Genomic DNA, 115,343 nt, shown 5'->3' with positions numbered 1-115,343 from the left:
GGATAGCGCACGCGCAGCAAAGCGGCATGAGGGAGTTCGAAAAGTTTATCTTATCTATCGGAGGACAAGAGAGGAAATGCCAGCGGACAAAGAAGAATTTTACGCTGCGTTGAACGATGAAGTTGAATTCAAAGAATTACTTTTACCTGTGAAATTTAAAGATGGTATTCTAACTTGTCAGAAGATGGTTCGTGATCAAATCGGCGCTGATGGAAGAAAAAATGTTGTGCCTATCGAAGGTGAGTTTGAAGAGATTCAAGTTGATTCGGTTGTCTCCGCTATTGGAGAAAATGTTTACACGGAATATTTAACCAACAATAATATTCCGCTTGACAAAAATAAAGTAAAGGTTACCCGCTTTAATGAAACAATAATCGAAAATGTTTTCATTGGAGGCGATGCATTAAGAGGACCATCAACAGTTGTGCAATCAATTGCAGACGGTAAGACTGCTGCTGATGCGATCATCAAAAAGGAAAAAATTGATAACCTCCTCTCACCGTCCAAAGAGTATATAACTGTTGACCAAGTACTTTCTTCTGAGATAGCCAAAAGAAAAGGTTTAGTAATCGAACAGAATCATTCAGATCTTTCTATTGAAGCCGGAAGATGTTTGGGATGCAATTTCATCTGTAATAAATGCGCGGAAGTTTGTCCGAACCGGGCGAATGTTGTGATTAAAACGGATTCATTATTGTTCAATAATGTCAATCAAATTCTTCATCTTGATGCTCTGTGCAATGAGTGCGGCAATTGCGAAACTTTCTGCCCGTACGAAAGCGCTCCTTATAAGGAAAAATTTACCTTATACTGGAGTGAAGAGGAATTTAAAAATGGAAGTAATGACGGATTCTTCTTACGCCAGAATGACAAAAGGATAATGTTTGATGTAAGATGGCAGAAGGAAAATGGAACAGTCTTTTTTGATAAAGATGGAAATGTTAAAAGTTCGTTTGCAAACAATGACGGAATCGAGAATTTGGTCCAATTGATAAGTTCTGTTAGAAATGACTATTCATTTCTTCTGCAGTGAAATAGAACGAATAATTATTTTTCTTGTAATTCTTTAGCTGTTTCTTTGACGGCTTCTATAATTTGTTTGTATCCAGTACATCTGCATAGATTACCCGCAATTGCATCTTTTATTTCTTCATCGGTTGGATTTGGGTTTTGATCTAACAGTGCAGACGCTGATAAAACCATTCCGGGTGTGCAGAAGCCGCATTGAACTGCTCCATGTGAAAGAAAATTTTTCTGGAGTGGATTTATGACATCACCTGTTGAAATCCCTTCAATTGTAACTATATCAACTCCTTCTACTTGACCAGCAAGGACTAAGCAAGAATTTACTGCGCGGCCATTCATCAAGACAGTGCACGCACCGCATTCTCCAACTCCGCATCCTTCTTTTGTGCCGGTGAGATTGAATTTATCCCGCAATAAATCTATTAAACGAATGTTCGATTCGACTTTAGCCGAAACCTGTTTTTTGTTCAATGTAAATTTTATTTCTATCATTAACTCTATTATAGAACGCGGTTTTTTATAATGATTATGATTTATAAGAATCATAAACAATCTTAAGCGATCATGAAGATCTGCGTTCTATTCCTTTTAATAATTGATAAAACATTTGTTGAACTACCGGCAATTTATATTCACTTGACCAGCGTAATCCGGTAACTTGAATGATTTGTTCAGCTAATTTTCCCGATAATTCTTTCATGAATTGATCGTCAGCTTTTTTCCCTAATGCAAATTTCTCAAGATCAAAAAAGCGCATTCCTACCGGAGTAACTGCACCTGCAGCGATTCTAATTTCTTCAATAATTTTATCGTTTGTATTCATAAGTAAAGCTAAAGTAATTCTACTAATAGCAACTGCCCGTCTTCTTCCAAGTTTGTAAAAATCACCCTTAAGTTTTCTAGACGGCACCGGAATATTAATTCGAGTCACAACTTCGTCAGCATTAAGTTTCGTTTTGTACGGTGCGCTCAACAAATCGTGCAATCCAATTTCTCTCTTTGAACTTAGAGATTCGATTTCAACTGAAGCGTTGTAAACAAGAAGAACCGGAACAGTATCTGCACATGGTGCGTTATTCACAAAATTTCCGGCAATAGTTGCGCGGTTGCGAATCTGCACACTTCCAATTGTACTTATTGCTTTCCAAAGTAAAGGGAATTCTTTCTCAATAACTTCATTCTGAAGAATATCGGAAAAAATTTCCGCGGCACCGATAGAAATTCTTTCTTTATTAACATGAATGCCTTTCATTTCAGGTATTCTGTTTATATCTATTAACAGTTTAATATCTTTGAAACGAGCTGATTCTTGATTCAGACCCGGGACAACATCTGTTCCGCCGGCGATTATATGAACATTTTTTCCATTTCCGGAAAGAAGGTTGAGCGCTTCATTCAAATTTTTGGGAGAAATAATTTCCAGCGCATGCATCATACTAAGCTCCCTCTTTTTGTGTCGGCGGGCCGAAGTTTTTTACCGAGTAAAACTTCTTCCAGATTTAGAGGCAGATTAAAAAATCTTTTACCAATAGCGTTGTAGACCGCATTTGAAATTGCCGCAGCTGTTAATTCCAATGTTGGTTCACCCAGAGATTTTGCACCCCACGGTCCGTAAGAATCTTTTCCTTCGACGAATATCGGTTTGATCTCGTCAATATCTTTACTCGTCGGAATTGTGTAAGTATCAAAATTCAATTCACGAATAAAACCTTTATCTGTAGTAACCTCTTCAAAAATTCCGTAGCCAGCACCTTGAGTTACTCCACCATAGACTTGTCCTTCTGCTCCAAGACGGTTAATAACTTTTCCCGGATCATGAACGGCAGTAATTTTATCTATGTAAACTTCTCCGGTTGAAATGTTAACTGTGACTTCGGCAACTTGGCAGCCATAAACATAAGTGAAGTATGCATCGCCCTGTCCGGACTCTTCATCCCAATGAACGTTAGGACTTCTATACCATCCGATTGAAGCTAAACTTATACCCCGTGTATATGCTAATTTACAGACTTCAGGAAATTTCGAGATCACTCCTTTTTTTCTGGAAAAAACTAGATTCTCCCGGAGAGAAACAAAATCATCTTCTCCTAATTTGAATTCATCTTTGACAAATTTTTCTAACCGTTCAAATAAAATTTGAGCCGCATTTTTAACAGCGCCGCCTCCCATAATTGTTGCACGCGATGCTACTGTTGGACCGCTATCCGGTGTTATACCGGTATCCAATTCTAGATAAATAATTTTATCGGTTGTGATTCCCAAAACTTCCGATGCAATTATTGAATAGGTTGTTCGAAGACCCTGTCCGTTTTCTGCTAATCCGCAATCAAGATAAACACTGCCGTCATTTTGAATCGAGAGATATGCAGAAGCAGCATCAACACCTTCAGCACCCAAAGAACATCCACGGAAACTTATGGCTAAACCAATTCCTTTTTTAGTAGAATTATTCGGTTTTATGAATTGTGACTCGTTTAAAATTGGCGATGCAAAATTGTACTCAACAGTTTGCGGTTTTTCTTTTTTATTCTTTTCCCACTTTGTAATAAAATCCGTATTACCGCAAGCAACATCTAAAACACGAACGAGATTTACTTCGTGGTCTTTTAATGTTTGCCCGGTCGCAGTTATCGAGCCCGCTTTTAAACCATTTACTCTTCTGATTTCATCCGGAGTCATCCGCAATCTTGCTGCAATTTCATCCATCATGGATTCTTGTGCAAAAATTGGCTGAGGTGAACCGAAACCACGCATTGCACCGGTATAAGGATTGTTGGTATAAACAGCACGAACATCCGTATGAACATTTTCAATTTCGTAAGGACCTGTAGCTTGAACAACCGTGCGCCATGTTACGAATGGACTCATTGATACATACGCGCCTCCATCGGCAAGAATATCTATCTTCATTGCTTTTATCTTGCCGTTTTTAGCGTAACCAATTTTATAATTTAAAATGTATGGATGGCGTTTGTATGATTCTAATATGGATTCTTCACGAGTATAACGAATTTTTACCGGCCGGTTAGTTTTCATTGCCGCAGCAGCAGCACGTGCAGAAAGGATACACATTGTATCATCCTTCCCGCCGAACGATCCACCGAGATTTGCCTGAACAATTCTTACTTTGCTCAGAGGTAGATCCAAAACATTTGCAACAAACCGGCGTGTGGTAAATGGATTTTGAATACTTCCTATTACTTTAACACCTTGAGCGGGACCGAGCGGAACTGCCACTACAGCTTCCGGTTCAATATATGAATGTTCGATTAACTGTGTTGTGTAGGTTTGTTCAAGAATTCCATCACTCTCGGCAAATCCTTTTTCTACATCTCCTTTTCTAAGAGGATGATGGCAAATCAAATTTGTACCGGTGTCCGGATGAATTAAAATTGCATCTTTCTCTAAAGATTTTTTCGGATCATTTAGAATTGGGAGTGGAGTATAATTTACTTTTATTTTCTTTAGAAGGGATTTTAATTCATTTTCAGATTCACCGACAAGCATGGCAAGAACATCGCCGGGTGTAACAACTTTTTCATCACAGAATATTGGCTGATCATTTTTGATCATTCCAACTTTTTTTGTGCCCGGAATATCGGCAGACGTAATAATCGAAAAAAGAGATTGGTTATTTTCTATTTCAGAAAAATCTATTGAATTTATTTTTGCGTGGGCTTCTGGAATTCTCAACATTACGGAATAAAGCATTCCATCGAATTTGTAATCATCGGCAAACTTAGCCCGACCGGTTACTTTGTCAACTCCGTCCTCCCGAATTACTCTTGAACCAACAATCGAGAACTCTCTATTCATTCCTTTCTCTTAACTTTAATGGAAAACAAGTATTACTATTTCTTTCGACCATTAATAACAGTGTTCTGTTTGAGTTTATTTACCAATCTCTCGCCTTGAATGTAAATTTCGTTTTTAATTTTATTTTCATTCGCATCCATAAAATGGAAATCTTTCATCAAAAATTCACCTTTCTGCAAAACGCTGTTTACCGGGTACTCCAAAATACCATAAATAAAATGTCCCCAGAAATTTTCTTTACTCATTGGAGTCGGCGGAACGTAATCCCAAATGATCATATCAGCTCTATCACCTTCATTCAAAGATGGAAAATCAGAAAAATATTTTTTAGCGAAAGCCAGCTGATCAAAATATGTCTTCTTAATAACCGCTGTTGCTTCATCAAAACTGTTTCCTTGTCCGCGCGAAAGAAGAAACAATTGTTTAATCGACTTAGCGATATTGGAATGCATTCCGTCGGTACCGACAAGAAACGGAATATTTTTTGGAATCTCTCCAAACTGCGGCAATCCAACCGAATTATTAAGATTGGAATCCGGGCAAAATGCGAGAGCACTTTCTCCCGTACTGACCTTTATAAAATCTTTTCCTTTTAGATGAACGCCATGAACTAGGATGCTTTTATCATTCATCAATTTATATTTTTTCAAACGACTTACAGGCAAAGAACCGGCGTACTCCACACTAAGTTTATTGTCGCTTTCATCTTCTGCCACATGAATATGAATTCCAAGATCAAACTGGTTTTGAATTTTGTGTGCTTCGGAAAGGAGGTCATCAGAAAGTGTAAATGAAGCATGAAGACCGAGCATTCCATGAAAATCACCGTTAAGTTGAGATGTGAAAAAATCTTTATTCTCATTCAATCCGGCTATTGCTTGTTCAGTCCCGTTCCGATCGGTACTTTCAAAACAAAGAACACCGCGCAAATCAAAAGTATGCAATGCATTCTTAATTAATCCCAGACTTCCTTTAATCTGATTTTGCGAAGAGTGATGATCAAAAATATATGTAACACCGTTCCGAATTGATTCTATGGCAGCCATCTGCGCACTTGCGACTATCATTTCATTATCAAGCAGACGGTCTAATTTCCACCATAAGTTATGCAAAACATTCTGAAAATTGTTGAACTCTCCTTGAAGCGGAAGTCCTTTTGCAAGTCGGGAATAAATGTGATCGTGAAAATTTACTAACGGTAGCGTTAAAACTTTTCCGCTTGCATTGAAAGAATCCTTGCCAACTTTCTCCGGATTTTTTAAATATGTCTGAAAATTTTTAGGGCGAATTTTAGAGATCATTCCATTCGCAATAGTAATATCTCCAAAAAGAGGTAATATTTCTTCTCCGATAACCGGGCAAATCCATGCGTTCTCAATTGTGATTGTAGCTTTTTTCATTTTATTCTACTTTCAGTCCAACTTGTTTATTAAAATTCTCAATTAGCTCATCCCACTTTGGCGCAATTGCAAATCTCTCTGCCCAATAACTTTCATCGTACCATTGCGAGTTTAGTTCTTCAACCGATTTGCCTTGCTGTTCAACCCACGTAAAATATTTAAGGTTATGAATACGTTTTTTGTCGTAATAACTTAGTTCTTGGAAGTAATCCGTAGATTGTTTCTTAACGACCGCGGTCCAATCAACTTCCGATTGATGAACGGAATATTTTCCCCAATCTTGATTCATCTCGTCTAAGCGCGAGTTGTACATTTCTTTTGAATCCGTAAAGATTGTAAAGATCATATCATTTTCATTCATCTCGTAATATTTAGCAAGTTTAATGGAGCTAAGCATATTGCTGATAGAAGAAATTCCAAGCCACGGCAGTTTAGAAATCACTTCTTCAGTTATCCCATTTTTACGCATCCATTCTTGTCCGGTGGGTTCGTTAAACAATCTTAAAATTCTCAACGGATCTTCATCGTCAATAGCGCAGACTGCATCGGTATTTTTAACATTATGAATCCAAGGAATGTGCTTATCGCCAATACCTTCAATTCGATGAGCGCCGTAACCATTCATTAAAAGAGTTGGACATTGAAGGGCTTCGGTTGCAACAACTTTCATAAGCGGAAATTTTTCACGAAGATAATCTCCAGCACCAATTGTACCGGCTGAACCTGTTGCACTTACATATCCGCTCAACTTGCTGTTGGAATTTTTTAACTGGTTAAAAAGTTTTTCGAGTGTCCCGCCGGTTACTTCATAATGCCAGACAGGATTACCAAATTGTTCAAATTGATTGAAGATCAGATATTCATCGCTCTTAGCTACAAGTTCATGACATTTATCATAAATTTCTTTTACGTTACTTTCGCATCCGTAAGTTGCAAATATTTCCGCGCCCATATTTTTGAGCCAGTCAAATCTTTCTTTGCTCATTTCTTCCGGAAGAATCGCAACTCCGTGAACTGATAATAACCGGGAATTAAAAATTCCGCCTCTGCAAAAATTTCCCGTTGAGGGCCAAACCGCCTTGTGATACTCCGGGTTAAACCTTCCTGTTACAAGATAAGGTGCAAGACAACCGTATGTTGCACCGACTTTATGAGCACCGGTCGGAAAAAATTTTCCTACTAATCCAACTACGCGAGCTTTAATTCCTGTAATCTCTCTGGGAATTTCTAAAAAATTTATGCCGCCGATCTTTCCGCTCTCTGGATCGTTTTGCCAATTAATCCGGAACAGGTTTAGAGGATTTATTTCTTCTAATCCAACCTTTTCTAATTTTTTCTGAATGTTTTGAGGAATGGTTTCTGGATTTTTTAATTGACTGAATTTCGGCAGATAAATATTTTGCTCTTTGCATCTCTTAATTGTCTTTTTTAAATATTCTTCATTCTCAATTTGCCACGACCAATTGTGCATTTAGTCTCCTAATTATTCGATTTATTATATAGAGTAAGTAAAATTTTTTCCGGTGTAAGAGGTGCCGAATAATTCAATTCAAGATTTGGATTGAACGCTTCCATGGCATTAACCAGTGCAAAGTAAGCACCAATACCATACATAAACGGCGGTTCACCAATCGCCTTCGATTGATTTGGTCCGTATGGATTTGGAACATTTTCGAGAAAATGAATTTTGATTTCTTTAGGTACTGCATATATATCCGGTACCTTGTATGTAGAAAGAGCATCGGTTAAAAGTTTTCCTTCATTGTTCCATTTCAATTCTTCACAAGTCATCCAGCCAATTCCTTGAACAATTCCACCTTCAGCTTGACTAAGATCTATCGTATGATTGATTGTCTTGCCTAAATCATGAACTACTTTTACAGAATCCACTTTATAAGTACCTCTCAGACAATCGAGTGTAACTTCCACAATTGCGGTTCCATAAGTGTGATAAGCGAACGGTTCTCCTTTATTTATTTTTGTATCGAAATGAATATTAGGAGTTGAATGATGTGCTTGGGCAGTCAAACTGATCCGTTTTGAGTATGCAATACTTACAAGTTTTGAAAAAGTCAGATCGGTTTTTTCACCGTTATAAAAAATAATTTCATTTTTGATTTCAACTTTTTCCGGATTATCTTTTTTAAGTTCTAACGCTGCGACCTTCTGCAATCTCTCAATTAAAATTTTACAAGCATCAATTAACGCAAATCCGTTCAGATCTGTTCCCTTACTTGCCGCAGTTGCGGATGTATTTGAAACACGGGATGTATTTGTAGATTCAATTTTAATACGCTGCTGGTTAATGGAAAGTTCATCGGCTGCGATATTCCTTAATTTCTCATTAACGCCCTGCCCCATTTCAATTGCGGCTGTGCTTACACTTACACTTCCATCTGTATAAATGTGTACAAGAGCCGATGCTTGATTTAGAAAAGTTGTGGTAAATGAGATTCCAAATGTAACTGGAATAATTGCCGCTCCCTTTTTGAACAATTTATTCTTTTCGTTGAACTCGTAAATACGTTGATAAATTTTCTCCGGATTGTAACGTGATTCAACTTCTTCAAAACAATTTTTAATATGACATTGTGAAGTCTTCTGTCCATAAGGGAATTCATCCCCTTCACTCAAAAGATTTTTTTTCTGAATCACGGAAGGATCAACACCCATTTTTTTTGCGGCTTTATGAATCGCAGATTCAATTACAAACATTCCTTGCGGTCCGCCGAAACCTCTAAATGCTGTGAAAGGAGTAAGATTTGTTCTGCAGCTAAAAGCAGTTGCTTTAACGTTTGGAACGAAATAAGAATTTGTACTATGAAAAAGTGTACGGTCTAAAATTGCAGGTGAAAGATCAGCCGCGGCACCGGCATTTTGATAATATGTCGCTTCGTAAGCAATAATTTTTCCATCTTCTGTTAAGCCGATTTTAAAATCAGATGAATACGGATGACGCTTGCCTGTGATTCTTATATCCTCTTGACGCGGCAGAACTAATTTAACAGGTGCATTTAATTTTAATGCGGCAAGAGCAGCCATTACAGCCCAAGGTGTTGCTTGATCTTCTTTACCGCCAAATCCGCCGCCAAGACGAATAACATCAACTTCAACTTTATGCATTGGAAGCGCAAGTACTTGCGCCGCCGTACGTTGAACCGCGGTTGGTCCTTGTGTAGATGAGAGAATTTTTATTCCGCCGCCTTCTAATGGGAATGCAAGAGAAGCTTGTGTTTCAAGGTAGAGATGTTCTTGACCGCCGCTTTCTGCTTTTCCTTCAACTATATAGTCACAACTCTTCCATGCCTCATCAATATTACCAAGCTGAAAAATTCTCGGTTTTACTATAAGATGATTGTTAGCAGCGGCTTCTCTCGGATCAAATACAGCCGGCAACTTTTCAAATTCGCATTTAATTTTCTTTGAAGCTTCATGTGCTTGAAGAAAAGTTTCAGCAACAACCAATGCAATTGGATGACCAATAAAATGAACTGTCTCTTCTGCAAAAAGGTTTTCATCTCTAACAATTCCGCCGATCTGATTTTCACCGGGAATATCTTTAGCTGAAAAAATTCCTTTCACGCCATCAACAAACCAGGCATTGCTGAAGTCCAGATTTAATATTTTTCCATGAGCTATCGGAGAATAGAATACATAACCGAATAATGTACCTTCCGGAGAAACAACATCATCAACAAAAAGAGATTCACCGCGAGTATGCCTTATCGAGTCATAATTTTTCAAAACAATTTCTCCAGTTCAATCTGCTGCGGAAAGAGTTTGATAAAATGTGCGTAGAAAAGTTGACGCAATAATAATCGTTTATATTCGGCCGAACCGCGAGCATCGCTGATGGGATTAATTTCCTTTTGAGTAATCTCGCCGGCTTCAATTATCGTCTCTGTTGTTATTTCTTTTTTGAGTAAAAATGAACAAGTCTGTTTTAAAAAGAATGGAACAGGCGCTACACCGCCGGCTGATATACGAATTATAAAAATTTTTCCGTTCTTCATTTCTAAATATATTGATGAGTTCACACTTGCAATATCAAGATATATCCGCTTAGAAACCTTTTCATAATTGAATAAGAAATTTCTTGCCGGAATTGGAAAGGAAACTGCTTCAACGATTTCATGCTTCTTCTTTTCCAAAGTTTTATAACCGATATAGAAACTCCTTAAAAGAATTTGGCGATTCTTATCTCCATCTGTCAAATGAACAGTTGCATCCAGTGCTAAAAGTAAATTTGTCATGTCCCCGATTGGTGAGGCATTAACAATATTACCTCCAATTGTTGCACGGTTGCGAATCGGCAATGATCCAAAAAGATTTAGATAATAGTTCCAATGGTTAAAATACTTTTGAAGTAATTCTGACGACTTAATCTCTTCAATCGTTGTATAAGCGCCAATCTTAATTTGTTTATCCTCAATAGAAATTCCGGTCAGATTTTTTTTGCCGGATAATAATTCCGCTTGCCCACGAACTAGACTTTCCCATCTTTGAACGTATAAATCGGTTCCTCCGGCAATTAAGGTCTTTGTTTCTGATTGGCGTACTTTTTTAAAAAGATCTGAATTAAGATTCCTTAATCGATCTTTAATAGTGCTGAAGTAACCGGGTACAAATTTCAAAGCGATAAGATTTTCAAGATGAGTTTTTTTCTGAGATTTATTTTCTTCGTACGTAAGGATTCCAATTTCGGCAGCTCTTTTTATTCCAGCGTAGCCAGTACAACGGCAAATATTTCCTCCTAGAGATTCAACAGCATTACTGGAATTAAAAGATGAATTGCTTAAAAAATATCCAGTCATGGAGACTACAAAACCCGGTGTACAGAATCCGCACTGTGTTCCACCTTCATCTGCAATTGCAGATTGGACTGGTGATAATTCAGCCTGGTTAAAACCTTCTACTGTTACAACGTGCTTACCATTAATGTCACCGAGCGGCACAAGACATGAATTAACAGATTTGTAAACAACGTTATTACGTATCAAGGACCCGACAAGAACTGTGCAAGCACCGCAGTCCCCTTCGCGGCAACCTTCTTTTGTTCCCGTTAATTTTTTCTCTTTGCGAATGAAGTCCAAAAGAACTGTCGTTTGAAGAGATTCCGTGATGATATGAGCATTATTAAGAATAAATTCAATCATGTTATTCAGTTGATCTTTCAACTGTGGATTTAATTTCTGCGTGAATTGATATTTTTAAAAGAACTTTGATTAACAATGAAAAAATTAACACTTTGAGAAGCCGAAATCAAAAACTTAATTTCAGGAAGCAATAATTAAATTTAGAATGAAACCAACCGAAATCTGGGGAAAAAATCTTTTAGTACTTGCAGTAAGTCAATTCATATACCGTGCAGGTACTAGAAGCTTGATTCCATTTCTCCCTTTATTCATTCACAATCTTGGAAAGACCTCCATTGTTTCAACTGCAATTTGGAGCGGATGGATATTTGCAGCGCCGTTTTTAGTCTCATTTTTCATGACTCCAATTTGGGGAAGTTTCGGAGATAAATTCGGACGAAAATTAATGACGTTGTTCGCAGTATTTGGTTTTGCACTCTCACAGTTTTTGATGGGACTATCTGCTGATCTTACACAATTACTTCTCTTTGCATCACTTCAAGAAATTATGGGCGGCTTTTATCCGGCTGCAATTTCTTTGACTGCATCGAACACACCAAAAGAAAAAACGGCATACTCACTTGGTATTATTCAATTTGCAAATGGAAGCGGAAATGTTGTTGGTCCAGTAATTGGTGGCGTATTAGCAGATTTGTTCGGCTATAGAGAAGTATTTTTTCTTGTTGCGGCAACTGTAGCATTATCCGGAACATTAGTTTTATTTTTTGTGAAGGAAGAGAATTTTGTACAGCAAAAACAATCCTACTATTCTTTTATCAATAATTGGAAACATCTAATTAGCAAACGAATTCTTATTTCATGCGGATTATTTTTATTGATCTATTCATTAAGTGTTTCCATTCTTAGACCAACTTTTTCTCTTTTCATTCAATCACTTAATCTGCACGTGGAGACATCAACAATTACCGGAATTTTATTAGGAGTATATGGCGGTACATCCGCAATTGGATCTGCATTATTTGGAAAATTTCTTAAAAGGTTTGGTATTAAATCGCTGACTGTTTTTACAGTTTTGATAGCATCACTTTCTTCAATTTTTATTGCGTTTACTTCTACCGTCGAAATGATTTCGATCCTCCTCATTTTTTCCGGATTTTCTCTTGGATTAATATTACCGCTGATTTATACTCTTCTTACAAATAATACTGAAAGCGACCGCAAAGCCGGTGTGTTTGGCATCGGTTCAAGTTTTCAAATTATAGGCAATCTAGTAGGGTCTGCACTTTCGGGATTAATTGTAGCAAGTTTAGGAATTAGCGCTCCATTTGTTATAGCCGGATTGTTGTTTCTGTTCGTAATTCCAATTTCTATATTTGGATTACAAATGAAAACTTTATCGTCTTAATCGGGGACTTACAAAATGAACTTATTTTTTATGTTTTCTATTCTCAGCCAATGAATAATTTTTTCAACCGAATTAGAACTAGATAGATTTTGGTTGTGAAGTTGGTTTAAGCATTCGCTATATTTTAGATAGTTAATATGGTTGGTTTACAATCATGCTGGCATTTAATTATATATCAAATTATCACTTCCGTTTTTGTTCTTACCTTTGCTTACCCCCTAAAAAAAATAAATTATTGCGGAGCTAAAAATGAGAACAAAATATTTATTATTAGTTTCATTTTTATTTTGCTTGAATCTCGCCGCTCAACAACCAAGTGTTGATTATTCAGATCCGGAAGAAGTTGCACAAAAATTTCTTGAACTCTATTTCAAAGGCGATTGGTTCGGAGCTTGTAAACTATGCGCATGCGAAGGCAGCGAAGATCAAATTTCATTTATGATAAGAAAAATGGATGAGATGGATAACGTAACTGACGATTCGAAGTGCACTTTTACGTTGGACAAATTTGAGTTAGACAAAGACAATCTTTCCGGAAAATATTTTTATACTAAGACATGCCCTGGTGATGATAAGCCTAAAAAAAATCATGTTGATATGAAAAAGATTGGTGATAGGTGGCTGGTTGAATACATTTATAAAAGGGATAAATTCTTATAGATTCATTACCATTCATTGCTTTAATTAGTATTCGTTTATTGCTGCCATTTTCTTAATTTTATAGATCAAACTATTAAGAGATTTTATGGGAAAACATAAAGGTAATCCAGCATCAAAAAGAATATTTAATTTCGAAAACAAAAATGAGCCTTTGCTTTCACGTAACCTTTTTATTCGACGTGCAGTAAATCATCTGCTCTTAGGTATTCTTACAATTTTTATTTCACTGATAATAGGTATTTTGGGTTATCGATTTATTGAAGGAATGAGCTGGATTGATTCACTTCTTAATGCTTCAATGATTCTTGGCGGAATGGGACCGGTTGGAGAAATGCACAGAGACGCCGGCAAATTTTTTGCCTCTATGTATGCTCTTTTTTCCGGAATAATTTTTTTGGTAACAGTAGGGATAATAATTGCACCGGCTGTTCACCGGTTTTTACACAGATTGCATGTTGAAGATGAGGAGGAAAAATAGAGTAAACTTAGTATGATTCTGAGAAAGACCTTCTTTCATTTTTATATATTTACTTTTCACACAATCAACTTTCAAACAGTATAATTATTGTAATTCAATCCAATCAATAGTGAAGAAATAAAATTTCTTTTCTTATTTTGCTATCAACAAATTGGAATTTGGGTAATTGAATATAATGTGTTTTGCATCTTCTCAAGTTGCTTCTATCCGCAGTTTATGTAATAGACGAGATTTAGGTTGTACGCGCAATAAAAGAGGAATGAGAAATAATGAGATTCATTAAAATATTATTATTCGTTTTTTTTACATCATCTCTACTTTTATTGAACGGATGCGGTAAAAAAGATTCGAATGAACCTGTAGAAATGACAGTCAATTTTTATATGGTTGCACCGGAAGGCTCTTCACTAACAGGTAAACCTATTGATTGTAATGAAATTCTTGTTCCAATCTCTAAAACAATTCTAATTGAAAAAAACGAAGTCGAATCTGCATTTACGGAGTTATTCGCGGCAAAAGATACAGATGACATGAAAAACTATATCAAGGGACCGGGATTATTTCTTTATCAGTCAACTTTATCGGATGGAATGGCGGAGGTATATATCAAAGGTGATTTTGCAATTTCAAGTTTATGTGATATCTCCCGCATAAGAGAACAACTATATGAAACAGCCAAACAATTTCCGGATGTAAAAGAAGTAAAGATTTTCATCAACGCTCAATCGCTTGAATCTTATCTTTCAGTTTCTAAACAAGGTCTCAATTAATGGATTGGATTTATATACTCATTGCATCTGTTTTCGAAATTTCATGGGCAGTTGGACTAAAATATTCGGAAGGTTTTACACAACTCAAGGCTACAATTTTTACAATCATTACAATGATTCTAAGTTATGTTTTTCTCTCTCTTGGAGTTAAAAATATTCCGATTGGTACCGCTTATGCTGTTTGGACAGGTATTGGAGCAGTCGGTACCGTAATTTATGGAATACTATTCTTTGAAGAACCTCGAGATCTATTGAGGATAGCATTTATTTTATTAATAGTTATAGGAATTATTGGCTTACGTCTTACTTACAAAGCCACTTAGTATGAAAAAACTTACACACGACGAGATTTCACAAAACCGCAGTACACTCGAAAATGTACACAAAGTAAAAAAACTTCCGGTTTACGTTGTACTCGATAGCATTCGCAGCAGTTATAATGTCGGTTCAATATTCCGTACCTCGGATGGGGCGATGATTGAAAAACTTTTTTTATGTGGCTACACACCACATCCGCCAAAGAAAGAAGTTTTGAAAACAGCACTCGGCGCGCAGGATAGTATTAAATGGGAATATGTAAAAGAGGCTAAAGAAGTAATTCTGGGCTTGAAAAAACTCGGGATCAAGATTTGTGCACTTGAATTAACAGATTCGAGTATTCCGAATTATGCATTGAATAAAGATATTTTTCCGATCGCTCTTGTGATCGGTAATGAAATAACCGGTGTTTCTCAGGAGCTATTAAGTTTGTGCGATCTCTCAATTGAAATTCCGCAATTTGGAATCAAACAATCGTTAAATGTGGCGGTCGCATACGGAATATCAATTTTTGAGTTGAGAAGAGTTTTTGACAACAAATAGTTTTTAGCTCTCTATTATCCACCGGTAGATTAAAGTTATTTAATAAATAGTTTTGTATCTGTTGATTTTTTGAGCTCTTTTGCAGACACACTGCTTGTTCTCAAAACATTTCAGGGTAGATAAGAGAGTATGGAGAATATACCCACCTATATATTGATTAATTTTGAATATCTCTTGATTAGGATACGAGTTTCCTTGAGTGAAACTAAAAAATGAAAACCTAAAAATAAAATAAAAAGGATTATTGGACCGGGTGAAACGGATGTGTCTCCAAGAAATTTTATACAAATTGATATAATCATCAACCCGACAATAGTCATAAGTCCGTTAAAAGCCTTATTAAAAATTAAATGGGTCCTGCTTTTTTCCGGAATTTTATTCATTACGGCTTCAACTAAATCTATTTCCAGTCTCGGGATTTCAACTTTGTATTTTAAAAAAGACCGGATTGAGGAATAAGCCTTAAATTTTTTATTACAGCCATCGCATTCCTTTAAATGCAGTTCAAACACTGCATTATCATTGACAGACCTGTTGTCAAGTGCCGCCTGAATTTCTTCATCCGAATAATGTTTTAAACTATACATAAATTCCTTATTGATTAATTAATATTTCTTTTAGTTTCATACGCGCCCGGTACAAATGACTTTTGATTGTATTCGACGGTAACTCCATTATGTTACTTATCTCCTCCAGGCTAAGATCATCCTGATGGAAAAGTAAAATAACTGTTTTCTGAACTGGAGTAAGTTTGTTTATAGCGCCGGTAAGGGAAACGATTTCTTCTTTTTTAATCAGTATATCCGCCGGGGTTAGATCGTTTTTGGCAATGAATATATTCATTTTAGAATCTGCAGACTCCTCGCTAGTTAAATAATCATCTATCAGTAAGTTTTTTTTCTTCTGCAGATAATTAACACATGTATTATATGTAATATTTCCTATCCAGGTCGATAACCTTGCTCTGAATTCAAAACTGTTTAATTTGGTATAAATTTTCAGGAACACATCCTGGCAAACATCGGCACGATCATCTTGATTTTTCAGAATCGGGAATACTATATGTTTGACCAAACGTTCATATTTATTAATTAATTGCTTAAAAGCATTTCTATCCCCTGATAAAATTTCCTCTACCAATCTATGTTCATCGGTTTCAATACTCATATAATAAAAATAAATGATACTTCATTTGACTGAAAGAGCTTTGCAAAGTTGCATCCTGCTTAACAAAAATATCTTTTATTTATCCGCAACTTTCAGCCCGGTTCCCTGTCCAATCATCCAAACGAAATAAATTCTGAGGATCAGTTATGAACAAAATTAAAAAAAAGATCTTGCTGGTTACTTTTGCAATGATATCCCCGGTAATATATGCACAGACTCCGGGAAATGTAGATAATTTGGTTAAGAACCCAGACGCCAACAAAATAATTCCCGATAAATTCCTAGAGATCGGAATTCCATTGCTATTTCTTTTTCTAGTTTTCAATATTATAGTTACGGTCATAAAAAACAGAGAGGAAAATAAACTAAAATTAAGAGTTCTAGAAAAGGGAGTTTCAGAAGATACTTTAATCCAATTGTTTAAAGAAAGCAATATCATCTACAAACTTCAGTCGTTAAAAATGTTCCTACTTTCCGGCGCACTTGGTGCGGCGCTGTTGTTAATTTATTTGTTAAGGGATGTGGTGGCAGAACCCACTGGATATTTACCTTTAAGTATAATCCTGATTTTTATCTCACTTGCTTTCTATACTTACTCTGCAATTCTCAATAAAAATTTCAATAAATAATTAATCACTTAATGAATGAACCTACATGAATACTATAAAAATGAAACTACTTATCACCCTGATATTTGCCGCACTTGCCGTCGCAAAACTGAACGCGCAGAATTCAAATGAGAGTTTGAGTGAAAATCAAAAAGCAAATATTATTAACAAAACACTTGAACTAGTTAAAGAAAACTACGTCTTCCCTGACAAGTTCAATAAAATAGAAACCGACATTAAAAGAAGACTCTCTAAAAATGAATACAGTGAATATTCCGATCCGCAGCAATTTCTTAATAGGCTTAATAAGGATCTGCAAACTGCCGGAGAGGATAAACATCTTAAGATTTCTTTTAGTCCCGATTTAGTTAAGCAGATAAAAGCAGAAAAAAACAGCGGGGTTCAGGGACCTGCCTCATACACTCCCGAACTACTGGCATGGATAAGGTTCGAAAATTACGGCTTGAGAACGGTCGAAAGATTAGAAGGCAATATTGGTTATTTTAAATTCGATCGGTTTACAGATTTAAAATTGGCAAAGGAAAGTACCACCGGTGCTATGAATTTCATCAGCAGTTCATCGGCAATAATACTTGATTTTAGAGAAAACGGGGGCGGTGATTCCGATGCTTCCGAATTAATTGTAAATTATTTTCTGCCGGATGGGAAAAAATTAGGCGATGTTAAATTTAGAAAAGCTGCCCAGTCAAAAGAAAGTATTGTTAAATATGATCCTTCGGTTAAAAAAATTCCGGATAATGTGCCTTTGTATATTTTAGTCAGCAATAAAACCGCTTCTGCCGCTGAAGCTGTTTCATACGTTTTACAGCAATTTAAAAGAGCGATTATTGTTGGAGAACAAACAAGTGGAAAAGCTAATCCCGGCGAGTTGTTTATTATAAATGATTTTCTATACATGATGGTCCCAACCGGATCTTTTAACGTATTGCCTACCGGAAAAAATTGGGAGGGAACAGGAGTAACACCGGATATTAAAATCGATCAATCCAAAGCTTTAGCGAAATCGATGGCTGAAATTTGCACTCAACTTGAAAATCGCGATCCAAACGAAGAACACAAACAAATTTATAGATGGCTGTTACCCGAATATGAAGCGCAGCTAAACCCTGAAGTTCCGTCGATAGATTTCATCAATAAAATAGTGGGTAATTATGAAGACGACAGGAAAATTATTTTTGAAGACCGGGTGCTTTATTATGTAAATAAATCCGGGGCTAAAAAAATTCTAACTTATATAAACAATCATACTTTTATGCTGGAAGGAAGAGAAGATGTTAGGTTAAAAATGCCGGTCATCGAAACGCCAATTAAATATTTTGAATTTGTTTGGAGTGACGGACCTGTAGAAAGAATAAAAAGAATAATGTAATGCATTCGGAGTAAGGAGCTGCACATAAAAAATGAAGAATTCTTTGGAACCGATATCAGCAAAATGTATAAATAGGATTAAATATGAAACGGACAAAGGCTAATCAGCTTTGCCGTTTGATATCAATTCAAAAACAGAAAAAGGAATAGATATTATATGGACTATGTTTATTTTAAATTAATACACCTTACCGCCGTTGTAATTTTTTTAGGAAATATAATAACCGGGCTTTACTGGATGTACGTTGCAGTAAAGACGAAAGACCTAAAAATAATTGCCCATACTATGAAGAGCCTAATAAAGGCTGATAAATATTTTACAATTCCGGGCGTTATTATTATTACCGCCGGCGGAATAGTGGCAGCTATATACGCACACTACCCGATTCTTCGAACTGGCTGGATCTTTTGGTCCATCGTGCTTTTTACAATTTCCGGTATTGTCTTTGGAGTTAAGGTTGCACCTTTGCAAAAAAAAATATATAACCTTGTTTTGAATAAAGATGAGTCGAAGGATTTTGATTGGGTAAATTTCCACAAAATTTATCTGGAGTGGGATATTTGGGGGCTTGTTGCATTATTGACACCTCTTGCTGCTTTTGTAATGATGATACTTAAAATTCCACAATAAAAATATTTTTTCCAGCTAACCATAATAAGTTGGATATAAACACTTTGAATAGAAGAATTCAATAACAAAATGTTAAAATGTATAAAAAACAAAGCACTCAAAATTATTTACTCTGGCATAATTGCAGGTTTTATATGTGAAGAAGTTTTAGTAGTACTATTTATGTTCTCGCCTGTGCAAAAAAATCTATATACGCCAAATTGGCAAATCAAATTATTCATAGAAGTAATCCCACAAGAGATCTTTTTCCATCTATTGATGGTCTACTAATATTAAGTATTGCTCATAGTTGATTATTTACACTATTTCGAAAATCTATTCCTTTGCAAAACTGGATGAGAAGATGTTTGTTTTAAGGATTTACAATTTGTCTAATGTATTGGGTTTTTCGGAAATGGTTTGTTTATCACACTTTATTGCAAGAAGCAATTTTATTGAAACTATTTGAATTAACAATATTGATAAATGGCAGCTTTGTAGAAGCAATAATTATTTCAAAGTTTCTTTATGAAAAAGCAAACTAAATTTATTTATTAGCCTGAATGGAAAAATCAGGTTGCTAAAATACTTTTTGAATCTGTTATTTTTTTGCAACGTTTGACAAAAATAAACAGACAATTAAAACGAAGAGAAAGAAAAACGACTTTTAACAACGGCAAGTTCAAAAGACGACTATAGAAGTAAAAGAAAACATAGACAATTGTAATCAAAAAACATTTAAATATTATGCTGACAAGTGAAAAATATATTGTTAGTATTAATGATTTCTTTAATAGGACTGACTCTTTGTAATCATATAAACAATAATAGCAATGATAGCACACTTCGCAACAGCCATTATACTTCATGTAATTGGTCTTATTATTCTCCAGAACTGAAAAGAATGCTGACATCTCACACATATTTATCAAATATGTTAGTAGCGTTTAGACCATTGAATGTCAGCCTGCATAAGTAAAATAACTTTCCCCATTGTCCTTTTGATGTATCAACAGAAGATTTGCACGCACAAGTTTTATCAAAGTACGAGAAGCTCGTCTCTCGGAAATATTTGCAAATTTGCATAACTCTTTCACCGTCAATTCCTCTTTTTGATCAAGTAGATTAAAGACAATTTTTTCCTTGTCGCCGACAATATATTTCTCTAAAATTTTTCCGGTAGATTGGCTCTGTAAAAGTTTGATCATTTCTTTACTCGCAAGAACACTTTTGTCATTAACCCGTACATACACTTGAGCATCATTCAAGTTGAGTGCTTTTTTATAATCTTGTATGCGATGTGGTTTAAATTTGGATTCAATGACTTCTACAATGAGCAGATCTTTTTTATCGATTTCGACAGCATCAATTTTTAGATCAACATGAGGTTCGCAAAATTTTTCAGCCGCGTCGTTTACAAGATCAAGATCGCTCTTTTCGCTCTCTATCCCATAAATGGATTTATCATCATCAACGCCAAAGAGAATAAATCCGCCGCGTGTATTTGCAAATGCGATCATCTCCTTTGCAATTTTTTCATGAGAAGAGAAACGCTGTTTAAACTCAACATTTAATCCTTCTCCCTTTTCAATTAAATCCAATACTTTTTTTCGGGTGATCATTGCATTCGATATGTGTTGACAATCCTATTTTTCGATACGTTTTAATTTAGTCGTGTCGGTTTTTGTTTTAAGACTATCGCTGGGGGGAGATTTTAAAGAATCTTGTTTCTGTGCCGGAACTTTTAAGAGAGGACGATTAACAATTTTATCGTCTTTACCTATCTCTCGTTTCTGTTGTTGTTCAACAACTGTTTTATTTAGCTCAGCGGATTTGGCTTCTTTCTCTTTTTGCTTTGCTTCCAATTCTTTCTGTTTATTCTCTTCCTCTTTCCGTATTCTTTCCTTTTCATTCTTATACTCTGTAAGTTTAGCTAAGACAGTACCGGCAAGAGGAGACTTCGCAAAATCTTTAATTATCATTCCATACGAAGAAGCCGCTGAATCATACATTTTTAGATTATTTTCGTATATCAATCCAATATAATATGCCGATTTAGGTGCAAAGGATGATTCCGGAAATTTTAAATAAATTGTTCTAAATGAATCGATTGCTTCTACATATTTTTTGCTGTAATACAATTGTTCCGCTGTATCATAAAATTTTTCGGCGGGATCCGCTTCTTTTTTTGCAACAATAATATTCTCTTCTTTCTTAACAAGACCTAATTTTTGTGCTACGGCATTCCTTAAAGGATCCTTTTCGAAATTATCATAGATGTATTTAAAAATGCTGTCTGCTTTCACCGAATCATTATGCGTTTCATAATAAGTGCCTAATGCATACATTGTTTGAACTTTGACCGGCTTATCAGGAAAGTCGTTCAATATTTTTTTGAAATAAAAATACGCCGAATCCGACCGATCCAACTCTGAATAAAAAAGACTTGCAAGTCCGTACAAACTTTTGGCAAGTATAGTACCCAGTGTATCCGCAGACAGTTTTACGTTTTCCGGTTTTTTATATCTGCCAAGCGCAATTAATTGAGAAGGAGTTGGGATCAATCCTATTTTGGGATTTCGAAATAGTACCAATTGTTGTTGTTTGTATTGTTGTTCTAGAAATGAAATATCAAATTTTTGCTGATTTATAGCATTCGGATCCGTGGTTTGAGTCTCGCTCATTTTATTCACATCATCCATATATTGCCGATATGCAATTTCATAATCAACGGAGTCTCTTACAAACAATGTTGGATCTTTTTTATACCCAATTTTAGTTTCTAAATCCTTTTCTTCTTCCTTAAAAGCAAAGTACTTGTTTAAATTCGTTGCTTGAAGTCCTGCTTCCGTTTTATCTTCTCTTGGAGCCATTGATATTGCTGCTCTACTATAGTAAGTATATGCACTATCATAAAGTCCTAGTTTCTTGCGGTATATCTCACCAAGTCTTGCCTCTGCAATTCCCGATGTAGGAAATTGTCTATACGTCGTGTCAACCTCGCGAAAAATATCGATTGCCGGATTGATGCGGTCTTTCTCAACATATATTTGTCCAATTTCAATTAACACCTGGTCAAGATAATTCTTGAATTTGCCGAGATACCTCAGATCGTTAAAAGCTGTTTCGCTTTCATCCAATCTTTTAAGTGATTTTAAAAGCTTTGCTGATTCAAACCGGCTTTTAAAATCAATATCAACGGTCGGAGAATATTTTGAAACTGAAGTGAAAGCTTGAAATGCATTTTCCGCATCATTCAGTTGAAGATATATTTTACCCATCTGATAAGAAACAAGTGCGCAAATTTCATCATCTTTAGATTTACTTAAATAGTCTTTGCATTCATCAATTGCAGCACTTTGTTCTTCACGGAAAATTAAAAATGATATCTTTGTTATCGAAGCATCATTGAATAGTGCATCGTTACCTTCATTCACCGATGCGGTCTTAACATCGTTAATCAGTTTCAAACCTTCGTCAAAATCATGCAGCTGCAGATCTGTTTTAGCGAGCCATAATTTATTTTCAGAAGAATATTTAGTTTTTCCAACTCCAGCAAGCTCCGTAAATTTTCTTTGGGCACGAGCATATTCCTGCTGGTAATAAAGAGCTTTCCCGGTTATAAAAAGCGCGTCGGCAAAATAGGATGAGTTCTTTTCGTATTGCAGAATCTTTGAACACTTCTCAACAACTTTTTTCAGATTATCATTGAGAGTCCCGCTTAGTTGAGGGGTAGCCGTTTGATTTGCAAATTGAGTAGAGTTAGGCTGAACTCCCTGTTGTCTGTTCCCGGTTTGCATTGCCTCGGTAGAATTCGTTGGTTGAACTCCAAACTGATTTGTTGGTTGAGTGCCATATTGCGACGTCAATCTTCCGCCGTATTGAGATGCCGCCTGCAAATCTTCTCTGAATACAAAGAGGTCTTTCTTCTGGTTTTTTATCTCTTCTTCAACTTGATCAAAAAGAGTTTTAGCATTATAGTAGGTATTAAAATAAGTAGTAAAGTCCGTCCACATACCGCAGCCGGAAAGACCAACTAGAAAGGTAAATAAAGATGCCGATGCAAATAGTTTTTTTGCTTTCTCGAAAAACATATTTTATCTCTCTGTTAATGATAAAGTAGTAAAAACTATTATACGGTCATCCTTCTTTTAGTGAGCGATAATTAAAGTGCCGACGGACCCGATTCGTCCGTTCTGATTCTTATAACATCATCAATTGTTGAAATAAAAATTTTACCGTCGCCAACTTGCCCGGTTTTTGCAGTTCGAAGAATTGCATCAACCGCCTTTTCCGTCATTGAATCATCAACAATAACTTCAATTTTTATTTTAGGAACAAATTCAATTTGATATTCACTTCCGCGGTATGTTTCTTTATGCCCTTTTTGTCTTCCGTAACCGCGCACTTCAGTAATTGTCATTCCCCTAATACCTTCTTCAAGCAGAGCTTCTTTTACATCGTCCAGTTTAAACGGGCGAATGATTGCTTCAATCTTCTTCATGAAAGTCTCTTATTAGGTATTTTTACCATGGCAATTTTTAAATTTTTTCCCGCTCCCGCAAGGGCATGGTTCATTACGGCCTGTTTTCTGTTCAACTTTTATCGGCTGCAATTTAACTCTATGACCGCCCTCTTCATCGCCTCCAGCCTGAGCCCGCAATCCTAAATTATCAGCAGAGTCTTTAATAGTCTGCATACGCTGAGCTTGAGCACTTTTTCTGGTTTGAACCTCTGCAGGTGCTTGAGGCCAGAATTTGAAACAGAATGCAACAACTTCATTTCTGATTTGTTCTAGTAAAGTTAAGAACAACCCGTAAGATTCGGATTTATATTCCAAGAGAGGATCTTTCTGACCATAGGCACGTAATCCAATTCCTTCTTTCAAATCATCCATTTCGCGAAGGTGTTCTTTCCACTTATCATCAATTACACTCAACACGGCATAACGTTCAAGACGTGCCATTAAATCGCTGCCGAGCATTTCTTCTTTGTGATGGTAAAAATCCTTTGCAGCATCAAAAAGTTTTTCTTTTACTCCGTCTTTTCCCAAATCCTCAAAAACTTTCGGTTCAAATTTCATATCCACTAAAAGATTTTGAAGAATTTCACCATGAATACTTTCGATATCACCTGCATCGTAATATTTATCAACAATGCTTTGAATGACTTCTTCGAGATAATCGAAAACTTCACCTTGCAGGCGTTCACCTTCCAGAGCCTGTTTTCTGCGCGCATAAATAACTTCGCGCTGTTGATTCATCACATTATCGAATTCTAGTAATCTTTTTCTTATCGCAAAGTTATTCTCTTCAACTTTTTTCTGTGCGCGCTCAACCGAACGTGTTATAAGCGGATGCTGGATAGCTTCGCCGTCTTCCATTCCAATACGGCTCATAATGTTTGTTATACGATCACTTCCAAAGATGCGCATCAAATCATCTTCCAGCGAGATGAAAAATTTGGTAGTTCCCGGATCTCCTTGACGACCCGAACGACCCCGTAACTGACGATCTATACGGCGTGCCTCGTGACGTTCGGTACCTAAAATATAAAGACCGCCGACATCAACGACACCTGCGCCTAATTTAATATCTGTACCTCGGCCAGCCATGTTTGTTGCAATTGTAACGGCACCTGGTTGACCAGCATATGCTACGATTTCCGCTTCACGTTGATGCTGTTTTGCATTAAACACATTGTGAGTTACTCCCTGCCGTTTTAACATTCTGCTTATCGTCTCGGAAACATCTACACTTGTTGTTCCAACAAGAACCGGGCGTTTTTCTTCGCGGAGTTCTTTTATTTTTTCAATAATTGCATTATACTTTTCACGCCGTGTTTTGTAAATGGAATCGTCTTCATCATCTCTAACAATCGGGCGGTTTGTAGGAGTTACTACAACTTCTAATTTATATATTTCGAAAAATTCACCTTCTTCGGTTTCCGCTGTTCCGGTCATACCCGCCAGTTTTTTATACAAACGGAAATAATTTTGCAGAGTTATGGTTGCCAGAGTCTGTGTATCGCGTTCAACTTTAACACTTTCTTTCGCTTCTATTGCCTGATGCAATCCGTCGGAATATCTTCTTCCCGGAAGAACACGTCCGGTAAATTCATCAACGATTGCAATCTTGCCTTCTTCTGTGATTACGTATTCAACATCTTTCTCGAAAAGTGTGTACGCTTTTAGAAGCTGATTTAATGTGTGAATACGGTCCGATCGTTCCGAATAAATATGGTATAGTTCATCTTTTCTTTTAACCTTAGCTTCGACAGACATTTCAGAATCATTTTCAATCTTGCTGATTTCGGTTCCTAAATCGGGAAGAACAAAAAATTCTTTCTGCTCCGAAGAACCCATTGCCAATTCTTCTCTTCCTTTTTCGGTAAGATCCATCTGGTTGTTTCGTTCTTCAATGGCAAAATAAAGCTCTTCATCAATCTCGGGCATCCGTTTTGCGTTTTCACGTAAGTATTCAAGTTCGGTTTGCTGCAAAAGTTTTTTGTTCTCCGGTTCCGAAAAAAGTTTTAATAACGCTTTATTTTTTGGAAATCCTCTGTGAGCGCGGAGAAGTAATACACCGGCTTTCTCTCTATCTTTTCCGTCTTCTGATTTTAATAACTGCTCTGCCTCATTAACTATTGACGCAACAAGGTTGGATTGTTTTCTCCACAAGCGTTCAACACGAGGTTTCATTTCATCAAATTTGTGCTCTGTTGAACCGACGGCTCCGGAAATAATAAGAGGTGTTCTGGCTTCATCAATTAATACAGAATCCACTTCATCAACAATTGCGTAGTTATGACCGCGCTGTACGCAGTAACTTTTTTCACTTGCCATATTATCACGCAAATAATCGAAGCCGAATTCGTTGTTCGTTCCGTAGGTGATATCGCAAGCATACATTTTAATTCTCTGTTCCGGTTCCATTGTATTGGTAATACAACCGATAGTCATTCCGTGGAATTTGTAAATCTCTCCCATCCATTCGCTATCGCGTTTAGCCAAGTAATCATTTACAGTAACAAGATGAACACCGCGGCCTGTAAGCGCATTCAAATAAACCGGAAGTGTTGCTACAAGTGTTTTTCCTTCTCCGGTTGCCATCTCTGCAATCTTTCCGTTGTGAAGAACAATTCCGCCCATCAGTTGAACATCATATGGAACCATATCCCAATGAATTTTATTACCGGCGGCATCCCAAGTTTTTCCAACAAGGCGTCTGCATGTATCTTTTACGACTGCAAAAGCTTCCGGAAGAATTTCACTCAGGACCTCTTCATAACGGTCAGTTAGTTCATTCTCAAGTCTTTCTATCTCGTCATAAATTGCATGCTTATCTTCGACGAATTGATCATCTAGAAGTTTATTTTTAAACTCTGTGAGGGGAGTTTGTATATCTTTTGTTGCGTCGGCAATACGTTGTTTGAACTCTGCGGTTTTAGCGCGGAGATCATCATCTGTCAAGGTCTGTAATTTTTCGAATTCAACGTTAATCTGATCTACAATAGGCCAGTAATCCTTTGTTGCACGCGTGTTTTTGTCTCCAAAAATCCTTTTCAACAGCGTACTAATCATCAAATGCTCCTTTTTTTTCGGCAGGCAAGTTAAATAAAGAGGGTTTGAAATGCAATGAAACAGCCTTTATAGACGCTTTTGTGCACTTTTCTTTTCTCCACAAAACTGTTCCGTTATGAATCTTAATAAGTTTTGCTTTTTATTTTACAATAAGAATCGATAGTGCGATTTATTTGCACAAAAACTATTTTAGTTACTGAAACTAATGATGAGTATTACTTTTGCGCGGAAAGAGATTTCAATTTTCGATTGGATTCGTAAATAGACTTGTTGAGCTGACCGAAGGGGCAATCTCATCAAACATCTTTGAGAATGTTTTACGAAAGTTGGAAAATCAAGCATCAAACTATTACTTCTCTGTAACTTCAGAATCAAATCTTCTTAGAATATTTACTTCAATTTATGATCGCACATTTTTCTTTCAAGAAATTTACGACTTTCCTCATCACGGGGAAATATTAATTGCAATCTCTGCCAGCAGTAATTATTTGACGGATATCGTTGTTCGAAATCCCGAATATCTCTACCAATTGTTCGACCAGGATTATCTTTCGAAAATTTTGGAAAATGATCATCTTAAGAAAGAAATCGGAGGTACATCTAGGTTTAAATCGATCGGCGCAAAAATGAATTTCTTGCGCCAGTTAAAAAAACGATTCGTCTTGAAAATTGGGCTCGTAGATATTCTCCGGATCGCCGATTTATCTTCAGTCACCGAACAACTATCATTATTAGCAAAGCTGATTAATTCAGGGCTCTTTGAAATTTGCTATAAAGAAGTATTAAGCAAATACAATATTGAAAAAGTAGATCAGAGATATTGCCTTTGTTCATTAGGAAAGTTAGGCGGCAACGAACTGAATTATAGTTCCGATGTTGACCTTATTTTGTTTTATGATTTTAACGGTACAATTAATGGAACACATAAAGAATATTTTGAAATATTATCGGAAGCAGCTCAATTTTTTATTAAATCGGCTTCGGCTGTAACAGATCATGGGTATATCTATCGAATCGATTTCCGTTTGCGCCCGGACGGTAAATTTTCCCCTCTTTGCAAATCATTGAACGACTACACCAAATATTACGAAACGCGCGGCGAGGATTGGGAACGTCAAATGTTAATAAAACTGGATTTTGTCTGCGGCGATGAATCGCTCTTTTCCCAATTTAGAGACTTTATTCACCCATATGTTTATCCATCTTCATTTTCTCATTCTATAAAAGATAAAATCAAGCAGATGAAAATGAATATTGAGAGACAGAATAAAGAGAAAGAAAACGTAAAAACTTTTGCTGGCGGAATACGCGATATTGAATTTTCAGTTCAAACTTTGCAATTAATAAATGGCGGAAAATTAAAATCACTTCGTACCGGCAATACTTTGAAAGCAATTTCTATTCTTGAAAAACAAAAGCTGCTGAAGAAAAAAGAATCTACCATACTTTCACACGCATATATTTTCTATAGAAATATTGAACATTTCCTGCAGTTAATGAATGATACGCAAACGCACGTCATTCCGGACAACAAAGAGCTTCTTAATAAACTTGTTGTTTTTACAGAGATGAAATCAATAGAAGATTTTAGAAACCGGTTGAGAACTTACCGCAAGAATGTCAAAACTATATATGAGAATATTTTAAAAACCGAGAAAAAAGACAAAATCATTTATGTTGGTTCAATTTTCAAAAACGCCTTGAATGCTGAAAAAAATATTTCATTTTTACAAAACGGTGCGGGATTAATCGGCAGAAAGGAATTTGATGCTAGAACAATTGAACTGTTTGATCTGATTGAACCGCAGATGTTAAAATATCTTAGAAAATCACCTGATCCAGATCTGACTTTAGATAACATAGTTAGGATTATCCGATCTACAAAATTCCCCTCTATCTGGTATAATGAATTTACAAATGAACAATTTTTTAAACATTTTTTGAGAATTTGTACATACTCTCAGAAAGCGGTTGATTTAATTTCAGCAGGTGGTCAAAACGAAGAATTCTTCCTCTCTAGAAAAGTTTTCGAAAATCTTTCGGAAAATCTGAATGAATATTCCACAACGGAATTGATTCTTTCCACTTCAGTACAATTTGCACTCGGTTTGATTTCGCAAAATGATGTCTCTCATATTTTATCATTATTTATTTCACAAAAAATAAAATTCCTATTAGATGAGATGAATTTGAGATATAATTTCTTTGTTGGCGGACTTGGAAGTTTAGGATCGGAAAATATGAACTTTGCTTCAGATATTGATTTGATTATAGTTGCCGAGGATGTTGAAGCACAACCGGAGATACAGAAGGATTTTCAAAGATTTATAACCTCAGCAATACAATTATTAAAACCGTTCGAAATAGATTTTAAATTGCGTCCCGAAGGTAAAAAGTCACCGCTTGTCTGGGGGATTAGTCATTACGCTATGTATATGGAAAAACGCGCACGCATTTGGGAGTTTCAATCGCTTCTAAAATTGAAAATGATTTATGGGGATGAAAAATTATTTAATGAATTCCGTAATATTTTTTTGAAACGAATTTCTCAGCTTGATTTAATAATTGTTCGCAACGAAATCAAACAAATGTATAATTCTATTCTTTCTCAGAATGTAAAATTTGCTGACAGTGGTTTCAATATTAAGAAAGAACGGGGTGGACTTCTTACTATTGATTTTATTCTGCAAACTGTCTGTCTTGTCAATCAGAAAATACATCATAAATGTCTCGGTAAAAATAATTTTGAAATTTTTTCTTTACTTAAAAATAAAATTGACAGCTCAGATTTGGTTGCATTAAAAGGTAATTATGTTTTTCTTAAACGAATGGAAATAGCAATCCAAAATCTTTTTAACAAGAACAACACAATTTTACCGGTTGGTGAAGAGAACAAGTCTGTTTTATCACATTTCCTGAAATATAAGAACACCAAGGATTATGAAATTCGAATTTCCGAAGTAATTAAATCCAATAATAAATTGTATGAGAAATATGTTGGTAAATAAAACAAAATTCGTTCAGAAATATTTTGCTGCAGCAACAGCATCATTTGTATTCATTATCTACCTTTTTACTTTAGCGCCTAGTGTCGTTCAAATTGATTCAGGCGAGCTTGCGGCGGTTCAAGCAACACTTGGTATTGCTCATCCAACAGGTTATCCCATCTTCACAATGATAGGATATTTATTTATCAAATTGCCTCTTCCATTTACTGCAGTCTTCAAAGCAAATCTCCTTGCGGCAATTTGGTGTGCTCTCGGAGTATTCGTTTTTATTAAGTCGGCATACTTAGTAGTTACCAACTATGAAACAAAAAGTGTTCAAGTCAAAAAGAGTAAAAAGAAAAAAGAAATTAAGGATGAAAATACTTCAATCAATAAAGTGAATAATTCCATTGGGATTCTTGCATCTGCATTTAGCGGAATTACATTAGCATTCAGCTCAACGTTTTGGGCTCAATCAACGTCTGTGGAAGTTTACTCGCTTCAGGTCTTTTTGTTCTCATTGATCACTTTCTTGACCCTTAGAGCTTACTTTTCAACCGATGGAAAAATTATTAATTGGATTTGGGTTGCGGTATCGCTTGCTTTGGGTTTTGCTAATCATATGACAACGCTTTTGATTCTTCCCTTAGTTGCCGTTCTCTTTTTTCAAAAAGAAAAATTTAGCATCGCGTCAATTAAAAAAATATTATTGATGCTTGTTCTCTTTATTCCGTTGCTTGTTCTTTTTTATCTCTATCTCCCCCTAAGAGCTTCGGCAAATCCTCATATCAATTGGGGGAACCCAATAAATTTTGAAAACTTTTTCAGACATGTTTCCGGAAAGCAGTATCAAATCTGGCTCTTCGAATCATTCGCTGCAGCTGGAAAACAATTAAAATATTTTCTTTCCGACTTTCCATCAGAGTTCAGTTATGTCGGTTTGATTATTGGTCTAATTGGCATGATCGCAACTTATCGTAATTTCCGCAAAATATTTTATGCTTTGATTGCAACATTTCTCTTCGCTGTTCTCTATTCAATTAATTACGATATTGTTGATATTGATTCTTACTTCCTCCTCGCTTATATGATGTTTGCGTTTTTTGTAGTATTTGGTTTTTATATAATTCTGATATACCTAAGCCGCAAATCAAATTTCAGAATTGCGGCAGCAAGCGCATTGCTTCTATCACTTTTCCCGGTAGCAATTAATTTCAGTGAAGTGAACCAGAACGATGACTATGCATTCGAAGATTATACAAGAGCAATTCTAAACAGCACGGAAAAAAATTCGGTGATCTTTACATATCAGTGGGATTATTTCGTTTCAGCATCATATTATTTTCAGTTGGTAGAAAACTACCGAAGTGATGTAAAGGTAATAGATAAAGAACTTCTAAGAAGGTCTTGGTATTACAACCAGTTGAAGAGAAACCATCCGGATGTAATTAAGAACTTGGATGAAGATATTTCAAATTTTCTAAATGTTCTCCGACCGTTTGAGCGAAGTGAAAAATTTGAACCGGATCTTATTGAGAAATATTACCGGACAATTATGACAGATCTCATTTCTGAAAACATTGCCAAAAGGAATTATTACATAGGATTAGAATTGGTACAGAACGAAATAAGAAACAGTGAGTTTACATTACCGGAAGGATATCAAATTGTTCCTTATCTCTTTCTTTTCAAAGTTGTGAAAGGAAATGATTACGTTCCGGCACCGGATCCTAATTTCACAATTAGATTTCCGCAAAACAAGAACAAGTACATTAATTTCATTGAAAATGCGGCAGCGACAATGTTGATTTATAGAACTGCCTACGAATTGCAATTTAATAAACCGGAAAGAGCAAGAGTTTATTTTAACAAAGTAAAAAAGGATTTTCCAGATTATCAGATCCCATACGATATAGAAAGCCGGTTAAGTCAAAAGGATAATGATAAGAATTAATAAACATATAACAATTAAGGAAAGCGAGTTAATATTCAATTTTATTCGCTCTTCCGGACCTGGCGGACAAAACGTAAACAAAGTCTCCACTGCTGTTCAATTACGATTCGCAATTTCTTCTTCCGAATCTTTGAGTGAAGATGTAAAGAGAAGATTAAAATCTATTGCCGGGAGAAAAGTAACCAAAGATGATGTGCTTATAATTGAAGCTAGACGGTTCAGGACGCAGGAGGCAAATCGGCAAGATGCTATTTCCCGTTTAATAGAATTGATTGATAAAGCATCAAAGAAAAGGAAACAAAGAATTAAGACTAATCCCACTGCCGGATCAAAAGTGAGAAGAATTGAGACAAAGAAGAAATTAGGTGAAAAGAAAAGATTAAGAAAATATTCAGATCAATCGTAATCTTTTTAGATGCATGATATTTGTATTAATTTGGAACGTTAGGCAAGATTAAAATTAAGTTCGGTAAGAACACTGCATAGAGAATCCACATTGAGATACAAACCGCAAGCGGGATTGTAAAATTATCATCAGCCCATTCACCGGAAACATTTTCAGCGATAGCGCCGATGGCGACAGCAATAATCCCGATTAAATATTCTGTTAAATTGCCTTCTATCTTTGGAGCCAAAAGAACTACAAAACAAGAAGAGACAAAAAATGCAAGAGTGCCTTCCAAACTTTTTAATAAAAATTTTGTCTTCCCGAATTTTCTTCCTATAAGCGCCGCGGAACTATCGCCAATTATCAGTACGGCAAATGCGGTAACAACAAAAACTTTGGGAAATAATAAAATTACAAGTACAGCGGAAAGCAAAACATATGTAGCACCGTTAAGATTTTTTTTCTTTGAATCTTTTTCGTGCTTCCGCATGATGAAACCGAAAATTTTATCAACAAGATTTGAGAGTGCTTTGTGATAATATCTTCCGTAGTCGATAAAGAGGGAGAAAAATGTCAAGGGAATTAGGATTGTTAAGGCTAATTCCCTTGTTATAAAATAATAGATGGTTGGAATAGAAAGAGAGAAAAGATGAATAAGTTTTCTTAAAACTTCACTCTTATAATCTATAGTTGCACGGTCAGTTGCTGTCATTTTTATCAGAAGTCTTAACAGGTTCTCTTTTCTTTTTTTCTTCTAACAGCTGCTGAACGTGATCCGGCAAAACATTTTCCGATGCTTTATTGGCATCGGTACCGTTACGTTTGATTGGAGGAAGCACTTCTCCGCGCATAATTTTATCTATCTCATCGCCGTCAAGAATTTCACGTTCTAATAATTCTTTAGACAACTTATGAAGCACCTCAATATTTTCCGAAAGAATTTTTTCCGCACGATCCATACCACTCATAATAATTCTTTTTAATTCTGTATCTATATCCTGCGCAGTCTGCTCACTAAAATCTTTATGTTTTGTAATTTCCCGACCTAAGAAAATCTCCTGATCTTTTTGACCGTAAGCTATAGGTCCAAGCTTTTCACTCATTCCCCATTCACAAACCATCTTACGCGCAATACTGGTTGATTTCTCGATATCGTTTCCGGCACCGGTTGTAAAACGGTTGAACACCAATTTTTCGGCAGCTCGTCCGCCAAGTGCATAAGTAATCATTGCTTCAAGATAATTTTTAGAGTAGGTATGTTTTTCATCTACCGGCAAATAAGTTGTAACACCAAGAGCTCTGCCGCGAGGAATAATTGTAACTTTGTGAACAGGATCAGCTTCAGGAATCATTTTCGCAACAAGCACATGACCGATCTCATGATAAGCCGTAATTTTTTTCTCTTCTTCTGTAATAATTAAACTTTTTCTCTCCATTCCCATCATTACTTTGTCTTTGGCTTCCTCAAAATCTTCCATCGAAACATCTTTTTTATTTTTGCGTGCGGCAAGTAATGCTGCTTCATTAACAAGGTTCGCAATATCCGCACCGGCAAGTCCCGGTGTGCCTTTTGCTAATACTTCTAGGTCAACATCTACACCCAAAGGAATTTTTCTTGTATGAACTTTAAAAATTCCTTCCCTGCCTTTAACATCCGGGCGGTCAACAACAACCTGGCGGTCAAAACGTCCCGGACGTAACAATGCAGGATCAAGAACGTCAGGTCTGTTCGTTGCTGCAATAATTATTACACCGCTGTTTTGTTCAAATCCATCCATTTCAACGAGCAGTTGATTCAATGTTTGTTCACGCTCATCATGCCCGCCGCCTAAACCGGCACCGCGATGTCGCCCCACTGCATCAATCTCATCAATAAAAATTATACATGGTGCGCTTTTCTTTCCCTGCTCAAATAGATCTCTGACACGACTGGCGCCAACACCAACAAACATTTCAACGAAATCGGCACCACTTATGGAAAAGAATGGAACTCCAGCTTCTCCGGCAACAGCACGTGCCAACAAAGTTTTACCAGTTCCAGGAGGTCCCAATAATAAAACGCCGCGGGGAATTTTTCCGCCGAGTCTTTGAAATTTACCGGGCTCTTTTAAAAATTCAATGATCTCTTCAAGTTCCTGCTTTGCTTCATCGGCACCGGCAACATCTTTAAATGTTACTTTAATTGCAGATTCCGATATTAATTTTGCTTTACTCTTTCCAAAGTTAAAAATGCCGCGTGTTCCGCCACCGCCTGCACCGCCGCCTTGCATTCTTCTGAAAATAAAGATCCACACAGCAATTATTAATAACCAAGGAAGGAACCCAAGAAGAACCGTCATCCATTCGTTAGATTCTTTTACATAAGTGTATTTTATATTTTTTTCATCCCAAACTTTTTTCTGCTCTGCAAGGTCAGTTTGATCAATTACTACGGTAAAAACCGTAACATTAACATAATTACCATTAATCATTTTTTTTTGCGGTTCGGTAAGAGTTCCTTCAAAACGGTAATCGCTGGCATCGGTTTTAATGATTTTTGCATCTTTGATTTTACCGTTCAGCAAAAAATCTTTATATACATCGTATGTAACTTCAACTGATCCGGTGGCAGATCCCGCCCTCATAACTTGCATAACAATTACAGCGGCAACTATAACCGCACCCCAACTGAAAACAGTTTTAATAATTTTTCCCCAATCAAAATCTCCGTCGGGTTTCTGGGGAATACCTGGACCTTTTTTCTTATTAGTTTGATCTGGTTTATTGTTTTCTTCAGCCATGAACAATTTATTCATGTTATCTCGCATTTAAATTCTTTCTCCGTTATTCGCTTAAAACATAGATTGAGCTAAGATTTCGATATTTTTGCGCATAGTCGAGACCGTATCCAATCACAAATTTATTTGGAATTTTGAAGCCAATATAATCAATTCCGACATCATATTTTAAACTCTCCGGCTTCACCAAAAGAGAGGCAACCTTCAAACTTGCCGGGTTATGTTCTTTAATCATCTTCTCGATATAATTGATCGATAACCCGGTATCAATAATATCTTCAACTATAACTAGATGCCGATCATTTATGTCGGCATTTAAATCTTTAACAAGCTTTACTTTACCGGAAGAAATTTTTTCATCGCCATAACTTGAGAGTTTGAAAAAATCCATTTCGCAGTTGATTGTTATATTCTTCAGTAAATCCGACATGAACATAAATGAGCCGTTCAATACGCCAATAAAAATAGGAAGCTTAGTTTTATACTCTTCGGATAGCTGCTTGCCGAGTTCGGCAATTCTTTTTTGAATCACTTCTTCGGTCAAATATGGAACAAATTTTTCAGTTCCTACCCAAATCTCGTTTTTACTGTTTATTATTTCACCCATAGTTTATATACTTTTTTTGTTTTTGAATTCAGTTTATAACGGTCGTCAATCCTTAAACCAACAACCCATACAATTTGGTTCCTATTTAACAAAACAAGTTGATCTTTCCGCAATGAAGAAGGAATTTTTATGTCGGTTAAAAAATCCGATACTTTTTTAAAGTGAGTCATTCCAATCGGTTTAAATTTATCTCCGGATTTCCAACCTCTTAAAATAAACTTTTCATTTAGATTATCTGCCGAGATAAATTCTGTTTTCATATCAGTTCTAAATTTGACCTTCTCTTTATCGGCGAGTTCAACACCTACCTCTCTTGAACCGAAAAGAATTTTGGATCCAATTCCAATTTCGACTTTTCCGTAAGATGTTTTTTGCTTCCTTTGGATTCTAATGCTATCACTTTCACGCAGTGCGATAAGATTTGATGATAACTGGACTTGCTTTCCTTTCTGTTTTGGCAAGAGAGAATTAATTTTTTGATAATCATCAAATTCGAGCGCGTATTCAAAATGTTCTTTTAATAAAGCTCTCAATACCTCTCCCGGTATTGAACCATTAAATATATCTTTCAACTTAATTTTGATATCGACCGCGTTTAGCTTGCGGACTACAAACCTAGCAATAAGGTTTGCAACGATAGTTTCATTTAGCTGAAGCGAGTTAACTAAATTTTGAGACGACCGGAATAACGCTTCATCAATTTGAGGATTAAGTCTGATTTTAATCAATGGAATTATTTGGTTACGGATATAATTCCTTCTGAAATCATCAAGGAGATTTGATGAATCAACACGGTAATTTATTTTTTCTTTTTTTAGATATTCAAGAATTTCTTGTTTGCTCAAACAGATTAACGGCCGTACAATATTTTTCCTTTGAATCGGAATTCCCTTTAATCCCGAGAGTCCGGTTCCGTTGAAAAGATTCATCAAAATTGTTTCAGTATTATCGCTGAGATTATGAGCAGTTACAATTTTTGTACAGTTCATTTTTTTGGCTATACTTTCTAAATTTTTATAACGCATCAGACGAGCTGCTTCTTCAATTGAAAACTTATTCTTTTTAGCAAATTCTTTTACGTTCAATTTCTGCGATATAAATTCGATATTCAACCGGGTACAAAATTCTTTTGCGAAATTCGCATCTTCATCGGATTCATTACCGCGTAAACCATGGTTGAAATGAAGTGCGAGCAATTCAATCTTATATTTCTTCCTGAACTTGTTTAAGAAATTAAGAGCAAAAACAGAATCGGGTCCGCCGCTGAAAGCGACTAAAATTTTATCACCTTCATGAATCAGCTTAAACTGTTCAATAAATTTTAGAACTTTTTGTTCCGTTTTTTTCATTCAACAATACCTGTAGTAGTCATTCTGATTGAAGACAGAACTGAAACGAAGAATCTCTACTTAGATAATTAGTTGAGACTCTTCTCCAGATAAGCCAAAATCAGAGTGACAGACTAGTATAAAAAGAAAGTCTCAAAAGAGACTTTCCGTAAATTTCAGAAATCAATTTTGAAACCAGATCTATTCGATACCGAGCACTTCAAATTTGATTAGCCCTGCCGGTACTTTTGCTTGAACCACTTGTTTTACTTTTGTACCCATTAATGACTGTCCCACCGGAGAAGTAATAGATATTTTCCCTTGATCAATATCCGCTTCTTCGGGGGAAACTAAAGTATATTTATAAGTTTTTGAGTTGTTCAAATTCTTAACTGTAAGTGTGGAAAGAATATGCGCCTGATCTTTAGGCATATTGGTAATATCTATCACAGATGCTCTTGAAAGGAGGTCTTCCATTTTACTGATTCTTAACTCAAGAAGACCTTGTTCTTCCTTAGCGGCATCATATTCTGCATTTTCGGAAAGATCGCCATGAGAACGAGCTTCTGCAATTCTTTCCGCCATGGATTTGCGTCCCTTGGTTTTCATATCCGCCAATTCTTTTTCGAGCTCTCTAATTCTTTCTTTGCTCAGGTAAACAAAATTTGTCACTTCAAAAACTCCTAATTAATGCTTAGATAAAAAAAATTGCCACTGCTTTTCCGCAGTGGCACTCAAAACTTAAAAAATTCTACTCAAGAATTCAACTTGTTAAGTTAATTATTGATCACATTATCAATTCTGCAAACTGTTCTAAACTCACAAAAACGACACACTTTATTTTCTCTATCTTCTATCTGCGAGAGATTAAATTTTCCTTTGGAGATTAATTCTATGTAATTTTTCACATGAGAAATTGATTTTTGGACAAGTTGTTCCACCGATTGAATCTCATCATCCTTTCCACCTTTCGATTTCACAACTTTCTTACCGAATTCGTCAATTGCATATTTTAATGAATAGATAAATATCTCATTCGGAGAATATTCTTTATTCATTTTTTTTGCTAACAATTCGCTTGCCGCAAAAAGGTAAACCGGAAGTTGCAGCGAAATTCCATTTTTGAGATCTGAAAAGGATGGTTTTGTACCGCTCAATTTGTAATCAACAATATTAAAAGAACTAATTTTTTCGTTCACTTCTATCCGGTCTATTTTACCGCGTAGTTTTATTCCATCAATTTGAATTGGATCGGTATCACTTAGAATTTGATCGGCTTCATCCGAACGCAATCGCCCGAAACTTACTTCAAAATATTTTGGGAGAAATTCGCTGTCGCCTTTTCTCTCGGTTTCCAGAAACCGGTTTAATACTGATTCTAATTCGTTTCCATTAATTCCAAGAATTTTTTCCCGTTCGTAAAAAGTAAGAGGCGATTTGAATGCCGTTGTTTGTAACTGCTTCTCCGCAATTTGAAAAATTAATTTTTGAGCTGATTGATAATCTTTATCTGAACAGCCCGGAAGTATTATTCCTTTATCCCGCAACGTTGAGTAAAATTCATAAAATATTGAGTGAAGTATCCGTCCCATTTCAATTGCTTCAATATCTTCTGTCGGTTCATCAACGGTTTTAATGCCGAGCACGCGCTCCACAAAAAATTTGAAAGGACACTTGGCATAAGTTTCAAGTTGCGAGATTGAATATTGTTTTGATGAAAACGCTTTTAACCGCTCCGTTAACTCGGCAAATAATTCAGGTTCAGATTCACCAGTTAAAAGGTCACCCGTGTAATTAGAGCTTGCAAAAGGATCCTTGTTCCTAATATTTTCAATTTCGAGCGATTTAGAAATTCTTTCCAACTCTGCACCGTTTCCATTTTTCAATATATTTTTTGCGGCTTCAATTCCATTTTTGCCTATAAATATCTGTAACTCTTCTTCAGAAAAGAGTGTGTTTTCATTACCGGCTTCATCTTTAGAAGAGATTGAAAATAATTCCTCAAATTCTTTTAAAAATGTCGAAACTATTGTTTCGCGTTTGCCGTCGGTTGCCGAATAAGAAAAAAATAATTTTTTATTCCATCCGCACAACGATTGGTAGAACCGGTAATGTTCTTCAATTTGATGAGTCTGTGACTGCTTTTTAAATGAACCGGAATTAAAGATTTCCGGCTGATATCTGGTTGGAAAATCGCCGTCACATAATCCGCCTAAAAATAGATAATCAAATTTTAATCCCCTAATTTCCTCAAGCGTTGTTACCTGAACTCCGTAATTAGATTTTTCTTTTACATTGAACCTCGCCCAATTGCAGGCTGTCCTTATCTGATTCATAAAGAAATCAATCGTGAATTTTTTGCCGTCGGTATATTCTTTTTTCAATAAGCCGAATACTTCTGAAGTGGTTTCTATAAAATCTGTAAAAGCCCGTATATTTTTCTCCTCGTCAATTTCCGTTCCTAAAAGTTTTAGCGGGAGTTTTGATTCCACTATGAAGTCATTCAGTCGCTCTTGAAATTCTGAGATCGTAAGTTTTTCTTCGAATGGTTTTAATAATTCCGAAATACTTCTAATATCATTAAGGGCTTTTGTGTAAGATGTTCGTTTTGTTGTAACTTCATCAAATTCATCGCCTGTATGCTTGAGATTCGAGATACAATCGTTCAAAATATTGATCCAGTTTTCCTTACCGGCAACAATTTTTAACTCGGATGAAATCCGGTATAGATTTGAATTATCCACTTCAGCGATTTCGATAAATCTGCTGCTTAATGCGCGGAAAATGTTTTTGAAATAAAAATCATTTTCAACAATCTCTAAGTAATTCACAACTGCCGTAATAGGATTAGAGTTATCAAGAGGAGTCCGGTCGGTAAGGTTAACCGGAATTCCATACTTAGAAAATGCATCTTTTACAATTGATGAATACTCCTGGATGAGATTAAACGCAACGCAGATATTATGAGGTTCTACATTGTGTTCTATTATCAATTTTTTAATTTCTTTAGCAATGAGTTCCACTTCATTATCGCGGTTGTGTGCAGCTATTTTTGTGATGCGTCCAGTTTCATCAATCTTTGCCGACGGTCTCTTATTTTTGAATAGATTCTCCTGCAACGTATTTCTAAAACCGGTTGTCTTTTCAACATCTTCAATTTTTATGAAACCCAAATCGATCAGACGGTCATAACATTTATCTAAATGAGAAAAAATTGATTTATTGTTGGTTGCGTAATCAAAACGTAGAAATAGCTTTGTGTTTCCCACACTTGAAAGCTTTGAAAGAATTTCAATTTCCGGATTGGAAAATTCACTAAATCCGTCAAGAATTATAAGATTTACATCTTCAAAGAGTTTGTGAAATATTGCTACAAATTCTTTTAACGTGAACGAGTTAAGTTGTGAATAAATGTCGCCGAGTTCGTATGCGTTAAGAGCAAAACATTTTTTAATGAAAATTTCATAGATATCAGCAATATCTAACGCCTTTAATTTTTCCGAACTTTTCAAATTTGCCGCTTCGTTACGAAGTAGATCCGGCGTAATGCCATGTTTTTTGTATTCAGAGATTACGTTTTTAATTCTATCCAAAGTGCCAAATGGAATTTCATCTTTGTATAAAGACAAATAGCGCATTTCTATTTCTTGTGCGCTTTGCTTAATAAAAACAGTTGCAGCAGCTTCACTCAGTTGTTTAAATGGCTTGATCTGTTGTAAAATTTTTGTCGAAAGTGTCCCGAGAGTTTCAATATTCAAACCAGAGGCAGCGCGCAAAGGAATTTTGGAAATTATTTCTTTTTTAAGATTACGTGCTTTCCGGTTAGTTGGAACAATCAAAAGAAGTTCATCGATTTTATTCGATTCGATTTTCTGATTGATGAATGAATCAACATCAACCGATGCAATATTTTCTTTGGTTAATATCATTTATGCTGCAATAGAATTTTATATGACGAACGAATCTGTTTAGTTAAATCTAATCCTAATAATTCAACAATATCATTGAATCTTATTTGAGCATCGCGTTTATCTCCTACCAGTAACGTTTCCAATTCTAAAAATTTTCCCAATCCTTTTACAACATCAAGATGAATTCTTGTATTGTTGTATAAATAGAATTTTCTTTTCTTTTCCACAACGGTTTCAACATTTAAAAAATCTCGTAAATATTTTTCCGGATTCTTCCCTTCCAATTTAAGAAGTTCATAATTACTCCATCGTTTTCCTTTTTCTTCACGTAAATATTTTATCATCGTATAAGTACCGTTCTCTAAACGCAATTTGAGCAATCCTTTTTTCACCTTAAAATAGATATCTTTCTGTACAAGAACACCTTTATATTCTGCATTTTGTTTTTTCAATAATGAAATAAGCTTTGCGTGTGAATCTATCTGTACTTTTAATTCCAAATTAAGCGGCATAATAGAACCTATATTGGTTTTGAGTTGTTATAAGTAATAAAAATAGTTTTCTAGATGAGAATTAATTTTACCCGTTGATTTTTATCATAGAATCCATATCTTTAGAAAGAAGCATAGCAAAAGGAAACATAAGATGAAAGCATTTTTGTTTTTTCTATTACTAACCCCAATCGGCTTTATGAGTGCGCAAAAAATCGGCGAGCTAGCACCCGATAAAGCCCATGAGGTTTTTCCCGGCAATATGTTAGGTGCCGATATAATCTTTGGCGAAGGCGGTTTTGGGCTCGGAACTTTTTATAAAAAGTCTTTTTCTCGAAATATTACCGGCTTTGTCGATTTTTCAATTTCCGAAACTAAGGACGACCGGGAAGTTACGTACATTGATTATTATGGCAATTCATTTACACCGGATAAAGTTAACAGAGCTTTTCTTTTTCCATTAAACTTTGGAATTCAGTATCGAATATTTTCAGAATCGCTCACTGAGAATCTGCGTCCATATCTTTCATTCGGCATTGGTCCGAGTATTATTTTAACAACTCCGTACGAGAAGGAATTTTTCAGCGCCTTTGGAGACGCAAAAGTCCATTACGCGGCAGGTGGATATATTGGTCTCGGAGCTGATATGGGTGTAAGTAAGAAAAATCTAATTGCTCTAAATGTTCGTTATTATTATAACCAAATACTGGGTGACGGTATTGAAATAATGACAAACAGTAATCATAAAAGTTTCGGCCAGTTTTGTCTAATGCTTACACTCGGAGTGATGTATTGAATCAAGATGCCGGTTCGTTCAACGGATTCGATAAGGAACTTTTTAAATTTTTGAATGGTCTCCAGAAAAACAATTCTGTAGAATGGTTTCATAAGCATAAAGAACAATATCAAAAATATTTAGTTGAACCGGCAAAAGCGTTCGTAGTTGATCTTGCCCCTTTTTTAAACCGCCTCAATCCGGCAATCCGCACAGAACCTAAGTTTAATGAAACATTAATGCGCATGAATAAAGATATGCGCTTTGCAAAAGGTGAACCATACCGCAATTATTTTTTAATTCATTTCGGAAGATTCAAATTAGACAGCGAATTTTTTCTTTACTTTGAAGCCGGTGAGTCGCAGATGGGATTGTTCATCAATCAATCAAAAGGCGAAAATCTTTTTTTCAGGCAAAATCTTTCTAAGCATAAGAATGAAATTCTAAATCTATTTGAAAAGTATAATCTCAATAATAAATTTTCATTCCACTATTTCAAGAAAATGGAAACTGTAAAAGCTGTTTCAAAGTTTGATGCGAAAAAACATTTCGACTTGTTTGAAAAGCATGAGATGATACTTCTACAAAAAGTGAAGATTCCATCTTCAAAGGTGCTTTATTCAAGCAGAATTATAGTGGAAATGATCGAGATGATTACAATGTTTTACCCTCTTTACTGTTTCGCTATTTCGCCTCAACCGTTAAAAGAACTGCAGTGGTTTGAAGACAATTTTGGACAAATTGTTTAATTATTTCTTCCACTTGATTGTACAGCCGATTGTAAAAGTCTCCGGTACAGAGATTTGTGTACCACTTAGTAATTCATCAATGGCATTACGAAGATATTTACTCTTCACATTTTGCGGCTCTTGCCAGTTATCATCAATCTTTCCATGGAATACCATTTTCCTTTCCGAATCAAACAGAAAAATTTCCGGTGTGTGAGTAGCGCCGTATGCTATTGCGATAGATTGTGTTGCATCATGCAGATATGGAAAATTAAATCCTTTCATGGCTGCGCGTTCTTTCATTTTCTCAAATGAATCTTCCGGGTAATTTTCATCTTCATTAGAACTAATTGCAACAATTTGTAAATCATTTGCGTAGTCGTTTTGAATTTCCATAATTCTATCTTCGTAAGCTTGAACATAAGGGCAATGATTGCAGCTAAAAATCACAACTATCCCCTTCTTTTGAGGGAATGATTCCAAAGAATAAATTCTGCCATCTGTTGCTGGTAAAGTAAACGACGGAGCTTTTGATCCCGGTTTGAGAGTTTCGGTTGCCATAATTCCTCCATACTTGAAAACAATTTTATTTAATTTTAGTGTAGTAGAGTTAAACTTATCTTCATTGAACTAGTTCTAATATCTATTATAAAACCAGCATTTGAAAATAACGGAGAGCAAATTGAATTCCAAAGAGCTATTTAATGAAATTTTTTCTGATTACGATAATTTCCGGGAATTAAAGTTAGGAAGTGAGTTTATAACTCATTCAGAACTGAAGCAGGTTTTGGAACAGTTGAAAAATATTAATTTTTTCAAAATCGAATTGCTTGGTAAATCTGTAGAGGAACGTGAGATTTTTTCCATTTCATTCGGCACTGGCAAAACAAATATTTTAGCCTGGTCTCAGATGCACGGTGATGAACCGACCGCAACCGCAGCGTTATTCGACATACTCAATTTCTTTGCTTCGAATAATTCATTTGTAAAATTTAGAGACAGTTTGCTAAATGAGGTAACATTTCATTTTGTGCCGATGGTAAACCCGGACGGTGCAGAAATATTCAAGCGTGAGAATGCATTCAATATCGATCTTAACCGCGATGCCCTACGGCTTGAATCTTACGAGTCAAAAATACTTTGGGATTATGCAGCAAAAATTCAACCGGATTTTGGATTCAACCTTCACGATCAAAATAGTTATTACACTGCCGGCAGAACTAGAAAGTATTCCACAATTTCTATGCTGGCGCCGCCAATCGATCATGTCAAGAGTATTAATTATACAAGAGAAAAAAGCATGCAAGTCATCTGCAGAATCAATGAGACGCTTTCTTATTTTATACCGGGACAAATTGCGCGTTATAATGACGATCATGAACCGCGAGCATTCGGTGATAATTTTACAAGGAATGGTATAAGCTCAATTTTAATCGAATCCGGTTATCATAAAAACGATTTGAAAAAAGAATTTGTCAGAAAGTTAAATTTTATTGCTTTGCTCTCAGCGTTTCATTCAATTTCAGAAAAAGATTTCGAAAAAATTGACTACACCAAATATTATTCAATACCCGAAAACGAAGAACTTCTTTTTGATCTCTTACTTCGGAATTTAACACTAGACTGCAACGGTAATAGTTTTAAGATTGATATCGGAATTAACCGGAAGAAATATTTGGATTTAGAATCGAAGAAATTCCTCTTTAAGGGAACGATTGCAGAACTGGGCGACCTTTCGATTTATAACGGAATTGAAGAATATGATATGACTGGATTCAAATTTGAGTCTTCAAATTGGCTTGCCGTTGATGATCCCGCCGACTTAAATTTAACCGGAAAAGCAGAATTAAAGATTATTAATGGATCTTTTTCGGATTCAGATTATATAAATACGGTGTTAAATGAAATCGCAATTGGTTAATTTAATACGGGAAATATTTTCTCTGAAAGAAATTTAATAATGCGAGCAATTACAAATACATTGAACGACAAAGAGCTACAAAAACGTTACGTCGAATTCGAAAAGGAAGCCATTCCGCATATGGACTCGATCTATAACTATGCGCTTAGAATGACTGGCGACGAAGACGATGCCGACGACCTCGTTCAAGAAACATTTATGAAAGCATTCCGTTTTTTTGACAAATTTGAAAAAGGAACAAATTGTAAAGCGTGGTTATTCAGAATAATGAAGAACTCGTTTATTAACGATTACAGAAAGCACACAAAAGAGCCGAACAAAGTTGATTATGATGATGTACAGAACTTTTATGAGAATATTAAATCCGATGAAGTTGAATCCAAGCACTATGAGTTGGATGCCTTCAGCGATCTTTTAGACGATGATGTTTCTAAAGCAATTGAAAAATTGCCGGAGGATTTTAGAACGGTAATAATTCTTAATGATATTGAAGGATTTACTTACGAAGAGATTGCCGATTTTGTTGATATTCCCGTCGGTACTGTAAGATCAAGATTGCACCGAGCGAGAAAAATGCTTTACGTACAGTTATTCGATTATGCAAAAGAGAAAGGATTCATGAGAACAGGAAAATCAAAAAGATAAAATAGAGCAGTAATACATTTAACGAATTTAAAAACAAAAACATTTCAGGCAACATGTTCGAACTCAAAAACATAATCGTTCCAACAGATTTCAGTAAGCTATCATTCACAGCTTTGGAATATGCAAAAGATGTGGCGGAAAAAATGGAAGCGGAAATTCATTTGATTTATGTTTTGGAAAAAACACCGCCGTTTCTTGCATTAAGCAGTCTCAATGTTTCAGAAGAAGAAGTAATGAAATCGATGGAAGAACAGGCTTTAAAACAACTGAAAGAAACTTCCAGAAATATAACTGAAGATTCCTCCATCAAGATAACTGAAATCTTGAGGAAAGGTGTTGATTACGAAGAAATTATAAAATATTCTAAAGAAATTCATTGCGATATGATTGTGTTGGCAACACATGGACGGACTGGAATACTGCACAATTTGCTTGGCAGTGTTGCGGAAAAAGTCATCCGGTACGCCCAATGCCCGGTTTTAGTTATCTCCCCGGAAGAGAAAGGCGGATTAAGCTAATTTGATTCTTTTGACCGAATTCTCTAAGTTTACGCCGCAAAATTTTATAACAACAAGGCAGGTGAATTAAGTTGGTAGGAATTACAGTTGCAGAGAACGAAAATATTGATAAAGCGTTAAAACGTTTTAAGAAAAAATATGAACGTTCTGGTGTTTTAAAAGAATTTAAGAAGAGAACTTTCTTCGTTAAACCATCGGTTGAAAAACGGTTGGAAGGCATTAAAGCCAAACGGAGAGCTTCGCGCGAACAAACAATGCGCGATAGAAGAGGTTAATATTCATAAAAAATCCCGCTCAGACGGGATTTTTTATTACTTGTGATTATTCAAATAATTTTTCTTGAAATGAGTTGTGATCTTTTCAAATGCTTCATCTACCGTGCTGCAAAAATCAAAGATTTTCAGATCATCCTTACTGATTACACCATGCTCGATTAATGCATCAAAGTTCATTACCTCGCGCCAAAAACTTTCTCCATACACAATAACCTTAAGCGGCTTGGATAGTTTACCGGTCTGAATTAGAGTAACAACTTCCATCATTTCATCAAGAGTACCAAATCCACCGGGGAAAGCAACAAGAGCTTTTGCCAAGAAAACAAACCAGAATTTTCTCATAAAGAAATAATGAAACTCGAATGCCAATTCCGAATCGACATACTTATTAACAAACTGTTCGAATGGAATACTTATATTTAATCCAATCGAATGCCCTTTGGCAAGATAGGCGCCTTTGTTGGCTGCTTCCATTATTCCAGGACCGCCGCCGCTGCAAACAATAAATCTCTTTTCATCCACCGGTAAAGCCATCGACCAAAGTGTTAATCTTTTAGATAGCTCAACCGCGTCTTCATAGTACTTGGACATTTCAAGCATTTTCAATGCTCTATCCACTTTTTTCTTTGAGGAAGCGGATTTGTCTTTTTTGGCTTCTCTCAATATTTTCAAAGCATCTTTTCTTGAAGGAATTCTTGCCGATCCGAAGAAAACTATTGTATCGCGTATTTTATTTCTTGCGAAACGAGCTTGTGGTTCATAGAATTCAGAGAGTATTCTTATCGTTCTAGCCTTGGTAGAGTTTAAAAAATCTAAATTATTATAAGCCTTAACTGTCCCATTGTTTAGTTTTTTCATTGATTCACCGTAAAATTAGAAAGGATATTTGAATGGCATTCATTGCTAGTCCAAAAATGGAAAAGACCCCCGATTGTGCAGGGGTCTGTTTTCCAAAAATTATTTTTGTGCAGGAGCAGTAGAACGCTGTTGTGGTAATGCCGGCGCCGTTGGAACTGATTGCCTGCCTCCGCCTTGAATTATACTTTCTCTTTGCGCACTTGTAGTTTGTCCCGGCAAAAAGAAAAGATTAATAACAATGGCAAGAATTAACAATGCCGCTCCGATCCACCAGGTAATCTTGCTAAGAAAGTCCGCAGTTCTTCTTGTACCGAAAACAGTTCCAAATTGACCGGAACCTCCGAAAGAACCGGCTAACCCGCCGCCTTTACTTGATTGAAGCAATACAACAATAATTAACAATACCGCCAGAATTACAGAAATAGAAATTAAAAGTGCATACATATCTTACTCCAAATTAGATGTAGCGAGGGAGGGATTCGAACCCCCGACACATGGATTATGATTCCATTGCTCTAACCTACTGAGCTACCTCGCCAAAAAAAACCACTTATCAGCCCAATTCCCTTGGTTCAAGGTAGGCAGAAAAACGGGACGTAAATATAAAGCATCGGTTTCCAAACTTCAAGCCGTTTCAAACTAATGATTTTTATCATCTTTTCCGCTGGCAGGAGTAGTTTCTTTGCTATTGAACTTAATCATTTTTTCCGGTTGATCAATTTGTAGTTCACATAAATCAAAAATTGTCTTTGGTCTGTCTAACTAACATCATCTTTTAACTGCTGCCATAGCTCATCTAATAATTCCGGCAGACCAAAACGTGTTGCCGAAGAAAAGATTAGAACAGGTCCATCATAACCGCGAATTTTTCTTTTCTGAACTTTTTTCAGATCGGATGCTTCCAGTAGATCCGATTTTGTGAACGCTAAAATCTTTTTTTTCTTACTAAGCACTTTTGAATATTGATTCAACTCTGAAAGAAGAGTTTTATAATCTTTTGCATAATCTTCCGATGTTATATCAATCATCAGTAATAAAATTTTTGTACGTTCGATGTGACGCAAAAATTTTAATCCCAATCCTTTACCGAGATGCGCGCCTTCAATAATACCCGGAATATCTGCAACAGTAATGCTCGCAAAATCTTTGTAGCGAACAATTCCAAGATTCGGTTCAAGTGTTGTGAATGGGTAATCCGCAATTTTAGGTTTTGCATCGGAGATTACAGAAATCAAACTGGATTTTCCGGCATTTGGAAATCCGACCAAACCAACATCTGCAATTAATTTTAATTCAAGGACCACGAATTTTTCCGGACCGGGTCTTCCATCCTCTGCAAAACGGGGAGTCTGTTGAGTTGGTGTTGCAAAATTACTGTTGCCTCTTCCACCCTTTCCGCCCTTGACTGCAACAAATTCCTTCTCATCGGCATCAAGATCAAAAATTATTTCGTCTGCTTCTTCATCTTTTATGATTGTACCAATCGGCACCCGTATTATAATATCTTTTCCGCTTTTGCCGTCTTTGAGAGAAGAACCGCCCGGGTCTCCATCTTCGGCTAAATATTTTCTTTTATATTGAAAATCTAAAAGAGTTGTAAGATTTCTATCGACTTTAAAAATTACACTTCCGCCGTTACCGCCATTACCCCCAGCTGGTCCGCCTTTAGGAACATATTTTTCTCTTCTGAATGCTACTGCACCGTTTCCGCCGTCACCGGCCTTGATATACACTTTTGCATAATCTATGAACATAAGTTACTTGTTACCAAAATATTCTGAAATAATTGATTTAAATGCTTCAGCTTCTTTGGAAGAACGGCTTATATGGCGTTCCGACAATGTTTCATTAATTACTAAAGTTGCGTCATCAGAATTTCTGCAATTGGAAATTTCGTCTAACAGACTTGCAAAATCTTCAATATCGTAATCAAAGATTACTTCTATAATCTTTGTCATTTCTTTATTCTCTAGAATCTCGGCAAGATCCACCCTTGAATTTTCATCGGATTCGTTTTTATTATGAGTAGGCGGTACATTGTCAGCATTCTCATTTTCAAAGATAACTCTTTCAGATCCATCTTCGGATTTTAATTTCTTTTTATTAAAAATATCTTCGTCATCTTCATCTATATTTGAATTGAACCTCTTTTCGTCGAATTTAAATGTGTCCTCTTCAAGTTCAGCAACATTAATATCCGGAAGTTGTTTCCCATTTTCATTATCACGAAGCGATTGCAAGAAACTTTCATTATCCGGATTCTCTTCTAAAAATTCCTTCTTATCTAAATCTAATTTATTATTAGATTGAATTTCGTCATCGTCTTCTCTGTTTTCTTCCTCTTCAATTTCCTCTGTAATATCATCCATATCCTTTTCATTCTCATTAGGTTCTTCGGTTAATTCTACTATTTCCTTTTCATTCTCATTCAATTCATCCGTTGTCTCAATAATCGGTTCGATACGATTATCTTCATTTATCTTTATTCTCCATTTAGCCGGCGGTGCGATAGTAATTTCATCCTCGGTTTCATCATCAATTTTATCATTTGCACTTTCATTCATTCCACGAATTTCTATTTCTTCTTCTTGCTGATCATCCTCTTCTGTTTCTTGTTCTTGTTCTTCTTCCAAATCTTCCCGTTCTAGTCCTTCTTCAAGCTCACTTCGATCAACTTTTTGTTCCTCTTGTTCTTCCTCTTCGTGAAGAATTTCCTCAACATTGTTTTCTATGGTATGATCAACCAGTTCTAATTCTTCGACTACTTCTGCCTCTTCCGCTTCTTTTGTTTCAAACTTTTGTGTCGCTTCCGGTTCAATCATTAACTCTTCTTTTTCAATTATAATGCTGTTGAAAACTTTTTGATAATCGCTCAGGTTGAATTTTGCACCTTCCTCATCAACAAAAGTTTCGCCAACCTTTTGAAGATGCTTAATCAATTCTTTCTCTCCTAGGAACATTTCAACTGCAGAAAGAGGAATTTTTGATTTTTGAATTTCACCAATATTAAAAAACTCTGCCATTGACTTCAGCGCATTAGAAAGAATTGCCGGCAAATATGTCTCGACTCCCAGTTTATCGGCTTTGTTCAGCAATTCCTCAAACTCTTGGGCGTTCATCGAAAGGATTTTTTTTGAGTTTATGTATGAAACCAGAATCTTATTTACATACTTGTAATAGTAAACGTAATTTAGAATTTGTTTAATGTCGTTGGTTGATTTATGATTATCCTCGTCGAAAACAAATTTTGTTAAAGTCCATTTTGGTCTTACTAGATAGTTCACAGTAAAAGACGATGCGTGTAAGATCAATTTAGCAATGTACTCCTGAGCAAACCTCTTTGATTTCTTGGCTTCTTCCGAAATTTGATTAAAGAGAAATGATATTTTCTCTCCAGAATAATCAAACAAAGAATTTTTAAGAAGCTTTTGCCTATCCTCGTAGATCAGGTAATCAATTTCTGCGGAGATATATTGTAAGATTGCCGGGTGAACATCCGACGCAAGTAACTGCTCAAATGTGAAATAAGGACCAAGACGGTTAACCTTATTCAGATTGAAATCATAAATAAATTTTATTTCTCGCTCGAACATACTTTTTGATTTGCTTCTTTTATGTGTATTCCAAAACAATAATACCAAAAAGCCATAAAAAAATCCCGACTTAATTAGCCGGGATTTTTTAAGCATATTATTTTGAATCCATTATTCTACATTCTGCGATTTAACTTTTGCCATAAAGTACTCACGGTTCATACGAGCGATGTTCTTAACCGAAACACCTTTGGGGCATTCGGCCTCACAGGCGTAAGTGTTGGAACAACTTCCGAAACCGTATTGATCCATCACTTTCACCATTGATTCTACTCGCTGATATCGTTCCGGTTGTCCTTGCGGCAACAACGCGAACTGAGAAACCTTAGCGCTTACAAACAACATTGCAGATGCATTCTTACATGCGGCAACACAAGCTCCGCATCCAATACACTGTGCAGCATCCATCGCATCAGAAGCAATGTTTTTAGGTATCGGAATAGCGTTTCCATCCGGCACGCTAAGTGTGTTAACAGAAATAAATCCGCCGGCTTCCATAATTCTGTCCATTGCAGAACGGTCAACCATCAAATCTTTGATAATTGGAAATGCTTTCGCGCGGAACGGTTCAACATAAATTACATCACCCTCTTTGAAATTTCTCATGTGTAATTGGCATGTTGCAATTCGCGGAATCGGTCCGTGCGGCGTACCGTTAATTACAAGTCCGCATGTACCGCAAATTCCTTCCCGGCAATCGCTTTCAAAAGTGATCGGTTCAAGACTTTTTTTCTCAAGATCATTATTAATATCATCGAGCATTTCAAGAAAAGATGAATCCGGAGAAACCGAAACTTTATATTCAGTAAAGCTGCCCTTTGAGTGAACGTTTTGCTGACGCCAAACTTTAAGAGTTAAATTTATTTTTTTATGTTCCATTATTTATAACTCCTTGTAGCTAGTTTTGCAGAAGTAAATTCTAGAGGTTCTTTGTTCAATTCCCATTTACCGACATCCTTAAATTCCCAAGCCGAGACAAATGCATAATCCTCATCATTTCTTAACGCTTCACCTTCCTTTGTCTGGTATTCTTCTCTGAAATGACCGCCGCATGATTCGTTACGCGTCAAAGCATCAAGAGCCATCAATTCGCCGAGCTCAAGATAATCCGCAACACGAGCAGCTCTTTCGAGACATTGATTAACATCATTTGAATCACCGACAACATTTACATCTTTCCAGAATTCTTCTCTCAATGCTTTTATCTCTACCATTGCTTCTTTCAATCCTTTCTCGTTTCTTCCCATTCCAACTTTATTCCACATTATTCTGCCAAGCTGCTTATGGATATCATCAACCGTTCTCTTCCCTTTGATTGAAAGAAGTTTGGTAGTCATATCCTCAACTTCTTTTTTCACTTTTTCAAATTCAGCATGATCTGTTTTAACTAAGGTTGGTTTATCGCCTGCAAGATAATTTCCAATTGTATAAGGAAGAACAAAATAACCATCAGCCAAGCCCTGCATTAAAGCGCTAGCGCCGAGACGGTTTGCACCGTGATCCGAGAAATTTGCTTCGCCGGCAACAAACAATCCGGGAATTGAGCTTTGCATATTGTAATCTACCCACAAGCCGCCCATTGTATAGTGAGGAGCCGGATAAATTTTCATCGGTGATTTGTACGGATTATCCCCGGTGATTGTTTCATATATTTCAAATAAATTTCCGTAACGTTCTTCAATTACTTTTTGACCAAGACGATTTATTGCATCCTGAAAATCGAGATAAACCGCATCCTGACCCTGCGCTCCTCTGCCGTCATCAATTGCTTCTTTTGCCGCACGCGATGAAATATCACGCGGACTTAAATTGCCGTACGTCGGATATTTTCTTTCAAGATAATAATCACGTTCATCTTCAGGAATATCGTTCGGTTTACGCATATCTTTTTTTAATTTCGAAACCCATATGCGTCCGTCATTACGCAAACTCTCGCTCATCAAAGTTAATTTAGATTGATTTTCTCCGTGAAGCGGCAAACATGTCGGATGAATTTGTGTAAAACACGGATTAGCAAAAGCCGCTCCGCGTTTGTGAGCACGCCAGATTGCTGTTGCGTTACAATTCATTGCGCTCGTTGAAAGAAAATATGCGTTTGCATATCCGCCGGTTGCAAGAATAACAGCATGCGCAGAATATTTTTCGATCTTTCCGGTTAACATATCTCTAACAATAATTCCTTTTGCAACACCGTCAATTACAACAACATCAAGCATTTCTCTGCGAGTATAAAGTTTGACTTTGCCGAGATTAATTTGACGGTTCATAGCGGTATATGCGCCGAGCAAAAGTTGCTGACCCGTTTGTCCTCTTGCATAAAATGTTCTTGAAACAAGTGCACCGCCGAATGAACGGTTATCAAGTAATCCGCCGTATTCGCGGGCAAAAGGAACACCTTGTGCAACGCATTGATCAATAATATTGTTGCTGACTTCCGCAAGACGGTAAACATTTGATTCACGTGAACGGAAGTCGCCGCCTTTAATTGTATCATAAAAAAGTCTATAAACTGAATCGCCGTCATTCTGATAATTTTTTGCTGCATTGATACCGCCTTGAGCAGAAATACTATGTGCACGACGTGCGCTGTCATGGAACGTAAACGCTTTAACATTGTATCCAAGTTCGCCTAGAGAAGCAGCAGCAGATGCACCGGCTAACCCTGTTCCAACAACTATAACATCATACTTACGTTTGTTAGCCGGATTAACAAGCTTCATATTGAATTTGTGGTTTGTCCACTTCTCTTCTAATTTGCCTTCCGGCACTTTCGAATCTAATTTTATCATCACTTACCTCCGAAGAAAAAAAAGTAAACCGGAATCGAACCGAAACCGATCGTCATAATCAATGCGTAAACTGTTCCAAGTTTTTCGATGAATGGAAAATATTTTTTATGGTTCCATCCGAAGGTCTGAAACGCGCTTTGGAAACCGTGGTTTAAGTGAAATCCCAATAATATAACAGCAATAAAGTAGAGAGCGGCATACCACCAAAGTTGAAACCAAGTTGTTGTAATAGTATAAAGGTCCAATTCGGTACCGGAAAAATTGAATTTATACCAAATTGACTGTAGATGAATAACTAAAAAGATAAATACAATGCTTCCGGTGATGAAAGCAGTGCGTGAAAAAACAGTTGTGTTCTTTCGGGATCCATTAACGGAATATCCTTGCGGTCTTGCCTGCTTATTTTCAATCCAAAGACGAGTACCATTAAAAATGTGGAGGACAAAAACCGCGCCCAGTATTACTTCGATAACCCGGATGAACGGCTTAATATGTTCCAGTAATCCCACATAATTATTGAATGCATCTTTTCCGCCGTACAAGCTCATATTGCCGGCAAGATGAATAATTAAAAAAAGCATCAATGCCACACCAGTAATTGCCATCACCAACTTCTTGCCAATGGATGAATTCAAGCTTTTCCAAACCCAGCTCATTAATATTCTCCTATTTTAAGATGGTTAATTATGAAAATAGATATGGTTTGAAGAAATGAAATGTTACTAAGATTCTTGTTCGAAATGATTTTCTTTAACACAATGCTGTACAATAATTTTTTTTTCGAATCTAAGATAAAGCTATTAAAGTTTTTTTTCAAAGAGGAATTGATCTTATATTCTTTTATTTTGATCAAAAATTGCGCTGAATTAACTTCTTTTCTAATCTGAACCAGAAGTGCACTAACATTCACTTTATGAAAAGACAAGTTTCAATCTGCATCTGCATTCTGCCGGCAAGCGTGATGATTAGGATTTTTCAGCGATTCCAGCACAACGCATTAGCATGCCTGACTATACGTTAGTTAATATTGGCGCATCTCATAAATTATTCAGCCACATTGAACTAACAGCTAGAATAGAAGATTTGTTTGACAAGTAATATCAAGAAGTTCTGTATGATGGGACTTTAAGAAGAAATATTTATGCTGGCGTAAATTTTGATTTCTAAAAAAATAGATAATAAAAGATTCCGGATATTGGATAAAACATAATTATTATATCCAGTATCCAGAATCTAATATTCAGAATCTTAGCCGCGACCCATACCTTGTCTGCGTTGAGTTATTTCTTCCTGGATTTTTTTCCATTCAACTTTTTGCTCGTCGGTTAAAAGTGCCTCAATTTTTTTATTTGTCTTTTCCCTCAGCTCCATGAAACCGGCCCTCATTGCTTCTCTGTCCTCTCCCGCACTCTCTCTCAATTTTGCCATCTCATTCATTTGCGAGGTTAGGATAGTATCAATTTTTCCAAATTGAACATCGGTCAACTTTAATCTCGTTTTATAATCTTCAAGAGTTTTTTTCAATCGTTCTTGAGGATTTCCGCCCATCTGTGCGAATGAATTTACTGTCATAGCTAAAACGAACAAAACCATGATTGTGAAGAATGCTTTTGTTTTCATTTTTATTCCTTTTTGTTTGATGAGAATCATTTTCTAATCTCGGTTAAGTAACCCGCTTTTATCGAATCAAAATAAGTACTACAGACAATTTACTACCGTTAAAATTTGTTAAATATTTTCAATCTGCTTGGGATTAAGTCGAGTGCGGTTAATTTGCTAACCGTATAAGTGTAAGATTTAAGAATAACCCGGCGCAATTATACACCGGGCTTAAGTAAAACTATTTAAGAAGTTCTGCTAATAATCCATCCGGATTTATAAAATCTTTGATCTCATCATATTTTAATTTGATTTCAGTTGGACCGAATGAGTGCGGAGCAATTTCATAATCATTAAAGTAAAACGTCAAGCCGGATCTTGTAATCAAGAAATTTTCATTTAGAATGAATTTGCCGGCTTTAAACCAAAAGCCGGCTTTCTCTAAATCATCATCCGGTTTTAGAAGTCTTACTTTTCTGAATTCCACTTCTCCCAGATAATTAAGTTTTTTTTCAAATCCGCTTGTTAACAAATCACGCAGATTAATTTTTCCGCCGGAGCCGGCATTAATATTTATAAATGTTCTTACAGAGTTGGGATGAGCACCGCCAAGAAAAGAATTTTCTGTATACTCAAGTGATATGATTCCAAGTTGATTGAGCTGCACATTAACTATTCTCTCCAATTCATATCTTGACGGCGAATCCGGAAATTTCTTTTTAAATCTTTTATAATCATTAATAAGAGTATCGCTTAACTCATCTAATGATTTTGATTTAACTTGAAAAACGGGCTGAAGAATCATTTTACCAATTTTTTTGTTTAGAGTATCAACAACACTGTAATTCTCTGCATATGTAAATTCCGGATAGTTAACAGAAATTGAGACGCAATTGCTAGAAGCTGCACCGCAATCACCATAGTACTTATCGAAATTTCTGACCTGATATTTGGCGGAATCTTCATAGACTCCCGTCGAACAAAAAGTCAGTACAACACTCATGAAAATCAACAATAAAAAATTTCGTTTTTTCATTTTATTAACTTTCATTCTATTGAATTACTCTTGCAATCCGGCAGAATGAATTGCATTAAAGAGTAATTTAAATGTGCCGTAAGTCTGATGCCTGTTCTGCACTTTGAACCCGAACAAAATTACATGACCTGCTTTTTGTTTTACATCCACAACCGCACTCCTTTTAAAAAGATAATCTTCACCAAGCAAGAATCCGGACTTCAACAGATCTTTTGTTGGATAGCGGACTACAACGCTGCGGTCATATTGACCAAACGGCGTTGATGTTGCAAATGCAATGTTATTGCTAAGGTAACCGATTGATTCGGGATTCATTCCATAACCTACAGGTGTTGTATTGTCAACATTAATTCTTACAAGAGAACCGGGGCAATAAAAATCATCGCTCTTTACGGTTTTCAAAACGTTGGTTACTTTCAATCCTAAATCTTCAATGGCAAAGTTGCATGCTTGTCCTAATGTTATTACAAAACCGCCGTCCTTTTCGACAAAATTTTTCAAATTATCAACACCTTCTTTTTCAATTCCGCCTTCAAATTCTGGAGGTTTGGGTCTGTAGAAACGCGCATTATCTCCGGTCGGTTTTCCAGTTTTAATTATGTCGCCCGACAAATCGGGAATGATTATCACATCAAAATTTTCTTTTATCTTTTTGTTTTTAAAATCTTTGTTGAGAATCGTTTTGAAATCGAATTGATAATTTTCAAGAAGAAGTCTTGTCCACCCTTCATCCATGCTTGCGGTATAAGGCTGATAGAGACCAACCCTAACTTTTTTTATTTCTTTTAACTTGGATTGATCTTTGAATTCGACAGAAGATATTTTCAGATGAAGTTCATTTGCGAATTGCGCCATCATTTTTTTTGATTTATCATCAACCGGGATAAAAACTGAACCTTCCAAAAATTCAAATTCTCCGCTTTTTATTTTCTCCGTGTTCCAGTAAACAGGAATATTTTCTTTTTGACATTTATTAATGAATGTTGAATTTGCATTCGAGCCGGATTTAACTACGAAATAATTTCCCTCTTTCTTCTCAACCTCTCCGGTTTGAAAATTCGGATCGGACAAAATTTTTGTATCAAGCATGAAAGGTTTTTCAATTATTGAAAATTCAACTCCCATTTGATACGGCAAAGTCCAGCCGGCAACATCATACGGACGAAGAGGAGTTTCAGTTTTAGATTTTCGAAGATCAGGATAAGTCTGTTCTTCAAATAAATCTTTTACATATCTTCCGTTCGGTTGTGCTGTATAAATTATGTAGCTGTTCGCGGGATAAATTGTGTTGTCGATTTTAAACTCTTTGTCAATAAAATTTACTTCGACGGCACCGAGCTGAAGCATCTCAATCATCTTTGAAGTTGTCTGAGGATCTTTCTGATCCCGCGGTATTACATATGCAAATGGATTTCCTTCTTTCCCTTTTTCAATTGCATCTTTATTCATTTTATAATAATTCATCAGCAAATCTTCTTTGAACAATGCCGCTGTTTCTATAAGACTCGCAGTTAAACCTAATTCATAATCTACAATATCCCGCAAACGCCACCATCCGCCGCGCCACGGAGATGGATAATTTGTTCTTACATCATAAGGAGTAATTTCTTGAGTTGCCCGCACTTCCGATGAGTCAATAAAAATCGGAGACGCAATGTTACAGCTTGCCATTTCTGATAGCATTCCAATTTGATTGTGCCACAATGAATTTTCCGTAGCTCCTTCCCAATAAGCATCAAATAATGCTTTGTCAATAATACCTGTCTTGCCTTGTTTCTGAAGTTCGAGCGCACTCATTCCTCCAAAAATTTGCTGCCATCGCCAAATCATAGGATTTACATTTGGATTGATTGGATCTTGATACGGAACCACGAATAACCGCGCACCGTTACTTCCCATCTGATGCTCATCCAGCCAAACTTGCGGGAACCATTCATGCCAGGCAACTTTCACAACATTTCGGGTTTCAACTAGATTAAATGCAAACCAATCACGATTGTCATCATGTCCCGCATACTTATGATAAAGAAAAGGCATTTGCGAACCATCAAATTCGGTTTTAACATATTTATTGTACCAATCAACTACCATAGTCGTGCCGTCTGGATTGATAGAAGGCATTAGTATAAATAGAACATCATTCAATGCTTTGTTTGATTTTTCCGGAGCGGTTCCAGTAGCAAGATTGTATGCAAATTCCATCGACATCTGAGATGATGCAATTTCGTTTGAGTGAATATTGCATGTAATTAGAACAACAACTTTTCCATCTTTGGAAAATTGTTTTGCCTCATCCTCAGTAGTCATTCGTGGATCAGAAAGTTTTTTTACAATTGCTTTGTACTTCTGTAAATTCTTAATGTTATCATCAGAACTAATAATAGCCATGAACATATCCGCACCAAGTGATGTCTTACCTATAATTTCATAATGAATTTTTGGTGAATTCTCGGATAAATATTTAAAATATTTTGATATAGTCTGGTAATCTGCAATCTTATAATCGGTTCCAACTTTGTAGCCAAGAAATTCTTCGGGTGATTTTAGAGTTTGAGAATTGACAGAGATGAATGAAACCAGCAGCAGAATAAAAATTAGAAGACGACCCATGTTTCCTCCGGATTGATTTGAATTATTGGGATGATAATATGGAATTTATAAACAGGTAACAATCAGATTTTTAATTATCGGAATCCGGCGGAATGCTTTTTCAATGATGGTGAGAATTCTCTAATCCGTACTTTTTAATTTTTGCAATAAGGTTTACTCTAGAAATACCAAGGATTGCGGAAGCTTTTGTTTTATTGTGGTTGGTAAATTCAAGCACTAGCCCAATGTGGCATTTCTCCATCTGTTCCAACGATTGCGGAAGAATTTCTTTATCTAATTCATGATAACCGTTATTGACTCCGAGGAAATAATTGGGAAGAGATTTTTTGTGAAGTTCGCTGGTTGATTCAACAATAATTGCGCTGTTAATTAAATTCATCAGTTCTCTTACGTTGCCGGGGAAAGAATAAGTCTTCAAACAGTTCAAAACCGGCGGCGAAATTTTTTCTACGTTCTTATTATATTTTTTATTAAACTTTTTCAAAAAGTAGTTTGATAATAATTCTATATCACCTTTCCTTTCACGGAGCGGAGGGATGCTGATAGAATTTATATTCAATCTAAAGAAAAGATCTTTTCTAAAATTGCCGTTTTTAATTTCTTCAAAAAGATTTTTATTTGTGGCGGCAATGATTCTGACATCGGTTTTTATGTTTCTAGTAGAACCTAATTTGTAAAACTCCTCTTCCTGCAAGACCCTCAGCAGTTTAACTTGAATTGGTAATGATAGTTCGCCGATTTCATCAAGGAATAAAGTTCCACCATTGGCTTCTTCAATAAACCCGATCTTGTCGCTGGACGCACCCGTAAATGCACCTTTCTCGTGACCAAAAAATTCCGATGAGAACAATTCCTGTGCAAATGCGCCGGCATTCACCGCAACAAATTTTTTGTCTCTTCTATCGCTTATTTTATGAATCGCATGCGCTATTAATTCTTTTCCCGATCCGCTTTCTCCCCAGATCAGAACGCTGTTGTCCGTTGAGGCAAATTTTTCCGCATAAAGAAATATTTTAAACATTTTTTCGTCAGACGTAATAATATCTTTAAATGCATCTTTGTGTTTCAGATTATTTAACGACGGAAGGTGAAACGAATCAATTTGTACCGAACTAATTCTTCTTGACTCAATTGATTCTTCAATTGTATGAATCAGCTTTTCTTCCTCAATCGGTTTAAGCATATAATCATAAGTACCGAGTTTCATCGCGGATATTGCAAGATCGATATCTTCAACACCTGTAAGTACAATTGTCGTAATATTTATTTTGTTGTCGCTGATATATTTCAGAATATCAAGACCGGTTACATTGGGCATATCCATATCAAGCAAAAGGAGATCAAATTTTTCTTTACTTAATAGACTGCACGCCTTGGTACTGTCCTGGAGAGTTTTAATTTCATATTTCCCAGTCTGCAATAAAAACACATTGAGGAAATTTAATACTGCTTGGTTATCGTCAACTAAAAGAATTTTTGCCATATCTACACGTTTTGATTGACCGGAAACCTTATAGTAAATTTTGTCCCGGTACCGATTTTAGAATCAACTTCAATTTTTCCATGATGATCTTTTATTATACCGTATGTGATCGAAAGCCCGAGACCTGTGCCGCCGCAATTACGTTTAGTCGTAAAGAATGGATCAAAAATATTTTTAATTGTATTCTCATCCATTCCACAACCGGTGTCTTCTACAATAAGCAGAACCTCATTTTTTTTCCCATCGTAACCGGTTTTGATTTTGATAAGACCGTTTTCACTCTCAATTGCTTCCGAAGCATTCATTACCAGATTTAGAATAACTTGTTCAAGCTTATTGCTGTTGCCCTCAAACGTTGGCAAATTTTCATCAAGATCTATTTCTAAATCGGCAAATTTCTTAACATGTTTACTCGTGAGGGTGAGATTGTTTTTTATAATATAATTCAGATCAACTTGATCGGTTAATGAGCCGTCATCTTTCTTCGCAAAATTTCTGAGATCGCCCACAATTTTTTTTGTGCGGTTTGCTCCATTTATCATGTCATCTACTAGAGTTGAAATGTTCTCTTTAAATAAGCCATAATTCAGACGGGCAATTTTTAATTCTTTATTTCTCGCATAATTCTCTTCAAGAATCGGAAAGATATCATGAAATGCTTCCTGAATAATTTTAAGGTTACCCAGAATAAAAGTGTTTGGGTTATTTATTTCGTGAGCTACTCCGGCAACCAGTTTTCCTAGAGATGCCAGTTTATACGATTGCAGCAGTTGTGCTTCCATTTTTTTCTGAACTGTCACGTCATGACAAACTTCCAACACGCCTTCAACATGCTCACTTTGATCCAGAATTGGATATGAGCGCAGCATAAAATATTTATCGTCAACTTCCCGTTCATAAGCAATATGTTCAGCCGTTTCAAAAGTTTTTTCAGCTGGACATTTTTCGCATCTCTGGTCAAGATTAAATAATTTCTTGTAGCATTTACCTGTATCGCCAATTCCGTCTTTGTTTGACATCGTGATATTAAATTCTTTGTCAATAACAACAATTTTATCCGTTATCGCACTAAAAAAAGTACGCAGTTTAGCTCGCCGGTTATTACATTCATCAGTCAATTTTAAGAGTGCTTCGTTCTTGGCGAGAAGGATTTTTTGCTGCTTTTCCAGATTAATTGTTTTTTCCGATTCTTCAATTGCACGTGCCAACTTGCGTGCAATTTCGTCTATCATTTTTCGCTCCTCCTCAAGAACTCCTTTTTTATTCTTGAAGAGAACCTTAATCTGCCCAAATTTTTTATCGTTAACATTTATATCGGAAGTTAAGAAAGTGCTGTCTGGATTCTGAGTTATATCAATTTTACCAAAAGATTTTTTACCAATTTCGAAAATCACAACTATTTCTTCAGGAAATTGAAATGCCGTCTGAACATGGTTCAAACATTTTTGGATCGATTCATCAAGCGGTCTTGCAACTTCCAATTCTTTACTTACATTGTAGAGACATCGCAGTTCCTTAACTCTCTCATTAAGATCGTGTTCAATATTTGTTATCTGATCAATTTTTAATTTTTGTGTAAGAATTAGATGAAAGCTATTATCGAAGTATATTGGAAATAGAATGAATTCATCTTTGATTCCGGTAAATTTAAAAGTACTTAACTCACGCTTGGCTTTTGCATCCTGGATGATTTCATTAAATGACTTCGATCGATCGGTGGGGCTTGTTCTCCAGGAGGTTTGTCCGTGAGTACTATCTAGCAAATTCTTAAGTTCGGCACCCTCAAAAACAACATTATCATTCTTGTCGAATATTATGATATAATCGAACAGATCATAGATTAATTTGTAATTCGATTTATTATCCATAACAATCTAAACCAACAGCAATTTTACATTACTAATGTAATAGTTTTCCTGGAAATGAATTACTTGTTTTACCGGATCAAAGGTTGTCAGGTCTGAATCATAAATTGAAAACGCATATTTTTTTTCTAAAAGATCGTCTGATGAAAAATTATCAATCCATGATTTTCCAATCTCGAGCTGTCTATAATATCTGTTAACATTTTTAATTTCTTCAAAAATATCCGAAACCGAGTGATGGTTAAACCCTTTGGAGAAACATCCAGCAAGAAGTTCAATTATTTCCCAGTTTGAATATTCATGATTGCGATTAATTATTTTGTTTGCTTTTTGTAAAGTATGATCGCAGCGAGTGTACGTTCCCTCTTTTTCAATGTGTGTTAGTGCGGGAAGAACAACATCGGCTTCAAGAGTGGTTCTGGTATTAAACGAATCACTTACCAACAAAAATTCAATATTGCTGAAATACTTTCGATAGCGCTCCTCGGCAAGCGGATCTTCACCAAAGATCAAAGCAGCTTTTATTTCACCATGTTTCAGTTTTTTCTCAAGATCAACTTCTTTAAATATTGGAATTAAATTTCTTCCCCATTTATTTCTAATTTTTTCTATCTGATCAACTTCCGAATATTTAACATACCCTGGTAAATATTTTGGCGAGACACCCATATCCATAAGTCCAGCCGAATTGCAATCATCACGCAGAAGAATTATGCCGTTGTTTTGCTTTTTTATTCTTCCGGTTAACAACATGTAATTAGCCACGGCTTTAAGATCGTGGACCGACTTTTCACGCGCAGAATCAATATTGTAAATGACTATGAGATTCGATTCCGGATTTTTAACCATTTCGAATAACCGAATGATTTTTTCGTTATCTATGTTAATCGTCTTAAGTGCATCATCTATGTTCAGACCAAAAAGTTTTTCCTTAAACTCAGTATAAAGTTGTGTTTTCATATTTATGAATTCATGATCGACACAATTATTATCGATAGAAATTTTCATTAGAGCATCAAGAAGAAGTGTATTCGTACCTTTTGTAGTATCGATCCAAAGATCTGCGTGGCGGGTCAATTTAATTTCCGACGAATTTATTACAATTAACAAAGCTCCCTTTTTTTGAGCTTCTTTTATTTTCAATTCCATAACTAAATTTTCTTCGGATAAATTGGAATTGATCACAATTATCACATCAGCCGATTTTAGATCATCCATCTTAGCTGAAGAGATTGTTAATCCGAAAGAATCGTCAAGCGCATCCAGCTCTTTCTCTTGAAATAAATTGGAGAAACTGACAATATTATTATTTCTCAAACCAACACGAGCAAATTTTTGAAGCAAGTATAATTCTTCGTTAGAAAGTTTAGGAGATGCAAAAATAGCAACCGAGTCCCTCCCGTATTTATCCATTATATCTCTGACACGTTTCTCGGTATAAATTATTGCTTCTTCGGTTTTTACTTCATGTACAAGTCCTTCTCGCCGGATGATTGAAGCGTTCACTCTATTTTTATCCATTAAGAAACGGTGACCAAATTTACCTTTAATGCATAGATACCCTTTATTATGTGTCTCCAGAATCGACTCGGTAGAGTTGGAAACATAAAATATTCCATCATTTATTTTTTTGAAATTTATATTACAGCCGACCGAGCAGAAACTGCAGATGGTTTCATAATTTAGTTTCGGAAGTGTTCCAAGGATTTTGAACGGGAATTTTTCGCTTATTGCGCCTGTTGGACAGGAGTCGATACAATTTCCGCATGCGATACAATTTGATTCTAAAAGAGGTTTCTCCATTGCCGGTTTAACCATAGATTTGAATCCACGGTATACAAATCCAAGTGCCGATACTTCTAATATTTCAGAACAAGTTCTCACACATTTACCGCAATTGATGCATTTGTTCGGGTCCAAAGAGATAAACGGATGGCGGTTATCAACTAAATATTTTTTTGTCTCGCCGATATAATTAGAAATATCGAGATCATATTCTTCCCCGTATTTTCTTAATGTGCAGTCGTAATATTCCGAACAGCCGCATTCCAAACAACGCCCGCATTCGTTGAATGACTGTGATTCCGAAATACCGGATTCGACTTCATCAAAAGTTCTTATTCGATCAGTTACATTAAGTTCGGTAAGTTTTTCTCTAGCTATTTTTTTTATATGAGCAAATTCTCTTTCGGATAGTTCGCCGAACCGATTTTTGAAGCTAACGAATTTACCTTTCGATACTTTTGCTTTTCCTGTTTCTAAATAACTCATTATTGATTGTGCAGCTTTTTTTCCTTGTGCAATAGAACTGATAGCTGTTAATGGTCCTGTTACAACATCACCGCCGGCAAACACACCGGGAATTGTTGTTTCGAATGTTTCCTGGTTAATTGTTACTGTTCCCCATTTTTCTAATGCACAATTTTTATCAAGATCAATGAAAGAAGTATCTACTTTCTGTCCGATGGCACCAATTATAAAATCACAATCAATAATATATTCCGATCCCTCGATCGCAACAGGCGAAGGTCTTTCCCCCGCTTTTTTAGATTCAAGTTTTTGTTTCAAGCATTCGATGCCTTTGAGCTTTTTGTTTTCGGAGATAATTGTTTTCGGATTTGTTAAGAAGAGAATTTCAATTCCCTCTTTCTCCGCTGCTTCAATTTCCTCTTGACTTGCGGGCATTTCTTTGATGCTTCTTCTATAGACAATCTTTACTTTATCTGCACCGCATCTCAATGCTGTTCTGGAGGCATCAATTGCGGTATTACCGCCGCCAACTATTATTACGGTTCCAAATAATTTAGGCTTATTACCTTTTTCAACTTCTCGTAAAAAATCGATTCCTTTAAAAATCCCTTCTGTAACATCTTCATCTTTTAATCCCATTGTTGCTGCTTTATGAGCACCTACTCCAATAAAGATCGATTCATAACTATCATTAAAGAGAGAGTTAACTGAAAAATCTTTGCCCAATTCTAGGCCGGTTTTTTTTGATACTCCAAGGTTGAGTATCCAATTGATTTCCTCGTCTAATATTTTTTTTGGCAAACGATATTCCGGAATTCCATATCTAAGCATTCCGCCAAGTTCAGGAAGTTTTTCAAATATAGTTGGCGAGTATCCTTCTAATGTTAGATAATATGCGCATGTTAAGCCGGCTGGTCCTCCGCCAATAACAGCTATTTTTTTCTTGTTCCTCGGTTTTAAATCGGGAATCCACATTTCAGTCTTATCAACATCGGCTATGTACCGTTTCAAATAATTGCAGGCTACCGGTTCATCTACAAGATTTCTTCTACAGGCATTTTCGCAATCTCTAACACAAACCCTCCCAATAGATAGAGGCAAAGGGTTGTTTTCTTTTACCAATTTAATTGCTTCCTTATACTTACCCATTGATGTTAGCGCTATGTATGCTTGTGCATCTACTCCGGCGGGACAACTTTGTTTGCAAGGTCCGAGACAATCTGCATAATGATTAGAAAATAAAAGTTCTAATGCAGTCTTACGAGAGTTCCTTACTTTTTCATTGTTGGATACAATCTTCATTCCTTCACGAATAATTGTAGAACATGAAGGAACCAGCTTGTTTGATCCGTTAACTTCCACAACACAAAGAAAACATGATGTAAAATGTTCGGTCCGTTTATCGTGACATAATGTGGGGATTGTATCTAAATTGTTTTCATGAATTGCTTCTAAAATTGTTTTATCCGGATCACTAAGAATTTCTCTTCCATTAATTGTGACTTTTATTTTTTCCATGGTGCAATCCTTAAGAGAGAATTAGTTCTTAATTACAGCATCTAAATTGCAGACGTCAAAACAACGACCGCATTTAACACACAATTCTTGATTTATAAAATGAACAGTTTTTTTACTTCCGGTTATGGCGTTGGATGTACATGCTTTAATGCAAAGCAAACATCCTTTACATTTTTCCGGATCAATACTATACTCAATCAAAGCAGCACAATTATGAGCCGGGCATTTTTTATCATGAATGTGCGTTTCGTACTCATCTCTAAAATATTTAATAGTTGTTAATACCGGATTCGGTGCTGTCTGTCCCAATCCGCAAAGACTGCTATTCTGAATTTTAAAAGCCAAGTCTTGTAATAATTCTATATCGCCTTCTTTTCCATTTCCATCAGTAATCCGTTCAAGTATTTCGAGCATTCTTTTTGTACCAATTCTGCAGAAAGTGCATTTGCCGCACGATTCATTCTGAGTGAAGTTTAAAAAATATCTTGCAAGATCAACCATGCATGTTGTTTCATCCAAAACAATTAAACCGCCTGAACCCATTATAGCACCGGTGCTGGTGATTTCATCATAATCAATTTTAAGATCTCCCATGCTTGCAGGAATACAACCGCCGGAAGGTCCGCCCATTTGAACTGCTTTAAATTTTTTATCATTCTTAATTCCGCCGCCCAGATCAAAAACAATCTGGTTTATTTTCATTCCCATAGGGACTTCTGCCAGACCACTTCTTTTAATTTTTCCGGCAAGAGCAAAAACTTTTGTTCCTTTACTTTTTTCAGTTCCAAGCGAAGCATATTCTTGCCAGCCGTTATTAATTATCCATGGAACGTTAGCAAAGGTTTCTACATTGTTAATGTTGGTTGGTTTGCCCCACAATCCTTTATGAGCCGGGAATGGAGGACGAATTCTCGGCACTCCTCTCTTCCCTTCGATTGATGACATCAAAGCTGTTTCTTCCCCGCACACAAATGCGCCGGCACCTTCTTTGATTTTTATTTTAAAGCTGAAGTTCGATCCGAAAATATTTTTACCTAGATAATTTTTTTCTTCACACTGCCTAATTGCATTTCTCAATCTTTTAATTGCGAGAGGATATTCTGCACGGCAATAGATGAACCCTTCATCCGAGCCAATCGAATAAGCGGCAATCATCATCCCTTCAAGAACCGAATGAGGATCACCTTCCAAAACACTCCGGTCCATAAATGCGCCCGGATCGCCTTCATCCGCATTGCAGATAAGATATTTTTTGTCGCTCATTTCTTGATAGGCAAATTTCCACTTCTGTCCGGTTGAAAATCCGGCACCGCCACGACCACGCAAGCCCGATTTAATTATCAACTCAATAACTTCTTCACGGGAATGATCTTTGAGAACTGCTTGAACTGCTTTGTAACCATCATATTTTATATATTTATCAATTGAAGTCGGGTCGATTACTCCGCAATTTCTTAATACAATTCTTTTTTGATTTTTTAGAAACGCATCTTCTTTGGAAATATCTTTACTCTTTATTATCCATTCATTCACGGGATTGTTATTAATCAAGTGTTCATTTACAATTCTTTCAACTCGGTCGGTTGTAACGTTTGAATAGAGTGCGCTATTTCCGTTATCAATAATTTCAACGAGCACTTCTTTATAGCACATCCCCATACAGCCGGTTTCTGAAAGTTCAACGTCTAGATTTTTCAAATCTATTTCATCTTTAAATTTATTATAGATCAATTCCCCACCAGCGGATATACCGCAAGTACCTAATCCAACTTTAATTCGCTTCATAACGCTTCTCTGTATTGTTCGTCAGATTTGTATTTCTTGACAATCTTTTTGAGCTTATCTGTTGTAAGATTTCCGTGAGTTGAATTGTTTATCATTATAACCGGAGCTAAAGAGCAGCAACCCAAACATGCAACCGACTGCAGACTAAAAATTCCATCATCGGTAGTTTCTCCAACCGTTATTCCAAGTTCATCTTGCAATACGGAAAGAATACTTTTTGCACCGTTAACATGGCAAGCTGTTCCTTCACAAATCCGGATTAGATTTTTGCCTAATGGTTTTAATCTGAACTGAGAATAGAAAGTAATAACACCGTAAATATCTGCTGCCGGGATGTTGACTAATTCTGCAATATAGTAAATCACTTTTTCCGGAATATATCCGTACGAATCCTGAGCCGATTGCAGCAGCGGAATTAGAGAGCCGTTCTGATGTCTCTTGTTGATTAAGTCAATCTTGAATTCAAGAATGCTGTGATTTTCTTGAGTATCTACAACCGACATATCGATTCCCCTATATTTATTTATCAAAACAAAAAAAATAAATAGAGACAGCAAATGATTTCAATTGCCGTCTCTGCATATTATTCACAAATTTTTCAGCAAGCGATAAAAGAATAGTGTCTTGCTGAATGTGATATTTTTACATCTCATAAATATTTATGATAGGATACTTCTTTATTTTTATAATCCCGTTTAGGTTGATTAATTTATTCTCAATAAATTTATCGATTTGACTAAATTGTGATCCGCTTACCATCATAACTAAGTTATACCTGCCGTTGATAAAATCACAATAGACAATATTCTCGGTCAGTTTTAAGATCGGATAGACTTCCTGAATTCTTTCTCTTTCTACTTCAGCAAGAACATAAGAACAAACAGAATGTTTTGAATCTCTCACAGCACCGGAATTTGGAATTTCTGTTGAGAGTGAAATTCCGGCAGAGTTTATAATATCAGTAATATTTTCATTTAACACAGGTACATCGATCGGTAAAAACTCTGCATCTTTTAATCCATCAATTATTTTAACTTCTTTCTCAAAAATTTCTTTGCATTCTTCTATTGTGCCTGCTTGCACTAGAAGAAAAATATCAATATCGCCGCGTGTTGCATCGCAATACAAAACATTTTCCATAGCATATAACTTTTTATATATTTCAAAAAAATCAGCTTTCTCATCAATCTTTAATAGCATATATGCTGCGGCAGTTCTTTTTTCTTCTTTTGCTGTTTGGCTTTGAACGGGTTGTTTCGGCTGCTTATCTAAAATTTTGTTTATCTCCACCATCAACTCGTCTGCATCGAATGGTTTTTCCAGAAATGCATCTACTTTCAAATCGTCAATTTCAGTTTCCTCTAATTTGTCGGCATAACCGGTAATGTAGATCATCGAAGTATTAGGATATTTTGCTTTTATGATCTTACCGAGCTTTATTCCGTCAATATCCGGCAATTGTATATCCAGAACGATTGTATCAAGATTAACTTCATTTTTCTGATAGAGATCAATCTTGTTCAATGCACTTATTCCATTCTCGCAAAGTTCAACATCAACACCTCTTTGATTTAAACCGATTGAAATAGATCTTCTTAAGGATGGCTCATCATCAATTAATAAAATTCTCTTTGACATTTTTCTATTCCTCCATAGATTATAATTGTTATCATATTAGCAAAGGGTATACCAAAAAAAAGTGAAGTAAATGAGAAGCAATAACATATTCTTGCAAAGCATCGAGTAAGGATTGATAAATAATTTGACGCTACAACCATAACCGCATTAATTAAACGTAGATAGGCGTTGTAAAAATATGTTACGATTGTTACCTCTTTCTGAGGAGATTTTTCTTCAACCGAGCTTGGATTTTCCGTTAGTAATTTTTAATTGTAATTTTCATCTAAAAATTTTCTAATGAATCAAAAAATAATCATCGAACCGATTGGCTATCTGCATTCTGAACTTATCTACCGTTATGAAACTCCTCGTCAAGGTGTTTTAGCCGGCGGAAAAATTTCTTTTATCGAGCTGAATCCCAATTGTAATTTTGAGCAAGCAGTAAAGGATTTAGATGGTTTTGAACGGCTCTGGATTTTGTACCAATTTCATTTAAATAATAACTGGAAACCATTAGTTAATCCGCCTAGACATACTAGAAAAAAAGTCGGAGTATTTGCATCGCGAGCGCCTTATAGACCGAATCAAATAGGAATGAGCTGTGTTAAATTAGAAAAGGTAGATGGTTTAAAAATATTTATTTCGGAATCTGACATTCTTGATGGAAGTCCGGTAATTGACATCAAACCGTATCTTCCTTATTCAGATTCATTTCCCCTTGCGGCAACTGGCTGGGTAAAAAATGGAATTGAAAATATTTACGAAGTTTATTATCAACCGCAAGCCGTTGTACAATGCAATTGGTTAAAAGAAATTGCTAATATTAATCTTATTGATTTTGCACGTCTTCAATTAGAATTTAATCCAACAGATTCAACTAGAAAAAGAATTTCTGAGGCGGAAAACGGTCGTTATATTTTAGCTTACCGGACATGGAGAATAATTTATACTGTTGATGAAATTGCAATGACCGTTACAATCAGAGAAATTAGAACTGGATATGACAAGGAAGAACTTCTAGATATAGATCATGATAAATATCATGATAAACCGCTTCATCAAAAATTCGAAAATCAATTTCATAAATAAAACCGAACTATATTTTTAACACAGAATTATATAACTAATTATTTATTAATCTTTTCATTTAGTTTATTCATCCGGTCCGCAAAATCACTTATTATTTTAATCGTTGTTGAATCCGTATCATAGATTGAATAAACACCTTGCGGTTCATGAGGCGGATCACCAACAAACGGGTCTCCAGCTTTCCAGACAAAATCAACATTCTTAGCGCGACCTTCTCCTCCCCACGCCCAGAAGTTTAATCCGGCAATTGGCGCACCGGCTTTTGCGCTGTCATACACTGTTCCAAATATTTTCTCAAAATATTTGTCCCGTATTGTTGAAGGATCACCGGCGATGTAAGATTCACTATCACGCCCAAGACCAAATTCTTCCATCGTTATCGGCTTTTTAAGTTTACGTGCCAGTTCAATATGTTGATTTATATATTCCATGGCATTTTTTTCAGCTGTTGGATAAGTCTCATCTGATTTATTAGGGTCGTACCAACCCCAATTTTTTGCCCACAGATGAAATGTCAGATAATCAATATTTTTACTTTGATGTGCTTTCAAGAATATTTCTTCATTCTGAAGACTTCCAATAACTCCTTCACTCCCTGAAGAGACTAAATGATTTTGATCAATGGAATGAATGTACATGGCAGTTTCATCAATCCATTTATAATAGTAATCAACATATGGTAACGCTTCATCACCAACTCCGGGACGCGGTTCGTTTGCAAGCTGCCATGCCATTATTGTGGGATCTTCATAATAATATTTCCCGGAATATTTGTTTTCCCTAGTAACTATTTTGAAAATGAATTTTTTGTATTGATCGTTTGCTTTTTCATTCCGGTAAAATTCCGCACAGTAATTCATGAATTCTCCCCAACTCTGATTCGGATCATATGGATCAACAATTTTTCCATCACCGAACCATTTATTATAAGCTGAAAAACCTCCCGACCATTCCCAATAATTGTTCAAGAATATAACGGCATGCATTTCACGTTTGCCCATTTCTGAAAGCAAGTAATCCAATCCTTCCAGAAGTTCTTCATTATATTCACCTGGCATTGGCTGTATTGTAGGCTGTAATGATTTTTTAATATACGTGTCTTCGGAAGCGGCAAGCACTCTTAAATTATTTATTCCTAATTCATGAAGCCGGTCGAGTTCACGGTTTAACCTTTCTCTATCACCGGTAACGCCAGGAGATCCTATGTAACATCCATACCATAAATTTGTGCCGACAAAGTAATACGGTTTATCGCCAAGAGTAAATTGATTTCCGCTCACCTGGATATATTTAGGTTCGTTTATAATCATTGAAGCACATCCTTCAAATAAAAACAATATGCCGAGTAGTGAGCCAAAAATTATTTTTATCATTCTTTAATTTCCAAAGTCTATTATTTGAAAAAATAATGATTTGATCAAACAAAAAGTTTTCTATGATTAATATACTAAGTAATTTATTGAGGTTACAAAAAGCGAAACAAGCCCAAATAAAGCTGATTAACATTTCTAAAATCATATTATACTTTTTACGGTTTAAGTTGTTTTGATTATCTTGTATCAAATTCTTTTATGAAATGATTGCTAAAAATAAAATATTGTTTTTCATTTCTTCGTTGCTGCTGTTGGCGTCCATAGCGAGTTTGCATTTTCTAAACTTGACGGCAATAATTTCATATACAATAATTTTTATTTTCTCCTCGGTAGTCTATCTTATTATCAGCTGGTACATTTTCAAGAATGAGATTCATGTTAGCAATGTTTACCTGCTGGTATTTTTCACTTTGCTGTTGCGTTTGAGTTTTATTTCAACAACTCCAATCGGTTCGGATGATGTGTACCGCTATATGTGGGATGGCAAAATTCAGGCAAACAGTATAAATCCTTATTTATATGCACCGACGGATGAACATTTAAATTCATTCCATTCCGATCTATTGCCGGGTGCACTTAATTTCAAAGAGATGAAGACGATCTATTTTCCTCTAAGTCAGTGGCTCTTCTTTACCGGTTATAAACTAAGCGGAGAATCTGTCTGGGGTTATAAATTTTTGCTTTTCTTATTTGAGATACTAACCCTTGCGGCAATATTTCTTTTAACGAAAAAATTTAAAATTGATTTAAAGTATTCACTTCTTTATGCATTGTGTCCGCTTTCATTATTTCAGTTTGGAATTGATGCACATTTGGATGGATTTGGTTTGCCGCTTCTTCTCTTTTCGCTATACTTTTATTTTGACAATAAAAAAATTCTCTCAGCAATCCTTCTTGGACTTTCTCTCTCAATAAAACCTGTTGGCTTGGTTATCATTCCGATCTTTTTCTTAAATGAAAAAAATATTTTGGATAAGCTAAAAATTGCAGTGATTCCGTTTATAGCATTCTTCGTTCAATTCATACCATACATTGCCTCCACAAATCCATTTGAAGCGTTTTTCATCTTCACCAAGAATTGGTATTTCAACGGATTTGTATTCAATATTCTCAATACACTCTTTGCAAATAATCAAACATCTCGATTGATCTGCGGGATACTATTGGTAATCTCGCTTTTGCCGATATACTTTTCGAAAAAAGAATTGATTGAGAAAATCTATTTCGCACTTATGCTTCTAATGATCTTTTCCCCGGTTGTACACCCGTGGTATATTGCCTGGATAGCTATCTTACTCCCAATAACGAAAATGAGAAGTGGAATTTATTATGTAGCTGCGGGAAGTCTAACCGTATTTACTATTTTGAATTATCAGTTATACGGAATTTGGAAGGACTATTGGCTTGTTTTAATTATTGAATATGTACCTCTATTATTTATACTCTTCCTTGAGATAACCAAAAATTTTTCTTTCAAAAGGATTTTACCCGGCAGTACCAACTGATTTTATTGGTCATTCCATAAATAATTAAGTTAAGACTTGGATAGCAGACAAAAATTAAAATATATTTTAACTGTAGATTATAAAAAATATCAGATCATTATATAACGGGAAATAAATGAAATTATTCTTATCCATTCTAATATCATCTGTTATGTTCTATTCATGTACCTCTCAAAAAGAGATTCCGAAACCAAAAGAAGAAGAAAAACCTCCTGTGGTTATTGAGAAGAAGAGAGTGCTTTCTTTCAGTTACGAGATGCTAAAGTCTAAAACTAATTCATCCTTGCGCGGAATTTCAGTAATAGATTCACTAAATGCCTGGGCAAGCGGATCAAACGGAATATACTTACGTACTACCGACGGCGGGAAAAATTGGACTGAAGGAAAAGTAAAAGGATTTGAAACTCTCGACTTCAGAGATGTAGAAGCATTTGATAAGAATACTGCAATTATTATGAGTGTAGACGCGCCTGCGTTCTTTTTCAAAACTATAGACGGCGGCAAATCCTGGAAAAGACGATATATGAATCGAGATGCAAAAATATTTTTTGATGGGATTGCATTCTGGAATGATAAAAATGGAATTGCTTTCAGCGACCCGATTGACGGCAAGTTCTATATTGTTACTACTAAGGACGGCGGAGATACATGGAAAGAAATTCCATCACTGTATGTTCCACCTGCGTTAGATGGTGAAGGCGGATTTGCTGCCAGCGGAAGTTCCATTGCCGTTTCTGGTAAAGATCTTGCGTGGATCGGAGCCGGCGGTGCAGACAGAACAAGAATATTTATGTCGCAAGACGGTGGCGAAAATTGGAGAGCTATCTATACGCCTCTTAAAAATGGAGCTTCATCGTGTGGCACTTTTTCTATCAGTTTCAAGGATGATTTATACGGCGTTGCTGTCGGAGGAGATTATAAAAATGATAAAGATAAATCTTTGAATTGCGCAATAAGCGATGATGGCGGTTTAAGCTGGCAGCTTGTTGAGAAAAATCAGCCGAATGGATTTAGGTCATGCGTCGCATGGAATTCAACTTATAAATTTTATTTAACATGCGGAACTTCCGGCAGCGATTATTCTGTTGATGATGGGAAAACATGGACGCAGATTAATCCGCAAAGTTTTAATAGCATTGGAATATCAAAAAGCGACGGAAGTTGTTTTGTTGTGGGAGACAAAGGTGCAATTGCTCGTGTAAGAGTAAAATAGATTCTCAAAATTAAAACAAGACGGTTAAAGATGTTAGTTTACCTTAACGGAAAATTTTTACAATTGGAAGAAGCATCAATTTCTCCATTTGACCGGGGATTTCAATTTTCTGACGGCGTTTATGAAGTAATAAGATATTATCCAAAAAAGTTTTTCAAGATGGAAGCTCACCTTGACCGCTTAAAATATAGCTTAAATGAGATGGAAATCTCGATTCCACCTTTGGATAATCTGGAAGATGTTCTTCATGAACTTATTTCTGCCAATAATCTTACCGATGAACTATCAATTGCATATCTGCAAGTAACTCGCGGAAGTCAATATCCGCGCAGACATTCTTTTAATGAAAATCTGTCGGTTACATTTTTTATTTCTGTAGAAAAATATCCGGCTAAGACGAATGATATGGTAAATGGTGTTAGAGCCGGCGTGGAAGAAGACATACGATGGATGCGGTGTGATATCAAATCTACTTCTCTAATCCCAAATTTTCTTTCATCTAATCGTGCTATTAAAAATGGACTTTCGGAAATAATTTTTCATAGGAACGGAATTATTACCGAAGGGACTCACACGAATGTCTGTTTTATAAAAGGAGATTTATTTATTACACCGCGGTTAAACAATTTTATTCTTGCCGGTATAACGCGCAAAGTTGTACTCTCTTTATGCAGCCAATTAGGAATTGAAATTGAAGAGAGAACAGTATCAACTTCAGAATTAAAAGACTTTAATGAAATCATCCTTCTCGGAACTACAACCGAATTAACGCCGGTTATTGAGATAAACGGATCACTCGTAAGCGATGGAAAACCGGGACCTATTTGCCGTTTATTTCAAGAAGAATTTGCTAAACTGTACTCATAATTTAAAAGTAAATTTATTTTAGAAACAAACTATACATTCGGAATAACATTATGAGCAAACTTTTTTCTCCGTTAAAGATCCGGGAGATTGAATTTAAGAATCGAATTTTCGTCTCTCCAATGTGTCAGTACTCAAGTGAAGATGGGACTCCGAATGACTGGCACTTTGTTCATCTTGGAAGCCGTGCGGTTGGCGGTGCCGCGCTTGTTGTTGTTGAAGCAACTGCTGTTTCACCGGAGGGAAGAATTTCACCGGAAGATTCTGGCATATGGAGCGAAAAACATGTTGAAGGATTTAAGAAAATTACTGATTTCATAAAAGAACAGAATTCAGTGCCCGGAATTCAAATTGCACATGCAGGAAGAAAAGCTTCAACATATTCGCCATGGAATGGAAATGGAGAAGTGACAAAAAAGAACGGCGGGTGGCAAACTTTAGGACCTAGTGAGATTCCTTATGCAGATGATTATCCTAAACCGAAAAAATTGGGCAAAGATGAAATTCAGAAGATCATTATGCAATTTAAAAATGGAGCTGAAAGAAGTATAAGAGCTGGTTTTCAAATAATCGAAATTCATATGGCTCACGGCTATCTTGTTCACGAATTTTTATCTCCCCTATCAAATAATCGAACCGATGAATACGGCGGATCTTTTGAGAACAGAACCAGACTTTCAATTGAAATTACTAAAGCAGTAAGAGAGGTTATTCCAACACATTTGCCGTTGTTTATAAGAATCTCTTCAACAGATTGGGTTGAAGGCGGCTGGGATCTTGATCAATCTGTTCAACTTGCAAAAAAATTAAAAGAAGCAGGAGCCGATTTGATCGATTGTTCGAGCGGCGGTAATATTAAAAAAGCAGTCATACCCGCAGGACCTAATTACCAAATTCCTTTCGCTGAAAAGATACGTAATGAAGCAAAAATTTTTACTAGCGGAGTAGGATTCATTACTCAGGCAGAACAGGCGGAACAAATTATTGCATCAGGCAAAGCCGACGCCGTTTTTCTTGCGCGAGAATTATTAAGAGATCCTTATTGGCCGCTCCACGCTGCAAAACAATTAAATGTTGATGTTGAATGGCCTAAGCAATATTTGAGAGCTAAATAAATTTTTGATTTTTAGAGAGTTAGACTCAAGCATACGTCCCGATAAAAAACCGGGACGTACTCGAGAATTTTGAATCAATAGGAATATTTTTTATAACCAGGCTTTAATTTTATCTGCTACTTGTACACCGGTGAATCCGAATTTTTCAGCAAGAATTTCATAAGGCGCTGAAGCGCCGAATCCATTCATTCCAATCGGCAAGAACTTGCTTCGGAATAGATCTCCCCATCCAGTCATTGAAGCCGCCTCAACAACTGCAACAGGAACATTTAAAGGAACGACACCATTTCTATATTCTTCACTTTGTCTTTCAAAGATTTCTTTTGAAGGAATTGAAATCACGCGTACAGATAATTTTTCTTCCAATATTTTTTGAGCAGCAATTGCAACCGGAACTTCCGAACCGCTCGCAGCAATAATTAGATCAATTGTTTTTCCTTTTTCTTTCGAAATAATGTAACCGCCTTTCATTGATTCCTTCGGGTCAAATCCTGAATAATATTCAATAACACCAATTTTTTGCCGGGTTAGTATCAATGCTATCGGACCATCTTTATGTTGAAGAGCATAAGTCCATGCAGAAGCAGTTTCAAAACTATCAGCCGGACGTATGACAGTAACATTTGGAATTGCTCTTAAAACCGCTAGATGTTCAATTGGTTCATGAGTCGGACCATCTTCACCAACAAAAATACTATCATGTGTAAAAACATAAATTGCAGGTATCTTCATCAATGATGCAAGTCTAATTGAAGGACGCATGTAATCGGAAAAGACAAGGAATGTTGAACCAAATGCTTTAAATCCACCATAAAGAATAATTCCAGTAACAATAGAGCCCATTGCATGCTCACGAATTCCGAAATGAAAATTTCTTCCTTCAAATTTTCCGGTATCGATTGCCGAGAACGCTTTCATATAAGTATTTGTAGAAGGCGATAAATCTGCAGAACCGCCAATAAAGTTTGGTACCAATTCGGCAATCTTCTGAATAACTTTACTTGAAAGAGTTCGAGTTGCGTTTGCTTCTTTACCCGCAGCGGTTAATAATTCATCATATAAATTATCAGGCAGCCAGCCGCTCATATATTTTTCATAAAGTTCCGCTTTATCCGGATTCTCTTTACTCCACAATTCAAATTCTTTCTTCCATGTGTTGAATTCAGTAATTAATGTTTTTTTTCTGCTCTCAAATAATTCTTTTGTTTCTTCCGGAACATAAAATTCTTTATCTATTGGAAATCCAAGATTCTTTTTTGTTTCTATTAATTCATCTTTACCTAGAGGAGAGCCATGGACTTCGGGTGTATCAACTTTATGAGGACTTCCAAAACCGATGTGAGACTTAGTAATTATTAAAGTTGGTTTTCCTTTTTCGTCCTGGGCGATTTTAATTGCGTTACGAATTCCTTCATGATCATAAGCACTTGTTTCTATTGTCTGCCATCCGTAAGCTTCAAATCTTTTTGATGTATCATCCGTAAAAGTTAGATTTGTTTTACCTTCAATAGTGATGCTGTTGTCATCATAGAAATAAATTATGTTTCCTAATCCCAAATGACCGGCTATAGATGCCGCTTCGTGAGAAATTCCTTCCATCAAATCGCCGTCGCTGACAATTCCATAGACGTAATGATTGCCGAGCAATTGATTTTTATCGTCATTAAATCTTGCCGAAGTCATCTTGGCAGCAATAGCCATTCCAATTCCGTTGGCTAATCCCTGTCCAAGAGGACCGGTTGTAGTTTCAACTCCTGGTAAATGACCATATTCCGGATGTCCGGGAGTTCTGCTTCCCCACTGCCGGAATGATTTTAGATCGTCCAGTGTAACCGCATAACCGCTAATGTAAAGAAGGGAGTATAACAACATCGATCCGTGACCTGCAGAAAGTACAAACCGATCTCTGTTCGCCCATTTTGGTTCGTCGGGATTGTGTTTTAAAAATTCACTATAAAGAATTACGGCAACATCAGCCATTCCCATCGGCATTCCGGGATGACCTGAGTTAGCTTTTTGTACACCTTCAGCGGCAAGTATTCTAATCGTGTTTGCGGCAAGTTTTGTAATGTTTGTTTGCATTTTCAGTTTTCACCTTATTTTGAAGAGAGCATAGTTGATATTTTTTTGAACTACGTTACTAAATTAAAACCAAGATCGGTTAATGTCATATTTAAATCTTGAGTGCTGTTTAATAATTTGATCCGGTAAAATGGGAATTCACGGCGTACCGGATACTCACCTCTTTGCTTTTCAAATGTATCAGTAGATTTACGAAAAGTATCATCATCCTTTGAGATTTCATATGTTGAAAGAATAACTTCCTTAATAATCTCTTGATTTGTTTTTCCTTGGCAATCAATTGTTAATTCATTAGGATTACTGGGAAGAGGCATTGAAGAAGGATACCATTCTTTACTAATACCTAAATTAAAGAAAGAGCTAATTTCTCTTACACAAGTTGCGGTTCCGTTTGCTTTGCCATCCGCTGAATATCCTGCGATATGAGGTGTAGCTATATCCACCAAGTTCAATAAATCTAGATCAATATTGGGCTCATGTTCCCAAACATCAATAACAGAATTGACGATAATTTTATTTTTGATCGCACTCTTTAATGCAGATGAGTCTACTACTTCACCACGTGATGTATTGAATAATATTTTTTTTTCATTCAATTTGCCAAAGAATAAATCATCAGCAATATGATATGTCTTATCCAAACCCTCTTTGATTAACGGAGTGTGGAATGTGATGATGTTGCTTTGAATAATAAGTTCATCAAGCGAAACAAATTTTCCGTTTCCTTCCTCTCTTTCTCTCGGCGGGTCATTTAAAAAAACATTCATTCCTAATGCTTTAGATAACCGCGCAACTTTACTTCCTACGTTGCCGACACCAACAATACCGATTGTCATTTCATGAAGATTATACTTTTCTTTTTCGGTGAGCGTTAACAAAGCAGAAGCTATATATTGCATAACCGATGATGAATTACAACCCGGAGCGTTAATCCATCTTATATTTTTCGAGCCGCAATATGCCGTGTCAATATGATCGTAACCAATTGTTGCTGTTCCGATAAACTTAACATCGGTTCCATCCAATAATTTAGAATCGCATATTGTTCTAGTTCTGATTAATAATGCGTCCGCATCTTTAATGTTTTCATTTGTAATTTCTTTAGGAGGCAAATAAATAACATTTGCATAAGGTTCTAAAACACCTTTCAGAAATGGAATCTTATTATCGGCAACAATTTTAATTTTCTTATTCCTATAAAATAAAGAGTAAACAAAGATCGTAATCTTTGTGTCAAGCTACTTTATTCATCTATTTTTATTCGTAACGTTTAACAATAACGGCAGAAGCTTCACCGCCGCCGATACAAAGTGATGCTAATCCGTATTTCGAATTTCTTCGTTTCATCTCGTACAGAAGAGTTGTCATTATTCTTGCACCGCTTGCGCCAATTGGATGACCAAGAGCAATGGCACCGCCATTTACATTTACATTTTCTGTAGTTAATCCCAATAATTTACTGACCGCTAATGATACTACGGCGAAAGCCTCGTTAATTTCGAATAAGTCAATATCGGTCAATTTCAACTTTGCTTTACTTAGCACTTTATTAATTGCATCAGCCGGTGCAGTTGTAAATTGTATAGGAGCTTTTGCCGCAGAGCTTTGTGCAATAATTTCTACTAATGGTTTATAACCCAATTCTTTTGATTTCTCTTCGCTCATAATTAAAACCGCCGCAGCGCCATCATTAAGTTTGGATGAATTCGCCGCAGTAACAACTCCGTTTTTATCGAATGCGGGGCGCAGAGTAGAGATCTTTTCAAAATTAACTTTTCCCGGTTCTTCATCATTGGAGACAACTACTTCTCCGCCTTTCGATTTTATTTTCACACCAACAATTTCATCAACAAAGCGACCTTCCTTTTGTGCACTAATAGCTCTTTGGTATGAAAGAACTGCAAATTCATCCAATTGTTCTCTTGTAAAATTGAAATCCTTTGCACAAGATTCGGCACAGTTGCCCATGTGAATATTATTATAAACATCTGTAAGACCATCAACCAAAATTGAATCTAAAATTGTAGAGTTGCCTAAACGATAACCGTTACGTGCATTCTGCAATAAGTAGGGAGCGTTAGACATGCTTTCCATTCCGCCGGCGATAATTATATCTGCATCACCACACATTATTGACTGATGTGCAAGCATAATTGCTTTCAAACCGCTGCCGCACATTTTATTTATAGTTAAGCATTCCACCTTTTCCGGAAGACTTGCATAGAGCGCTGCTTGACGTGCCGGAGCTTGTCCTAAACCTGCGGTAATTACATTTCCCATAATTACTTCATTGATTATTTCCGGTGCGATTTTCGATTCATCCAAAAGTGATTTTATTACTATGCTGCCAAGTTGGGGGGCGGAAAGAGAACTTAAAGCGCCATTAAACGCTCCAACCGGAGTTCTTTTTGCATGTGTTATCACTACTTTTTTCATTTATAATCCTTGAAATATTGAAATTCTGTTTTATTGATTGATATGAACTACTGTAAATTAATTATTTATTCAGAATAAGTGATAAAAAATATTCTCCTCATATAATTCTTTATGAAACAGATGATGAAAACAAATCCCGTTTAAGGATTTTGGTATTGAAATATGTTGGTAAGGAAGGGTCTTTGATCTTCGATTGGCATGTGTATTTTTCTATATGGATGTTACCTTATAGATATTTTTAACTTTTACTTGAACAAGGGAATTTTAAATTCGACAGTAGTCCCAACATTTTTTTTGCTGTCTATTTCCAGATCACCAAACATCAATTCTATATATTTTTTAGTGAGCGCTAATCCTAATCCGGTTCCTTCGAACGGGCGTGAATATCCTACATCTTCTTGACTAAACATTTCGAATAAATGTTTTTGATAATTTTCAGACATACCTAATCCTTCGTCGGAGATCGAGCAGAATCCATTTTGATTATCATATCTAACCGTAATCTTGATTGTCCCTTTATTACTGAACTTAATTGCATTATGTAAAAGATTAAATACAACTCCATGCAGACAGTATTCATCTCCTTTAACAATAATTTCAGGATCCGGGAATTCCATTACAACATTTAATTTTTTCTTATCGGCCATAATTTTCAAATTTTGGCAGCTTAATTTAACAGCCATATTAAGAGATATAGGTTTAAGATCAATCTTAAAATTCCCCGATTCAATACTTGAGATATCAAATATCTCGGTCATAGTCGTAAGAAGTCTCAAACATTCTTCATCGATCGTATCAAAAATTGTTCTGGTTTCCACAGTAGCCGACTTATAGTATGTTTCATTAATAATATTGCAGCTGCCGAGAATAACATTTAGAGGCGTCCTAAATTCGTGAGACATTCTTGCGAGAAAACTATTTTTTAATCTATTTGCTTCTTCCGCTTTATCTTTTGCAAGCAAAATTTGTTCTTCGGCTTTTTTTCGTTTCTTTTCATTATAAATATTTTCGATGCAGTAAGAGACATCCATTGCCATTTCTTCCAGCAAGCGCATTTCTTCTTCGTCAAAGAAATATTTCTGTTCACTAAATAAATAAATAACACCATACACTTTTTCAAACACTATAAGCGGTATTGTACAAAAAGATTGGTAGCCATTCTTAAGCGCAAGTGCGCTCCAAAGTTTCATTCTTACATCGGTTTCAATATTATTACAGACACAGTATTCTTTTGTTTCCACGGCAATATTTGTTGGACAGTCTCTATATTTTTTATCTTTCAAATTAATATTCATATTTTTTACATAATCGCCGGTAAATCCATTGTGTGCGACGTTTATAATATTTTTAGATTCTTCATCGATCAATCCTATCATGGCCATTATAAACTTTCCATCATCAACTGCAATTCTGCAAACTTCATCAAATAATGATTTCTGATCCGATGTATGTACAATGGTTGTGTTAATGTTGCTCGTTACTTCATAGATTCGATTTAGTTTTAAAAGTCTCTCTTCAGTCTGCTTCCTTTCTGTAATATCAACATACATTCCATAAATGCCGATTAGTGTATCGTTAATTTCTATAGGGACGCCTAATACTTGCACCGGGACAAAACTTCCGTCTTTTCTTTTTCTAATTGTTTCTTTATTAGCGCCTATCTTCTGCAGCGTATTGAAGGAGAGAGTTTTAGCTTCTTCAACTTTTGAATCGGGAATTATAAAATCATTAATGTAGTGACCGTGAATTTCATCAAGTGAGTATTGAAAAATCGTTTCAAATGTTTTATTGATTTGCAATACCCTGTCATTTTGATCCAGCATAACTATTCCAACAGGAGCATTTTCAAAAAGAGTACGGTAGCGTTTTTCGTTCTCTGCAAGCTCAATTTTATTCCCGTTTTTAAACAGATTCGCTTCAATTAGCTTCATCTCGGACTGAAGTGTTTTGAGCTCTTTAATAAGTTCAAGTTTGCTTTTTGTTTCGTCTTCAAATAATTTTTCATTGCTCATGACATTCTCGCGTAAAAATTGTTACAGAATATAAAATTGAGAAATAGAATACCAGTAAGATATAATAAACGAAGTCATTAAATACGATTTCAAATTAACGGAAGTGTGAATATAAATTTGCTTCCTTTACCAACTTCGCTTGTAACCCTTATCTTTCCTCCGTTCCTTTCAACAAATTCTTTACACAAAATTAATCCCAATCCGGTGCCAAGTTCGTTTTCAGTACCACTAGTTGATTGCGTACAATCCAGCTTGAAAAGGTTGTCGATAGTCGCTGGGTTCATTCCAATCCCGTTATCAGTGACCGTGATTTCTACGAAATTCTCTTCTACCCCGGCATTTACTTTAATGGTTCCTCCTTTGTGGCTGAATTTTATCGCATTAGTCAAAAGATTCCGCATAATTGAATTCATCATATCCACATCTGCCAGTATAAATAAATCATCTGGAACTTCCTGTAAAAGCTTGATTTGTTTTTTTTCCGCGGTCTTTATTAATAGAAGGAAATTTTCATTAATTATTTTTATTAACTCAAGCTTTTGCGGATTTAGTTCAATCCTGCCTGTTTGCGCGCGCGACCAATGAAGTAAATTTTGGAGAAGATGATAGGAAATTTCGGCTGATTTTTTCATCTCATGGATGTAAAATTTTCTCTCATCGTCCGAAAGCTCATCATAATCTGATTGGAGTAAATCTGAAAAGCCAAGAATTGTTATAAAAGGATTTTTAAGATCGTGCGCAATGATCGAGAAAAATTTATCTTTGGTTTGATTCAGTTGTTTAAGCTCATCTGTATATTTTTTTATCGCATAAGAATTTCTTTTCCGTTCAATTACCTGTGCAATCTGTTCTGAAACAAAAATTAACAACTGCATCTCTTCTTCACCGTAAGCTTTTTCATTTTCATAATCTTGTACTGTTATAACACCAATGGATTTGCCTCCGATCTTTAAAGGTACTCCCAACCATATAGCAGCTGGCGATCCGCTCAATCCAACTTCTCCCTTCTTTCTCAATTCCAAATCTTTCTGTTGATTTAGAAGAGCGGCTTGACCCGTCCGCAAAACATATTCCGTTAAACCTGTACCAAATTTTCTAGTTGGTCTTGGCGGATCAAATTCATCAATGGAATAAGGAAACTCAATCATACCGGTTTTTTCATCGTAGAGAGCAATATAAAAATTCTTGCTCGACATTAACGTTCCAACCACTGCGTGAATTTTTTTATATAATGAATACATGTCCGAAGCGCTGTAGGCGGCTTCAGATATTTCAAAAAGCACTTCTTGAATTTTTTCTGATTTTTTCCGTTCAGAAATATCTCTAACAACAGCTTGAATTAAATTTTCACCACGGATTATAACCGCATTCAAAGAGACTTCGGCATCAAAAAGAGTATTATCTTTCGTTTTATGCTGCCAATAAAACCGTTGAGGAAATCCATTTAATGCTGCTTCTATCTTTTCACTTGCGGAATAAAAAGAATTCTTACCATCCGGCTGAATATCCGGTGAAAAACTTGCGGGAGAATGACCAATAATATCTTCTTTTTTGCATTTAAATAATTTACAAACAGCATTGTTGCAATCTCGGAAAACATCTGTCATCAAAAACATTCCATCGGCAGAGCTTTCGAATATTGTACGGTAAGTTTGTTCGTTTTCTTTCAATGCTTTTTCAATTCGTTTGCTTTGAGTAAGATATCTCTTCATAACACCCATTGAACCAAGCCATACGAATATAAGTGTAATTAATGATATAATAATAAATACCAGGGCCCACTGATACCTAATGCGGTTATTATCAATTGAAGTTTCAGTTCTTTCCCTAAGATTATTGATAACTTTTTCAAGCCCCTCATGATAGATATTTTTTTCTCTATTATATTCCTCACTAGATAATATACCAGCCGCTTTCGAAAGAGAACCCTCACTCACCATTTTAAATGATTCATTTTCCATTTCTACTAATCTAACATTTGCGCTATCTGTACGTCCGGCTCCTTCCGTTATAAATGCATTTGGAGCTAATGATTTCAACACTTTAATCGCTGAGTCTAACTGTGGTTCAAATTCTCTATAACGTTTTTCCCATTTTAAATCACCAGAGGCTGCAGCTAAACGGGCAGACATAGTTAATACTTCGTCTAGATAAAAAATCTTTCCGGTAAGATTATTCAAATTTTGATCTACATTGACAAATTTTTGAAAATCTATATTTGAACTCCAAATAAAATATCCAAAAACAAAAATTATTAAAGAGGTAATGGTTAAGGAAATATATAGAATTTTCTTAGGGGAAATATTTGATGATTCTAATAATGGCGATATTTTTTTCACATGACTCTCTAAAACTAATAAAGCAGAAGATCATCCGTTTTAATTACCATTAAACTTATTGTTTTTTTAAACAAAAAACATTTTAGTAATTCTTAATGAATTTATTTTCCAAAAACCTAACTAGTTTAACGAAATGAATCCTTTAAGTCATTTAGTCCATTTTTAAATTTATAACGAATTCTTAACTCTTCCTCATAAGAACTAAATAAAGAATAAATGAAACGGCAAAACCAACAAACCAAGAATAATCATATAAAAATCTTAGTGAAGGAACCAATAGACCGATTAGAGCTACAAAAATTCCCGCCAGCAGACTATAGATTGCCTTAAGATTAAACCCGTTCGAAAATTCGTATTCTCCATTTCTTTTATATAAATCGAGAACATTTAATTTTTTTTTCTTAATGAGAAAATAGTCGCAAATCAAAATACCTGCAATCGGTCCCAAGAATCCAGAATACCCAACCAGCCAGCCGAATATGTATGCACTATAGTCCGATAATAATTTCCACGGCATTATGACAATACCAAGTATAGCCGTCATCATTCCGCCGCGAATAAAAGTTATTTTTTTAGGATAAAGATTTGCAAAATCATTCGCCGGTGAAACAACATTAGCGGCGATATTCGTTGTTAATGTCGCAACCATTAAAGCCAATAAAGATATTACTACAATTATAGGATTGTGAAATTTTGTTAAGAGTTGAACCGGATCCCAAATGGCTTCACCGAAGATAACAACTGTTGCCGAAGTTACAGCAACACCGATAAATGAATATAATGCCATAGTCGGCGGCAGACCAATCGCTTGACCGAGTATCTGTGCTTTCTGACTTTTTGCATAACGGGAAAAATCCGGTATGTTTAGTGAAAGTGTAGCCCAATATCCAACCATACCTGTTAACGAAGGAATGAAGAATCTCCAGAACTCTCCTGCAGTTTGAAATTTGCTAGGCTGATTCAATATTGGTCCCCAACCGCCTGCTTGAATGTAAGCCCAAATTAGAAGTGCAATTCCTACAACAAGTAGAAACGGAGCACCGAGAGCTTCCAGCCAGCGGATTGATTCCATTCCATTGATAATAAAATAAACATTCATTGCCCAGAAAATCATAAAGCCTATTGCAGGCCCATATGAAAAAACTGCCCATTGAGGTAAAATTATAATTATGAGTGAATTAAATGCCTGCCCTCCAATCCATGTTTGAATTCCGAACCAGCCGCACGCAACAACCGCACGCAGTAATGCCGGAATATTTGAACCGAGAGTTCCGAATGCTGCTCTTGCAAGAACAGGAAATGGAATTCCATATTTCGTTCCGGCATGTGCATTAAGAACCATTGGTACAAGAACAATAATATTTCCGAGAGTAATTGTCATTAATGCCTGCCACCAATTCATACCTCCAGCAATAAGTCCGCTGGCAAGCATATAGGTTGTAATGCAAACACTCATGCCGATCCAAAGCGATGCGATATTATATGTGCCCCAAGTACGTTGATTTATTTTTGTCGGAGCGAGATCTTTATTGAAGAGTCTTGTATCATGAAGTTCGGAAAGATCAGTTTCAACCAGACTACCGGAAGAAATATTATCCATTGATTCCCTTTCATTAATAAATGAATAAGAAATAATTATTGAGAATTATTTTAATATGTCAAGTATGGTTACTTCCAGGCGCTGCCGTAAGTGTCTCTCTTTAGATAGTTTCCTCTGCCGGCTTTACCCAAAAAATTATTATTTTCTACAATCATTTCGCCTCTCGAAATTACAGTTTCTGCATCACCTTTAACTTTTCTTCCTTCGAACATTGAATAATCTACAGCCATGTGATGTGTCTTTGCTGAAATGATATGTTCTTTTTCCGGGTCCCATATAACAATATCGGCATCAGAACCGGGTGCAATTGTTCCCTTACGCGGAAACAATCCAAACATTTTTGCCGGGGCAGTTGATGTGAGTTCTACCCAACGATTAAGAGTAATTTTGTTTTTGTTGACACCGCCGTCAAACATTAATTGCATCCGGTGTTCAATTCCTGGTCCGCCGTTTGGAATTTTCGTAAAATCATTTTTACCAAGCTCTTTCTGTTCATGAAAACAGAACGGGCAGTGATCTGTTGATACAATTTGAAGTGTATTCTTTTTAAGTCCAGCCCAAAGTTTTTCTTGATTCCATTTCTCTCTGAGCGGAGGAGTAAAAACAAGTTTTGCATCTTCAAATCCGGGTTTGTTCATATCATCAAGAGAAAGGAAAAGATATTGCGGGCAAGTTTCCGCAAAAGTCGGAAGTCCTCTATCACGTGCTTCGGCAACTTTTTCTAGTGCATCATTACATGAAAGATGTACAATGTAAACCGGCGCTCCTGCCATTTGAGAAAGAGCAATAGCTCTATTCACTGCTTCACCTTCTGCAGACGTAGGACGTGAAAGCGCATGATAGATCGGTGCCGTCTTTCCTTCAGCTAAAGTTTTTTGAACTATCAAATCAATTACACCGCCGTTCTCGGCATGCATACAAACTAAAGCTCCGGTATTTGCGGTATGCTTCATTGCCCGGAAGATTGTTGCATCGTCAACTAAAAGAACATTTGGATATGCCATGAATAATTTAAAACTAGTTACTCCTTCCCGCACCATATCACTCATATCGCCAAGATCAGCTTCCGGTAAATCCGTTATGATCATATGAAAACCGTAATCGATTGTAGCTTTACCTTCAGCTTTTTTCCACCATGTATCTAATGCCGTACGCATTTTCGTTCCTTTTGCCTGAGTAGCAAAATCGATAAGACAAGTTGTACCACCAAATGCTGCGGCGCGAGTTCCAGTTTCAAAATTATCACAAGAGGTTGTTCCGCCAAACGGCATATCAAGGTGCGTATGAACATCTATTCCGCCGGGAATTACATACTTCCCGTTGGCGTCAATAGTTTTATCTGCGTCGCTCTTTAAAGATAGACCAATTGTTGAAATTTTTTCTTTCTCGATAAATATATCGGCAGTATAATCTTGTTCGGCAGTAATGATGCGACCGTTTTTAATTAGTAATGACATGATTTACTCCTTGCTTTTAGCTATCAGCAATCAGCTTTCAGAAAAACTAGTAGCTGCTGGCTGAGAGCTGAATACTTTATGATTTTTCTTTTAACTTTTTGATTAGACCACTCAACATTTTTTTCACTTCAATAATTTCAGAGATTATCTGATCATAATCTTTTTTCGATACATATTTCAATTCATTTGAAAGCAGTAAGAGATATTCCAACTCACAGGCAGAACCAAAGCCAATTTGTAAAAATCTTTTAAAATCTGCATCTGAATATCTTCCACATCCTTCCGAAATATTGGTTGGAATCGAAACACTTGCTCGTCTAATCTGACTTGTTAAGCCATAAATTTCATCTTTCGGGAATAAAGCTGTTATATCATAAATTGATAAAGCAACTTTGTGGGATAATTCCCAAACTTTTAAATTTCTAAAATCTTTCATAGACACCCCATTATTGTATTTAGTAATCTCTCACCATTTAGAAATTAAACTGAAAGCAGATCGCTGACAGCTAAACGGTTTAGTGAATTTCTATTCCATGCTTATGTTGAAACTCTGCAAGGTTTTCCCACGTCAATGGTTTTCCGCTTTTCTTAAACTCTTCCGTAAGTTCGTTCCATGTCTTTGATGCAGAGCCGTCATCTATTCTTGTCATAGAAATACATCCTTCAACCGGACAAACAAGAGAACAAAGCGCACAACCGACACAATCATTTTCTCTTACTACAGTTTGATTGTATCCGTTTACCTGAGTAAGATCGATACATTGATGGGCAGCATCCTCGCAAGCGATGTAACATAAATTGCAATGGATACATTTTGATTGATCAATTCTAGCGATCGTTTTATTCAACAAATCAAAATTTCCAAAATCATTTATACGGGGAAGAGATTTACCTCTAACTTGATCAAGCGAACTAAATCCTTTCGATTCCATCCAGTTGGTCATGCCTTCAATCATATCTTCTACTATTCTGAATCCATGATGCATTACAGCGGTACAAACCTGAACACTCGACGCACCGAGAAGAATAAATTCCAAAGCGTCTCTCCAATTGCCGATACCGCCAATTCCTGAAAGAGGAAGATTGACTTCGGGATCGATAGCAACTTGAGAAAGTAGATGCAGCGCGATTGGTTTAACTGCGGGCCCCGCAAATCCGCCGTGTCCGCCTTTACCGCCGACATTCGGCTGCAGCTCAAACGTATCAAGATTAATTCCGATGATACTATTAATTGTATTGATGAGAGAAATTGCATTTGCACCGGCAGCTTTTGCCGCTCTTGCGGGTAATTGAATATTGCTGATGTTCGGTGTGAGTTTTACAATAACAGGAATTGTTGATACTTCTGTAACCCATTCTGTTATCATCTGGCAATATTCCGGAACTTGTCCCACAGCCGCACCCATTCCTCTTTCGCTCATTCCGTGCGGACAACCGTAATTCAATTCGATCCCATCACAACCGGTATCTATTGTTCTTTTTACTATCTCATGCCAGGTTTCTCTTTTCGATTCCACCATTAATGAAACAATCACAGCACGTTCCGGCCAAAGTTTTTTTGTCTCGGCTATTTCTTTCAGATTAATTTCAATCGGTCTGTCGCTAATCAATTCAATGTTGTTCAATCCAAAAATTTTTTGTCCGTTATAATCGAGTCCACCGTAACGGTTGAAAACATTCATTACCGGTTCTCCGATAGTTTTCCAGACCGTTCCACCCCAGCCTTGTTCAAATGCTTTGCAATTTTGGTAAGCAGAATTCGAAGGCGGCGCTGAAGCAAGCCAGAAAGGATTTGGAGATTTTATTCCGCCGCAATTTATTGATAGATCAACCATTATTTACCTCTCTCCTTTTGATCTCGATAAAAATGAATCAATGCCGTGAGCTGCTCGTTTTCCATCGTATGCTGCATTTACAACTTCCTTGCCGCCGTTTATGCAATCACCACCGGCAAAAATTTTGGGATTGGTTGTTTGATAAGATTCTTGATCAACAATAACGCAGCCTTCATCATCAATTGTTAAACCGGAAATAGAATTTAAAAAACTTGATTTGGTTTCCTGTCCGATAGCTTTAATAACCATATCAACCGGAAGAATAAATTCCGAACCGGGAACCGGAACTGGTCTTCTCTTCCCTTTTATATCAGGCTCTCCAAGTTTCATTTTTAAACATTCGATTCCTTCAACAAATTTTTCACCGGTAATTTTTTTAGGTGACGTTAAAAAATAGAATACAATTCCATCTTTCTTCGCGAGATCGTATTCAAAATCATACGCAGACATTTCAACGTTGCTTCTTCTGTAAATAATAAAAACTTGTTCGGCACCAAGACGCTTTGCTTCCGTTGCCGCATCAATAGAAGTATTACCTGCCCCAATAACAGCAACTTTTTTACCAACACGTACATCTTTCCAATTTTCTGTTTTTACTTTTTCAATAAACTCAAGCGCTCCAATAACACCTGATAATTCTTCACCCGGTAAAGAAAGCTTAGGGCTTTCTCCCAAACCAACTCCGAGAAAAAGTGCATCATGTTTTCTTAATAAATCATCAACTTGAATTGTCTTTCCAATTGCTACTCCGGTTTTAATTTCAACACCAAAACTTTTTACAAGTTCTACTTCTTTCAAACTATCTTCTCTTCTCATTTTATACGGCGCAATGCCCCATGTATTCAAACCGCCGGGTACGTCGCTCGATTCATAAATTGTAACATCATAACCAAGGAGAGCAAGTTCTGCCCCGCATGCAAGTCCGGCAGGACCTGAACCAACTATGCCAATTGTTTTTCTTTTTTTCTTTGCCTTCTGAAAAAGTGTTGGCATCCCCTTCGCGAAATAATTATCAATTACAAACCGTTGAAGTTTTCCAATCTCAATCGGTTTTTCATCTTTAGAATTATAAACGCAAGCCCCTTCGCAAAGAACTTTTACCGGACAAGCTTTTGCGCAGGTCAAAGCGACCCAATTTGATTGAAGAATTGTTTTTGCAGAACCAAGAAGATTGCCGGTTGATATCTTTTTTATAAAAGTCGAGATATCAATGTGAGTCGGGCAAGCTTTCATGCAAGGTGAATCATAACAATAAAGACAACGGTTAGCTTCAATAACGGCGGAGTTGTGAGTAAAAGGAGGATGAAGTTCGGCAAAGTTTTTTTCGTATTGCTCTGCCGGAAGTTCTGGGGCAATATTCTTCATAAAAGAAACCCTCTCTATAAAAATAAATAAAAACTATTTAATAACAGCTTCATCAGCGAATGAAAGGCAATCATCCAATGTTTGAACAGCGGAATCAATCTGTTCTTTAGTTATGATTAACGGGGGTGCAATTACAAAATGACTTACCCATCCCTGCATATATACTCCTCGTTTCATCATCTCGGATGTGACCTTATCAACCATTAATGGCTTGCCGTTTACTTTATCTTCTTTTGTATTAAATGATTCTTTTGTGATTTGATTCTTTACAAGTTCAACAGCATAGAAAAGTCCAATTCCTCTTATGTCCCCAATCGAAGGATGTTTCGGTTTTATCGCCATTAACTTTTTGTTTAAATATTCGCCCATCTCGACTGCACGTTCAATTAATTTTTGATTCTTCAACTCATTGATTGCCGCAATCGCAGGTGCGAGAGTTAACGGATGAGCTTCATATGTATGTCCGTGTGCAAAGTAATGATCGTTGAAGTAATCGGCAATCTTCATTGTAGTTGCGGTTAATCCAAGAGGAACATAAGCAGAAGTAATTCCTTTAGCCGTAGTAAGAATATCCGGTTGAACATTCCAATGATCCATCGCAAACCATTTTCCTGTTCTTCCCCATCCGCTCATTACTTCATCTGCAATAAGCAAAACGTTATTATCATCGCATATTTTTCGCAAGCGCGGCATATATTCTTTAGGAGGAATTAAAATTCCGTTTGTTCCAACCACAGGTTCAAGAATAATTGCGGCAACATTGCTTTCATTCTTAATCATATGTTCAATATAATCCGCACACGCAACATTACATTCCGGATAAGAATGATTGAGAGGACAACGATAGCAATTGCATTCAGGCGCAAAAATTACTCCGTCAATTTTTCCGGATGGTTCAACTGCCCATCTTCTTGGATCTCCGGTTGCGGCAATTGATGCGGCCGTAGAGCCATGATATGAATTATATCTCGAAATAATTTTATACTTGCCGGTGTACATTCGTGCAATTTTAATTGCAGCTTCGTTTGCTTCTGTTCCGGATGTTGAAAAATAAAATTTCTCTAATCCTTTTGGCAAAACTTCGAGTAATAGTTTACTTAATTCCGCACGAACTTCAGTTGCAAATCCCGGAGCGGCATATGCCAGTTTATTTGCTTGTTCTTCAATTGCTTTAATGACTGCCTGGTTTTTGTGTCCCAGTGTAACACACATAAGCTGAGATGAAAAATCAAGATATTTTTTACCGGATGAATCCGTGAAGTAACATCCTTCAGCATCAACAATGTAAAGTGGATTCCAGTTTTTCTGAAATCTCCAAGTACCATAAGTATGCTTTGCAGTGATTGCAACAATTTCTTCAGGGGTCAAATTAGCACCTTCTTTGTTATGAATAATTCTCTTCTTCCGTTATACTTTCGTAATTATCTCATAAGTTTCCGGACGGCGATCTCGATAGAATTGCCAAACATTTCTTACTTCAAGAATCTCATCAAGGTTAAGATCTGCAACTACTAATTCATCTTTATCTCTACTTGCTTGTGCAATAATTTTTCCGCGAGGAGTACAGAAATAACTTTTGCCGTAAAATTCTCCAATGTTCCAAGGAGCTTCAGTACCTACACGATTAATTGCGCCGACAAAATATCCATTTGCAACTGCATGAGCCGGCTGCTCAAGTTCCCATAAATATTCTGAAAGTCCGGCAACAGTAGCCGAAGGATTAAAAATAATTTCCGCTCCGTTCAATCCAAGAATTCTCGCTCCTTCCGGGAAATGACGATCGTAGCAAATGTAAACACCAATATCCGCATAAGCAGTTTTGAAAACCGGAAAGCCAAGGTTGCCGGGTTTAAAATAAAATTTTTCCCAAAATCCGGGATCGCAATGCGGAATGTGATGCTTGCGGTACTTGCCTAGATATTTTCCATCGGCATCAATAACAGCGGCGGTGTTATAATAAACACCTTGTATTTCTTCTTCATAGACCGAAGCTACAATTACCATATTATATTTTTTTGCGGTTTCCTGCATTAACTTAATTGTTGGTCCCTCAGGAACTTTTTCAACAAGTGCATACCATTTAGTTTTTTGTTCAGCGCAAAAATATGGCCCGTAAAAAAGCTCCTGCATGCAAATAATTTGAACGCCTTTTTTGGAGGCTTGCTCAATCATTAATAAATGCTTTTCAATCATTGATTGTTTGATTTTTTCGATGGGTTGTTCGGTTGACATAGAGAGAGACGCTTGAATTAAACCTCCGCGAACTATTCTACTCATTTTTGCACCTTTCTTTTTTGGGATAATCAATATTCAAGAAAAAATATTACAACTTACTATAGATTCAAATTTTGAATTCCACATTCTCAATTATGAATTAGTATTTTAAGACATCCAATTTACTTTTGAATCTGGATTCCACTTTATAGTTGTCTTTTTCAGTTTTGTCCAAAATTCGATAGAACTTTTACCGGTGATATCACAAGTTCCAAATTTAGATTCATTCCAGCCGCCGAATGAAAATGGTTCTCTAGGAACAGGCACACCAATATTAACTCCGATCATTCCGGCACTAGCACGTTCGCTGATGTATTTAGCCATTCCGCCGTTTTGCGTGAATACCGATGCAGCGTTTCCGTAATTAGAACTGTTTTGTATCGAAAGTGCAGTGTCAACATTTTCCGCTCTTATAATTGCTAACACAGGACCAAATACTTCCTCTTTCGCAATTCGCATTTCGGGTCTAACAAAATCGATTACAGTCGGACCAACATAAAAACCATTTTCCTTGCCAACGACTTTACAATTTCTTCCATCTAATAAAATTTTAGCGCCTTCGCGTTCTGCTTCTGTAATGTAATTTTCGATTCTTTCTTTTGCCTGAAGCGATATAACTGCACCAAGGTTTTTTCCCGGAATAATTTTTTTCGATTCCAGAACGAGCTGTTCGATTATATGATCTACGGAACCGACTGCAACCATTGCAGATGCTGCCATACATCGCTGTCCTGCGCAACCGGACATCGAAGCCGCAACATTTGATGCAGTCATATTTACATTTGCATCGGGAAGAACAATTAAATGATTTTTAGCTCCGCCGAGTGTTAATGCGCGTTTGAGATTTGAAGTTGCACGAGCATAGACAATTTTAGCAACTTTTGTGGATCCAACAAACGAAACGGCTTGAATCCCGGGATCGTCGCAAATTGCTTCTACAACATCTTTTGTTCCATGTACAATATTAAAAACACCATCGGGTAAACCGGCTTCTTTTAGAAGATCCGCAATTCTATTAGCGCTAATTGGTACTTGCTCTGATGGTTTGAGGATCATACAATTTCCGAGAACAAGCGCATTAGGTATAGTCCAATTTGGAACCATGTTTGGAAAATTAAATGGAGTAATAGAAGCAACTACACCAACTGGACAATGTTCAATCCGGCAATCAACTCCCTTGCTTACTTCCAAAATTTCACCTGAGGCAATCTGAGGCATAGAACATGCGAACTCTGTAACTTCAATGCTTTTTTCAACTTCGGCAATACTTTCAGAAATTGTTTTGCCATTCTCTTCTTGAACCAATGAAGCAAGTTCATTCATATTTTTTTCTAAAAGAGTTTTGTAGCGGAAAAATATTTGTGCTCTTTCTTTGATTGGTGTTGCCGACCATGATGGGAATGCTCTTTGCGCGGCTATTACAGCTTGATTAACATCTTTGGATTTTGAAATTGGTACGGTGGAAATTATAGAGCCATCTAAAGGTGAGTTTACTTCTAAATCTGTTCCGCTGCCGGAAACATATTTTCCATCAATATAATTTTTTAATGCGGGGTACTTCATAAATCCCTCATTTCTGATAAGAACAATTTATTTTCTCTCTTACACAAAGAAAATAGAAATTATTTTTATAGGAATCCATCCTTTCTTTGGACACCTAAGTTCTATTATCAAAATTTGCCTTGGCAAGTTTGAATAGATAACGCACATGGTTGAGCAACCAAACTGTTTGGAAGTAATAATAGATTCATTAGATCAAATTATTTTTTGATTCTGAAATCCAGCGGTTGTTATTTTTACAACTAACTCAATCTTTAAAAATGTATTAATCAGTATGTTATTTTTAGCTTTTCGGGTATTTGAAATTTGAGTAACTATCACTTAACTTATAGTTAGAGCTATCAAAATTCGTTCAAAAATTCGGCTGCAATTAATGTTAATAACAGATAAAATTGAGAGTTGCTGTAATAGAACTTCTTCATTCTTTAAGACAGCTATTCATTATTAGCCGAAGTATTTATTTTAGGTCATCGTTTAGCTAGAATTTTGAAAGTATTTGAAAATTTAGTTTTAGAATTAGCGATGAAAGATTTAAAATATTATGCTGTTAATATTTGTTATCGTTGTAAACTTGCTTTAAGCAAATTCAATAACATTTCTGTGGGAGGAATCAGCGACTTCTATATTATCATTCCCAGAACACTAATAATAATACCGTATTGTAAGTTGAACCGAAAAAGTTTATTAATCGGTAAAGATTTAACAGCAGAGTGATTTTTTTGACAAATATTTAACGAAAGACTAGTAATTAATTTTGAAGGTAAGTTTTAATGAAAAAGGGATCTGAACCATTAATTAGAAAATGGCAAGTGTTATCCCTAATCGGTGTTATAAGTGTATTACTTATATCCGGCGCATATTTTTATTTATCATTCGAATCAAAGTCTATTCGTACAAGCAAACACCTCGAAATACAAGCAATTGCAGAAATGAAAATTCAGCAACTTGTGCACTGGCGCAAAGATAAAACTTCAGATGTTACCGTTATTTCACAATCCCCATTTTTTCAAAATAAAATTATAGAGTGGGTCAGCAACAGAACAAATCTACTATTAAAGAAAGAATTGATCGAAAGATTAAGTCTAACCCAACAAAATTACAGATATGAAAATATTTTTATTTCTTCTCCTAATGGGAAATTGCTGTTAACTCTAGATAATAAATTATCCAATATCGATTCTATTACTTCCTTAAAAATAATGGAAGCATCAAAGAATAAAGAATTAACATTTACCGATCTTTATAAAGATGCTATTCATAATAGAATTCATTACGACATAATTGCGCCAATAATTAACAATCAAAAAATTACTGTTGCAGTACTTGTCTTTCGTATAGATCCGAATGAGTATTTGTATCCATTAATAAAATCACGGCTTTCATTTAGTGCAACCTCCGAAGCATTTATTTTTAGAAGAGACGGCGATAGTATTCTTTTTCTTAGTGAGTTGAACCATCTTAAAAACGCAGACCTAAATTACCGCATACCTTTATCCAAAAGAGATGATCCGGCGGTTCAAGCAGTTCTTCGAAATAATAGAATATATGAAGGGAAAGATTACAACGGCAATGACGAGATTCTTTCGTACATCGCACCGGTTCCAGGAACTAACTGGTACATTACAGCCCAGATAAGTCAAAGTGAAGTCTATAAAGAGCTTTATCTAAGAGCGCTTGCAATTATAATATTTACAGTCGGATTAATTCTTCTAGTTAGCGGCGGATTAATCTTGATTTACAGAACCCGTCAACGAAATATTTACATTGACCTCTTTACTAAAGAGAAAGAATTAAGAGAAACTCACGAAGAATTTAAAACAATCCTTTATAGTATTGGCGATGGAGTAATTACAACAGATATCGGCGGAAGAATAAAACAAATGAATCATACCGCCGAAGAATTAACCGGCTGGAATGAGAATGATGCAAAAGGAAAACTGTTTGATGAAGTATTTTCAATCATTGATGATGTTACCCGTAACAAAGTCGAAAATCCAATTACAAAAGTTTTAAACCAAAAAGTGACCTTCGGACTAACAAATCATACCATCCTAATCTCAAGGAATGGAAAAGAGATTCCTATTACCGAAAGCAGTGCTCCGGTTCGTGATCAATTGGGTAAAATTGAAGGATCCGTTTTAATCTTCCGTAATAAATCTGACGAACAAAATTCTGAAAAAATTGTCCGGAAGAGCGAAGCAAGATTAAGAAGAGCAGAATTTGTAACAAAAGCCGGACACTGGGAATATCATTTGGCCTCCGGCGATATGTTGGTTTCTGAAGGCGCTTCTAAAATCTATGGTCTTAAAGGAACACAATGGAAAGTCTCTACAATTCAGAAAATGGCTTTGCATGAGTACCGCTCAAAACTAGATGATGCTTTGAGCAAATTGATTAAACATGGTGATCCATTAGACATTGAATTTAAAATTAGAAAAGCTGATACAGGAGAAGTAATTGATATTCACGCAATTGCAGAATATGACAATGAAAAGAAGATTGCATTCGGTATTGTTCAGGATATCACTAAAACAAAACAATTTGAAATAGCCCTTAAAGATTCTGAATATAAATTCAGAATGCTTGTTGAGAATATAAAAATTGGAATCTATTACAGTGATTTTGCGGGAACTTTTCTTTATGGCAACCGGGAAGCCGAAAAGATAGTGGGTTACAACCGTAATGAACTAATTGGAAAAAACTTTATTGAGTTGAAAATTCTAGATCAGAAACAAAAAATTAAAGCCGCGCTACTTCTCGGCAAAAATTTGATCGGAAAAGCTACCGGTCCGGACGAATTTATTATTAATAGAAAAGACGGCACCAAAAGGATTGTTGAGATAAGCACGAATGTAATAAATACTGGCGATCAAAGAATTGTATGCGGCGCAGTACTTGATATTACAGAACGCAAACAAGTTGAAGAAGCTTTGATAACTAGTGAAAATAAATACAGGCACTTATTTGAAAATAATCCTCAGCCAATGTGGATTTACGACCTGGAGAATTTATCGTTTCTTGAAGTGAATGGAGCCGCTATTTTGCATTACTGGTATTCAAGAAATGAATTTTTGAATATGACAATAAAAGATATTCATCCTGAAGAAGATATTAAAGCTCTTCTGGAAAATATCGCCAATACATACAAAGAGATTAATAGAGCGGGCATCTGGCGGCATAAAAAGAAAAATGGCGAAATCATCTTTGCAGAAATAATATCACATTTAATAAAATATGAGGGAAGAGCTGCGCGGCTCGTAATGGCTCAAGATGTTACCGAACGAAAACTGGCTGAAGAAGCTTTAAAAGAAAGTTATGAATTTAATAAGTCCCTTTTAAAAACAATTCCGTTTGGAATGAACATAGTTGATGAGACCGGGACTATTATATTTATGAGCGACAGCTTTAAAAAGCTATTCGATGAAGAAGCCATTGGCAAAAAATGCTGGGCAATCTACCGTGACGATAAGACACAGTGTAGCGGATGCCCTTTAAAAAAGAATATTGTAATAGGAGAGACACTGGAACTTGAATCTGAAAATATCTTGAGCAAGAAAACTTTTCAGATCAGTCATACCGGCATGGTCTTCCAAGGCAAGAAAGCCGTACTTGAAATATTTCAGGATATTACCGAGCGTAAAAAAGTTGAAGAAACTTTGAGAGAAAGCGAGGAACGTTTTAAACAGATTGTGGAATGTTCCGGCGTTTGGATTTGGGAAGTAGATACGGAAGGATTATACACTTACGTCAGTCCAATGGTAGAGAATATCCTTGGTTATAAACCTGAAGAAGTAATTGGTCAAAAACACTTTTACGATTTTTTTGCACCTGAAGCAAAAGCTGAAATGACTGTAGCGGCATTTGGAATCTTTTCTAGAAAAGAAACTATTGCAAATTTTGAAAATCCGAATGTTCATAAAAACGGAAGTATAGTAATATTAGAAACTTCCGGGCTTCCTTTGCTGGATGGAAATGGAAATTTTTTAGGATATCGCGGTGCAGACAAAAATATAACCGAGCGTAAAAATGCAGAACAAACTATAGATCTTCTGGCTCAAGCGGTGAGAAGCACAAGCGATTGTATTAGTTTAACTGATATTAATAACAACATTCTTTTTGTGAATGAATCTTTTATTAAAACTTATGGATACGAAACAAAAGAATTAATTGGTAAAAATATTGAACTTGTCCGTGCATCCACAAATCCGGACCCATCAATTGAAATGATTAAAAATGCTACTCTGCAAAACGGTTGGTTTGGTGAATTACTAAATAGAAAAAAAGATGGAACTGTTTTCCCGATCTCGCTAAGCACATCATCCGTTTTAAATGAAAATGGAGAACCATATGCACTTATTGGCATAACTAGAGATATAACGGAATATAAAAAAGCAGATATAGAACTTCAGGAACACAGAAATCACTTGGAAGATTTGGTAGAATCAAGGACTAAGGAACTTGATAGAATAAATAAAAAATTACAAGTAGAAATAGAGAAAGAAAAAGAAATTGAAATGATGCTCCAATATTCTTTAGAAAAGGAAAAAGAACTTAATGAACTCAAAACACGATTTATATCAATTGCTTCGCATGAATTCAGAACTCCGCTAACTTCCATTTTATCTTCGGCCGAACTGATTAAGAGATACGGGAAAAAATGGAGTGAGGAAAAATTTAATGAACATGCTGATAAAATTATGAGTTCAATTGAATATTTGACGGACTTGCTTGACGATGTCTTAACAATAAGCCGTTCCGAAAGCGGAAAGATAATATTTAACCCGCTTAAAATTGATTTGCATCTTTTCTGCTGGGATATAATTGAAGAGTTAAAATTTAATGAAGATAAAAACCATAAGTTAATCTTCAAATACACGGCAGATAGAGAAATTTATGAACTCGATCCAAAATTGATACGATTTATAATCACTAATCTTCTTTCTAATGCTTTCAAATATTCTCCAAAAGGAAGCACAGTAGAGTTATTAGTTTTCTCAACTTATGATAGTGTCGTTATAAATGTAAAGGATGAGGGGATTGGAATACCCGAGGAAGACAAAACTCATCTCTTCGAACCATTTTATAGAACTAAAAATGTTGGCGAAATTGAAGGCACGGGATTAGGACTTTCTATTGTTAAAAGAGCCGTTGATTTACATGATGGTGTAATTAAATATTTCTCTGAACTTGGGAAAGGAACTACATTTAATATAAAACTTCCTAGGAAAAAAGATGAATAAAAAAATATTAATCATTGAGGATGAAAAAAAGGTGCGCGAAAATATTTCCACACTTCTAACCGAAGAAAGCTACACCGTTATTTCATCTAAGAACGGCGAGGAAGGAATAGAAACTGCAATTAAAGAATTACCCGATTTGATAATATGCGATATAATGATGCCCGGAATAGATGGCTACCGTGTTCTCGAAATATTATCTCAAAACGAATTTACAAAATCAATCCCGTTTATCTTTCTTACGGCAAAGGTTGAACGTGATGATATAAGGAAAGGAATGCTGAATGGTGCTGATGATTATTTATTTAAACCTTTCAAAGCAGATGATTTGCTCAAATCAATTGATATACGCTTAAAACGTGTTCAAACATTAAAAGGAGATTTTGTAAATCCAAAACAAACGGACTCTTCCACAAGTCTTACAAACGATGACAAAATATTTGTAAATGTAAATAGTAAACCCCATTTAATAAAGATTAACGAAATCATTTTCATTTCGGCAGAAAGTCAGTATACTTCATTGAAATTAGTAGATGGAAAAACCTTTCTTGTAAGAAAATCGATTAATAGTTGGGATAAACTATTGCCAAGTAAAAATTTTTTAAGAATTCACCGCTCAACAATCGCCAATCTTGATTTCTTAATCAAAATGGAAAAATCATATAATTCAAGTTTTTTGATTTATTTGAAACACGTTGCCGAACCGTTTGTAATTAGTAAAAGATATTCAACAAAAATCAGACAAAATATTGTTTGAGTTTTCTTTTTAAAAATAAGCAGATAACCGCACTCAAATAATCCCGCTTGCTTCATTAATAACTCTCCCGCAACATTTACTGTCAACAATTAATAGATCTCTTCGAATATTTGCATTACGAACCGGAGGGGTCTTTATGAAGAAAATTCTAGTTGTTGAAGATGAAACTGTTATTAGAGAAAACATTAGCGATTTACTCGAAACTGAGGGTTTTGAAGTTCTTAGTGCCGAAGATGGGCTTGAAGGTTATAATATTGCCCAGGAAAGATTGCCTGACCTTATATTAAGCGATATAATGATGCCTGGGATGAATGGATTAGAGATGTTGAAAAGACTTCAAGATAATCCATTAACGTCGGCTATCCCTTTTATTTTTCTTTCAGCTAAAGTCGAGCCTCAGGATATAAGGGAAGGAATGACGCTTGGTGCGGATGATTATTTACTAAAGCCTTACAGATGTTCCGATCTTTTATCTGCCATAGAATCACGCTTCAAGAAAAAAGAGAAATACCAATCAATCGATGAACTTTTTAAATCCTCGTTAGTTAAAAGAGTTCAACACGAATTACGCACTCCTCTAGTTTCAATTTTAGGTCTTTCCGAAATGATTTCTAAAGATATTGAATCGCTTACGAGAGAGGAATTATCAGATATGGCAAATAAAATAATGAATTCGGGAAGCAGGCTTTTAAGAAGAGTTGAAAAACTATTGGTCTATGCAGAATTACTTCTGGATGAAAATGGTTCCGAGACTCTATTGAAAACAAAAGGGAATTCATATCAAATTGATCATAACTTTCTCAAATCGCGAATATCACAAAAAGCTGCCCTCTTTAACAGAGCCAATGATCTTGAGTCCCAATTTGAAAATAACACCGTTAATATAACTGATCAGCACTATGAATTTATTATTAATGAGCTTGTCGAAAACTCAATCAAATACTCTAAAGATGGAAGCATCATTAATATTACCGGTGAATCGAACGGAAAATTTTATAGAACAATAGTCAGAGATACAGGGGAAGGGATCAAATTGATCGGAATCGAAAAGATCAGCCCCTTTAATCAATTTGGAAAAGAAGATGAAACAGTTGAGGGATTAGGATTGGGTTTAGCAATAGTTAAAAAAATAGTGGAGCTAAATAATGGTTATATAAAAATTGATAGCAAAGAAAAATCTTATACAGCTTTTGAATTTGGAATACCATTAGCCAAATAAAACGGAATGATAATGGAAGATATTTTATTCATCACTCAAAACTTATATAACAAATTGATGGGGCTGGCAACATATCTTGAAGAACACTCTTTATATCTTCTAAATTTGGTTCAGGAGATGACTTTTGAAGATACCGATGATCAATCTAAATACGATCTCTATTCAAAAACTTTATCGTCTATTTATTCCCGGGCAAAAAAAATAAAAGAAGAATTAGTATCAACGACCTTGCATCAAAACGACATAGTAAAATGCGATGTTGCGTTCAAAAGTATTTTTAAAAATCTAGGAGACAACCTGATTCATCTGTCAAATATTTGTGAAGAAATTTCCGACCCAAATTATTACTTAGATACTAACGGAATTCTAAGAGAAATAAATTAATAGACCAAAATTCAATATTGGGGGACTTTATTTTCCATCCATTCGAATAGACCAAATTAATTGATAATTTTCGCACTAGAATAGAGCCGTTTACTACAAGAAAAGCCCACTTACAACATTGATTATTAACACTTTCTCCTAACAATCGAATATATGTATAGGATAAGGAGAATTATTGAACCATAAAAAAGATGTGTCAATTGATTTCGAGTTTAAAATGAATAACAAAGAAATGACTAAGAACAATTCGACTCTACTTATTCATTTAGTCAGAATTAGTATTAATGAGATTTCAGAAAAGATTGAGAAATAATTACTAAAGGTAAAGCAAGGAATTGGTTTGAAGTTTGTTCAAATGGAAGGTTGGCTCATAGCTAAAAAAATAGTAAAGAGAGATACAATTTCTCTCTCATTTTTATACAAGTTTTGATGAGTTACAAGATGTGAAGAAAAATATATTTGCTCCTTAAAGGTGAGTAAAAAGATGATAGCGAATAGAATTACATCAACTATAATCTGTATAAAACCAAGTTGGGGGTAAACGTGAGTTTACTAAAAGAGAATAAAAATGACCCCTTAGGGGAAAAAAATAAAATTACGCCTGAGGATGATGACCTATCATTTATGATCAAAAATGATTTGGAGAACATTCTTGAAAAATTAGGGTCTGATGAAAATGCGTTGGACTTTAAAAAGAAAATTTCGTTAAAACTTGCAGATTTAGGCAGTACAATGGAAGGGATAAAAGATTATCGAGAAGCATTGGATTCTTTTTCCACAAATTTGGAAAAGATATTAAAAGACTGGGATTCGAATGATGATACTGAATGTGACAAACAATTGGGAAATTGAAGTGAATAAGATTTTAATCATAATACGGGGGAAGATCTTCTAATTGAATGATCTACCTGGGGGGAGAAGATTTTTTATTCTTAGATAAATATAAATTTTTTATTGAATTAAAAATTTTAAGAAGAATTTTGATTGAAATTAATCTTCAAACGGGGGAAGATCTTTCATTGAAAGAACTACCTGGGGGGAGAAGATTTTTTAATTCGTAGATAAATATAATTTTTACCAGGAGCTAAAAATTATAAAATGAATCTTGCTTGAAATTAATCTTCATCCGGGGGAAGATCTTCTAATTGAACGATCTACCTGGGGGGAGAAGATTTATTTCTTGTAAATAAATATAATTAATTCGTCAAGTGATATTTATAATTCAAAGAAGGATTTTATTTTAACAATAATTTTCTTGATAAATGAGTCGTCTTTGATCTTATAACGTTCCAACTTTTGAATGTTACCACTCTGCCGCTCGGCAATAATTTTAGCAAATTCATTAACTAATTCCGACCGGTTTTCTAAAATCTTTTTTAACGAATCTTTGGTAATTTCAACCACAATAGAATCCGTTTCAGTTAAGATTGTTGCAGATCTTTCTTCACCGGTGAACAAAGACATTTCTCCAAAAAATTGACCCGGGGTAATCATTCCAACTTCTATTTCTTCATCTGTATTCTTATCCGCTTTTATGAATACTTTTAATAATCCTTCGGCAAGAATGTACATGGAATTTCCCTTCTCCCCTTGCCTAATTATTGTGGTTCTTTCAGTATAAAATTCCCGCTTTGATTCCGTATGAAGTTTTTCCAATTCTTCTTCACTTAATGAATCAAAAAGAGCAACATTCTCAATAATATGAGTTTCCGGTTCATCAGTCTTTGCCCCCAATCTTATGCCGGCAATTTTTAGGTTATTAATTATTTGAGTCAGGACAAAATCAGTAGCAATTTCTGGTGAGTTGGGTTTCCACGGAATTATCCAAAAATTGACTTTATATTCAATAGTATTCTTCATCATTTTGCCTACGATAATTTGCGGCTGAGCAGCAACATGATTATTTAATTCTAAAATTGCCTGCTTGGTACTAGCAAACAAAATTCTTTTGACTCTTTCTATTGATAAACCAGAGTTTAATTTTATTACTACACTAAATCGATTTTCTTTTTTAATTCTGCTGTAATTTTCTATTATAAATTCGTCTAGCAGGTTATTGGGGAATAAAAGGAAGGTATCCCTTTCGCTTTTCAATTGGATTGCCATTCTATCAAAATGAATTACCTCACCAAAAATTATATCAATACCATTTTTATTTATAAGTTTTATCCAATCTCCAATTTTAAATGGTCTTGTTGTACTTATAAATTCTTTGCTGAAGTACTTTAGAATTTTCGGTCTTAAGTAAGTTATAACCACTAGGAGAATTAAAAATGTAACAGCTAGAGAAGAAGTCAATGGTTGATCAAAAACTTCGACAATTATGATCCACAATGCTATAAGATATATTAAGGTAACGGTTAGGTCCTCAATTAGTCCAAGTGTTTTGGAACCTGCTGAAGTTTTAAAAATTTTGCCCCAAATAATTTTGTGCATAAAAGTATTAAACAGTAAAGCACCTGAAAGCCACAAAATAATATTGGTCGAATAATAAAATATACCGTCCATATCCAGACCCGAATTAATACTGCTGGATATCTTGAAGAATCCGCTGATGATAGAAAATAATGTAATAGAAAAGAGTACTAGAGAAACTGTTACGATTTTGTTCTTTGAAATGATCATTTTTATCTCCCAATACAGGTATCAACACTTTTAATGCCTTTAACATTATCAAAATAATATATTAAAGAATATTATTACAACCCGTTGTGTGAATTAGAACGTAAACCGTTAAAACGGTTCTACATTGTGATTTATGTTTTTAACCCCGCGATGAATCGCGGGGTTAAAATGAAACAATCTTTTTTTAACTGTTTCAACAGTTTAGTAGAATATATGTTTTAATTAACACAACACGTTATTACAGTTAAATAGCATTACGTTTTTAAACCGCATGCAATTTAAAAAACAACTCATATTATTTTTGCGCTACACTTCTTTGATTTCTTACCGATAATAAAAGAAAATTCTTCTTATGAATGTAAAAATCGATTCCAGCCAGATAAAAGCTATACAGCAATCTTTGCTTGAATTACAAAAAACAAAAATTGCTGATTCAAAGGAGATCTTTCAAGATATTCGCTCTGATGTGAAAAAAATCTCGAAAGATTCGATTAACTTAAAAAATATCGATCCAGAAAATTCCACTATTTCATACTCTCATGATCAAATTAATTTTAATCTTGTTTTTAATGCATTTACCCAGATACAACTTAATGCGAACGGCTCTATTAGGCGGGAAGAAAAGAGTATTGAAATTTATTTTAAATATTTATTTCAGAGAGAAGTTTCTGAAGATAGTAAAGCCGGTATAAAAGATTTTATGCTGAGTCTTAAAATGAAAGCATACTTTGAAGAGACCATTTCTGTAGAGAGAAAATTTGAGAAGGAGGATATTCTAAAATTCATACAAAGATTGGTAAATGAAATATTTGACACATTAAATGATGGATCGAAATCGTTGCGTGCCGTATTAATTGACGAAGATGATTTCAAAGAAATAACAAAAGCCGGTGTAGGAGATTTAAAAAGACTTTTACAATCACTTCTCGGTACTGTATTTTCTTTTATTAAGCACAAAGAATTATCAAACAAGAACAATCTAAAAGTTGGAGTAATTCTTAATACCAAACGGGAGAAACATGAGGTAAAAGAATACACAATCTCTAAGCTCGAATCGTTTTCTATCGAAATTCAGCAGCTAGATGCCGGTAAAAAAAATAATCAAAGTCTACGTTAAGCGACTTCTAAATTTTTTAGTACACTTCCATTCACAAGCAAGCTTACGTGTTGTATTGATAATAAAGTATTTTTTGATACCTATCGCATTATTTTATTAGCAATACTTGTGATTTTTTATGAGATGGAGAATTATCCTTTCCAGTCAAATTCAAGTTTTGGTTTTGTCTGAATTATCTCTTCAATTTTTTTCATAACATCATCTGTTAGTTTTGGAACAGCATCGAGCGCTTTCATATTGTGTTTTACCTGTTCAGGTTTGGATGCACCTGTTATTACTGTGCTTACATTTTGATTTTTTAAGCACCATGCTAATCCCATCTCTGCAAGTGTAATTCCAACCTCTTTTGCAAACGGTTCAAGCTTCTTTACTTTTTCAATTCGTTTCTTCCCTTCTTCATTGAATATATTATTTTTAAGCCATTCATAACTTTGAAGCGATAGTCTCGTAGCATCCGGCATTCCGTTATTATACTTTCCTGTTAATACGCCGCTTGCAAGCGGACTCCAAATTGTTGTTCCGAGTTTAAATTTTTCATAGAGCGGAAGAAATTCTTTTTCAATTTTATCCCGTCGGAACATATTGTATTCCGGCTGTTCCATCAAAGGCGGTATTAATTTTTCCCTTCTGGCAATATCGTATGCTTCAAGAATTCTTTCCGCCGGCCATTCGCTCGTTCCCCAGTACAAGGCCTTACCTTGATTTATTACGTGATTCATTGCTCTCACGGTTTCCTCAACTGGTGTTTGAAAATCCGGGCGGTGACAGAAGATCAGATCAACATAATTAAGCTGTAATCTTTTCAATGCTGCATCAGCTCCCTCGATAATATGTTTTCTTGAAAGTCCAGTATCGTTCGGTCCTTTTCCGCCCCAGAATAATTTTGTTGAAATAATCAGATCAGATCTTTTCCAGCCGGTCTTTTTTAGGATGTTTCCCATCATTATTTCAGCTTCACCGTTCGCATAAACTTCGGCATTATCAAAGAAATTAACTCCTGCATCATAGGCTTCTTTCATACATTTGCACGCAACTTCTTCTCCGACCTGATCGCTGAATGTAACCCACGCTCCGAAGGAAAGAGCTGATACTTTTAATCCGGAATTGCCAAGATATCTGTATTCCATTTCATTACTCCTTTTTATGATCTTATAAGTGTCTTAAAATTTATTTCATTTTTTGAATATTAAACTTCGCTTCGCACACCTCAATGAAAACGTGGGCGCCTCGTTAATAGTCATCACACATTTTTTTCCTAATTAAAAATACAAATAAAAATTTTTTATTAAGCAGACTAAGGTTAATCCGGTAATTTTGTGAATTCCAAATCATTAAAGCATTTATTTAACTATATGAGTAAATTTGCACTCGTTTTTCAGAAACATATTTTCTACAAAGGATATTGATGCCAATATTAAAGCCAAAACTTTTCACGACGTTAAAAGATTATAATAAAAAACAATTCATTGCAGATGCAACCGCAGGAGTTATTGTTGGAATTGTAGCTCTTCCATTGGCAATTGCTTTTGCAATTGCAAGCGGGGTAACTCCGGAGAAAGGAATCATTACCGCAATTATAGCCGGATTTATAATCTCGGTATTTGGCGGAAGTCGTGTGCAAATCGGAGGACCAACCGGAGCTTTCATCATTATTGTTTATGGAATAATACAGAATTACGGGGTAACAGGATTAACCATTGCGACTATAATGGCAGGTATTATCTTAGTGATTATGGGATTCGCACGATTTGGTTCTTTAATTAAATTTATTCCTTATCCCGTCGTTGTTGGCTTTACCAGCGGTATAGCTTTATTAATTTTTTCAACACAGATAAAAGATTTTTTCGGATTGCAAATAAAAGAAATGCCTTCAGAGTTTCATGAAAAATGGTTTGCATATTTTAGTGCAGTTCCAACAATTAATTATTACGTATTAGGAATTGCGCTACTATCATTATTAATAATGATTTTCTGGCCTAAACTTACACACAAAATACCGGGTTCATTAGTTGCAATAATTGTAGCAACTGTTCTAGTCATGGTGTTTCATTTACCGGTTGATACAATTGGAAGTAAATACGGCGAAATTCCTTCAAACTTACCTGCGCCTCACCTAATCTCAATTAATTTAACTCTTATTAAAAATTTGATTGCCCCCGCTACAGTAATTGCATTACTTGCCGCGATTGAATCCTTATTATCTGCTGTAGTTGCCGACGGTATGATTGGCGGGAAGCATCGTAGTAATATGGAATTGATAGCACAGGGTTTAGCTAATATTGTTACGCCTCTCTTTGGCGGGATTCCAGCTACAGGAGCTATTGCACGAACAGCAACAAATATTAAAAACGGCGGAAGAACACCGGTAGCCGGAATTATTCACGCAATTACTTTATTACTAATTATGCTTTTCTTTGGCAGTTATGCCAAGTTAATACCTATGGCAACGTTGGCGGCAATTCTTGTTATAGTTTCTTATAATATGAGTGAATGGCACGCATTTAAAACACTTTTGAAAAGTCCAAAGAGTGATATTATAGTTTTGCTCACAACATTCTTCTTAACTGTAATTTTTGATTTAACTATCGCAATCGAGATCGGGATGGTTTTGGCTGTATTACTCTTTATGAAACGGATGGCAGAAGTTTCCAACGTAAGCGTCATTACAAGGGAATTAGAAGATGAGGATGATCTGCCCGATGCTAATGCAATAGATAAAAAATTAATTCCGGTTGGGGTTGAAGTTTTCGAAATTAATGGTCCCTTCTTCTTTGGCGCCGCTTCTAAATTCAAAGAAGAAATGCGTGTAATTGAAGAACCTCCGAAAGTTAGAATTATCCGCATGAGAAATGTTCCTGCGGTTGATGCAACCGGACTGCAGACAATTAAAGACTTTTATAATGATGCCCAGAAGCAGGGAACTCACATAATCCTTTCGGGAGTTCATACACAGCCATTGTATGCGATGACACAAGCAGGTATCTTTGATTTAGTAGGAGAAGAAAATATTTACGGAAACATTGATGACGCTTTAGACCATGCGCGAGAAATTCTTGGACTTCCAATGTTAGGAAGGCCAAAAGATTTTGTACCACACGTTAAAAGAGAGATGAAAGAGTAATTGAAATAACCCGTTGTATGAATTAGTATGTACACCGTTAAAACGGTTCTAACATTATGCTTTATGTTTCTAACCCCGCGATTAATCGCGGGGTTAATCAATGAAACAGTTTTTTTAACAGTTTCAACAGTTTGTTACACTAAATTTTTTAATTAACACAACCCGTTTGAAATAATTCTAAATGAAACTAACGTTAATTGAGATGAGAGATTGGACCTTACAATAAAAGATATTTCGCATCTGCTGATTCTACCGGAAAAAGAAATTCAACTGTTAGTTAAGAAGAAAGAGATCCCCTTCCAGATACTTCACGAAAAAGTATTCTTTAATAAACATCAGATTATTGAATGGGCTCTTGGGCGTAATTTTCCGATCAATGTTTCCGACCATAAGAAATTAAGCGAATATCATATAAAAGCTCTAAATACTTTGCTTGACAGGGAATCATTTCATTACAACTGCACTTTCTCGGAAACATCTTATATAGAACAAATGATTTCTAAAATTGATTTTGAAAAAAACGTAGACCGGGAAATAATAATTCAGCTCCTTAAGAATAGAGAAGAATTAATGAGCACCGCAATAGGAAACGGAATTAGTCTGCCGCATCCGAGAGTTCCATTAATGGTAGGTAAAAATAAACCGCTCATAAATTTTTTCTTTCCGAAGAAACCACTCGATCTGAAATCGATTGACGGCAAGCCGGTGCACACCCTTATACTTCTGATTTCGCAGACAATTAAACAACACTTAAGCTTGATTGCACATTTGAGTTTCTTATTGTCAAAGGAAACGTTCCGCTTCGCTCTGGAAAACCGCCTTAATTATCAAGAGATTTTAGATATAATAAGTAAAATTGAAGAAACGAGAGACAAAGAAAAATAATGATCAATGAATAACTTATTAACACTTGGGAATTATTTATTTATTCCGGCATTTGTCATTCAATTTTTGGCGATTGTTCCACTGGCTGTATTCAAAAACGAAAAGAAATCATTTATAACATCAAATATTATTCTGCTTGTTGGGTTAGTATTAGGACTCACCTCAACTTTATCATCCGGACTTTTTTCTTCTATGCCGCTTTCAAGCAATGAAGCTTTGCTATTTAATAATTGGATCAGGCTGGATGGATTAGGACTTTATTTTTTATTTATCATTCAGCTTGTAGCGATACCAACTGTTATCTATAACTTCTCTTACCTTCAGCACTACATTGATCAGAAGCGGTCTGTAAAAAGTTTCGTTGTTTTATTCGCAATTATTCTTATCTCAACACAGTTTGTTGTAATTGCTAATCAAGCTATCCTCTTTCTTGTTATCTGGGAAGTCATGAGTATGTCGGCTTACCTTGGAATGATGTTGGAGAAAGAGAAAGAAGAAGTTCAGAAAGGAAGTTTTTATTATTTTGTTGCCTCTCACGTTTTAGTATTTATTCTTTACATTTTTTTCTTTTTACTTCACCATCAAACCGGCAGCTGGTTTTTAAGCGATTATCACTTAACAGAAGCGACGACCACCATTATTCCCATTCTTTTCCTTTTATCATTTGTCGGTTTTGGTATAAAAGCGGGATTCATGCCGTTTCATTTTTGGCTGCCGCAAGCTCATCCGATTGCTCCAACTGTGTTGAGCGCTTTCCTTTCCGGTGTTATTATCAAAACCGGCATTTATGGAATACTTAGAACATTTCAATTTTTAAAACCAATTCCGGAATGGTGCGGCTGGCTGATTCTTGTTGTAAGTATCTTCAGTGCAATCTTTGGAGTGTGGTACGCATTAGCCCAGCATGATATTAAACGACTGCTCGCTTATCACTCGATTGAAAATATCGGCATTATTGGAATCGGTATCGGTATCGGTTTTATCGGTTCGGCAAATAATTTGCCTGTAATAGCAGTGCTCGGTTTTGGCGGCGCTCTTCTGCATACATTGAATCACGCAATATTCAAGAGTCTTTTATTTCTTGGCAGCGGTGTAATTTATCAAAACCTGGGAACAAGAAATATTGAATTGATGGGTGGACTTGTTCATCGGGCAAAATATTTAGCCATACTTTTCTTAATTGGCTCAATAGCAATCAGCGGCATTCCCCCGTTTAACGGATTTATTTCAGAGTTCATTATATATACCGGATTTTTCCAAACTGCTAAAGAATTAAAAAATTACTATCCGCTTTTAATGTTATTGTTTGTTGTTGGACTTGCTTTCGTTGGCGGATTGGCAGTTGCTTGTTTTACAAAAATTAATTCCACAATGTTTTTAGGAACCGAAAGAAAAGAAGTAAAGCATTTTCACACATCGGTTTTTGATTACATCTCTCTCGGAATTTTAGCGTTACTTTGTATTGCAATTGGATTTTACCCGCAGCCAATTATAGGAATAGTAAATAAAGTAATCAGCAATGGTTTTGTACCCGTAAATTCCTCATCCGCACTATTAGATATGAATTGGCTCTCTATTACGATTATTTTTTCTTCAATTTCATTAGGTGTTGTTCTTTTGTATTTAGCAAAAGCCAAAATTCAGAAAAAGTATGGAAGAAGAACTTCGGCAGCCTGGGGATGCGGATATGAAAATCAAAGTCCAAGAATGCAATACACAGCATCATCCTTTGCAGATGAACTCAATACTATTCCTAAAACTATTTTACTCTATAATAAAAAAGTCGATTCATCAAAACATGTATTTCCCAAGCCATCTAGTTTTGAAAGTCACTCCTCTGATTTAGTTGACAGCAAAATGATTCTACCGGGGTACAATCTTTTGAGAAAAATGATTTCTAAAATAGAATTTCTAAGCCAGACCGATATTAGGTATTACATCGCTTTCATTTTAGTTATAATAATAATTTATTGTTTCATAGCATTCTTATGGATATAGAAGTTTTACAAGGACTAATATCAATTTTTGTGATCATCGGAATTGCTCCTTTATTCGCCAGTTTTATCAACAAACAAAAAGCAATTTTGACAGGCAGAATTGGCGCTCCAATTTTGCAGCCGTATTATGATCTGCTTCGGCTTTTCAAAAAGGAAACAATCAACGCAAAGAGTTCATCTTTTATAAGTCAGATTTCGCCACTCATAAATTTTATTGTGATTATTGTTGCAGCCGCGATGCTTCCAATCGGTTATTGGAAACCGTTGATCAGTTTTAACGGTGATATAATTTTATTCGCATATACGCTGGGACTTGCAAGATTCTTCCAAATATTAGCGGCTATGGATATCGGAAGTTCATTTGAAGGAATGGGCGCTTCACGTGAAGCGACATTTGCACTGTTTGCCGAGCCGATTTTCTTTTTCACTCTCGGAAGTGTCGCATTTATAAGCGGGCTAACTTCTATTTATGATATCTATCATTCGATTAGATTAGATAATATTTCGTACATCGTTTTTATAATAATATGTTCGATCTCCGCCTTCATACTCGCAATAACCGAATGTTCACGAATGCCGGTTGATGATCCGAATACACATCTTGAACTTACAATGATTCATGAAGTGATGATTCTGGATAATTCCGGATTAGATTTGTTCCTTTATTTATACGCGAGTTATATAAAACTATTTATTTATGCCATTCTTGAGATATCATTTTTCTATCCGTTCAGCGCTAAAAGTTATGTGCTCGGAATAGTAATTTTTATAGTAGGTAGTATCATTCTATCTCTAACTTTGGCAATTGTCGAAACAATAACATCGCGATTTAAGATGAAGAATATTCCGCAATACCTTTTATTCGCGACGGCAATTGGAATACTGAATTTGTTGATCTATACTTTTACAAAATGAGTTGAATATGGGAAATGTGTTAAGCATTCTTTTTTGTCTATCGCTGTTTTATGTAGCTATTACTTCGAGAGTAAAAGGATATGTAACCGTCTTGCAGATACAAGGCGTGCTCTTGTCTGTAATAATTGTGATTCCGTTCATTTACCCTTTCTCCATTTTTGGAATAATCCTTCCGGCTACAATCTTGCTTGTTAAAGTGTATCTTATTCCCAGATACATAAATAAAATTATTCTTGATCTCGATATTAAGAGAGTGATAGATCCGACCATTCAGCAATTTTCATTTTTACTACTTGTCATTATCACAATGGTTATAATATTTGTTTTCTCAAACATTCTTTCCAAAAGCACTGAATTGAATGTGATTCCTTTTGCAAGCGGATTTTCTGCGATTGTAATTGGTATCTATATAATAATGTTTAGGAAAAAATTAATTGTTCACGTAGCCGGCTTTTTAATTTTAGAAAACGGGATTTTCTTATTCGGAACTGCCGTTGCTTCAGAACTCCCGATGATGATTGAATTAGGAACCTTACTTGATGTGTTTGTAGTTGTTTTTTTAATGGGCATTGCATTAAATAAAATCAGTACCACCTTAGAGGGATTTGAAGTTACCGCACTAGGGAGGTTAAAAGACTGATGTTCGAGTTTTTCATTTTTATATTGCTGCCGCTGATAGCATCGCTATTCTGTTATGTAGTAAAGAATCTCCGCCTACAGTATACCGCTTCACTGTCTGTTAGTATTCTGCATTTAATCTTGTCGTTGAGCGTTTTTCTTGGGTACTACCATCCAAATTTACCGTTCTTCTTCGGCGTTGATTCACTCAGCAAATTTTTCATTCTGATTCTTTCAAATGTTTATTTCTGGGTTGTTCTCGTTTCGTTCTCATACTTGAAAAGACCGGTTACACCTCAAGCCGAAAAGAGTAAACAGTTATACTTCGTACTTCTTAATTTTTATTTGACCGCAAATTCCGCGGCAATGTTAAGCAATCATTTCGGAATGTATTGGGTTGCAGCAGAAGCAACTACATTAAGTGTTGCACCTCTAATCTATTTTTACCGCAACGAAGAAGCACTGGAAGCAATGTGGAAATATCTTTTCTTGGTATCAATAGGAATTGCGTTTGCATTTATTGGAATCCTCTTTTTAACTCTTTCAGCCAAAGGTTCTATGCTCGAAGGAAAACAATTATACTTTTGGGAATTTATTAAAAATGCTAAGCAGTTAAATCCAATCTGGTTGAAAGCAAGTTTCATATTTATCTTTGTTGGATTAAGCACAAAAATAGGAATAGCGCCGATGCATTCCGGCGATATTGATGCTACCAGCAATGCGCCAAGTCCGATTGCAGCTTTGATGTCCGGCTCTCTTCGTTTAACTGCGTTGATGGGTGTTCTCAGAATTTTTCAAATTATTCAACCAACATCTTCATTTGAATTTGCTAAAGTGATTCTCATTATCGGTGGATTGCTTTCACTTTTTGTAGCATTTGTTTTCATGTTCAAAGTAACCAACTATAAAAGAATGCTCGCATATTCCAGTGTTGAACATTTGGGATTAATAACTTTAGGAATAGGAATTGGCGGGTTGGCATTCGTTGGTGCGATGTATCATGCAATTTATAATTCAATAATGAAAGTAATTTTGTTTCTTACAGCAGGTAATATTCATAGTAAATACAAAACAAGAGAAGTCTCAAAGGTTTCATCAGTTTTAAATAGAATGCCGAAGACAGGCTGGTTATTTCTTTTGGCTTTTTTAGGAATCTCGGGAATTCCACCG

Annotated in this window: 89 protein-coding genes, 1 tRNA gene and 1 pseudogene (2 of these 91 cut by a window edge); 37 read left to right on the top strand and 54 right to left on the bottom strand. The window is 35.7% G+C overall.

What is annotated here, in order from left to right; translation table 11 throughout:
- Positions 1-1,033, top strand: partial view of a putative selenate reductase subunit YgfK gene (gene ygfK / locus NTX65_13765; GenBank protein ID MCX6170408.1) — the 3' end only. 2,096 nt of this gene lie to the left of the window's left edge; the window shows 1,033 of its 3,129 coding nt (coding positions 2,097-3,129); its start codon lies beyond the left edge, outside the window; its stop codon occupies positions 1,031-1,033.
- 14 nt (positions 1,034-1,047) lie between these two features.
- On the opposite strand, the gene NTX65_13760 is transcribed toward ygfK, so the two are convergent.
- From NTX65_13760 to NTX65_13730, 7 genes are all read right to left on the bottom strand, one after another.
- Positions 1,048-1,518: a (2Fe-2S)-binding protein gene (locus NTX65_13760; protein MCX6170407.1), complete on the bottom strand. Its 471-nt coding sequence runs from the start codon at positions 1,516-1,518 to the stop codon at positions 1,048-1,050.
- A gap of 70 nt (positions 1,519-1,588) precedes the next feature.
- Entirely contained in the window at positions 1,589-2,461 is an 873-nt protein-coding gene (locus NTX65_13755) for an FAD binding domain-containing protein (protein MCX6170406.1), read from the bottom strand.
- Positions 2,458-4,842, bottom strand: a complete 2,385-nt coding sequence (locus NTX65_13750) for a xanthine dehydrogenase family protein molybdopterin-binding subunit (protein MCX6170405.1) — start codon at positions 4,840-4,842, stop codon at positions 2,458-2,460. The genes NTX65_13755 and NTX65_13750 overlap by 4 nt, the downstream gene beginning before the upstream one ends.
- A gap of 35 nt (positions 4,843-4,877) precedes the next feature.
- A complete protein-coding gene (locus tag NTX65_13745; GenBank protein ID MCX6170404.1) occupies positions 4,878-6,242 on the bottom strand; it encodes an amidohydrolase family protein in 1,365 nt (454 codons plus the stop codon).
- Between the two features lies 1 nt (position 6,243).
- On the bottom strand, positions 6,244-7,713 hold the full coding sequence (locus NTX65_13740; protein ID MCX6170403.1) for a pyridoxal-phosphate dependent enzyme: 1,470 nt from the start codon (positions 7,711-7,713) through the stop codon (positions 6,244-6,246).
- Between the two features lie 8 nt (positions 7,714-7,721).
- Positions 7,722-9,986, bottom strand: a complete 2,265-nt coding sequence (locus NTX65_13735) for a molybdopterin-dependent oxidoreductase (protein ID MCX6170402.1) — start codon at positions 9,984-9,986, stop codon at positions 7,722-7,724.
- Positions 9,983-11,398, bottom strand: coding sequence for an FAD binding domain-containing protein (locus NTX65_13730; GenBank protein ID MCX6170401.1), 1,416 nt, complete (start codon positions 11,396-11,398; stop codon positions 9,983-9,985). Before NTX65_13730 ends, NTX65_13735 begins: the two co-directional genes overlap by 4 nt.
- 145 nt (positions 11,399-11,543) lie before the next feature.
- On the opposite strand from NTX65_13730, the gene NTX65_13725 reads away from it, so the two are divergent.
- The 6 genes from NTX65_13725 (at position 11,544) to NTX65_13700 (ending at position 15,512) form a co-directional block, all read left to right on the top strand.
- Complete coding sequence (locus NTX65_13725) at positions 11,544-12,743, top strand: MFS transporter (protein MCX6170400.1); 1,200 nt, start codon at positions 11,544-11,546, stop codon at positions 12,741-12,743.
- A 249-nt stretch (positions 12,744-12,992) separates the two neighbouring features.
- Positions 12,993-13,403 (top strand): hypothetical protein, encoded by a 411-nt coding sequence (locus NTX65_13720; protein ID MCX6170399.1) that lies wholly within the window; start codon positions 12,993-12,995, stop codon positions 13,401-13,403.
- A gap of 85 nt (positions 13,404-13,488) precedes the next feature.
- Positions 13,489-13,881 (top strand): hypothetical protein, encoded by a 393-nt coding sequence (locus tag NTX65_13715; protein MCX6170398.1) that lies wholly within the window; start codon positions 13,489-13,491, stop codon positions 13,879-13,881.
- Between the two features lie 269 nt (positions 13,882-14,150).
- Positions 14,151-14,651, top strand: coding sequence for a hypothetical protein (locus NTX65_13710; protein MCX6170397.1), 501 nt, complete (start codon positions 14,151-14,153; stop codon positions 14,649-14,651).
- A complete protein-coding gene (locus NTX65_13705) occupies positions 14,651-14,974 on the top strand; it encodes a multidrug efflux SMR transporter (protein ID MCX6170396.1) in 324 nt (107 codons plus the stop codon). Before NTX65_13710 ends, NTX65_13705 begins: the two co-directional genes overlap by 1 nt.
- A gap of 1 nt (position 14,975) precedes the next feature.
- Positions 14,976-15,512 carry an RNA methyltransferase gene (locus tag NTX65_13700; protein MCX6170395.1) on the top strand — a complete coding sequence of 179 codons (537 nt, stop codon included), beginning with the start codon at positions 14,976-14,978 and terminating at the stop codon, positions 15,510-15,512.
- A 146-nt stretch (positions 15,513-15,658) separates the two neighbouring features.
- Here NTX65_13700 and NTX65_13695 read toward each other — a convergent pair whose 3' ends face one another.
- Together NTX65_13695 and NTX65_13690 are read right to left on the bottom strand one after the other, a co-directional pair.
- On the bottom strand, positions 15,659-16,099 hold the full coding sequence (locus tag NTX65_13695; protein MCX6170394.1) for a hypothetical protein: 441 nt from the start codon (positions 16,097-16,099) through the stop codon (positions 15,659-15,661).
- Positions 16,100-16,106: 7 nt separating this feature from the next.
- Positions 16,107-16,652, bottom strand: coding sequence for an RNA polymerase sigma factor (locus tag NTX65_13690; GenBank protein ID MCX6170393.1), 546 nt, complete (start codon positions 16,650-16,652; stop codon positions 16,107-16,109).
- 173 nt (positions 16,653-16,825) lie between these two features.
- Here NTX65_13690 and NTX65_13685 point away from each other — a divergent pair, with 173 nt between their 5' ends.
- The 3 genes from NTX65_13685 to NTX65_13675 all read left to right on the top strand — a co-directional run bounded on the left by NTX65_13685 (position 16,826) and on the right by NTX65_13675 (position 19,307).
- Positions 16,826-17,308, top strand: coding sequence for a hypothetical protein (locus tag NTX65_13685; protein MCX6170392.1), 483 nt, complete (start codon positions 16,826-16,828; stop codon positions 17,306-17,308).
- Positions 17,309-17,333: 25 nt separating this feature from the next.
- Positions 17,334-18,677, top strand: coding sequence for a S41 family peptidase (locus tag NTX65_13680; protein MCX6170391.1), 1,344 nt, complete (start codon positions 17,334-17,336; stop codon positions 18,675-18,677).
- A 156-nt stretch (positions 18,678-18,833) separates the two neighbouring features.
- Positions 18,834-19,307 (top strand): DUF2269 family protein, encoded by a 474-nt coding sequence (locus NTX65_13675; GenBank protein MCX6170390.1) that lies wholly within the window; start codon positions 18,834-18,836, stop codon positions 19,305-19,307.
- A 941-nt stretch (positions 19,308-20,248) separates the two neighbouring features.
- On the opposite strand, the gene NTX65_13670 is transcribed toward NTX65_13675, so the two are convergent.
- The 4 genes from NTX65_13670 to secA form a co-directional block, all read right to left on the bottom strand.
- The gene (locus tag NTX65_13670) at positions 20,249-20,908 is read right to left on the bottom strand and encodes an ATP-binding protein (protein MCX6170389.1); all 660 of its coding nucleotides are present in this window, start codon (positions 20,906-20,908) and stop codon (positions 20,249-20,251) included.
- 24 nt (positions 20,909-20,932) lie between these two features.
- Positions 20,933-23,380: a hypothetical protein gene (locus tag NTX65_13665; protein ID MCX6170388.1), complete on the bottom strand. Its 2,448-nt coding sequence runs from the start codon at positions 23,378-23,380 to the stop codon at positions 20,933-20,935.
- A gap of 71 nt (positions 23,381-23,451) precedes the next feature.
- Entirely contained in the window at positions 23,452-23,790 is a 339-nt protein-coding gene (locus NTX65_13660; protein ID MCX6170387.1) for a P-II family nitrogen regulator, read from the bottom strand.
- 12 nt (positions 23,791-23,802) lie between these two features.
- Entirely contained in the window at positions 23,803-26,868 is a 3,066-nt protein-coding gene (gene secA / locus NTX65_13655) for a preprotein translocase subunit SecA (protein ID MCX6170386.1), read from the bottom strand.
- A 221-nt stretch (positions 26,869-27,089) separates the two neighbouring features.
- Here secA and NTX65_13650 point away from each other — a divergent pair, with 221 nt between their 5' ends.
- Genes NTX65_13650 through arfB form a run of 3 tightly spaced genes read left to right on the top strand, consistent with a single transcriptional unit; the run spans position 27,090 to position 32,215 of the window.
- Complete coding sequence (locus tag NTX65_13650) at positions 27,090-29,876, top strand: hypothetical protein (protein ID MCX6170385.1); 2,787 nt, start codon at positions 27,090-27,092, stop codon at positions 29,874-29,876.
- A complete protein-coding gene (locus NTX65_13645) occupies positions 29,863-31,809 on the top strand; it encodes a DUF2723 domain-containing protein (GenBank protein MCX6170384.1) in 1,947 nt (648 codons plus the stop codon). Before NTX65_13650 ends, NTX65_13645 begins: the two co-directional genes overlap by 14 nt.
- On the top strand, positions 31,796-32,215 hold the full coding sequence (gene arfB / locus NTX65_13640) for an alternative ribosome rescue aminoacyl-tRNA hydrolase ArfB (protein ID MCX6170383.1): 420 nt from the start codon (positions 31,796-31,798) through the stop codon (positions 32,213-32,215). Before NTX65_13645 ends, arfB begins: the two co-directional genes overlap by 14 nt.
- 25 nt (positions 32,216-32,240) lie before the next feature.
- On the opposite strand, the gene NTX65_13635 is transcribed toward arfB, so the two are convergent.
- The 7 genes and pseudogenes from NTX65_13635 to NTX65_13605 form a co-directional block, all read right to left on the bottom strand.
- On the bottom strand, positions 32,241-32,909 hold the full coding sequence (locus NTX65_13635; GenBank protein ID MCX6170382.1) for an SEC59/DGK1/VTE5 family protein: 669 nt from the start codon (positions 32,907-32,909) through the stop codon (positions 32,241-32,243).
- Positions 32,896-34,914, bottom strand: a pseudogene (gene ftsH, locus NTX65_13630) (ATP-dependent zinc metalloprotease FtsH). The gene NTX65_13635 and the pseudogene ftsH overlap by 14 nt, the downstream one beginning before the upstream one ends.
- Before the next feature lie 106 nt (positions 34,915-35,020).
- Positions 35,021-35,581, bottom strand: coding sequence for a hypoxanthine phosphoribosyltransferase (hpt, locus tag NTX65_13625; protein MCX6170381.1), 561 nt, complete (start codon positions 35,579-35,581; stop codon positions 35,021-35,023).
- Positions 35,569-36,930: a tRNA lysidine(34) synthetase TilS gene (gene tilS / locus NTX65_13620; protein ID MCX6170380.1), complete on the bottom strand. Its 1,362-nt coding sequence runs from the start codon at positions 36,928-36,930 to the stop codon at positions 35,569-35,571. Before tilS ends, hpt begins: the two co-directional genes overlap by 13 nt.
- Before the next feature lie 180 nt (positions 36,931-37,110).
- On the bottom strand, positions 37,111-37,581 hold the full coding sequence (gene greA / locus NTX65_13615; GenBank protein ID MCX6170379.1) for a transcription elongation factor GreA: 471 nt from the start codon (positions 37,579-37,581) through the stop codon (positions 37,111-37,113).
- A gap of 104 nt (positions 37,582-37,685) precedes the next feature.
- Positions 37,686-40,838, bottom strand: coding sequence for an exodeoxyribonuclease V subunit gamma (locus NTX65_13610; protein ID MCX6170378.1), 3,153 nt, complete (start codon positions 40,836-40,838; stop codon positions 37,686-37,688).
- Positions 40,835-41,332, bottom strand: coding sequence for a class IV adenylate cyclase (locus tag NTX65_13605; protein MCX6170377.1), 498 nt, complete (start codon positions 41,330-41,332; stop codon positions 40,835-40,837). Before NTX65_13605 ends, NTX65_13610 begins: the two co-directional genes overlap by 4 nt.
- Positions 41,333-41,465: 133 nt before the next feature.
- Between NTX65_13605 and NTX65_13600 the strand changes: the two genes are divergently transcribed.
- On the top strand, positions 41,466-42,107 hold the full coding sequence (locus tag NTX65_13600; GenBank protein MCX6170376.1) for a hypothetical protein: 642 nt from the start codon (positions 41,466-41,468) through the stop codon (positions 42,105-42,107).
- Complete coding sequence (locus NTX65_13595) at positions 42,104-42,835, top strand: DUF2461 family protein (protein MCX6170375.1); 732 nt, start codon at positions 42,104-42,106, stop codon at positions 42,833-42,835. Before NTX65_13600 ends, NTX65_13595 begins: the two co-directional genes overlap by 4 nt.
- Here NTX65_13595 and NTX65_13590 read toward each other — a convergent pair whose 3' ends face one another.
- On the bottom strand, positions 42,836-43,375 hold the full coding sequence (locus tag NTX65_13590) for a thioredoxin family protein (protein ID MCX6170374.1): 540 nt from the start codon (positions 43,373-43,375) through the stop codon (positions 42,836-42,838).
- Positions 43,376-43,496: 121 nt separating this feature from the next.
- On the opposite strand from NTX65_13590, the gene NTX65_13585 reads away from it, so the two are divergent.
- The 4 genes from NTX65_13585 to rpsU all read left to right on the top strand — a co-directional run bounded on the left by NTX65_13585 (position 43,497) and on the right by rpsU (position 46,173).
- Positions 43,497-44,735 (top strand): M14 family zinc carboxypeptidase, encoded by a 1,239-nt coding sequence (locus tag NTX65_13585; GenBank protein ID MCX6170373.1) that lies wholly within the window; start codon positions 43,497-43,499, stop codon positions 44,733-44,735.
- A gap of 39 nt (positions 44,736-44,774) precedes the next feature.
- Positions 44,775-45,380, top strand: a complete 606-nt coding sequence (locus NTX65_13580) for a sigma-70 family RNA polymerase sigma factor (GenBank protein ID MCX6170372.1) — start codon at positions 44,775-44,777, stop codon at positions 45,378-45,380.
- Positions 45,381-45,433: 53 nt separating this feature from the next.
- Positions 45,434-45,898 carry a universal stress protein gene (locus tag NTX65_13575; protein MCX6170371.1) on the top strand — a complete coding sequence of 155 codons (465 nt, stop codon included), beginning with the start codon at positions 45,434-45,436 and terminating at the stop codon, positions 45,896-45,898.
- A 71-nt stretch (positions 45,899-45,969) separates the two neighbouring features.
- Positions 45,970-46,173, top strand: coding sequence for a 30S ribosomal protein S21 (rpsU, locus tag NTX65_13570; GenBank protein MCX6170370.1), 204 nt, complete (start codon positions 45,970-45,972; stop codon positions 46,171-46,173).
- A gap of 36 nt (positions 46,174-46,209) precedes the next feature.
- On the opposite strand, the gene NTX65_13565 is transcribed toward rpsU, so the two are convergent.
- The 17 genes from NTX65_13565 to NTX65_13485 all read right to left on the bottom strand — a co-directional run bounded on the left by NTX65_13565 (position 46,210) and on the right by NTX65_13485 (position 69,197).
- Positions 46,210-47,031, bottom strand: a complete 822-nt coding sequence (locus NTX65_13565; protein MCX6170369.1) for a TIGR00730 family Rossman fold protein — start codon at positions 47,029-47,031, stop codon at positions 46,210-46,212.
- A gap of 99 nt (positions 47,032-47,130) precedes the next feature.
- Positions 47,131-47,475, bottom strand: coding sequence for a preprotein translocase subunit SecG (gene secG / locus NTX65_13560; protein MCX6170368.1), 345 nt, complete (start codon positions 47,473-47,475; stop codon positions 47,131-47,133).
- 20 nt (positions 47,476-47,495) lie between these two features.
- A tRNA-Met gene (locus tag NTX65_13555) sits at positions 47,496-47,569 on the bottom strand.
- A 220-nt stretch (positions 47,570-47,789) separates the two neighbouring features.
- Positions 47,790-48,785: a GTPase ObgE gene (obgE, locus tag NTX65_13550; GenBank protein MCX6170367.1), complete on the bottom strand. Its 996-nt coding sequence runs from the start codon at positions 48,783-48,785 to the stop codon at positions 47,790-47,792.
- A 3-nt stretch (positions 48,786-48,788) separates the two neighbouring features.
- Complete coding sequence (locus NTX65_13545; protein ID MCX6170366.1) at positions 48,789-50,624, bottom strand: hypothetical protein; 1,836 nt, start codon at positions 50,622-50,624, stop codon at positions 48,789-48,791.
- Positions 50,625-50,735: 111 nt separating this feature from the next.
- Positions 50,736-51,503, bottom strand: coding sequence for a succinate dehydrogenase/fumarate reductase iron-sulfur subunit (locus NTX65_13540; protein MCX6170365.1), 768 nt, complete (start codon positions 51,501-51,503; stop codon positions 50,736-50,738).
- On the bottom strand, positions 51,503-53,413 hold the full coding sequence (locus tag NTX65_13535) for a fumarate reductase/succinate dehydrogenase flavoprotein subunit (GenBank protein MCX6170364.1): 1,911 nt from the start codon (positions 53,411-53,413) through the stop codon (positions 51,503-51,505). Before NTX65_13535 ends, NTX65_13540 begins: the two co-directional genes overlap by 1 nt.
- Complete coding sequence (locus NTX65_13530) at positions 53,413-54,069, bottom strand: succinate dehydrogenase cytochrome b subunit (protein MCX6170363.1); 657 nt, start codon at positions 54,067-54,069, stop codon at positions 53,413-53,415. Before NTX65_13530 ends, NTX65_13535 begins: the two co-directional genes overlap by 1 nt.
- Before the next feature lie 592 nt (positions 54,070-54,661).
- Positions 54,662-55,033: a hypothetical protein gene (locus tag NTX65_13525; protein ID MCX6170362.1), complete on the bottom strand. Its 372-nt coding sequence runs from the start codon at positions 55,031-55,033 to the stop codon at positions 54,662-54,664.
- A gap of 220 nt (positions 55,034-55,253) precedes the next feature.
- Positions 55,254-56,048, bottom strand: a complete 795-nt coding sequence (locus tag NTX65_13520) for a DUF3298 and DUF4163 domain-containing protein (GenBank protein ID MCX6170361.1) — start codon at positions 56,046-56,048, stop codon at positions 55,254-55,256.
- Positions 56,049-56,072: 24 nt separating this feature from the next.
- Complete coding sequence (locus tag NTX65_13515; protein ID MCX6170360.1) at positions 56,073-58,658, bottom strand: M14 family metallopeptidase; 2,586 nt, start codon at positions 58,656-58,658, stop codon at positions 56,073-56,075.
- Between the two features lie 100 nt (positions 58,659-58,758).
- Complete coding sequence (locus NTX65_13510) at positions 58,759-60,141, bottom strand: sigma-54 dependent transcriptional regulator (GenBank protein MCX6170359.1); 1,383 nt, start codon at positions 60,139-60,141, stop codon at positions 58,759-58,761.
- A gap of 2 nt (positions 60,142-60,143) precedes the next feature.
- A complete protein-coding gene (locus NTX65_13505; protein MCX6170358.1) occupies positions 60,144-62,009 on the bottom strand; it encodes an ATP-binding protein in 1,866 nt (621 codons plus the stop codon).
- A gap of 6 nt (positions 62,010-62,015) precedes the next feature.
- On the bottom strand, positions 62,016-65,774 hold the full coding sequence (locus tag NTX65_13500) for a molybdopterin-dependent oxidoreductase (GenBank protein MCX6170357.1): 3,759 nt from the start codon (positions 65,772-65,774) through the stop codon (positions 62,016-62,018).
- Between the two features lie 21 nt (positions 65,775-65,795).
- The gene (locus NTX65_13495) at positions 65,796-67,559 is read right to left on the bottom strand and encodes an NADH-quinone oxidoreductase subunit NuoF (protein ID MCX6170356.1); all 1,764 of its coding nucleotides are present in this window, start codon (positions 67,557-67,559) and stop codon (positions 65,796-65,798) included.
- On the bottom strand, positions 67,556-68,062 hold the full coding sequence (nuoE, locus tag NTX65_13490; protein ID MCX6170355.1) for an NADH-quinone oxidoreductase subunit NuoE: 507 nt from the start codon (positions 68,060-68,062) through the stop codon (positions 67,556-67,558). The genes NTX65_13495 and nuoE overlap by 4 nt, the downstream gene beginning before the upstream one ends.
- A gap of 139 nt (positions 68,063-68,201) precedes the next feature.
- Positions 68,202-69,197 carry a response regulator gene (locus NTX65_13485; GenBank protein MCX6170354.1) on the bottom strand — a complete coding sequence of 332 codons (996 nt, stop codon included), beginning with the start codon at positions 69,195-69,197 and terminating at the stop codon, positions 68,202-68,204.
- Positions 69,198-69,476: 279 nt separating this feature from the next.
- On the opposite strand from NTX65_13485, the gene tsaA reads away from it, so the two are divergent.
- Positions 69,477-70,268, top strand: coding sequence for a tRNA (N6-threonylcarbamoyladenosine(37)-N6)-methyltransferase TrmO (gene tsaA / locus NTX65_13480; GenBank protein MCX6170353.1), 792 nt, complete (start codon positions 69,477-69,479; stop codon positions 70,266-70,268).
- 38 nt (positions 70,269-70,306) lie between these two features.
- Here tsaA and NTX65_13475 read toward each other — a convergent pair whose 3' ends face one another.
- Positions 70,307-71,641, bottom strand: a complete 1,335-nt coding sequence (locus tag NTX65_13475; GenBank protein MCX6170352.1) for a mannanase — start codon at positions 71,639-71,641, stop codon at positions 70,307-70,309.
- A 284-nt stretch (positions 71,642-71,925) separates the two neighbouring features.
- On the opposite strand from NTX65_13475, the gene NTX65_13470 reads away from it, so the two are divergent.
- The 4 genes from NTX65_13470 (at position 71,926) to NTX65_13455 (ending at position 76,338) form a co-directional block, all read left to right on the top strand.
- Complete coding sequence (locus NTX65_13470; GenBank protein MCX6170351.1) at positions 71,926-73,146, top strand: hypothetical protein; 1,221 nt, start codon at positions 71,926-71,928, stop codon at positions 73,144-73,146.
- A gap of 115 nt (positions 73,147-73,261) precedes the next feature.
- Entirely contained in the window at positions 73,262-74,359 is a 1,098-nt protein-coding gene (locus NTX65_13465) for a YCF48-related protein (GenBank protein ID MCX6170350.1), read from the top strand.
- A gap of 30 nt (positions 74,360-74,389) precedes the next feature.
- Complete coding sequence (locus NTX65_13460; protein MCX6170349.1) at positions 74,390-75,226, top strand: aminotransferase class IV; 837 nt, start codon at positions 74,390-74,392, stop codon at positions 75,224-75,226.
- A 50-nt stretch (positions 75,227-75,276) separates the two neighbouring features.
- Entirely contained in the window at positions 75,277-76,338 is a 1,062-nt protein-coding gene (locus NTX65_13455) for an NADH:flavin oxidoreductase/NADH oxidase (protein ID MCX6170348.1), read from the top strand.
- Between the two features lie 90 nt (positions 76,339-76,428).
- Here NTX65_13455 and tkt read toward each other — a convergent pair whose 3' ends face one another.
- The 13 genes from tkt to NTX65_13390 form a co-directional block, all read right to left on the bottom strand.
- Positions 76,429-78,420 carry a transketolase gene (gene tkt / locus NTX65_13450; protein ID MCX6170347.1) on the bottom strand — a complete coding sequence of 664 codons (1,992 nt, stop codon included), beginning with the start codon at positions 78,418-78,420 and terminating at the stop codon, positions 76,429-76,431.
- Between the two features lie 50 nt (positions 78,421-78,470).
- Positions 78,471-79,598: a 4-phosphoerythronate dehydrogenase PdxB gene (gene pdxB / locus NTX65_13445; GenBank protein ID MCX6170346.1), complete on the bottom strand. Its 1,128-nt coding sequence runs from the start codon at positions 79,596-79,598 to the stop codon at positions 78,471-78,473.
- 79 nt (positions 79,599-79,677) lie between these two features.
- Complete coding sequence (locus NTX65_13440) at positions 79,678-80,856, bottom strand: thiolase family protein (protein MCX6170345.1); 1,179 nt, start codon at positions 80,854-80,856, stop codon at positions 79,678-79,680.
- A gap of 245 nt (positions 80,857-81,101) precedes the next feature.
- On the bottom strand, positions 81,102-82,868 hold the full coding sequence (locus NTX65_13435) for a PAS domain S-box protein (protein ID MCX6170344.1): 1,767 nt from the start codon (positions 82,866-82,868) through the stop codon (positions 81,102-81,104).
- An 89-nt stretch (positions 82,869-82,957) separates the two neighbouring features.
- Entirely contained in the window at positions 82,958-85,207 is a 2,250-nt protein-coding gene (locus NTX65_13430; protein ID MCX6170343.1) for a PAS domain-containing sensor histidine kinase, read from the bottom strand.
- Between the two features lie 181 nt (positions 85,208-85,388).
- A complete protein-coding gene (locus tag NTX65_13425; protein MCX6170342.1) occupies positions 85,389-86,807 on the bottom strand; it encodes an NCS1 family nucleobase:cation symporter-1 in 1,419 nt (472 codons plus the stop codon).
- 68 nt (positions 86,808-86,875) lie between these two features.
- Positions 86,876-88,264, bottom strand: a complete 1,389-nt coding sequence (gene hydA, locus NTX65_13420; GenBank protein ID MCX6170341.1) for a dihydropyrimidinase — start codon at positions 88,262-88,264, stop codon at positions 86,876-86,878.
- Between the two features lie 76 nt (positions 88,265-88,340).
- Positions 88,341-88,700 (bottom strand): four helix bundle protein, encoded by a 360-nt coding sequence (locus NTX65_13415; protein MCX6170340.1) that lies wholly within the window; start codon positions 88,698-88,700, stop codon positions 88,341-88,343.
- Between the two features lie 79 nt (positions 88,701-88,779).
- The gene (gene preA, locus NTX65_13410; GenBank protein ID MCX6170339.1) at positions 88,780-90,099 is read right to left on the bottom strand and encodes an NAD-dependent dihydropyrimidine dehydrogenase subunit PreA; all 1,320 of its coding nucleotides are present in this window, start codon (positions 90,097-90,099) and stop codon (positions 88,780-88,782) included.
- Between the two features lie 3 nt (positions 90,100-90,102).
- Positions 90,103-91,464: an NAD(P)-dependent oxidoreductase gene (locus NTX65_13405; GenBank protein ID MCX6170338.1), complete on the bottom strand. Its 1,362-nt coding sequence runs from the start codon at positions 91,462-91,464 to the stop codon at positions 90,103-90,105.
- A gap of 33 nt (positions 91,465-91,497) precedes the next feature.
- Complete coding sequence (locus NTX65_13400) at positions 91,498-92,832, bottom strand: aspartate aminotransferase family protein (protein MCX6170337.1); 1,335 nt, start codon at positions 92,830-92,832, stop codon at positions 91,498-91,500.
- Positions 92,833-92,871: 39 nt separating this feature from the next.
- Positions 92,872-93,741, bottom strand: coding sequence for an acyltransferase (locus NTX65_13395; protein ID MCX6170336.1), 870 nt, complete (start codon positions 93,739-93,741; stop codon positions 92,872-92,874).
- A 105-nt stretch (positions 93,742-93,846) separates the two neighbouring features.
- Positions 93,847-95,301: a CoA-acylating methylmalonate-semialdehyde dehydrogenase gene (locus NTX65_13390; GenBank protein MCX6170335.1), complete on the bottom strand. Its 1,455-nt coding sequence runs from the start codon at positions 95,299-95,301 to the stop codon at positions 93,847-93,849.
- A 767-nt stretch (positions 95,302-96,068) separates the two neighbouring features.
- Here NTX65_13390 and NTX65_13385 point away from each other — a divergent pair.
- From NTX65_13385 to NTX65_13360, 6 genes are all read left to right on the top strand, one after another.
- Positions 96,069-100,538 (top strand): PAS domain S-box protein, encoded by a 4,470-nt coding sequence (locus NTX65_13385; protein ID MCX6170334.1) that lies wholly within the window; start codon positions 96,069-96,071, stop codon positions 100,536-100,538.
- Positions 100,531-101,292 (top strand): response regulator, encoded by a 762-nt coding sequence (locus NTX65_13380; GenBank protein MCX6170333.1) that lies wholly within the window; start codon positions 100,531-100,533, stop codon positions 101,290-101,292. The genes NTX65_13385 and NTX65_13380 overlap by 8 nt, the downstream gene beginning before the upstream one ends.
- A 136-nt stretch (positions 101,293-101,428) precedes the next feature.
- Positions 101,429-102,511 (top strand): response regulator, encoded by a 1,083-nt coding sequence (locus tag NTX65_13375; GenBank protein MCX6170332.1) that lies wholly within the window; start codon positions 101,429-101,431, stop codon positions 102,509-102,511.
- A 12-nt stretch (positions 102,512-102,523) separates the two neighbouring features.
- Positions 102,524-102,895, top strand: a complete 372-nt coding sequence (locus NTX65_13370) for a hypothetical protein (GenBank protein MCX6170331.1) — start codon at positions 102,524-102,526, stop codon at positions 102,893-102,895.
- Between the two features lie 175 nt (positions 102,896-103,070).
- Positions 103,071-103,208: a hypothetical protein gene (locus NTX65_13365; GenBank protein ID MCX6170330.1), complete on the top strand. Its 138-nt coding sequence runs from the start codon at positions 103,071-103,073 to the stop codon at positions 103,206-103,208.
- Between the two features lie 230 nt (positions 103,209-103,438).
- Complete coding sequence (locus NTX65_13360) at positions 103,439-103,747, top strand: hypothetical protein (GenBank protein ID MCX6170329.1); 309 nt, start codon at positions 103,439-103,441, stop codon at positions 103,745-103,747.
- Positions 103,748-104,110: 363 nt separating this feature from the next.
- Here the strand turns inward: NTX65_13360 and NTX65_13355 are convergent, their stop codons facing one another.
- Entirely contained in the window at positions 104,111-105,520 is a 1,410-nt protein-coding gene (locus NTX65_13355) for a mechanosensitive ion channel family protein (protein MCX6170328.1), read from the bottom strand.
- Between the two features lie 352 nt (positions 105,521-105,872).
- Between NTX65_13355 and NTX65_13350 the strand changes: the two genes are divergently transcribed.
- On the top strand, positions 105,873-106,637 hold the full coding sequence (locus NTX65_13350; protein ID MCX6170327.1) for a hypothetical protein: 765 nt from the start codon (positions 105,873-105,875) through the stop codon (positions 106,635-106,637).
- 131 nt (positions 106,638-106,768) lie between these two features.
- Here NTX65_13350 and NTX65_13345 read toward each other — a convergent pair whose 3' ends face one another.
- On the bottom strand, positions 106,769-107,764 hold the full coding sequence (locus NTX65_13345) for an aldo/keto reductase (GenBank protein MCX6170326.1): 996 nt from the start codon (positions 107,762-107,764) through the stop codon (positions 106,769-106,771).
- A 278-nt stretch (positions 107,765-108,042) separates the two neighbouring features.
- Here NTX65_13345 and sulP point away from each other — a divergent pair, with 278 nt between their 5' ends.
- The 6 genes from sulP to NTX65_13315 all read left to right on the top strand — a co-directional run.
- Positions 108,043-109,758, top strand: coding sequence for a sulfate permease (sulP, locus tag NTX65_13340; protein MCX6170325.1), 1,716 nt, complete (start codon positions 108,043-108,045; stop codon positions 109,756-109,758).
- Positions 109,759-109,968: 210 nt separating this feature from the next.
- Entirely contained in the window at positions 109,969-110,643 is a 675-nt protein-coding gene (locus tag NTX65_13335) for a PTS sugar transporter subunit IIA (protein ID MCX6170324.1), read from the top strand.
- Positions 110,644-110,649: 6 nt separating this feature from the next.
- Positions 110,650-112,641, top strand: a complete 1,992-nt coding sequence (locus tag NTX65_13330; protein MCX6170323.1) for a proton-conducting transporter membrane subunit — start codon at positions 110,650-110,652, stop codon at positions 112,639-112,641.
- Positions 112,632-113,555: an NADH-quinone oxidoreductase subunit H gene (locus NTX65_13325; protein ID MCX6170322.1), complete on the top strand. Its 924-nt coding sequence runs from the start codon at positions 112,632-112,634 to the stop codon at positions 113,553-113,555. Before NTX65_13330 ends, NTX65_13325 begins: the two co-directional genes overlap by 10 nt.
- A 7-nt stretch (positions 113,556-113,562) precedes the next feature.
- Positions 113,563-114,195 (top strand): hypothetical protein, encoded by a 633-nt coding sequence (locus NTX65_13320; protein ID MCX6170321.1) that lies wholly within the window; start codon positions 113,563-113,565, stop codon positions 114,193-114,195.
- Positions 114,195-115,343: the 5' portion of a proton-conducting transporter membrane subunit gene (locus NTX65_13315; protein MCX6170320.1), read on the top strand. Its footprint extends 306 nt past the window's final position; the window shows 1,149 of its 1,455 coding nt (coding positions 1-1,149); it begins with the start codon at positions 114,195-114,197; its stop codon lies beyond the right edge, outside the window. Before NTX65_13320 ends, NTX65_13315 begins: the two co-directional genes overlap by 1 nt.

The sequence above is a fragment of the Ignavibacteriales bacterium genome, from assembly GCA_026390795.1.
In the GTDB taxonomy this organism is placed as follows: domain Bacteria; phylum Bacteroidota; class Ignavibacteria; order Ignavibacteriales; family Melioribacteraceae; genus Fen-1258.
Note: the sequence above shows the minus strand (reverse complement) of the source record. Positions and strands in the feature narration are given on the sequence as shown.

Coding starts and splice junctions, on each gene's coding strand:
- tkt (MCX6170347.1), bottom strand. CDS start 78,420: ATGCAAACAAACATTACAAAACTTGCCGCAAACACGATTAGAATACTT.
- NTX65_13535 (MCX6170364.1), bottom strand. CDS start 53,413: ATGATAAAATTAGATTCGAAAGTGCCGGAAGGCAAATTAGAAGAGAAG.
- NTX65_13705 (MCX6170396.1), top strand. CDS start 14,651: ATGGATTGGATTTATATACTCATTGCATCTGTTTTCGAAATTTCATGG.
- NTX65_13320 (MCX6170321.1), top strand. CDS start 113,563: ATGGGAAATGTGTTAAGCATTCTTTTTTGTCTATCGCTGTTTTATGTA.
- NTX65_13330 (MCX6170323.1), top strand. CDS start 110,650: ATGAATAACTTATTAACACTTGGGAATTATTTATTTATTCCGGCATTT.
- hydA (MCX6170341.1), bottom strand. CDS start 88,264: ATGTCATTACTAATTAAAAACGGTCGCATCATTACTGCCGAACAAGAT.
- nuoE (MCX6170355.1), bottom strand. CDS start 68,062: ATGTCGGTTGTAGATACTCAAGAAAATCACAGCATTCTTGAATTCAAG.
- NTX65_13455 (MCX6170348.1), top strand. CDS start 75,277: ATGAGCAAACTTTTTTCTCCGTTAAAGATCCGGGAGATTGAATTTAAG.
- NTX65_13500 (MCX6170357.1), bottom strand. CDS start 65,774: ATGGAAAAAATAAAAGTCACAATTAATGGAAGAGAAATTCTTAGTGAT.
- NTX65_13715 (MCX6170398.1), top strand. CDS start 13,489: ATGGGAAAACATAAAGGTAATCCAGCATCAAAAAGAATATTTAATTTC.
- NTX65_13530 (MCX6170363.1), bottom strand. CDS start 54,069: ATGAGCTGGGTTTGGAAAAGCTTGAATTCATCCATTGGCAAGAAGTTG.
- tilS (MCX6170380.1), bottom strand. CDS start 36,930: ATGAAAAAAACGGAACAAAAAGTTCTAAAATTTATTGAACAGTTTAAG.
- sulP (MCX6170325.1), top strand. CDS start 108,043: ATGCCAATATTAAAGCCAAAACTTTTCACGACGTTAAAAGATTATAAT.
- NTX65_13475 (MCX6170352.1), bottom strand. CDS start 71,641: ATGATAAAAATAATTTTTGGCTCACTACTCGGCATATTGTTTTTATTT.
- NTX65_13425 (MCX6170342.1), bottom strand. CDS start 86,807: ATGGATAATATTTCTTCCGGTAGTCTGGTTGAAACTGATCTTTCCGAA.
- NTX65_13695 (MCX6170394.1), bottom strand. CDS start 16,099: ATGTATAGTTTAAAACATTATTCGGATGAAGAAATTCAGGCGGCACTT.
- NTX65_13405 (MCX6170338.1), bottom strand. CDS start 91,464: ATGAAGAATATTGCCCCAGAACTTCCGGCAGAGCAATACGAAAAAAAC.
- NTX65_13665 (MCX6170388.1), bottom strand. CDS start 23,380: ATGTTTTTCGAGAAAGCAAAAAAACTATTTGCATCGGCATCTTTATTT.
- arfB (MCX6170383.1), top strand. CDS start 31,796: ATGATAAGAATTAATAAACATATAACAATTAAGGAAAGCGAGTTAATA.
- NTX65_13725 (MCX6170400.1), top strand. CDS start 11,544: ATGAAACCAACCGAAATCTGGGGAAAAAATCTTTTAGTACTTGCAGTA.
- NTX65_13390 (MCX6170335.1), bottom strand. CDS start 95,301: ATGAAGTACCCCGCATTAAAAAATTATATTGATGGAAAATATGTTTCC.
- NTX65_13680 (MCX6170391.1), top strand. CDS start 17,334: ATGAATACTATAAAAATGAAACTACTTATCACCCTGATATTTGCCGCA.
- NTX65_13370 (MCX6170331.1), top strand. CDS start 102,524: ATGGAAGATATTTTATTCATCACTCAAAACTTATATAACAAATTGATG.
- NTX65_13485 (MCX6170354.1), bottom strand. CDS start 69,197: ATGTCAAAGAGAATTTTATTAATTGATGATGAGCCATCCTTAAGAAGA.
- NTX65_13610 (MCX6170378.1), bottom strand. CDS start 40,838: ATGATATTAACCAAAGAAAATATTGCATCGGTTGATGTTGATTCATTC.
- NTX65_13540 (MCX6170365.1), bottom strand. CDS start 51,503: ATGGAACATAAAAAAATAAATTTAACTCTTAAAGTTTGGCGTCAGCAA.
- NTX65_13720 (MCX6170399.1), top strand. CDS start 12,993: ATGAGAACAAAATATTTATTATTAGTTTCATTTTTATTTTGCTTGAAT.
- NTX65_13590 (MCX6170374.1), bottom strand. CDS start 43,375: ATGGCAACCGAAACTCTCAAACCGGGATCAAAAGCTCCGTCGTTTACT.
- NTX65_13460 (MCX6170349.1), top strand. CDS start 74,390: ATGTTAGTTTACCTTAACGGAAAATTTTTACAATTGGAAGAAGCATCA.
- preA (MCX6170339.1), bottom strand. CDS start 90,099: ATGGTTGATCTATCAATAAATTGCGGCGGAATAAAATCTCCAAATCCT.
- NTX65_13380 (MCX6170333.1), top strand. CDS start 100,531: ATGAATAAAAAAATATTAATCATTGAGGATGAAAAAAAGGTGCGCGAA.
- hpt (MCX6170381.1), bottom strand. CDS start 35,581: ATGGGTGAAATAATAAACAGTAAAAACGAGATTTGGGTAGGAACTGAA.
- NTX65_13575 (MCX6170371.1), top strand. CDS start 45,434: ATGTTCGAACTCAAAAACATAATCGTTCCAACAGATTTCAGTAAGCTA.
- NTX65_13415 (MCX6170340.1), bottom strand. CDS start 88,700: ATGAAAGATTTTAGAAATTTAAAAGTTTGGGAATTATCCCACAAAGTT.
- NTX65_13465 (MCX6170350.1), top strand. CDS start 73,262: ATGAAATTATTCTTATCCATTCTAATATCATCTGTTATGTTCTATTCA.
- NTX65_13495 (MCX6170356.1), bottom strand. CDS start 67,559: ATGAAGCGAATTAAAGTTGGATTAGGTACTTGCGGTATATCCGCTGGT.
- NTX65_13545 (MCX6170366.1), bottom strand. CDS start 50,624: ATGTTCGAGCGAGAAATAAAATTTATTTATGATTTCAATCTGAATAAG.
- NTX65_13505 (MCX6170358.1), bottom strand. CDS start 62,009: ATGGATAATAAATCGAATTACAAATTAATCTATGATCTGTTCGATTAT.
- NTX65_13520 (MCX6170361.1), bottom strand. CDS start 56,048: ATGAAAAAACGAAATTTTTTATTGTTGATTTTCATGAGTGTTGTACTG.
- NTX65_13435 (MCX6170344.1), bottom strand. CDS start 82,868: ATGAGCAATGAAAAATTATTTGAAGACGAAACAAAAAGCAAACTTGAA.
- NTX65_13355 (MCX6170328.1), bottom strand. CDS start 105,520: ATGATCATTTCAAAGAACAAAATCGTAACAGTTTCTCTAGTACTCTTT.
- NTX65_13635 (MCX6170382.1), bottom strand. CDS start 32,909: ATGACAGCAACTGACCGTGCAACTATAGATTATAAGAGTGAAGTTTTA.
- tsaA (MCX6170353.1), top strand. CDS start 69,477: ATGAATCAAAAAATAATCATCGAACCGATTGGCTATCTGCATTCTGAA.
- NTX65_13345 (MCX6170326.1), bottom strand. CDS start 107,764: ATGGAATACAGATATCTTGGCAATTCCGGATTAAAAGTATCAGCTCTT.
- NTX65_13525 (MCX6170362.1), bottom strand. CDS start 55,033: ATGAAAACAAAAGCATTCTTCACAATCATGGTTTTGTTCGTTTTAGCT.
- NTX65_13600 (MCX6170376.1), top strand. CDS start 41,466: ATGAAAGCATTTTTGTTTTTTCTATTACTAACCCCAATCGGCTTTATG.
- NTX65_13440 (MCX6170345.1), bottom strand. CDS start 80,856: ATGAAAAAAGTAGTGATAACACATGCAAAAAGAACTCCGGTTGGAGCG.
- NTX65_13605 (MCX6170377.1), bottom strand. CDS start 41,332: ATGCCGCTTAATTTGGAATTAAAAGTACAGATAGATTCACACGCAAAG.
- NTX65_13565 (MCX6170369.1), bottom strand. CDS start 47,031: ATGAAAAAACTAAACAATGGGACAGTTAAGGCTTATAATAATTTAGAT.
- secA (MCX6170386.1), bottom strand. CDS start 26,868: ATGATTAGTACGCTGTTGAAAAGGATTTTTGGAGACAAAAACACGCGT.
- NTX65_13685 (MCX6170392.1), top strand. CDS start 16,826: ATGAACAAAATTAAAAAAAAGATCTTGCTGGTTACTTTTGCAATGATA.
- NTX65_13385 (MCX6170334.1), top strand. CDS start 96,069: ATGAAAAAGGGATCTGAACCATTAATTAGAAAATGGCAAGTGTTATCC.
- NTX65_13580 (MCX6170372.1), top strand. CDS start 44,775: ATGCGAGCAATTACAAATACATTGAACGACAAAGAGCTACAAAAACGT.
- NTX65_13325 (MCX6170322.1), top strand. CDS start 112,632: ATGGATATAGAAGTTTTACAAGGACTAATATCAATTTTTGTGATCATC.
- NTX65_13350 (MCX6170327.1), top strand. CDS start 105,873: ATGAATGTAAAAATCGATTCCAGCCAGATAAAAGCTATACAGCAATCT.
- NTX65_13740 (MCX6170403.1), bottom strand. CDS start 7,713: ATGCACAATTGGTCGTGGCAAATTGAGAATGAAGAATATTTAAAAAAG.
- NTX65_13730 (MCX6170401.1), bottom strand. CDS start 11,398: ATGATTGAATTTATTCTTAATAATGCTCATATCATCACGGAATCTCTT.
- NTX65_13395 (MCX6170336.1), bottom strand. CDS start 93,741: ATGAGTAGAATAGTTCGCGGAGGTTTAATTCAAGCGTCTCTCTCTATG.
- NTX65_13760 (MCX6170407.1), bottom strand. CDS start 1,518: ATGATAGAAATAAAATTTACATTGAACAAAAAACAGGTTTCGGCTAAA.
- NTX65_13745 (MCX6170404.1), bottom strand. CDS start 6,242: ATGAAAAAAGCTACAATCACAATTGAGAACGCATGGATTTGCCCGGTT.
- NTX65_13515 (MCX6170360.1), bottom strand. CDS start 58,658: ATGGGTCGTCTTCTAATTTTTATTCTGCTGCTGGTTTCATTCATCTCT.
- NTX65_13755 (MCX6170406.1), bottom strand. CDS start 2,461: ATGATGCATGCGCTGGAAATTATTTCTCCCAAAAATTTGAATGAAGCG.
- NTX65_13670 (MCX6170389.1), bottom strand. CDS start 20,908: ATGATCACCCGAAAAAAAGTATTGGATTTAATTGAAAAGGGAGAAGGA.
- NTX65_13645 (MCX6170384.1), top strand. CDS start 29,863: ATGTTGGTAAATAAAACAAAATTCGTTCAGAAATATTTTGCTGCAGCA.
- secG (MCX6170368.1), bottom strand. CDS start 47,475: ATGTATGCACTTTTAATTTCTATTTCTGTAATTCTGGCGGTATTGTTA.
- NTX65_13675 (MCX6170390.1), top strand. CDS start 18,834: ATGGACTATGTTTATTTTAAATTAATACACCTTACCGCCGTTGTAATT.
- obgE (MCX6170367.1), bottom strand. CDS start 48,785: ATGTTCATAGATTATGCAAAAGTGTATATCAAGGCCGGTGACGGCGGA.
- NTX65_13710 (MCX6170397.1), top strand. CDS start 14,151: ATGAGATTCATTAAAATATTATTATTCGTTTTTTTTACATCATCTCTA.
- NTX65_13700 (MCX6170395.1), top strand. CDS start 14,976: ATGAAAAAACTTACACACGACGAGATTTCACAAAACCGCAGTACACTC.
- NTX65_13750 (MCX6170405.1), bottom strand. CDS start 4,842: ATGAATAGAGAGTTCTCGATTGTTGGTTCAAGAGTAATTCGGGAGGAC.
- NTX65_13510 (MCX6170359.1), bottom strand. CDS start 60,141: ATGGCAAAAATTCTTTTAGTTGACGATAACCAAGCAGTATTAAATTTC.
- NTX65_13375 (MCX6170332.1), top strand. CDS start 101,429: ATGAAGAAAATTCTAGTTGTTGAAGATGAAACTGTTATTAGAGAAAAC.
- NTX65_13660 (MCX6170387.1), bottom strand. CDS start 23,790: ATGAAGAAGATTGAAGCAATCATTCGCCCGTTTAAACTGGACGATGTA.